At 71.3% G+C, this 91,347-nt stretch carries 81 protein-coding genes (1 of these 81 running past the window's edge); 38 read left to right on the top strand and 43 right to left on the bottom strand.

Features of this window, described 5'->3' with window-relative positions:
• Positions 1-154: 154 nt before the first annotated feature.
• From ABT025_RS06530 to paaA, 6 genes are all read right to left on the bottom strand, one after another.
• Positions 155-1,312, bottom strand: coding sequence for an acyl-CoA dehydrogenase family protein (locus ABT025_RS06530; protein ID WP_350990532.1), 1,158 nt, complete (start codon positions 1,310-1,312; stop codon positions 155-157).
• 115 nt (positions 1,313-1,427) lie between these two features.
• Entirely contained in the window at positions 1,428-2,486 is a 1,059-nt protein-coding gene (locus tag ABT025_RS06525; RefSeq protein ID WP_350990530.1) for a 2Fe-2S iron-sulfur cluster-binding protein, read from the bottom strand.
• The gene (gene paaD / locus ABT025_RS06520; RefSeq protein WP_350990528.1) at positions 2,487-2,993 is read right to left on the bottom strand and encodes a 1,2-phenylacetyl-CoA epoxidase subunit PaaD; all 507 of its coding nucleotides are present in this window, start codon (positions 2,991-2,993) and stop codon (positions 2,487-2,489) included.
• Positions 2,987-3,688, bottom strand: a complete 702-nt coding sequence (gene paaC, locus ABT025_RS06515; RefSeq protein ID WP_350990526.1) for a 1,2-phenylacetyl-CoA epoxidase subunit PaaC — start codon at positions 3,686-3,688, stop codon at positions 2,987-2,989. Before paaC ends, paaD begins: the two co-directional genes overlap by 7 nt.
• Complete coding sequence (gene paaB, locus ABT025_RS06510; protein WP_350990524.1) at positions 3,685-3,975, bottom strand: 1,2-phenylacetyl-CoA epoxidase subunit PaaB; 291 nt, start codon at positions 3,973-3,975, stop codon at positions 3,685-3,687. Before paaB ends, paaC begins: the two co-directional genes overlap by 4 nt.
• Positions 3,972-4,976: a 1,2-phenylacetyl-CoA epoxidase subunit PaaA gene (paaA, locus tag ABT025_RS06505; protein ID WP_350990522.1), complete on the bottom strand. Its 1,005-nt coding sequence runs from the start codon at positions 4,974-4,976 to the stop codon at positions 3,972-3,974. The genes paaB and paaA overlap by 4 nt, the downstream gene beginning before the upstream one ends.
• Positions 4,977-5,090: 114 nt before the next feature.
• On the opposite strand from paaA, the gene ABT025_RS06500 reads away from it, so the two are divergent.
• Genes ABT025_RS06500 through ABT025_RS06490 form a run of 3 tightly spaced genes read left to right on the top strand, consistent with a single transcriptional unit; the run spans position 5,091 to position 7,932 of the window.
• Complete coding sequence (locus ABT025_RS06500) at positions 5,091-5,921, top strand: DUF5819 family protein (RefSeq protein ID WP_350990520.1); 831 nt, start codon at positions 5,091-5,093, stop codon at positions 5,919-5,921.
• Positions 5,918-7,183, top strand: a complete 1,266-nt coding sequence (locus ABT025_RS06495; protein WP_350990518.1) for an HTTM domain-containing protein — start codon at positions 5,918-5,920, stop codon at positions 7,181-7,183. The genes ABT025_RS06500 and ABT025_RS06495 overlap by 4 nt, the downstream gene beginning before the upstream one ends.
• Positions 7,180-7,932, top strand: a complete 753-nt coding sequence (locus ABT025_RS06490) for a TrmH family RNA methyltransferase (RefSeq protein WP_350990516.1) — start codon at positions 7,180-7,182, stop codon at positions 7,930-7,932. The genes ABT025_RS06495 and ABT025_RS06490 overlap by 4 nt, the downstream gene beginning before the upstream one ends.
• 298 nt (positions 7,933-8,230) lie before the next feature.
• Here the strand turns inward: ABT025_RS06490 and paaN are convergent, their stop codons facing one another.
• Positions 8,231-9,931: a phenylacetic acid degradation protein PaaN gene (gene paaN, locus ABT025_RS06485; RefSeq protein ID WP_350990514.1), complete on the bottom strand. Its 1,701-nt coding sequence runs from the start codon at positions 9,929-9,931 to the stop codon at positions 8,231-8,233.
• A 123-nt stretch (positions 9,932-10,054) separates the two neighbouring features.
• On the opposite strand from paaN, the gene ABT025_RS06480 reads away from it, so the two are divergent.
• Positions 10,055-10,648, top strand: a complete 594-nt coding sequence (locus ABT025_RS06480; protein ID WP_350990512.1) for a TetR/AcrR family transcriptional regulator — start codon at positions 10,055-10,057, stop codon at positions 10,646-10,648.
• A 42-nt stretch (positions 10,649-10,690) separates the two neighbouring features.
• On the opposite strand, the gene ABT025_RS06475 is transcribed toward ABT025_RS06480, so the two are convergent.
• Entirely contained in the window at positions 10,691-11,197 is a 507-nt protein-coding gene (locus ABT025_RS06475) for an Lrp/AsnC family transcriptional regulator (RefSeq protein ID WP_502971894.1), read from the bottom strand.
• Positions 11,198-11,458: 261 nt separating this feature from the next.
• Between ABT025_RS06475 and pdhA (ABT025_RS06470) the strand changes: the two genes are divergently transcribed.
• The 7 genes from pdhA (ABT025_RS06470) to ABT025_RS06440 all read left to right on the top strand — a co-directional run bounded on the left by pdhA (ABT025_RS06470) (position 11,459) and on the right by ABT025_RS06440 (position 20,577).
• Positions 11,459-12,631: a pyruvate dehydrogenase (acetyl-transferring) E1 component subunit alpha gene (gene pdhA, locus ABT025_RS06470; RefSeq protein WP_350990508.1), complete on the top strand. Its 1,173-nt coding sequence runs from the start codon at positions 11,459-11,461 to the stop codon at positions 12,629-12,631.
• Positions 12,628-13,659 carry an alpha-ketoacid dehydrogenase subunit beta gene (locus tag ABT025_RS06465; protein WP_326737364.1) on the top strand — a complete coding sequence of 344 codons (1,032 nt, stop codon included), beginning with the start codon at positions 12,628-12,630 and terminating at the stop codon, positions 13,657-13,659. The genes pdhA (ABT025_RS06470) and ABT025_RS06465 overlap by 4 nt, the downstream gene beginning before the upstream one ends.
• The gene (locus tag ABT025_RS06460) at positions 13,659-15,095 is read left to right on the top strand and encodes a dihydrolipoamide acetyltransferase family protein (RefSeq protein WP_350990506.1); all 1,437 of its coding nucleotides are present in this window, start codon (positions 13,659-13,661) and stop codon (positions 15,093-15,095) included. Before ABT025_RS06465 ends, ABT025_RS06460 begins: the two co-directional genes overlap by 1 nt.
• Positions 15,096-15,402: 307 nt before the next feature.
• The gene (locus ABT025_RS06455) at positions 15,403-16,251 is read left to right on the top strand and encodes an NTP transferase domain-containing protein (protein ID WP_350990504.1); all 849 of its coding nucleotides are present in this window, start codon (positions 15,403-15,405) and stop codon (positions 16,249-16,251) included.
• A gap of 59 nt (positions 16,252-16,310) precedes the next feature.
• Positions 16,311-18,281, top strand: coding sequence for a molybdopterin molybdotransferase MoeA (locus tag ABT025_RS06450; RefSeq protein ID WP_502971891.1), 1,971 nt, complete (start codon positions 16,311-16,313; stop codon positions 18,279-18,281).
• 20 nt (positions 18,282-18,301) lie between these two features.
• Positions 18,302-19,375, top strand: a complete 1,074-nt coding sequence (locus tag ABT025_RS06445; protein WP_350990558.1) for a potassium channel family protein — start codon at positions 18,302-18,304, stop codon at positions 19,373-19,375.
• Between the two features lie 212 nt (positions 19,376-19,587).
• The gene (locus ABT025_RS06440) at positions 19,588-20,577 is read left to right on the top strand and encodes an NAD(P)H-quinone oxidoreductase (protein ID WP_350990498.1); all 990 of its coding nucleotides are present in this window, start codon (positions 19,588-19,590) and stop codon (positions 20,575-20,577) included.
• A 271-nt stretch (positions 20,578-20,848) separates the two neighbouring features.
• Here the strand turns inward: ABT025_RS06440 and ABT025_RS06435 are convergent, their stop codons facing one another.
• The 6 genes from ABT025_RS06435 to ABT025_RS06410 all read right to left on the bottom strand — a co-directional run bounded on the left by ABT025_RS06435 (position 20,849) and on the right by ABT025_RS06410 (position 28,840).
• A complete protein-coding gene (locus ABT025_RS06435) occupies positions 20,849-21,397 on the bottom strand; it encodes a bacterial proteasome activator family protein (protein WP_326737359.1) in 549 nt (182 codons plus the stop codon).
• A gap of 131 nt (positions 21,398-21,528) precedes the next feature.
• On the bottom strand, positions 21,529-24,372 hold the full coding sequence (locus tag ABT025_RS06430) for an FtsX-like permease family protein (protein WP_350990496.1): 2,844 nt from the start codon (positions 24,370-24,372) through the stop codon (positions 21,529-21,531).
• A complete protein-coding gene (locus ABT025_RS06425) occupies positions 24,369-25,142 on the bottom strand; it encodes an ABC transporter ATP-binding protein (protein WP_350990494.1) in 774 nt (257 codons plus the stop codon). The genes ABT025_RS06430 and ABT025_RS06425 overlap by 4 nt, the downstream gene beginning before the upstream one ends.
• A 142-nt stretch (positions 25,143-25,284) precedes the next feature.
• Positions 25,285-25,896, bottom strand: a complete 612-nt coding sequence (locus ABT025_RS06420) for a PadR family transcriptional regulator (RefSeq protein WP_350990492.1) — start codon at positions 25,894-25,896, stop codon at positions 25,285-25,287.
• A gap of 96 nt (positions 25,897-25,992) precedes the next feature.
• Positions 25,993-26,244 (bottom strand): hypothetical protein, encoded by a 252-nt coding sequence (locus tag ABT025_RS06415; protein ID WP_350990490.1) that lies wholly within the window; start codon positions 26,242-26,244, stop codon positions 25,993-25,995.
• Positions 26,245-27,184: 940 nt separating this feature from the next.
• On the bottom strand, positions 27,185-28,840 hold the full coding sequence (locus ABT025_RS06410; protein WP_350990488.1) for a protein kinase domain-containing protein: 1,656 nt from the start codon (positions 28,838-28,840) through the stop codon (positions 27,185-27,187).
• Between the two features lie 295 nt (positions 28,841-29,135).
• Here ABT025_RS06410 and ABT025_RS06405 point away from each other — a divergent pair, with 295 nt between their 5' ends.
• Positions 29,136-30,773 (top strand): protein kinase domain-containing protein, encoded by a 1,638-nt coding sequence (locus tag ABT025_RS06405; protein ID WP_350990486.1) that lies wholly within the window; start codon positions 29,136-29,138, stop codon positions 30,771-30,773.
• A gap of 17 nt (positions 30,774-30,790) precedes the next feature.
• Here ABT025_RS06405 and ABT025_RS06400 read toward each other — a convergent pair whose 3' ends face one another.
• From ABT025_RS06400 to ABT025_RS06390, 3 genes are all read right to left on the bottom strand, one after another.
• Positions 30,791-31,780, bottom strand: coding sequence for a phosphotransferase enzyme family protein (locus ABT025_RS06400; protein WP_350990484.1), 990 nt, complete (start codon positions 31,778-31,780; stop codon positions 30,791-30,793).
• 63 nt (positions 31,781-31,843) lie between these two features.
• Positions 31,844-32,272, bottom strand: a complete 429-nt coding sequence (locus ABT025_RS06395) for a pyridoxamine 5'-phosphate oxidase family protein (RefSeq protein ID WP_350990482.1) — start codon at positions 32,270-32,272, stop codon at positions 31,844-31,846.
• Between the two features lie 117 nt (positions 32,273-32,389).
• Positions 32,390-33,049, bottom strand: coding sequence for a response regulator (locus tag ABT025_RS06390; RefSeq protein WP_350990480.1), 660 nt, complete (start codon positions 33,047-33,049; stop codon positions 32,390-32,392).
• Between the two features lie 340 nt (positions 33,050-33,389).
• Here ABT025_RS06390 and pdhA (ABT025_RS06385) point away from each other — a divergent pair, with 340 nt between their 5' ends.
• The 4 genes from pdhA (ABT025_RS06385) to ABT025_RS06365 all read left to right on the top strand — a co-directional run bounded on the left by pdhA (ABT025_RS06385) (position 33,390) and on the right by ABT025_RS06365 (position 38,026).
• Positions 33,390-34,541 carry a pyruvate dehydrogenase (acetyl-transferring) E1 component subunit alpha gene (gene pdhA, locus ABT025_RS06385; protein ID WP_350990478.1) on the top strand — a complete coding sequence of 384 codons (1,152 nt, stop codon included), beginning with the start codon at positions 33,390-33,392 and terminating at the stop codon, positions 34,539-34,541.
• A gap of 2 nt (positions 34,542-34,543) precedes the next feature.
• Positions 34,544-35,524, top strand: a complete 981-nt coding sequence (locus ABT025_RS06380; RefSeq protein ID WP_350990476.1) for an alpha-ketoacid dehydrogenase subunit beta — start codon at positions 34,544-34,546, stop codon at positions 35,522-35,524.
• Between the two features lie 10 nt (positions 35,525-35,534).
• Entirely contained in the window at positions 35,535-36,950 is a 1,416-nt protein-coding gene (locus ABT025_RS06375) for a dihydrolipoamide acetyltransferase family protein (protein ID WP_350990474.1), read from the top strand.
• Between the two features lie 410 nt (positions 36,951-37,360).
• Positions 37,361-38,026 carry a nitroreductase gene (locus tag ABT025_RS06365; protein ID WP_350990554.1) on the top strand — a complete coding sequence of 222 codons (666 nt, stop codon included), beginning with the start codon at positions 37,361-37,363 and terminating at the stop codon, positions 38,024-38,026.
• 213 nt (positions 38,027-38,239) lie between these two features.
• Here ABT025_RS06365 and ABT025_RS06360 read toward each other — a convergent pair whose 3' ends face one another.
• Positions 38,240-38,629, bottom strand: a complete 390-nt coding sequence (locus tag ABT025_RS06360) for an ATP-binding protein (RefSeq protein ID WP_350990472.1) — start codon at positions 38,627-38,629, stop codon at positions 38,240-38,242.
• Between the two features lie 230 nt (positions 38,630-38,859).
• Between ABT025_RS06360 and ABT025_RS06355 the strand changes: the two genes are divergently transcribed.
• Together ABT025_RS06355 and ABT025_RS06350 are read left to right on the top strand one after the other, a co-directional pair.
• Positions 38,860-39,750 carry a helix-turn-helix domain-containing protein gene (locus tag ABT025_RS06355; protein ID WP_350990470.1) on the top strand — a complete coding sequence of 297 codons (891 nt, stop codon included), beginning with the start codon at positions 38,860-38,862 and terminating at the stop codon, positions 39,748-39,750.
• Entirely contained in the window at positions 39,747-39,926 is a 180-nt protein-coding gene (locus ABT025_RS06350; RefSeq protein ID WP_350990468.1) for a DUF397 domain-containing protein, read from the top strand. Before ABT025_RS06355 ends, ABT025_RS06350 begins: the two co-directional genes overlap by 4 nt.
• Before the next feature lie 58 nt (positions 39,927-39,984).
• Here ABT025_RS06350 and ABT025_RS06345 read toward each other — a convergent pair whose 3' ends face one another.
• The gene (locus tag ABT025_RS06345; RefSeq protein WP_350990466.1) at positions 39,985-40,719 is read right to left on the bottom strand and encodes an SMI1/KNR4 family protein; all 735 of its coding nucleotides are present in this window, start codon (positions 40,717-40,719) and stop codon (positions 39,985-39,987) included.
• A 16-nt stretch (positions 40,720-40,735) separates the two neighbouring features.
• Between ABT025_RS06345 and ABT025_RS06340 the strand changes: the two genes are divergently transcribed.
• From ABT025_RS06340 to ABT025_RS06330, 3 genes are all read left to right on the top strand, one after another.
• Positions 40,736-40,957, top strand: coding sequence for a hypothetical protein (locus tag ABT025_RS06340; protein ID WP_350990464.1), 222 nt, complete (start codon positions 40,736-40,738; stop codon positions 40,955-40,957).
• 298 nt (positions 40,958-41,255) lie between these two features.
• Positions 41,256-41,948 carry a DUF4232 domain-containing protein gene (locus ABT025_RS06335; protein WP_350990462.1) on the top strand — a complete coding sequence of 231 codons (693 nt, stop codon included), beginning with the start codon at positions 41,256-41,258 and terminating at the stop codon, positions 41,946-41,948.
• Positions 41,949-42,148: 200 nt separating this feature from the next.
• Complete coding sequence (locus ABT025_RS06330) at positions 42,149-43,297, top strand: serine hydrolase domain-containing protein (protein WP_350990460.1); 1,149 nt, start codon at positions 42,149-42,151, stop codon at positions 43,295-43,297.
• Between the two features lie 25 nt (positions 43,298-43,322).
• On the opposite strand, the gene ABT025_RS06325 is transcribed toward ABT025_RS06330, so the two are convergent.
• On the bottom strand, positions 43,323-44,264 hold the full coding sequence (locus tag ABT025_RS06325) for a DMT family transporter (protein ID WP_350990458.1): 942 nt from the start codon (positions 44,262-44,264) through the stop codon (positions 43,323-43,325).
• On the bottom strand, positions 44,261-45,109 hold the full coding sequence (locus tag ABT025_RS06320) for an SDR family NAD(P)-dependent oxidoreductase (RefSeq protein ID WP_350990456.1): 849 nt from the start codon (positions 45,107-45,109) through the stop codon (positions 44,261-44,263). The genes ABT025_RS06325 and ABT025_RS06320 overlap by 4 nt, the downstream gene beginning before the upstream one ends.
• A gap of 141 nt (positions 45,110-45,250) precedes the next feature.
• Here ABT025_RS06320 and ABT025_RS06315 point away from each other — a divergent pair, with 141 nt between their 5' ends.
• A complete protein-coding gene (locus ABT025_RS06315; protein ID WP_350990454.1) occupies positions 45,251-45,865 on the top strand; it encodes a TetR/AcrR family transcriptional regulator in 615 nt (204 codons plus the stop codon).
• Between the two features lie 97 nt (positions 45,866-45,962).
• Here ABT025_RS06315 and ABT025_RS06310 read toward each other — a convergent pair whose 3' ends face one another.
• Positions 45,963-46,862: a D-alanyl-D-alanine carboxypeptidase family protein gene (locus ABT025_RS06310; RefSeq protein WP_350990452.1), complete on the bottom strand. Its 900-nt coding sequence runs from the start codon at positions 46,860-46,862 to the stop codon at positions 45,963-45,965.
• 275 nt (positions 46,863-47,137) lie between these two features.
• Here ABT025_RS06310 and ABT025_RS06305 point away from each other — a divergent pair, with 275 nt between their 5' ends.
• On the top strand, positions 47,138-47,812 hold the full coding sequence (locus tag ABT025_RS06305) for a GntR family transcriptional regulator (RefSeq protein WP_350990450.1): 675 nt from the start codon (positions 47,138-47,140) through the stop codon (positions 47,810-47,812).
• Positions 47,809-49,119 (top strand): MFS transporter, encoded by a 1,311-nt coding sequence (locus ABT025_RS06300; protein WP_350990448.1) that lies wholly within the window; start codon positions 47,809-47,811, stop codon positions 49,117-49,119. The genes ABT025_RS06305 and ABT025_RS06300 overlap by 4 nt, the downstream gene beginning before the upstream one ends.
• A 58-nt stretch (positions 49,120-49,177) precedes the next feature.
• Here ABT025_RS06300 and ABT025_RS06295 read toward each other — a convergent pair whose 3' ends face one another.
• Positions 49,178-50,002, bottom strand: a complete 825-nt coding sequence (locus ABT025_RS06295; protein ID WP_350990446.1) for a maleylpyruvate isomerase family mycothiol-dependent enzyme — start codon at positions 50,000-50,002, stop codon at positions 49,178-49,180.
• 342 nt (positions 50,003-50,344) lie between these two features.
• Here ABT025_RS06295 and ABT025_RS06290 point away from each other — a divergent pair, with 342 nt between their 5' ends.
• A complete protein-coding gene (locus ABT025_RS06290) occupies positions 50,345-51,145 on the top strand; it encodes a carbon-nitrogen family hydrolase (RefSeq protein WP_350990444.1) in 801 nt (266 codons plus the stop codon).
• Between the two features lie 69 nt (positions 51,146-51,214).
• Here ABT025_RS06290 and ABT025_RS06285 read toward each other — a convergent pair whose 3' ends face one another.
• On the bottom strand, positions 51,215-51,706 hold the full coding sequence (locus ABT025_RS06285; RefSeq protein ID WP_350990442.1) for an LURP-one-related/scramblase family protein: 492 nt from the start codon (positions 51,704-51,706) through the stop codon (positions 51,215-51,217).
• A gap of 64 nt (positions 51,707-51,770) precedes the next feature.
• Here ABT025_RS06285 and ABT025_RS06280 point away from each other — a divergent pair, with 64 nt between their 5' ends.
• Positions 51,771-53,582, top strand: coding sequence for an NHL domain-containing thioredoxin family protein (locus ABT025_RS06280; protein WP_350990438.1), 1,812 nt, complete (start codon positions 51,771-51,773; stop codon positions 53,580-53,582).
• A 48-nt stretch (positions 53,583-53,630) separates the two neighbouring features.
• Here ABT025_RS06280 and ABT025_RS06275 read toward each other — a convergent pair whose 3' ends face one another.
• The 6 genes from ABT025_RS06275 to ABT025_RS06250 form a co-directional block, all read right to left on the bottom strand.
• A complete protein-coding gene (locus ABT025_RS06275) occupies positions 53,631-56,519 on the bottom strand; it encodes an AfsR/SARP family transcriptional regulator (RefSeq protein WP_350990436.1) in 2,889 nt (962 codons plus the stop codon).
• Positions 56,520-56,642: 123 nt separating this feature from the next.
• The gene (locus ABT025_RS06270; protein WP_350990434.1) at positions 56,643-56,861 is read right to left on the bottom strand and encodes a DUF6458 family protein; all 219 of its coding nucleotides are present in this window, start codon (positions 56,859-56,861) and stop codon (positions 56,643-56,645) included.
• 380 nt (positions 56,862-57,241) lie between these two features.
• Positions 57,242-58,540 (bottom strand): M18 family aminopeptidase, encoded by a 1,299-nt coding sequence (locus tag ABT025_RS06265; RefSeq protein ID WP_350990432.1) that lies wholly within the window; start codon positions 58,538-58,540, stop codon positions 57,242-57,244.
• Positions 58,541-58,602: 62 nt separating this feature from the next.
• Positions 58,603-59,268, bottom strand: coding sequence for a hypothetical protein (locus tag ABT025_RS06260; protein WP_350990430.1), 666 nt, complete (start codon positions 59,266-59,268; stop codon positions 58,603-58,605).
• Positions 59,269-59,341: 73 nt separating this feature from the next.
• Positions 59,342-60,040 carry a hypothetical protein gene (locus tag ABT025_RS06255; protein ID WP_350990428.1) on the bottom strand — a complete coding sequence of 233 codons (699 nt, stop codon included), beginning with the start codon at positions 60,038-60,040 and terminating at the stop codon, positions 59,342-59,344.
• Between the two features lie 123 nt (positions 60,041-60,163).
• Positions 60,164-61,990, bottom strand: coding sequence for an acyl-CoA dehydrogenase (locus tag ABT025_RS06250; protein ID WP_350990426.1), 1,827 nt, complete (start codon positions 61,988-61,990; stop codon positions 60,164-60,166).
• Between the two features lie 207 nt (positions 61,991-62,197).
• Between ABT025_RS06250 and ABT025_RS06245 the strand changes: the two genes are divergently transcribed.
• The 3 genes from ABT025_RS06245 (at position 62,198) to ABT025_RS06235 (ending at position 64,920) form a co-directional block, all read left to right on the top strand.
• Complete coding sequence (locus ABT025_RS06245; protein ID WP_136207169.1) at positions 62,198-62,638, top strand: SseB family protein; 441 nt, start codon at positions 62,198-62,200, stop codon at positions 62,636-62,638.
• A 148-nt stretch (positions 62,639-62,786) separates the two neighbouring features.
• Positions 62,787-63,743 carry a pirin family protein gene (locus tag ABT025_RS06240; protein ID WP_350990424.1) on the top strand — a complete coding sequence of 319 codons (957 nt, stop codon included), beginning with the start codon at positions 62,787-62,789 and terminating at the stop codon, positions 63,741-63,743.
• 85 nt (positions 63,744-63,828) lie between these two features.
• A complete protein-coding gene (locus ABT025_RS06235; RefSeq protein ID WP_350990422.1) occupies positions 63,829-64,920 on the top strand; it encodes an AI-2E family transporter in 1,092 nt (363 codons plus the stop codon).
• A gap of 10 nt (positions 64,921-64,930) precedes the next feature.
• On the opposite strand, the gene ABT025_RS06230 is transcribed toward ABT025_RS06235, so the two are convergent.
• Positions 64,931-67,030 (bottom strand): ATP-binding SpoIIE family protein phosphatase, encoded by a 2,100-nt coding sequence (locus ABT025_RS06230; protein WP_350990421.1) that lies wholly within the window; start codon positions 67,028-67,030, stop codon positions 64,931-64,933.
• Between the two features lie 152 nt (positions 67,031-67,182).
• Between ABT025_RS06230 and aspS the strand changes: the two genes are divergently transcribed.
• The 3 genes from aspS (at position 67,183) to ABT025_RS06215 (ending at position 71,196) form a co-directional block, all read left to right on the top strand.
• Positions 67,183-69,000: an aspartate--tRNA ligase gene (gene aspS, locus ABT025_RS06225; protein WP_350990420.1), complete on the top strand. Its 1,818-nt coding sequence runs from the start codon at positions 67,183-67,185 to the stop codon at positions 68,998-69,000.
• Between the two features lie 142 nt (positions 69,001-69,142).
• The gene (locus tag ABT025_RS06220; RefSeq protein WP_350990418.1) at positions 69,143-70,093 is read left to right on the top strand and encodes an intradiol ring-cleavage dioxygenase; all 951 of its coding nucleotides are present in this window, start codon (positions 69,143-69,145) and stop codon (positions 70,091-70,093) included.
• A gap of 299 nt (positions 70,094-70,392) precedes the next feature.
• Entirely contained in the window at positions 70,393-71,196 is an 804-nt protein-coding gene (locus ABT025_RS06215; RefSeq protein WP_350990416.1) for a L,D-transpeptidase family protein, read from the top strand.
• A gap of 120 nt (positions 71,197-71,316) precedes the next feature.
• Here the strand turns inward: ABT025_RS06215 and metG are convergent, their stop codons facing one another.
• Positions 71,317-72,921, bottom strand: coding sequence for a methionine--tRNA ligase (gene metG, locus ABT025_RS06210; RefSeq protein ID WP_350990414.1), 1,605 nt, complete (start codon positions 72,919-72,921; stop codon positions 71,317-71,319).
• A 148-nt stretch (positions 72,922-73,069) separates the two neighbouring features.
• Here metG and ABT025_RS06205 point away from each other — a divergent pair, with 148 nt between their 5' ends.
• Together ABT025_RS06205 and ABT025_RS06200 are read left to right on the top strand one after the other, a co-directional pair.
• Positions 73,070-73,723, top strand: a complete 654-nt coding sequence (locus ABT025_RS06205) for a response regulator transcription factor (RefSeq protein WP_350990552.1) — start codon at positions 73,070-73,072, stop codon at positions 73,721-73,723.
• Complete coding sequence (locus ABT025_RS06200; protein ID WP_350990412.1) at positions 73,720-74,916, top strand: sensor histidine kinase; 1,197 nt, start codon at positions 73,720-73,722, stop codon at positions 74,914-74,916. The genes ABT025_RS06205 and ABT025_RS06200 overlap by 4 nt, the downstream gene beginning before the upstream one ends.
• Here ABT025_RS06200 and ABT025_RS06195 read toward each other — a convergent pair.
• Positions 74,865-76,409: a VWA domain-containing protein gene (locus tag ABT025_RS06195; protein ID WP_350990411.1), complete on the bottom strand. Its 1,545-nt coding sequence runs from the start codon at positions 76,407-76,409 to the stop codon at positions 74,865-74,867. The two genes, ABT025_RS06200 and ABT025_RS06195, sit on opposite strands and share 52 nt — an antisense overlap.
• Positions 76,410-76,723: 314 nt before the next feature.
• On the opposite strand from ABT025_RS06195, the gene ABT025_RS06190 reads away from it, so the two are divergent.
• Positions 76,724-77,131 carry an RNA-binding S4 domain-containing protein gene (locus ABT025_RS06190; RefSeq protein WP_350990409.1) on the top strand — a complete coding sequence of 136 codons (408 nt, stop codon included), beginning with the start codon at positions 76,724-76,726 and terminating at the stop codon, positions 77,129-77,131.
• A 37-nt stretch (positions 77,132-77,168) separates the two neighbouring features.
• Here the strand turns inward: ABT025_RS06190 and ABT025_RS06185 are convergent, their stop codons facing one another.
• From ABT025_RS06185 to ABT025_RS06170, 4 genes are all read right to left on the bottom strand, one after another.
• Complete coding sequence (locus ABT025_RS06185) at positions 77,169-79,085, bottom strand: FUSC family protein (RefSeq protein WP_350990550.1); 1,917 nt, start codon at positions 79,083-79,085, stop codon at positions 77,169-77,171.
• Between the two features lie 486 nt (positions 79,086-79,571).
• Positions 79,572-80,534, bottom strand: coding sequence for an NADP-dependent oxidoreductase (locus ABT025_RS06180; RefSeq protein ID WP_350990407.1), 963 nt, complete (start codon positions 80,532-80,534; stop codon positions 79,572-79,574).
• 91 nt (positions 80,535-80,625) lie between these two features.
• Positions 80,626-81,603, bottom strand: a complete 978-nt coding sequence (locus ABT025_RS06175) for an endonuclease/exonuclease/phosphatase family protein (RefSeq protein WP_350990405.1) — start codon at positions 81,601-81,603, stop codon at positions 80,626-80,628.
• On the bottom strand, positions 81,600-82,493 hold the full coding sequence (locus ABT025_RS06170; protein WP_350990403.1) for a hypothetical protein: 894 nt from the start codon (positions 82,491-82,493) through the stop codon (positions 81,600-81,602). Before ABT025_RS06170 ends, ABT025_RS06175 begins: the two co-directional genes overlap by 4 nt.
• Before the next feature lie 121 nt (positions 82,494-82,614).
• On the opposite strand from ABT025_RS06170, the gene ABT025_RS06165 reads away from it, so the two are divergent.
• Entirely contained in the window at positions 82,615-83,013 is a 399-nt protein-coding gene (locus tag ABT025_RS06165) for a hypothetical protein (RefSeq protein ID WP_350990401.1), read from the top strand.
• Positions 83,014-83,194: 181 nt separating this feature from the next.
• On the opposite strand, the gene ABT025_RS06160 is transcribed toward ABT025_RS06165, so the two are convergent.
• From ABT025_RS06160 to ABT025_RS06145, 4 genes are all read right to left on the bottom strand, one after another.
• Positions 83,195-83,617: a universal stress protein gene (locus ABT025_RS06160; RefSeq protein ID WP_350990399.1), complete on the bottom strand. Its 423-nt coding sequence runs from the start codon at positions 83,615-83,617 to the stop codon at positions 83,195-83,197.
• Positions 83,618-83,754: 137 nt separating this feature from the next.
• On the bottom strand, positions 83,755-84,408 hold the full coding sequence (locus ABT025_RS06155) for an FMN reductase (RefSeq protein ID WP_350990397.1): 654 nt from the start codon (positions 84,406-84,408) through the stop codon (positions 83,755-83,757).
• Positions 84,409-84,412: 4 nt separating this feature from the next.
• Positions 84,413-85,510, bottom strand: a complete 1,098-nt coding sequence (locus ABT025_RS06150) for an LLM class flavin-dependent oxidoreductase (RefSeq protein WP_350990395.1) — start codon at positions 85,508-85,510, stop codon at positions 84,413-84,415.
• A gap of 94 nt (positions 85,511-85,604) precedes the next feature.
• Complete coding sequence (locus ABT025_RS06145) at positions 85,605-87,305, bottom strand: SulP family inorganic anion transporter (RefSeq protein WP_350990393.1); 1,701 nt, start codon at positions 87,303-87,305, stop codon at positions 85,605-85,607.
• Between the two features lie 153 nt (positions 87,306-87,458).
• On the opposite strand from ABT025_RS06145, the gene ABT025_RS06140 reads away from it, so the two are divergent.
• Both ABT025_RS06140 and trpS read left to right on the top strand, forming a co-directional pair.
• Positions 87,459-87,638, top strand: a complete 180-nt coding sequence (locus ABT025_RS06140) for a DUF6126 family protein (protein WP_502971893.1) — start codon at positions 87,459-87,461, stop codon at positions 87,636-87,638.
• A 282-nt stretch (positions 87,639-87,920) separates the two neighbouring features.
• On the top strand, positions 87,921-88,958 hold the full coding sequence (gene trpS, locus ABT025_RS06135) for a tryptophan--tRNA ligase (protein WP_350990391.1): 1,038 nt from the start codon (positions 87,921-87,923) through the stop codon (positions 88,956-88,958).
• Positions 88,959-89,069: 111 nt separating this feature from the next.
• Here trpS and ABT025_RS06130 read toward each other — a convergent pair whose 3' ends face one another.
• Positions 89,070-91,097 (bottom strand): potassium channel family protein, encoded by a 2,028-nt coding sequence (locus ABT025_RS06130; RefSeq protein ID WP_350990390.1) that lies wholly within the window; start codon positions 91,095-91,097, stop codon positions 89,070-89,072.
• A gap of 29 nt (positions 91,098-91,126) precedes the next feature.
• Positions 91,127-91,347, bottom strand: the end of a protein-coding gene (locus ABT025_RS06125; RefSeq protein ID WP_350990388.1) for a DNA repair ATPase. The gene runs 4,771 nt beyond the window's last position; the window shows 221 of its 4,992 coding nt (coding positions 4,772-4,992); the start codon falls outside the window, past its right edge — the gene reads right to left on this strand; the stop codon is at positions 91,127-91,129.

Here is a 91,347-nt window from a genome sequence, read left to right as displayed (position 1 = left end):
ATACATCCAGTATGCGGACGCTCCTCCGCCTTGCGATGCACCGCATCTGACGCCGCGCGCTGATCCACCACGGATTACGGGACAGCCCTTAGGTCGCCGGGCAGGGCCCGTGGACGTTCCGGGCCATGCGCGGTCGTGGGCCGGTCCGGTGGTGTCAGTTGAGGGGATGTGCGGCCAGCAGGTCGCCCAAGGCCTCCTCGTGGGCCGCTGCCGGCCCGAGGGAGAGCTCGATCTGCTTCGCCCAGGCGTGGAAGCGGTGCAAGGGGTAGTCGGTGTCCGCGCCGAAGCCGCCGTGCAGGTGCTGCGCCGTCTGCACGACCCGACGGACCCCGTTGGACGCCCAGATCTTCGCCACCGCGACATCGGCTGCCGGTGGCAGCGCGCCGGTCCCGCCGGCGTCGATCCGCCAGGCCGCCTGCCAGAGGGTCACCTCCATGGCCCTCAGATCGATATAGCGGTCCGCAGCCTGTACGGCGACGGCTTGGAAGGTCGCCACGGGGAAGCCGAACTGCTCGCGCTTGCCCGTGTACTCGCTCGTCATGGCCAGGACGGCCTCGCCGAGGCCCAGCGCGAGTGCGCACGTCCCGGTGGTGAGCAGGGAGCGCAGCCACTCCCAGGCATCGGCCGCGTCGATCAGCTGGCGGGCCTCGATCCGCACAGCCTCCAGCCCCACCTCGCCGAAGAGCTCGCCGTTGGTGGAGACCTGCTCGGCGATGGTGAGGCCTTCGTGGCCGCGGTGGATCAGGGCCAGGACAGCCCGGTTGTCCCCCGTGTGGGCGGGAACCGCGATCCAGTCCGCGGCCTGGGCCCACGGCACCGCCGACTGCACCCCGTCGAGTATCCAGTGCGCCCCGACGCCGGTGCCGCCGTCGGCGGCGTCGAGACGCGCGGTGACGGCGAGTTCGGCCGGGTCGTGGCCGGTGCGGCCGTTGGCGCCGACCGTCAGAACCAGGTCCCCCCGGCCGATGCGCGGCAGCAGCTCAGCCGCCAGTCCCCGGTCGCCGTAACGCTGGAGCGCCATCGCGACCGCGCACGTCTCCAGCAACGGAACCCGGGCGAGTACCTTCGCCGACTCGCGCAGCACCAGGCACAACGCGACCAGATCGAGGCCCGCCCCGCCGTGCTCCGGCTCCAGCGTCAGGCTCAGGAGGTCGCCGGCGGCGAGTCCGGCCCACAGCGGCCGGTCGATGTCCTCGGCCACCGCCCCCGGTACGAGCGCGGGGCTGGGCACCGCATCGACGGCGACGCCCGAGAAAACGGCACGTGCCGCCTCGATGGCTGCCTGCTGTTCCTCGGTGAAGGTGAAGTCCACTGTCCTGGCCTCCCGCGAACCGCTGCGCCCGTACCCGGACCTGACGGATCGTCAAGATAGAACAGGTTCTACAAGAAGGGAACAGTGCGGCCGCCGCGCCGCCGGCCGCCACGGGTCAGCGGTCGAAGTCGAGCTTCACCTCCCCGGTCACCGGACGGGACTGGCAGGCCAGCACATATCCCGCGTCCGTCTCCTCCGGCTCCAGCGCGAAGTTGCGGTCCATCCGAACCTCGCCCGAGACCAGGAAGGCCCGGCAGGTCCCGCACACACCGCCCTTGCAGGCGTACGGCGCGTCGGAACGGCTGCGGAGCACCGTGTCCAGCAGCGACTCACCCTCTTGCACCGGCCACGTGCCCGAGCGGCCGTCCAGGGTTGCCGTGAGCGTGCTGTGGGCGGAGGCCTCGACCCGTGGCCGGGTGGCGGCGTCGGGGCTGTCCTCGACGTGGAAGATCTCCTGGTGGATACGGGTCCGGGCGACGCCCAGACCGTGCAGCGCACCCTCGGCGGCCCTGACCAGGCCGAGCGGACCGCACAGGTACCAGCCCTCGACCTCAGCCACCGGAAGCAGTGCCGGCAGCAGGTCGGTGAGCCTTTCGCGATCCAGCCTGCCGGAAGGGAGGCCCGCCTGCTGTTCCTCCCGGGAGAGCGCGGTGACCAGCTGGAATCGGTCCGGATAGCGGTCTTTGAGGTCGGCGACCTCGTCCAGGAACATCGTCGACGCGGCGGTCCGGTCGCTCCGGATCAGGCAGAACGAGGCATCGGTCTCCCGGGCCAGCAGAGTCGCCGCGATGGACAGCACCGGGGTGATGCCGCTTCCGCCGACGATCGCCGCGAACTGCCCGGCTCGCGGCGCGAGCACGAAACGCCCCATCGGGGGCATCGCCTCGACCTGGTCGCCGACCGCCAGCTCCTTGAGCGCGTACGTGGAGAACGCACCGCCGTCGACGAGCCGGATGCCCACCCGCAGCGCCGGCTCGGCAGGCTGCTCGGTGGCCGGTGCGCAGATCGAGTACGAGCGCCGGATCTCCTCGCCACCGACGGTGTAGCGGACATTGAGATGCTGGCCGGGCTTGTGGCGGAAGGTCTCGCGAAGCTGGGGCGGCACGGCGAAGGTGACGGCCACCGAATCGTCCGTGAGCCGCTCGATCGCGCTGACCCGGAGCGGATGGAACATCTACAACTCCTTGAAGTGGTCGAACGGTTCACGGCACGACACGCAGCGGCGCAGTGCCTTGCAGGCCGTCGACGAGAACCTGCTCAGAAGCTCCGTGTCGGTCGAGCCGCAGTGCGGACAGTGCACCGACAGGGTGAGGGGGACAGGCCCTGCGGAGGGGGACGCGGCGTCGTGCGGCCGCGGGGGCGCGATGCCGAACTCGGCGAGCTTGCGCCGTCCTTCCGCGCTGATGTCGTCCGTGGACCAGGCCGGGGAGAGGACGGTGACCACGGAGACCTCGATCATGCCGTGGTCGTGCAGCACCCGCTCGATGTCCGTGGACATGGCCTCTATCGCGGGGCAGCCGGTGTAGGTCGGAGTGAGCCGTACCGTGACGCGGCCCGGTGCCAGCACCTCCACGCCCCGGAGCACGCCCAGCTCCTCCAGGGTCAGTACGGGCAGCTCCGGATCGGGGACGGCGCCCGCCAGGCTGCGCAGCTCCTCCTCCAGGGCCGTCCAGGTCACCATGACGCCCCCGGATGGCTGCGGTGCAGGTGCTGCATCTCGGCGATCATCCGGCCGAAGGGCTCCGTGTGGATTCCCTGCCGGCCGGCGCCGGCCGTCCAGGCGCCGGACTGGGGCCCGGCCGGCACGGTCAGCGTGGCCCGTTCCAGCACGGCGGTGATGGAGTCCAGCCAGCGGCTGTGCAGCGCCTGCCAGTCCACGTCCACGCCTTCGACGGGCTGGAACAGCTCGCCGGTGTAGCGCCACAGGGCGTCCACCCCGCGCTGCATGCGCTCATGGCTCTCTGCCGTGCCGTCACCGAGGCGCAGGGTCCACTGCTCGGCGTGGTCCCGGTGGTAGGCCACCTCCTTGACGGCCTTGGCCGCCAGCCCGGCGAACTCGCCTTCGCCGGTCGCCAGTTGCTCGTACAGCCCGTGCTGGTGGACGGAGAAGTACAGCTGACGGGCGATGGTGTGGGCGAAGTCGCCGTTCGGCTGCTCGACCAGCTGGACGTTGCGGAAGGCGCGCTCCTCGCGCAGGTACGCCAGCTCGTCCTCGTTGCCTGTCAGGGAGAGCAGGACCCGGGCCTGGCCCAGCAGATCCAGGGCGATGTTGGCGAGGGCGAGCTCCTCCTCCAGCACGGGGGCATGGCCCGCCCACTCCCCCAGCCGGTGCGACAGCACCAGTGCGTCGTCGCCGAGCGCGAGGGCCGCGGTCACAGGTGCTTCACCCCGTCCGGGATCGCGTAGAACGTCGGGTGCCGGTAGGGCTTGTCACCCGACGGTTCGAAGAACGTGTCCTTCTCGTCCGGCGAGGACGCTGTGATCTGGCTGGACGGCACCACCCAGAGGGAGACGCCCTCGGAGCGGCGCGTGTACAGATCGCGTGCGTTGCGCAGGGCCATCTCGGCGTCCGGGGCGTGCAGGCTGCCGGCGTGGGTGTGGGAGAGCCCGCGCCGCGAGCGCACGAACACCTCCCACAGCGGCCAGTCGGTCGAGCTGCTCATGCTGTCGCCTCCCCGTTCGGTACATCCGTGTGCTTCTGTGCGTACGCGGCGGCTGCGTCCCGGACCCAGGCGCCTTCCTCGTGAGCCCGGCGGCGCTGGGTGAGGCGCTGCTCGTTGCACGGCCCGTTGCCCTTCAGGACCTCCTGGAACTCCGTCCAGTCGATCGCCCCGAAATCGTGCTGACCGCGCTCCTCGTTCCACCGGAGGTCCGGGTCGGGGAGGGTGAGGCCCAGGACCTCGGCCTGCGGCACGCAGATGTCCACGAAGCGCTGTCGCAGCTCGTCGTTGGAATGACGCTTGATCTTCCAGGTCATCGACTGCGCCGAATGCGACGAGGCGTCGTCCGGCGGGCCGAACATCATCAGGGACGGCCACCACCACCGGTTCACGGCGTCCTGGGCCATCTCGTGCTGCGCCGGTGTCCCGTGGCCGAGGGCGAGCAGCAGCTCGTAGCCCTGGCGCTGGTGGAAGGACTCCTCCTTGCAGATGCGGACCATGGCCCGGGCGTAGGGGCCGTAGGAGCAGCGGCAGAGAGGGACCTGGTTGGTGATCGCGGCGCCGTCCACGAGCCAGCCGATCGCGCCGACGTCCGCCCAGGTCAGGGTCGGGTAGTTGAAGATCGATGAATACCGCTGGCGCCCCGCGTGCAGCTTGTCGAGCAGCTCCTCGCGGCTCGTGCCGAGGGTCTCCGCCGCGCTGTACAGATACAGCCCGTGTCCCGCCTCGTCCTGCACCTTGGCCATCAGGATGGCCTTGCGGCGCAGCGAGGGGGCGCGGGTGATCCAGTTGGCCTCCGGCTGCATGCCGATGATCTCGGAGTGGGCGTGCTGGGCCATTTGCCTGACCAGTGAGGCGCGGTAGGCGTCGGGCATCCAGTCGCGCGGCTCGATGCGCTCGTCTGCCGCCACCGCGGCGTCGAATGCCGCCTCCAGGGCCCCGTCCGCCCCGTCGGTGCTGCCTGCTGTCGCCTGCGCTGTCTGGCCCGCAGTCACTGCCGCCATCCCGGACTCCCTACCGACCGATCGTTCGGTTCAATGTCTTCAATGGTGAGTCTGCGGCCCGTAGGGTGTCAACCCTGTGGATAACTGACCGGGATCGACGGGGATCGGGGCGGGATGGATTCGTACGACGACAAGGGCGTCGGCGGGGGTGTCGGTGGGAAGGTCGGCGGCGGGGGCGAGGCCGGGGGCGACTCCGATGCGCTGACCGTTCCCGAACCCCGTACCGTTCCCGAGCCCCTTACCGATCCGGGCCTGAGCGCTGATGCGGACCACCACCCCACCGGCGCCGAGCCGCGCGTCGGAATGGCCGGGCTCTCGTTCCCGTACCAGGTCGTCGCCGCTGTCGCGCTGTCGGTGATCGGGCTGATTGCCTGCACACAGCTGGCCATGGTGTTCCTGCACGTCGCGCCGTCGAACACGCTGACCAAGCAGCACGGCAAGGTGATCGATCAATGGATCTACCCCGAGTTCGAGCAGAACTGGAAGCTCTTCGCTCCCAACCCTCTGCAACAGAACATCGCCGTGCACGTGCGCGCCGAGATATCCGGCCCCGACAAAAGACGGACCACCCCCTGGATGAACCTCTCCGGCGAGGACGGCAAGGCGATACGCGGCAATCTGCTGCCCAGCCACGTCCAGCAGAACGAACTCCGCCGGGGCTGGGACTTCTACCTCGGCTCGCACGACAGTCAGAACCGGGCCAACGGCCTGCGCGGCAAACTTTCCGAGCAGTACATCCGGCGCATCGTGATGCTGCGCCTCAGTGAGCACGACTACGGCGGCGACGTTCTGAGGATCCAGGTCCGGTCCGAGTCCCGGTCGGTCGCGGCCCCCGCGTGGAGTGGGGAGAAGATCAGCACCAAACCCTCCTACCGGGTGCTGCCCTGGTGGACCGTCACCGCGGCCGACCTCCCCGAGGCCGACTCCGAGGAGGCGGACCAGTGAGCACACCCGGCTTCGACCGCACGCTCGCCCGCGGTATCCAGCGCATCACCGCCGCATCCCTGGGGCGGCACCAGAGCGCTGTCATCCGGATCGGTTTCTCCGCCACGTACCTCCTGTTCCTGCTGCGCGAAATTCCGCACCGACGCGAGATGTACGGCCCCGACGCCCCGTGGCGCTGGGACATGGGGCAGCAGCTCATCTCCGGCAATCAGGCCTTCACCACGCTGATGTGGTCGGACAGCGCCGTCTGGTTCGAGGTCGTGTACGCGCTGGCACTCGTCGCCTCCGCACTGCTGATGGTGGGCTGGCACACCCGGGCCATGTCCGTGCTGTTCATGGTCGGTGTGCTCTCCCTGCAGAACCGCAGCATCTTCATGGGCGACGGCGGCGACAACGTCATCCACCTCATGGCGATCTATCTGGTGCTGACCCGGTGCGGACAGGTCTGGTCCCTGGACGCCCGCCGTGCACGGCGGGCGTCCAGGGAGGACCCTCGCCCGGCCGGTGGTGTGGCCGGTCCGCTGCTGTGGGTGGCTTTCGGCGCGGTCCTCTGCGGGGCCACGGTGACGGGGAACCTGGGCGGGACCGCCTGGCTGCCGGTCTTCTTCTGGATCCTGTGGATCGGCCACGGCGTCTGGTGGGCCGTGAACCGGTACGCACCGCACAGCGAGCCGCGCACTCTGCTCGACGTCATCGCCAACCTCGCTCACAACGCCACACTCGTCGTGATCATGGCTGAGGTCTGCCTGATCTACGCGACCGCGGGCTGGTACAAGATCCAGGGTTCGCGCTGGCAGGACGGCACCGCGCTGTACTACCCGCTCAATCTTGACTACTTCACGCCCTGGCCCGGCCTCTCGGAGCTTCTCGCGTCGAACGGTTTGATGGTGATGGTGCTGACGTACGCCACGGTCGCCGTGCAGGTCGCCTTCCCCTTCACTCTGTTCAACCGGCGCGTCAAGAACGTGCTGCTCGTGGCGATGATCTGCGAGCACCTCGGTATCGCCCTGCTTCTGGGGCTCCCCTTCTTCTCGATGGCCATGATCGCCGCGGACTCCGTCTTCCTGCCGACCGTCTTCCTGGTGTGGCTCGGAGGGAAGACGGTCCTCGGGCGGGATCTGCTGTTCCGGCGGCGCGGCAAGGTGCCGGGCCCGCGGGACGGTGCGGGTGAGGACGCTGCCGGTGCTGGGGCCGGTGCCGGCGTCGAGGACCGGGAGGCGTGGCAGCACCGCGAAGACGGGGGCCATACGCTCGTCGGGTGAGCAGTGAGACAGGCAGTACAGGCAGCACGAGCAGCACCGGTGGCGCGGGCGGGGCGGCCGATCCGTCCGTGGAGTCGGCGACGGGTGAGCCGGCACAGTACGACGAGGGGTTCGGGACGGAGATCGGCGTCGGGCCGCATCCCCTGCCCTGGCCCGTCGGCGAGCGGTACGACCCCGAGCTGCTCGCCCACGGCGACCGGCGCAACGTGGGCGATGCATACCGCTATTGGACCCGGGAAGCGATCGTCGCCGATCTCGATCTGCGGCGGCACGACTTTCACGTGGCGGTGGAGAACTGGGGCCACGACTTCAACATCGGCTCCGTCGTACGCACCGCGAACGCCTTCCTCGCCAAGGAGGTGCACATCGTGGGGCGGCGGCGCTGGAACCGTCGCGGAGCGATGGTCACCGACCGCTACCAGCACGTCCGCCACCACCCGGACACCGCCGATCTGACCGCGTGGGCGGCGGCCGAAGGACTGCCGATCATCGGCATCGACAATCTGCCGGGCGCGGTGCCGCTGGAGCGGACCGTGCTGCCGCGGCGGTGTGTGCTGCTGTTCGGGCAGGAGGGGCCCGGGCTGACCGAGGAGGCTCGCAAGCACGCCTCGATGGTGTGCTCGATTGCGCAGTTCGGGTCGACGCGGTCGATCAACGCGGGGGCAGCGGCGGCGATCGCGATGCATGCGTGGGTGCAGCGGTATGCGGATATTCCGGGGGCGGATGCGGATGCGGGCGCGGGGGCGTAGGGGACGGGAGGGTGGGGTGCGCCTGCTGCGGGCTCTGTCCCCTGCCCGCCCCTTCCCGTAACCGGGGCTCCGCCCCGGACCCCGCTCCTCAAACGCCGGAGGGGCTGAGGAGGGGGCCGGAAGGGCCGGGAAGGGGCCGGAAGGGCCGGGAAGGGGCTCGGTGGACCGGAAGGGTCCGGCCAAGGGCCGGAAGGGTCCGGCCAGGTCGAGATGGGTCCGGCCAGGGCGGGAAGGGTCCGGCCAGGGGGGTAAGGGCCGGGCCATGGCCCGAAAGCGTTCGGTGGGTTGGGTCGGGGGTTCAGCGTTGGCGGCGGACTTCCAGGGTGCGGAAGCGGTTGGAGACGAAGGCTCCGTCGCACAGCGCCGCGTTTGCCGCGGGGTTTCCTCCCGAACCGTGGAAATCGGAGAACGCCGCCGTCTGGTTGACGTACACCCCGCCGGTCAGATTCAGGGAGAGCTGGGCCGACTCGTCCAGACAGACGTCCTCCACCGCGCGCTCCACCTCCGGTGAGGTGGTGTAGGCGCCGACCGTCATCGCCCCCTTGTCGCGGATGGTGCGGCGCAGCAGTTCGACCGCATCCGCCGTCGAATCGACGGCGACCGCGAACGCGACCGGGCCGAAGCACTCCGACAGGTACGGCGAATCGTCGTCCGGCTTGCTGCCGTCGAGCTTGACGATCAGCGGTGTGCGGACGACTGCTTCGGGGAAGTCCGGGTTGGCGACTTCCCGCGAGGGCAGAGCCACTTCGCCCAGCTGTGCGGCCGCCTCCAGGCGGGCCTTCACCGCCGGGTTGACCAGGGCGCCCAGCAGGCCGTTCGCCCGGGCGTCGTCACCCAGGAGTCCGGTGACGGCCGCGGCGACATCGGTGACCACGTCGTCGTACGACTTGTCGCCGACGTCCGTGGTGATGCCGTCCCGCGGGATCAGGAGGTTCTGCGGTGTGGTGCACATCTGGCCGCTGTAGAGGGAGAGCGAGAACGCAAGGTTGGCCAGCATGCCGCGGTAGTCGTCCGTGGAGTCGAGGACGATCGTGTTGACCCCGGCCTTCTCCGTGTACACCTGCGCCTGGCGGGCGTTGGCCTCCAGCCAGTCACCGAATTCGGTGGAGCCGGTGTAGTCGATGATCCTGATCTCCGGGCGGACTGCCAGGGTCTTGGCGATGCCCTCGCCCGGGTGCTCGGCGGCCAGCGCGACCAGGTTGGGGTCGAAGCCCGCCTCGGTGAGCACCTCGCGTGCCAGCTGGACGGTGAGGGCCAGCGGCAGCACCGCGCGGGGGTGCGGCTTGACCAGGACCGGATTGCCGGTGGCGAGGGAGGCGAAGAGGCCCGGGTAGCCGTTCCACGTGGGGAAGGTGTTGCAGCCGATCAGCAGCGAGATGCCGCGTCCGGCCGCGGTGAACGTCTTGTGCAGCTCGATCGGGTCGCGCTTGCCCTGCGGCTTCGACCAGTCGGCGCTCCGGGGCGCGCGCATCTGTTCCTCGTACGCGTACGCCACCGCCTCCAGACCGCGGTCCTGGGCGTGCGGGCCGCCGGCCTGGAACGCCATCATGAAGGCCTGTCCGCTGGTGTGCATCACCGCGTGGCCGAATTCATGGGTGCGGGCGCTGATCCGCGCCAGGATCTCCAGGCAGACCAGAGCCCTGGTCTCCGGGCCGGCCTCCCGCCAGGCGGGGATACCCGCGCGCATCGCGGGGAGCAGTACGTCGAGGTCGGCGTGCGGATACTCGACGGCCAGCTCCGGACCGTACGGAGAGATCTCGCCGCCCGTCCACCCGTCGGTCCCGGGCTGGCCCAGGTCGAGACGGGTGTGCAGCACCGCGTCGAAGGCGGCCTTGCCCTCGGCGGCGCCCAGGCTGCCGGGCGCGCCGCCCTCGCCGTAGGCCTTCGGGTGCTCGGGATGCGGCGACCAGTAGGCACGCGAGCGGATCGCGTCGAGGGCCTGGTCGAGCGTGGGGCGGTGCTTCTCGGACAGCAGGTGCGGGGAGAGCTCGGCGGCCATGACGGACCAACTCCTCATCGAGCTGGGCAGGGGCGGGCGGACAGAGTTAGAGTAACCGAACGATCGGTCGGGACAAGGGGGCCCACGAAACCTGTGGACAACTCGTAGGGGAGGATCGCGGGCATGACCACGGCCAAGCGGGACACGTACACCCCGGAGACTCTGCTCACCGTCGCCGTCCGTGTCTTCAACGAGCGCGGCTACGACGGCACGTCGATGGAGCACCTGTCGAAGGCGGCGGGTATCTCCAAGTCGTCCATCTACCACCATGTCGCCGGCAAGGAAGAGCTGCTGCGGCGCGCGGTAAGCCGGGCGCTGGAAGGGCTCTTCGGCATCCTCGACGAGTCCGGTGCGACGCGGGGCCGTGCGATCGAGCGCGTCGAGTACGTCACGCGGCGCACCGTCGAGGTGCTGATAGCCGAACTGCCCTACGTCACGCTGCTGCTGCGGGTGCGGGGCAACACGAAGACCGAGCGCTGGGCGCTCGAGCGGCGGCGTGAGTTCGACCAGCGCGTGGCCGATCTGCTCAAGGCGGCGGTCGCGGACGGTGATCTCCGCTCCGACGTGGACATACGGCTGGCGACGCGGCTGCTGTTCGGGATGGTCAACTCGCTGGTGGAGTGGTTCCGGCCGCTGCCGGACGGCGGCGCGGAGGGGGAGCGGCTCGCCGACACCGTCGTGCAGCTGGCTTTCGAAGGCATGAAGTCCAGCCGCTGACCCGTCGCCCCCGGAGAGGGGTGTCCTGGCGGGTGTCCCGACTCAGGTGAGTTCCGTGGGCCGGTCGGAGCCCGGTCCCAGATCCGTCTCCTCGAACACCAGCAGTGTGCGGGTGGAGAGCACCTCCGGAATGGCCTGGATTCTCGTCAGGACCAGCTCGCGCAGCGACCGGTTGTCCGGGGTGTGCACCAGCAGCAGGACGTCGAAGTCGCCGCTGACCAGCGCGATGTGCGTGGCCCCGGGCAGGGCCTGGAGCTGCTCCCGCACGGTGCGCCAGGAATTCTGGACGATCTTGAGCGTGATGTACGCGGAGGCTCCCTGCCCCGCCCGCTCATGGTTCACCCGCGCGCTGAAGCCGCGGATCACACCGTCGTCGATGAGCCGGTTGATCCGGGCGTACGCGTTGGCCCGCGACACATGGACGCGGTCGGCCACCGACCGTATCGAGGCGCGACCGTCCGTCTGGAGCAGTCGGAGGATGGCGTCGTCGACGGCGTCGAGCGGGCGTGCCGGGGGAATCCGGCCGGGCTCCTCGCCCCCGTCGGCCATTTGTTCAGCTGCCATGTTCGCGTGCCTTCCCGTCCTGGACGACCTGTGCCCATCCCAGGCTGTGGAGAACCGTTTGTCCACAGGCTGGCGGTGCCTGTAGCCAAAATGCGCTCGCGACCGAACAATCGGTAGGTGAGGCGCACCACATTCGTGCCTCGCACGGCTTTCGTTATTTCGACATATATCAACACCCCTCGGCACCGGGCACCCCCGGTGCCGCGGATGTCGTTCGATACCCCTCGACGCCAGGAGGTGCTTGTCATGACGGTCCAAGAGCTGCCCGGCGCGGCCGCCTACCGGCCCACGCCGCCCCCGGCCTGGAAGCCGCTCACCGATCCCGCGCCCCTGCTCCCGGACCCCGAGCCGTACCGCGTGCTCGGTACGGACGCCGTGGCCGACGCGGACCCCGAGCTGCTGCTGAGGCTCTACGCGGAGCTCGTGCGCGGCCGGCGGTACAACGCACAGGCGACCGCCCTCACCAAGCAGGGCCGGCTCGCCGTCTACCCGTCGAGCACCGGACAGGAGGCCTGCGAGATCGCGGCCGCCCTGGTGCTGGAGGAGCGGGACTGGCTCTTTCCCAGCTACCGCGACACGCTCGCGGCCGTGGTGCGGGGACTGGACCCGGTCGAGGCCCTGACCCTGCTGCGCGGCGACCGGCACACCGGGTACGACCCGCGCGAGCACCGCATCGCCCCGCTGTGCACCCCGCTCGCCACCCAACTGCCGCATGCCGTGGGTCTGGCCCACGCGGCGCGGCTCAAGGGGGACGACGTGGTGGCGCTCGCCATGGTCGGTGACGGCGGCACCAGCGAGGGCGACTTCCACGAGGCGCTGAACTTCGCGGCCGTCTGGCGGGCCCCGGTCGTCTTCCTCGTGCAGAACAACGGCTTCGCCATCTCCGTACCCCTGGCCAAGCAGACCGCGGCACCGTCCCTGGCCCACAAGGCCGTGGGGTACGGGATGCCCGGCCGGCTGGTCGACGGCAATGACGCGGCCGCCGTGCACCAGGTGCTCGCCGAGGCGGTGGCACGGGCCAGGAGTGGCGGCGGCCCGACGCTCGTGGAGGCTGTCACCTACCGCATGGACGCGCACACGAACGCCGACGACGCGACGCGCTACCGCGGCGACAGCGAGGTCGAGGCCTGGCGGGCACACGATCCGGTCCAGCTCATGGAGCGTGAGCTGACCGGGCGCGGACTGCTCGGCGACGACGGCATCGAGGAGGCGCGCGTGGCCGCGGAACAGATGGCGGCGCAGCTGAGGGAACGGATGAACGCGGACCCGGTGCTCGACCCGATGGACCTCTTCGCCCATGTGTACGCGGAGCAGACCACGCAACTGCGCGAACAGGCGGCCCGCCTGCGGGTCGAGCTGGAAGCGGAGCACGACCAGCACGACGAGCGCAGCACGGACGACAGGGGTGCAGGGCGATGACCACCGCAGCGGCCACGGCCCGGGAGCGGACGGCGAAGGCCAAGCCCGCGACCATGGCGCAGGCACTCGGGCGCGCGCTGCGCGACTCGATGGCCGAGGACCCCTCAGTGCACGTCCTCGGCGAGGATGTCGGGACGCTCGGCGGGGTCTTCCGGATCACCGACGGCCTGGCGAAGGAGTTCGGCGACGAGCGGTGCACCGACACCCCGCTGGCCGAGGCCGGCATCCTCGGGGCGGCCGTCGGCATGGCGATGTACGGGCTCAGGCCCGTCGTGGAGATGCAGTTCGACGCCTTCGCCTATCCGGCGTTCGAGCAGCTCATCAGCCATGTCGCCAAGATGCGGAACCGGACCGGGGGCGCGATGCCGCTGCCCATCACGGTCCGCGTCCCCTACGGCGGCGGAATCGGCGGCGTCGAGCACCACAGCGACTCCTCGGAGGCGTACTACATGGCGACCCCTGGTCTCCACGTCGTCACGCCCGCCACGGTCGAGGACGCGTACGGGCTGCTGAGGGCCTCGATCGCGTCCGACGACCCGGTGGTCTTCCTCGAGCCCAAGCGGCTCTACTGGTCGAAGGCGGACTGGTCGCCGCAGGCGCCCGCCGCGGTCGAGCCCATCGGACGGGCGGTCGTGCGCCGCCCCGGGCGCAGCGCGACGCTGATCACGTACGGGCCTTCGCTACCGGTCTGCATGGAGGCGGCGCAGGCCGCTGTCGAGGAGGGCTGGGACCTCGAAGTCGTGGACCTGCGGTCGCTGGTGCCGTTCGACGACGAGACCGTCGCCGCATCAGTGCGGCGCACCGGGCGCGCGGTCGTCGTCCATGAGTCCACCGGCTTCGGCGGCCCGGGCGGTGAGATCGCCGCCCGGATCACCGAGCGCTGTTTCCACCATCTGGAGGCGCCGGTGCTGCGCGTCGCCGGGTTCGACATCCCGTATCCGCCGCCGATGCAGGAGCGCCACCATCTGCCGGGTGTGGACCGGGTGCTTGATGCCGTCGCACGGCTGCAGTGGGAGGCGGACAACTGATGGCTCAGGTGCTTGAGTTCAAGCTTCCGGATCTCGGTGAGGGGCTGACCGAGGCGGAGATCGTGCGCTGGCTGGTGGAGGTCGGCGACGTCGTCGCCATCGACCAGCCGGTCGTCGAGGTCGAGACGGCCAAGGCGATGGTGGAGGTGCCGTGCCCGTACGGGGGCGTGGTGACCGCGCGCTTCGGCGACGAAGGCACGGAACTGCCCGTCGGTGCACCGCTGCTGACCGTCGCTGTCGGGAGCGTGGAACCGGTGACCGGCGCCGGCTCCGGTGCGGCGGCCGCTGGGGCGGAGCCGTCCGGGTCCGGGAATGTGCTGGTGGGATACGGGACCGGGGCGCCGCCGGTTCGCCGTCGGCGGGTCAGGCCGGAGAGGCTTTCGGGTCCCGCCGCTGTCGCTGTCGCTACTGCCACCTCTGCCTCCGCCGCTCCTGGTGAGGTTGCCGTCTCAGGCCGGGGTACGGAGGGCGTACGGGGGCCGGTCGCGGTCGTCTCCCCGCTGGTGCGCAAGCTTGCGCGGCAGAACGACCTCGATCTGCGGCAGCTCGCGGGATCCGGGCCCGACGGGCTGATTCTGCGCGCCGATGTCGAGTCCGCCATCCGGTCGGCGGCTGCGGCCCCGGCCACCGAATCGGCCGGGACGCCGGCTGGGATGCCGGCCGGGGCGCCTGCGGTACAGACCGCGACGCCTGCGGTCCGGACCGCGGTGGCTGCCGGGCCGTCGGCACGTTCCGTCGGCGAACGGATTCCGTTGCGCGGTGTACGGGGCGCGGTCGCCGACAAGCTGGCGCGCAGCCGGCGCGAGATCCCAGACGCCACGTGCTGGGTGGACGCCGACGCCACCGAGCTGATGGCGGCCCGGGCAGCGATGAACGGCGCCGGCGGTTCCGGCGCGGGTCCGAAGGTGTCGGTGCTCGCGCTCCTCGCCCGTATCTGCACGGCGGCCCTGGCGCGGTATCCCGAGCTCAACTCCACGGTGGACACGGAAGCGCGTGAGATCGTCCGGCTGCCGGAGGTCCACCTCGGGTTCGCGGCCCAGACCGAACGCGGGCTGGTCGTTCCGGTCGTCCGGGATGCGCAGGGCCGCAACACGGAGTCGATCGGGGCGGAGATCGCCCGGCTGACCGAGGCGGCCAGGACGGGGACGCTGAAGCCGGCGGAGCTGACCGGCGGCACGTTCACGCTCAACAACTACGGGGTGTTCGGGGTCGACGGCTCGACGCCGATCATCAACCACCCGGAGGCGGCGATGCTCGGCGTCGGCCGGATCGTCCCCAAGCCGTGGGTGTACGAGGGCGAGCTGGCCGTGCGACGGGTCGTCCAGCTCTCGCTGACCTTCGACCACCGGGTCTGCGACGGCGGTACGGCGGGTGGCTTCCTGCGCTACGTGGCCGACTGCGTGGAGCAGCCGGCGGTCCTGCTGCGGACGCTGTAGGGCGCACGGCCGGGCGCTGTCCAGGCGTTCGTTCAGGCGTCGTTCCGGTGCGGGGCGCGTGGCCGGACGTTGGCCCTGCTGTGCGCGGGGGCTGGGTGTTGGGGGCCGGGGGCCGGGGGCCGGGGGCGGGGGGTCGGTTCGGGGTTCTTCCGGAGTTCCAGGACTTCGGACCTTCGGACCTCCGGACCTCCGGTGATCCGGTGATCCGGCAATTCCCGTCACTCCTCGTTCCGGTCTGTTCTGTGTTGATCCACGGGACCGTGGACGGGGACGACTCACCGGACGGTGTGGCACGCATACTCGGGGCATGACCGCGTATGACGCCATCGTTCTCGCCGGAGGGGCCGCCAAGCGGCTCGGCGGCGCCGACAAGCCCGGGGTCCGGGTCGGCGGCCGCGCGCTGCTCGACCGGGTGCTCAGTGCCTGCGCCGGTGCCGGGACCACCGTGGTGGTGGGGGGAAGGCGGCCCACCGCGCGCGCGGTGACCTGGACGCGCGAAGAGCCTCAGGGCGGTGGTCCGTTGGCCGCGCTCGGCGCGGGGGTGCGGCACACGGCGGCGGAGCGCGTACTCGTGCTCTCCGCCGATCTGCCGTTCCTCGGAGCGGACACGGTCCACTCGTTGCTGGAAGCGGCCGGGCAGGGGGATGCGGAGGGCGCCGTCTGCACCGATCAGGACGGCCGGGACCAGCCGCTGGTCGCTGTCTACCGGGCGGAGCCGTTGCGCCGCGAACTGGCGCTCGTCGCCACCGAGCACGGCAGCCTGGCCGGTCTGCCCCTTCGGCTGCTCACCCACGAACTGAGGCTGTCCAGAGTGGCGGCGGACCCGCTCGCCTCGTTCGACTGCGACACCTGGGAGGACATCGCTTCGGCCCGGGCCCGGATCAGGGAGCATGGGACCGTGCTGGACGAATGGATCACCGCAGTCAAGAACGAACTGGGCATCGAACTCGACGTCGACACCGACGTCCTGCTCGACCTCGCCCGTGACGCCGCCCACGGTGTCGCCCGCCCTGCCGCGCCCCTGACGACCTTCCTGGTCGGTTACGCGGCGGCGAAGGCGAGCGGTGACGGCGGCGGTCCGGAGGCAGTGGCCGAGGCCGCCCGGAAGGCTGCCGCACTCGCCCTCCGGTGGGCGGACGAAACCGAGACGCCATGACGGGCGGCCACAGCGACGGAGACGAACGGCCGTCCGCCACGGACCCGCTCCCTCCGGCCATGGGCAGACTCCCTCCCGCGACGGCCGCGACGACCGCGACGACCGCGACGGGCAGGTCGGGCGCGACGGGCAGGTCGGCCGCGGCGGGCGGAACGGCTGCGAAGGGCACGCCGACCGTGGCGGCCGCGGGTGCCGGGCGGTCGGCTCCGGAGCCCGGCCGGGGCGCCGAACGGAACAGCGTTGCCGAGGCCGAGGCCGAGGCCGACGAAGAGGAGCGGGCCGTGGCGCAGGCCCTCGCCCTGGTCGGCCGACAGGCGCCTCCAGGGCCGGACCCGGGGCAGAACCCGGGGCAGAACCCGAGGCAGAACCTGGGAACGAACCTGGGAACGAACCCAGGAACGAACCCAGGAACGAACCCGAGGGCAGACTGGAGCGCAGTTCCATGGGGAGAGCCCGGGCGCGGCTCCGGGCCCCGGGCCTCGGACCCGTCCCAGGACCGTATCCGGCCCCCGCATCCGGCCCTGACCGATCCGGCCCTGAGCGATCCGGCCCCGACCGACCCGATGCCTACCGATCCAGCCCTGAGCGATCCGGCCGCCTCCCCGCGGAACGTGGGCCCCATCGCCTCTCCCCGCCACGCGAGCTCCACCGCTTCCGCAGATCGCGTCGGCCCGGATTCGGACTCCCCCGACCATGTCGGGCCCTCCCCCGCGCCCGACCGGCCGCATACCCGCGCCACCCCGTGGGGCGAGGCCCGTGCCGTTGCCGCCAGGGCCGGGCGGACGGTTCCTCCGCGTACCGTGCGGCTTCCTCTCGACCAGACGCTCGGGCACGTGCTCGCCGAGCCGCTCGCCGCGCTCACCGACCTGCCGCCCTTCGACACCTCCGCCATGGACGGCTGGGCCGTCGCAGGGCCGGGACCATGGGCCATCCGGGACGACGAGGGGATCCTCGCCGGCCACGCCACTCCCACCCCGATCCCCGACGGCGATGCCATCCGCATCGCCACCGGGGCCCGGATCCCGGCGGATGTCACTGCCGTCATCCGAAGCGAACACGCCTACGCGGACAGGGCCAAGGGGTTGCTGCACCCCCGGCGGCAGGTGAATCCCGGGCAGGACATCAGGCCGCGCGGACAGGAGTGCCGCTCGGGCGAACAGCTCCTCCCTGCCGGAACGCTGGTGACGCCCGCCGTCCTCGGACTGGCAGCAGCCGCCGGCTACGACGAACTGCCGACCCGGCCCCGGCCACGCGTGGACGTCCTCGTCCTGGGCGATGAACTCCTCACCGCAGGGCTGCCGCACGACGGCCTGATCCGGGATGCGCTCGGCCCGATGATCGGCCCCTGGCTGCGTGCGCTGGGTGCCGAAGTCTCCGCGCCGCGCCGTCTCGGCGATGACGCGGAAGCCCTCCAGCAGGCCGTCACCGGCTCCGACGCCGACCTGATCGTCACCACTGGCGGTACCGCCGCCGGACCTGTCGACCATGTGCACCCGGTCCTGGCCCGGATCGGTGCCGAGCTGCTCGTTGACGGGGTGGCCGTGCGCCCGGGCCACCCGATGCTGCTGGCCCGGCTGGCGGGTGGGGGCCCGTATCTGGTCGGGTTGCCCGGCAACCCACTGGCCGCGGTCTCCGGGTTGCTCACCCTGGCCGAGCCGCTGCTCGGCGGGCTGGCAGGCCGGACCCCCGAGGACGCCTACCGGGTGGCCGTACGCGACGACGTGCACGGCCATCCGCACGACACCCGTCTGGTCCCCGTGGTCCATCGCGCAGCCGGCACCCACGGCCCCGCCACCGGCCCCGCTTCCTCCCCCGGTTCGGCAACTCGCCGCGACAGCAAGGGAACCGGAGGCGGCGCAGATCACGTCGTACCCCTGCATTACAACGGTCCTGCCATGCTGCGCGGCGTCGCTGCCGCGGACGGGCTGGCCGTTGTGGAGCCGGGCGGGGTACGGTCCGGCACCGAGGTGGAGATCCTCGATCTACCGTGGGCCCCGGCGACGCCGTGGACTGAAGGGTGTTTCACGTGAAACTTCCCGGCCATGACGCGATGGCCAGGCGCGCCGACGAGCATGTCGTCCCCACCCGGGTGATGCTCCCGCGCAGGGTCGTCGCCGGACCGGCTCGTCAGGTCGCCAAGCGGCTGATGATGGCTCTGATGGTGCTGGCTGTCACGGTGCTGATCGTCTGGCTCGACCGTGGCGGCTACCACGATGCCGCCGACGGCAAGGTCGACCTTCTGGACGCGGTGTACTACGCGACGGTCACCCTCTCCACCACCGGATACGGCGACATCACCCCGTACGGCGACGGCGCCCGGCTCACCAATGTGGTGCTCGTGACACCACTGCGTGTCCTCTTCCTCATCATCCTGGTCGGCACCACCCTTGAGGTCCTTACGGAACGGACCCGCGAGGACTTCCGGCTGAAGCGTTGGAGAACCAACTTGCGTGACCACACCGTCGTCGTCGGCTTCGGTACGAAGGGCCGTTCGGCTATCCAGACCCTCTGCGCCACCGGGCTGCGGAAGGACCAGATCGTCATCGTCGACCCGGCGTCCAAGGTGATAGAGATCGCCAACGCCGAGGGCTTCACCGGCGTGCTCGGGGACGCGACACGCAGCGACGTGCTGCTGCGGGCCGAGCTGCAGAAGGCGCGGCAGATCATCATCGCCACCCAGCGGGACGACACGGCGGTGCTGGTGGCACTGACCGCACGTCAGCTCAACCGCGGCGCGAAGATCGTGGCCGCAGTGCGCGAGGAGGAGAACGCTCCCCTGCTGCGGCAGTCCGGCGCCGATGCCGTCATCACCAGCGCCAGTGCGGCGGGCCGGCTGCTCGGTCTCTCCGTGCTCAGCCCCAGTGCGGGCACGGTGATGGAGGACCTGATCCAGCAGGGCAGCGGACTCGATCTCGTCGAACGGCCGGTCATAAAGGCCGAGGTGGGCAAGAGCGTCCGGGAGACCGACGACCTGGTCGTCAGCGTCCTGCGGGGTCACCGGCTGCTGGGATATGACGATCCGGCGGCCAGTCCGCTGCAGCTGACGGACCGGCTGATCACCATCGTGCGTGCCTCCAACGAACCGCCCCTGAACCACCCGCCGCAGGCGGCCCCGCGCGGCTGAGCGAAGCGGGCCGCTGGTTGCCGGCGCCCGGGTGTGGCACGGATCGCTGGTTGTCGGCGCCCCGGGTGCGGCACGGACCGTCGCTTCCGTCGCCCGGGTGTGGCGCGGGCCGCTGGTTGCCGTCGCTCCGGTGCGGCGTGGTCCGTCGGCTGCCCCGCGCCGCACCACCGCGCATCGTGGTTGGCCACCCGCCACGGAGTAGCCTCGCGGCCATGCATGCGATCACGATCCCCGAACCCGGTGGCCCCGAGGCGCTCGTGTGGGCCGAGGTGCCCGATCCCGTACCCGGCGAGGGCGAGGTCCTCGTCGATGTCGTGTCCAGTGCGGTCAACCGGGCCGATGTGCTCCAGCGGCAGGGCTTCTACAACCCGCCGCCCGGCGCGTCCCCCTACCCGGGTCTGGAGTGCGCGGGCCGCATCTCGGCCCTCGGCCCCGGAGTCGTCGGCTGGTCGGTCGGCGACGAGGTGTGCGCGCTCCTCGCGGGCGGTGGCTATGCGGAGAAGGTCGCCGTCCCCGTCGGGCAGTTGCTCCCCGTACCGAACGGGCTGGATCTCACGCTCGCCGCGGCGCTGCCCGAAGTGACGGCCACCGTCTGGTCCAACGTGTTCATGGTGGCTCATCTGCGCCCTGCTGAGACGCTGCTGGTGCACGGCGGGTCGAGCGGTATCGGCACCATGGCGATCCAGCTCGCCAAGGCCGTCGGCGCCCGGGTGGCCGTGACCGCCGGAGGGCCGGAGAAGCTGGCCCGCTGCGCGGAACTCGGCGCGGACATCCTCATCGACTACCGGGAACAGGACTTCGTCGAGGAGCTCCGCAAGGCGACGGACGGGGCGGGCGCGGACGTCATCCTCGACATCGTCGGTGCGAAGTACCTGGACCGGAACGTGCAGGCACTCGCCGTCAACGGGCGGCTCGCGATCATCGGTCTCCAGGGCGGGGCCAAGGGCGAGCTGAACCTCGGCGCGCTGCTGAGCAAGCGGGCTGCCGTCACGGCGACGTCACTGCGCGGGCGCCCGCTCGCCGAGAAGGCCGCGATCGTGGCCGCCGTACGCGAACACGTCTGGCCGCTGATCGCCGACGGCGTCGTCCGGCCGGTCGTGGACCGCACACTGCCGATGCAGGACGCGGCAGAGGCGCACCGCGTGATGGAGTCCAGCACCCACGTCGGCAAGGTCCTTCTGCAGGCACCCGCAACGGCCTGATCCGCCCCCCCCGGATCCCTCGGATCCCTTGGAGCTTCCACAGCTGCAGAGCCCCGCCGAGCCTCTCAGGCCCCCACCGAGCCCAAGAACGCGCGAAGGGCCCGGCACACGAACTCAAGTTTCGTGCGCCGGGCCCTTCGCGCGGTATCGGTGGATCGGGACCGGCGGACCGGCGGACCGGCGGACCGGCGGACCGGCGGATCGATGGATCGATGGATCGGTGGGTACGGACCGGGCCGGTACTACAGGTACGGGCCCGACCGGGCCGGTACTACAGGTACGGGCCGGAGCGGAGCGCCCCGTGCGGGTCCGCGCCGCCGTCCTCCTCCTCGTGGCCACTGCCGGGAGGCAGCGCGCGGCGCATCTGCTCCAGCTGCGCCCGGGCCGCCATCTGCTGGGCGAACAACGCCGTCTGGATGCCGTGGAAAAGGCCCTCCAGCCAGCCGACCAGCTGGGCCTGCGCGATCCGGAGCTCCGCCTCGGAGGGGACCGACTCCTCGGTGAACGGCAGGGAGAGCCGCTCCAGCTCCTCCACCAGCTCCGGCGCGAGGCCGTCCTCCAGCTCCTTGACCGAGCTGGCGTGGATCTCCTTCAGGCGCACTCGGCTCGCCTCGTCGAGGGGAGCCGCCCTGACCTCCTCCAGGAGTTGCTTGATCATGCTGCCGATGCGCATGACCTTCGCGGGCTGTTCGACCATCTCCGTCACCGGGACCTCACGCGACTCGTCGTCAGTGCCACCGCCGCCGATCGCCATTCCGTCCTGTCCCACTACGAGGACTTGGGGGTGCTCCTGCGACCGTTCATTCCTCGGCATCTCCATGCCGCCCATTGTCTCGCACACGCGCCGTACAACATGGTGGTGCCCCCGGAAACGGATGATCCACCGTTTCCGGGGGCACCGGATGCGCGTCGAAGCAGCCGGTCAGGCAGCCGACGCGGCCTTGTGCCGGTTCACCCGGCGCGCCGGGCCAGCGTCAGCCGGGAGCGGGTGAGTGCCGCTGCCAGCAGCCCGGCCAGCAGCGGGACGACCACGGCCAGCAGCCCGATGGTCGCCCAGGGCAGCACGATCGGCGTGAAGGCGGATTCCATGGGCTCCTCCCGCATCGCGTCCATCGCGTTGCGCAGGTCGACCATGCGCAGTGCCACCGCGGGCACCAGGCCCGCCGCCGTGCCGAGCAGCACCCCGGTGAGTGCCACCACCAGGCACTGGAAGCCCGACAGCGTCCGCCTTACCCGCGGGGGCGCGCCGACCGCGCTCAGCGTGGTGAGGTCGGCCTCGGCGTCGGCCTTGGCGAGGCCGGTGGTGATGGCTGCCGCACCCAGGGTCACCACGCCGGCGAACAGCGTGAGGATCAGCAGAATGACGTTCTCCCGGTCGCCCGGACCGTGTTCGGTCTGGAGCCAGAGCCCGCCGCCGGCCTGGTCGATGGCGGCGGAGACGCGCTGCTCCTCGGCCTCCGTGGGCGGGTGGGGGACGGCGTACACGGATCCGGCCGCCTGGGTGTGCAGGCCGAGCCGCTCGGCGGTCCGCTCGGGAAGGACCATGCGGATGCCGGGGGTGGCGGCGTATTCGGCGTCCGCGACGTACACCTTCAGCCGGTCCGTGGACGTGCGGGCCGGACCCGGGTGCAGCGCGCGGTTCTTCTTGTCCTCGGCGTTGTACGTGTGGACGGCCTTGAGCGTGATCTCGCCGTTCTTCGCGTACGCCCGGTTCAGCAGGACGGGGGTGCCGGCCTTCAGCGCCGCGGCGGCCGCGGGGTCGTCGAGCTTCGCATAGGTGCGGAGCAGGTCAGGGCCGCCCACCACGATGTTGTTCGGGTCCAAGCTGAAACTGCCCGAGGAGATGTACTCGTCCATGCAGGCGGGGGAGCGCATCATCCGCTGGTGCTCCTCCGCGGAGAGCCGCGCGGCGAGGTCCTTGGCGCCCTTCGTGTTGAGGGGGCACGTGTGGCCCTTGCCGGTGGGCTTGACCAGCGTCATGGTGCCGCAGCCGTTCTCCTCCTCGTAATAGATGTTGCAGTCGCTGCCCGCCCAGACCCGGGAGAAGTCGGCGTGACCACCGGTCACCGTCATGTTCTGCTCGACGGACGCCCTGGTCGTCGGGAGGCGCTCGGCCGACTTGGCGTCGGTGGCCGACAGGACCATCGTCCCCGTGGTCAGCATGGGCGTGTAGTCGTGGTCGGACTCGGCCAGGCTGCTGGACATGTACGTCGCGATGGCCACCGAGCCTGCGACGGCCGCCATCACGGCGGCGACCGCGGGAGCGGTGCGGCCGCGGTTGCGGGCGGCATCGCGCAGCGCCATCCGCGGCGAGAGCGGCAGCCTGCGGCCGAGCCGGCCCAGCAGGCCGACGATCACCGGAATGCAGGCGAGCAGGCCGAGCTCGGCGACGACCGAGCCACCGGCGACCAGCGTGGACTCACCGCTGGTGCCGCCGTATACGGCGACGGCGATGCCGAGGGCCAGCACACAGGCGCCCACGGTGGGCAGCACCCGGGAGCTGCGGCGCACACCGCGCCGTCCGGTGAGCGATTCCAGTACTGACTGCCGGGCGGCCACGATCGCCGGGGCGAACGCCGCGAGGAGCCCGGTGACCAGACCGAGCGCGGCGATGACGAGGAGCTCCGTCGGCTTCAGGAGCAGGGAGCCGAAGCGCTGCCCGGCCCAGTCCTCGATCAGCGGCCGGAACACCACCGTGAGCAGCAGCCCGGCCGCGACACCGGTCACCGCCCCGACGGCGCCCAGCACTAGCCCGCCGGAGAGCACCACGGCGCGGACATGGCGCCGGTCGCCGCCGCAGGTGCCGAGGAGCCCGAGCTGACGGCGTGAGCGGCGCGCACCGACGGCGAAGGCCGGTCCGGCGAGCAGGACGATCTCCAGGAGGGCCATGGCGACCACGGTGATGACGGCCGCGCTCTCCTCGCCGGAGTTGTCCGCGTCGTAGTCGCTCACCGACTTGGCCAGCGGGATCTCGGAGTCCGGCGGCGGGTCCAGGAGCACCTGGCGGGACACGACGAGGACACCGGTCGTGTTGGCCGCGAGCACGTCGCCCCAGCCGATACCCGTCGCACCGGAACCCGAGACCAGCCACTCGGTCGAGCCCGTGTTGGGCGGCAGCACGTTCTTGTCGCGGTCGGCCGCGGCCTGCCACGGGGCGATGACGGCGCCCGGATCGGCGTACAGCGTCCTCGACTTGAGATTGTCGGGCTGCTCGACCACACCGGTGATGGTGTAGGTGCGGCCGGCGCTGTTCACCGTGGTGCGGGAGCCGACGTGCAGCCCCGCCGACTCCAGGAACGGCTTGGTCGCCACCATCTCACCGGCGCCGCCCGGGAACTTGCCCTCGATCAGGTCGACCTTGCCGCGGGCCATCGGGTCCGAGGTCCGGAACTCCACGATCTCGGTGTCGGTGAGCCCGTACGCGGTAGTGACGCTCGCGGGCACGGACCGGATGCTGATCGCCCGCGCGCCCTCGGGGAGGGCGGTGCGCATGTCGACCGGCGGGATGTCGCCCTCGGGCGGCTCGTCACCGACGACGTCGTACATGTTCCCGTCGGGCATCTGCTGCAGCGGGCCTATGCCCGGGTCGCTGAACAGTGCGTCTGCCGAGCCCATCCGGGCCGTCAGCTGCTCGGCCTCGGTGGAGGCGACGCTGCGGTACGTGACGTCCGCCGCGGTCACCCCGAGCACCGGCAGCGCGATCATCGCGACCACCAGGGCGCTGCGGCCCTTCGCCCGCATGGCGTCGCGGCGGGCGATCCGGAGGGCGGCGCGCCACCCCGTGAAGAGGCTCACTCGGCACTTCCGGCGGCCAGCAGCGAGTCGGCGCCGACGGTCAGCGTCTGGTCGACGATGGAGCCGTCCCGCAGGAAGACCACCCGGTCCGCCCAGGCCGCGTACCGCGGCTCGTGCGTGACCATCACCCCGGCGGCGCCCTGGTCGCAGCGGTTGCGCAGCAGCGCGAGGACGGCCTCGCCGGTCTCGGAGTCGAGGGCCCCGGTCGGTTCGTCGGCGAGCACCAGGCGCCGGTCCCCCACGAGTGCGCGGGCGATCGCGACGCGCTGCTGCTGGCCGCCGGACATCTCGTCCGGGAAGCGGTCGGCGACGTCCAGGAGGTTCATCTCCTCCAGGGCGGCCAAGGCCTCCTTGCGCCCCTTGCGGACCGAGATCCCGTCGAGCTCGCGCGGCAGGGCGATGTTCTCGGCGGCGGTCAGTGCGGGGATCAGGTTGTAGTCCTGGAAGACGTAGCCGACGCTGCGGCGGCGCAGAGCCGCGATGCCCTTGCGGCCGAGTGCGGAGATGTCCTGGCCCTCGATGACGACCTGGCCGCGCGTCGCGGTGTCGAGACCGCCGGCCAGGGTCAGCAGGGTGGACTTGCCCGAGCCGGAGGGGCCCATCACGGCGACGAGCTCACCGGGGTGCACGGACAGGTTGATCCCGCGCAGGGCGTGCACTTCGGCGATGCCGGTGCCGTGGGTGCGGGTGAGGTCGCGGAGTTCGAGCACCGGTGCGTCCACCGGCAGGGGCGGAGCGGCCGGGGACGGGGACGGGATGTGCGGGGACATGACGGTGGGTTCCCCCCTGGAACGGGTCTGTGGTCGGTCTGTGTGCGTGGCCCGCGTCGTCGCGGCCATGGCTCAGCAGTGCGCGGTCGCGGTCCGAGCGGTCGCCCGGAGGCGCGTACGGCCCGCGACTGCAGTGGTGGGTTCAGCGGCGCGCGCGGGGCCGGGAGGCGGCTCGTGCCCCGCTGCGCGGGGACGTGGGCGCCTCGGGCTCCGTGGCGGCGGCCTCGGCGAGACGGACCAGCCGGGACTCGCAGTGGTCCAGCCAGCGGGCCTCGGCCTCGGCCTGGAAGATCAGCTGCTCCAGTACGAGCAGCCAGGCGACTTCGTCGCGGTTGGCGGGGACGTCGGTGAGGGCCTGCGCCTTGAGGCGGGTGTAGTCCTGCATCGCCTTGACCGTGTGGTGGCGCTGGGACTGGATGATGGCCCGGATGTCGACGCCGGGGGCGCCGACGGCCATGGCGAGCTTGATGGCCAGCTCGTCGCGGGGCGGGCTGCTGCGGTCGACCGGCGTCTCGAACCAGGTGCGCAGCTCGGTCTGTCCGTCGTCGCTGATCGAGTAGAGGGCGTGCCCCTGCTCGTCCTCGCCGTCCTGGACGACCAGGCCGTCGCGCTCCAGTCTGCTCAGCGTCGTGTACACCTGCCCGACGTTGAGAGGCCAGGTGGAGCCGGTGCGCGACTCGAATTCGGTGCGGAGCTGGGAGCCGTACCTGGGCCCTCGCTCCAGTAGGGCCAGAAGCCCATGGCGGATCGACATACTGAGTATGTATACCGAGTATGCCGATGGATGCAAGTCCCGGAGGGCCGCCGAGGGGCCGCCGCCGAGGCGGTCGACCACTCCGTCGTGCGGCGCTCAGCCGGAGCGGCGCATGCGGAAGGCGAAGAAGCCGACGCCCAGGCCGATCAGGGCGATTCCCGCCCCGAGCGACATCTGCTTGACCTGCTGGGCGGCCGGTCCCTCGAGGGCCTGCCGTGACATCCGGCCGGCTCCGGGGCGTGTGCTCGGCTCCGGAGTGAGGGACGGTACGCCGGCGGGCTGCGTCGCCGGTGGTTCCTTCTCGGCCTCGTCGAGGGCGTCGGCCCGGGCGAGCTCCTGGGGTGTCATCGGCCTCCCGGGCCGCTGTCGCCCCTCCCCGGCGGGCAGCCCGGCCAGCGGTGCCCCGAGGTCGTCAGGGCGCGGTGATCCGGCGCCGGGCGAAGCCGGAGCGGAGGCGGCGGACGAGGATGTGGACGCCGCGGGGGATGCGGTGGAGGACGACGGCAGAGGGGCTGGGTGCGCCGGTGCGTTCGACGGGGTGGCGAGGGCCCCGGAGCGCGAGGCGGAAGGGGCTGCCGGCGACGGAATCGACGACGGAACCGATGACGCAACCGATGACGGAACGGGCGAGGGAACCGACGACGGAACCGGCGGCGGTACTGCCGGCACCGCGGACGGCGGAACGGGCGGTGAAGCGGATGGGAGCGCAGCCGGGAGCCCCGGTGCCGCCCCAGGCAGGGGAGGTGAGAGAGGCGAGGGGGGTGAGAGCGGCGAGAACGGCGAGGAATGCAGAAGGGGTGAAAGGGGTGAAAGGGGTGAAGGAGGCGAAGGAGGTGAGAGAGGCTCAAGAGGCGAGCGAGGCGAAGAAGGTGCTCTCGGTGACTCGGACGCGTCGGCCGTCGCCACGCCCCGGACGGAAGCGTGCTGGCCGGCCTGCGCCTCCCCGCCCGTCATGGCCCCCAGCGTCGCGGCTGCCGTCAATGCCAGGCAGGCCACGCACCGCGAGTGCCGCGAGGCGAGGTGTCCTGAAGCCATGAGGCCAGCGTCACATGTGACGGTATGTCCGGCATCTCCGGTGATGCGGACGGATGGCGGCACGAGTCAGGGCAGCACCCCGCAGCAGCAGCAGCAGCAGCAGCAGAAGAAGAAGAAGAAGAAGCAGAAGCAGCAAGAGCAGCAGCGGCCGTACAACCGCCCCCTACACCCGCCCCACGCCCACGCCCTGCACCCGCAGCCCTACGCCCTGAACCCCATGCCCACGCCCACGCCCACGCTCAAGCCCTATGACCTACGCCGGGTCGCCCGTCGCGATGCGCAGCTCGAAGTGGGCGCCCACCTTCGGCACCGCGGTTCCGGACGTGGGGAACTGGTCGATGACCTGGTCCTCCGCGTACGCGTTCCCGGGGACCTTGATCTGCTTGATGGTCCAGCCCGCGGCGTCCGCGCAGGCGCGTGCCGAGAGGATGTCCTTGTAGAGGAAGCTCGGGGCGTCGACCTTGTTCGGGTCGTCGTCGTCCTCGTACGCCTCCGTGCACTTGTCGGTGTCTATCGTCCGGTTCCGCTCCGGATCCTTGTGGTCACCGGAGGGGGACTCGCTCGACGAGGCCTCGGTGCCGCCCTTGCCCGGGTCGTCGTCCTTCAGCGCGAGCGCCGTGATCAGGCCGCCGACCGCGATCAGGGCGACCACGATCGAGCCGACGATCACCGGCATGTTCCGCTTGGAGCCGCCACCCGAGGACGTGGCGTGCGTCTGCGGCGAGACCGAGTACGGCGTCGGGGTCTGCTGCTGCATCGGCGACATCGCCGCCGGTGCCTGGTACGCCGGGGTCGACTGCGGATAGCCGTACGACGCTGCCGGGGCGGGCGCCGGGGTCGGCGCGCCGTAGGGGCCGGGCTGCTGCTGCGACTGGTAGGGGCCCGGCTGGTACGGCGTCTGGACGTTCGGCGGTACGGGGGCGGACTGGTCGACCGGCGGGAAGACGGCCGAGCCGACCCCCGAGCCGCTGTTCGCCGGAGCGCCCGCACCGCTGACGATCACGGGGGCGCCCGTCTGTCCGCTCGCGTTCAGCACACGCGCGATCTCGTCCTGCATCGCGGCGGCGCTGGGGAAGCGCTCGTTGGGGTTCTTCTTCAGGGCGCGGGCGACGAGGGCGTCCATCGCCGGGGTGAGCGACCGGTTGATGGTCGACGGGGCGACCGGCTCCTCCTGCACGTGCGCGTACGCGATGGCGAGCGGGGAGTCCGCGTCGAAGGGGATGCGGCCGGTCAGCAGCTGGAACAGCATGATGCCGACGGAGTAGAGGTCGGAGCGGGCGTCCACGCCACGGCCCAGGGCCTGCTCGGGGGAGAGGTACTGCGGGGTGCCGACGACCATGCCGGTCTGCGTCATCGACGTGACGCCCGACTGCATGGCGCGGGCGATGCCGAAGTCCATGACCTTCACGATGCCGCGCTTGGTCACCATCACGTTGCCGGGCTTGATGTCGCGGTGGACCAGGCCCATCTCGTGGCTGGTGTCCAGGGCGGCCAGCACGTCGGCCGTCACCTTGAGCGCCTTGTCGGCGGGCATCGCGCCGTAGTTGCGGATGTCCGCCTGGAGGACGGAGCCGAGCGGCTGCCCCTCGACGTACTCCATGACGATGTACGGCATCAGCGCGCCGCCGAGTTCGTCCTCGCCGGTGTCGAAGACGGAGACGATGTTGGTGTGCTGAAGCTTTGCGACTGCCTGCGCCTCGCGCCGGAACCGTTCGCGGAAGGACTGCTCGCGGCCGAGCTCCGTGTGGAGGGTCTTGATCGCGACCTGCCGGTCGAGAGCCGAGTCGTAGGCCAGATATACGGATGCCATCCCGCCTTCGCCCAGCAGGTCACGAAGCTGGTAGCGGCCGCCGGCGACCGAACCGCCCGCGTAGCGACCCTGGGCACCGTGTGCGCCGTCCTGGCTCATGACTTGCTTCCCCCTAGGGCCGCGCGAGCGCGCGAAGATCCGTATTACTGGGCAAGTCTGCCCGAGGGGTACGACACGTCAAGCCAGGTGCCCGTTCCGTGACCCTACGCACAAGAAGCGTCTCGGAAGCGTTACAGGAACCGCATGAAATTTGCGCGGTTGGCGCGCCAGCCGGTTGGATGACCCGTCCCTCTCGAAAACGGTGTGTCCGACGGAGGCTGTAGCGTGACGTGGCAATGCAGCTAGGCACCGTGAGAACCCGCGGACGCGCGGACAGAAACGACGGCGAGGACTGATGGCACCCGAACCCGAAGCAAACGGCGGCGGAGTTCCGGATGGCACCGACGCCTGGGGCATCGGCGGTGTCGTCGGCGACGGACGCTACCGGCTGACCGGCCGACTGGGCCGGGGCGGCATGGCCGAGGTCTTCGCAGCCGAGGACGTCCGGCTCGGACGTACCGTCGCGGTGAAACTGCTGCGCTCCGATCTTGCCGAGGACCCGGTCTCCAAGGCCCGGTTCACGCGTGAGGCGCAGTCGGTCGCCGGCCTCAACCACCATGCGGTGGTGGCGGTGTACGACTCCGGCGAGGACACCGTGGCCGGCCAGACGGTTCCGTACATCGTCATGGAGCTCGTCGAGGGCCGCACCATCCGTGACCTGCTGCTCAACGCGGAGGCCCCGCCTCCGGAGCAGGCGTTGATCATCGTCTCCGGAGTGCTGGAGGCGCTGGCCTACTCGCACCAGCACGGGATCGTGCACCGGGACATCAAGCCGGCCAACGTGATCATCACGCACTCCGGTGCGGTCAAGGTGATGGACTTCGGCATCGCCCGTGCGCTGCACGGCGCGCAGTCGACGATGACCCAGACCGGCATGGTCATGGGGACGCCGCAGTACCTCTCCCCCGAGCAGGCGCTGGGCAAGGCCGTCGACCACCGCTCCGACCTGTACGCCACCGGGTGTCTGCTCTACGAACTCCTCGCACTGCGGCCCCCGTTCACGGGTGAAACGCCGCTTTCCGTGGTGTACCAGCATGTTCAGGACATTCCGGTCCCGCCGTCGGAGATCTCGCACGGGGTGCCGCCGGAGCTCGACGGGCTCGTCATGCGCTCGCTCGCGAAGGACCCGGACGACCGGTTCCAGAGCGCCGAGGAGATGCGCGGACTGGTCCAGTACAGCCTGCAGATGCTCCAGGTGCAGGGTGGTCACACCGGTACGTGGAACACCGGCCCGGTCGTGATGAACGACGGCCAGAACACCCCGCCCAGGGGCATGACCGGCTCCACCCGTGCGATGAGCCAGGGCGGATACCACGGGGACACGTCACAGGGCCCGATCCTGCCGCCGATGAACCCGGACGACGGTGGCTACGACGGCGGCAGCAGCCGGCAGGGCGGTGGCGGCCGCGGGAAGCTGTGGCTGTTCGTCGTCCTCGCGCTGATCGCCATCGGGGTGGGTGTCGCCATCGCGGTCAACGCGGCCAAGGGCAGCGGCGAGACGCCCAAGGTGCCGGTCACCTCGACCTCCAGCTCCCCCTCCCCGACGGAGACCTCGGCCTCGCCGACCGACGAGGAGACGACACAGGACACCGAGCAGCCGGGCAACTCCACCGGCGAGCAGCAGCAGCCTTCGTACACCCCGTCGTACACCCCGTCGTTCACCCCGAGCGAGACGACCGAGCCGACGCCCTCGGGCACGCCGACCGAGACGGGCACGGCGGGTACGAGCGGGGGCAGCACGGACGCGGGCACCAGCACGGGCACGGACGCGGGCACGGACGCCGGTGCGGACGCGGGCGCGGACGCGGGCGCCGACGCGGGTACGGACGCGGGTACGGACGCCGGTACGGGTGCGGACGCCGGCGCCGACGCCGGGGTCACCTCCGGGACCAGTGCCGGAGCCGCCGCGGGCGCCGGTGGTGGCACCCCGTAACCCTCACCCCGTAACCCTCACCCCGTGAACGCGTCGCGTACCGCCTCGTACTCACGGGTCCACCAGACCGCCAGGGCCGACACCGCAGGGAACTGCGGGTCGGCCCTGCGGTCGTTCAGGCAGTAGCGCCAGTGCAGTATCCAGAAGTCGTTGAGCCGCTCCCACCACACCCGGTGCACCGCCGCGGCCAGTTCGTCCGCGCCCGCGCCGGCTGCCCGCCGGTAGGCGCGCGCGTAGGCCCGCACCTTCCCCAGCTCCAGCTCTCCGGCCGGCTGCACGAAGAAGATCGCCGCGGCCCGTACCGCCTCTTCCGCGCGGGGCTGCACCCCCAGCCGGTCCCAGTCCAGGATCGCCACCGGTTCGGCGCCCCGGTAGAGGACGTTCAGCGGGTGGAAGTCGCCGTGCACCCACCCGGTCGCCGGGCCGTCCGGGGCGGGCGGCCGGCGGTCCGCGTGCTGTTCCAGCAGGGTGCGCCGCTCCAGCAGCCGGTGTTCGGCCAGTTCGTCGAAGGAGTCCCGGGGCCGGCGGCCGCGCGCTGCGGTCAGCAGCTCGTCGATCAGCGTGAACGTGTCGGAGGCGTCGGGGCTCGCATGGCAGGCCCGCCCCCCGGCCCCCGAGCCCGCGTCCATCACCTGCTCAAGACCTGTGTGTACGGCTCCGAGCAGCGCCCCGAGACGTAACGACTGGGCGACGGTGAGCTGGGCGCCTGCCCGGTGCAGTCCGTCGACCCAGGGGTGCAGGGCGTAGCAGCGGCCGCCGATCTCGGTGACGGTGTCCCCGTCGCTGTCCACGACGGGCGGCGCGACGGGCACTCCGAGTGACTGGAGACGCTGGGTGGCCCGGTGCTGGCGGACGATCGTGGCGCGGTCGCCGGTGGAGTCGTCCAGATGATGCTTGAGGAAGTACGAGCCGCGGGTGGTGGACACCCGGTAACCGTGGTTGAGCAGGCCCTGGGCGAGTGGCTTGCAGGTGAGCGGCTGGCCTGCGTCCGGGTAGCGGCGCAGCACCTCGCCGACCGGGGGAACAGGCGGGAATGTTACAGATGAGCGCGGCACTCGCCAGATGTTAGATCACGCTGCGTTGCGGATCTGCGGAGTTGCGTGGAAGTCCAGAGTGTGCACAGTGACGAAGTGCGGGTCGAGCCGGATGTAGGCCGGTGCGAAGGGCTCCCCGTTGACCTCGATCGGTGCGGGGCCGAAGAGCTCGCGCTGGGCGCAGGTCGGCTCGATGATCTGTGCGGGCCCGGTGAACTGCACGGACCACAGGTCGCGGCTGCCGGCCGAGGTGGCGGCGTTGTAGTTGTCCGCCCCGTACGCCACGACGGCGCCGTCGCAGGCGTCGTGGTAGCCGAGACCGCTGTGCATGCGCAGGACGACGCGGCCGTCGGTGACGATGTGCCGGGCCACCGTCAGGATCGGGAGGGCTCGCATACTCGTCGCCAGGCGGCCGTAGGGGACCCGGCCGAGCAGTTGGATCGCGTGGAGTTCCTCGGAGGACATGCCTTCCACTGTCCGTCACCGCGGGGGCGCACAGAAGAGGCCGCGGCCCCGGGTGGCACGGGACCAAAGTCCCGAAGATCACCGGGGGCCGCGGCCCCTTCCGTACGTCTGTACGGGTCAGCGCTTCTCGGCCTGGAGCCGCGCCACATAGGCGGCGGCCTGCGAGCGCCGCTCCATGCCCAGCTTGGACAGCAGGCTGGAGACATAGTTCTTGATCGTCTTCTCGGCGAGGTGGAGCCGCTCACCGATCACGCGGTTCGTCAGCCCCTCGCCGATCAGATCCAGGATCTTGCGCTCCTGGTCGGTGAGGCCCGCGAGTTTGTCGTCGCCGCGGCCCTTCTTTCCGTCGCGCAGCCGTTCCAGCACCCGCGCGGTGGCCACCGGGTCGAGCAGTGACTTTCCGGCCGCCACGTCCCGTACGGCATTCAGCAGTTCATTGCCGCGGATCGCCTTGAGCACATATCCGGATGCGCCCGCCATGATGGCGTCGAAAAGTGCCTCGTCGTCGGCGTACGAAGTCAGCATCAGGCAGTTGATGGACTCGTCCTGGGAACGGATCTCGCGGCAGACCTCCACTCCGCTGCCGTCCGGCAGCCGTACGTCGAGGACGGCGACGTCGGGCCGGGTCGCGGGGATCCGTACCAACGCGTCCGCGGCCGTACCGGCCTCGCCGACCACCTCGATGTCGTCCTCGACCGAGAGGAGCTCGTGGACTCCGCGGCGGACGACTTCGTGGTCATCCAGCAGAAAAACAGTGATTTTTCCTTCTTTGCGCACAAACGCAGTCTCACACACTCCCCTCTTCCCTGCCGGTGTCGGGCGGGATAACGTGCCGTTGTTCCGGCAGCCTGTAAGGCTGTTACCAGTGCTGTGACCAGCGAGAGTTCCCGAATTCTTCGATTTACTTGGATATCCAAGCAAAATCGCAGGTCAGGAAGGGTTTCGCAGTTGCGCGAAGCACTGGGTAACGTGCCTTTTAACAGGGCGCTCGCCGGGGCACCTGTCACGCCTGTTCCCGGACCGAGCGGCACCCACCCCGTGCACGGGTACGGACACAGGCGAGCCGCACTGGTCTCCCGGCAGACCCCGGGGGCCGGACCGACGGAGGAGCACGCACGTGACCGTGGAGAGCACTGCTGCCGCGCGTAAGCCGCGACGCAGCAGCAAGCGGACCAGCGCCGCGAAGACGCCACAGAGTTCCGGACCCGAACTCGTACAGCTGCTGACGCCCGAGGGCGTTCGCGTCGAGCACCCGGACTACTCGATCGACCTGACCGCGGACGAGCTGCGCGGTCTGTACCGGGACATGGTCCTGACCCGCCGCTTCGACGCCGAGGCCACCGCGCTCCAGCGTCAGGGCGAGCTGGGCCTGTGGGCCTCGCTGCTGGGCCAGGAAGCTGCTCAGATCGGCTCCGGCCGGGCGCTGCACGACGACGACTACGTCTTTCCGACGTACCGCGAGCACGGCGTCGCCTGGTGCCGCGGCGTCGACCCGACCAATCTGCTCGGGATGTTCCGCGGTGTGAACCACGGCGGCTGGGACCCGAACACCAACAACTTCCACCTGTACACGATCGTCATCGGCTCGCAGACCCTGCACGCCACCGGCTACGCCATGGGCGTCGCCAAGGACGGCGCGGACTCGGCCGTGATCGCGTACTTCGGTGACGGCGCCTCCAGCCAGGGCGATGTCGCCGAGGCGTTCACCTTCTCCGCGGTCTACAACGCCCCGGTCGTGTTCTTCTGCCAGAACAACCAGTGGGCGATCTCCGAGCCGACCGAGAAGCAGACCCGGGTGCCGCTCTACCAGCGCGCCCAGGGCTACGGCTTCCCCGGCGTCCGGGTCGACGGCAACGACGTACTCGCCTGCCTGGCCGTCACCAGGTCGGCTCTGGAGCGGGCCCGCCAGGGCGAGGGGCCCACCCTCGTCGAGGCGTTCACCTACCGGATGGGCGCGCACACCACCTCCGACGACCCGACGAAGTACCGGGCCGACGAGGAGCGCGTCGCCTGGGAGGCCAAGGACCCGATCCTGCGCCTGCGCACCTACATGGAGAACGAGGGCGCCGCCGACGAGGCGTTCTTCACCGCTCTCGACGAGGAGAGCGAGACGCTCGGCAAGCGGGTGCGCGAAGCCGTACGGTCCATGCCCCAGCCGGACCGGCTGGCCATCTTCGACCACGCCTACGCCGACGGGAACGCCCTCGTCGACGAGGAGCGCGCCCAGTTCGCCGCCTACCAGGCATCGTTCGCCGAGGAGGGCAAGTAGCCATGGCCATGGAAAAGATGTCCATTGCGAAGGCGCTCAACGAGTCGCTGCGCAAGGCCCTCGACACCGACCCCAAGGTCCTCATCATGGGTGAGGACGTAGGCAAGCTGGGCGGGGTCTTCCGGATCACCGACGGACTCCAGAAGGACTTCGGCGAGGACCGGGTGATCGACACCCCGCTCGCCGAGTCCGGCATCGTCGGCACGGCGATCGGCCTGGCGCTGCGCGGCTACCGGCCGATCGTGGAGATCCAGTTCGACGGCTTCGTCTTCCCCGCGTACGACCAGATCGTCACGCAGCTCGCGAAGATGCACGCCCGGTCGCTCGGCAAGATCAAGCTGCCGGTCGTCGTACGGATTCCCTACGGCGGCGGCATCGGCGCCGTTGAGCACCACAGCGAGTCGCCCGAGGCGCTGTTCGCGCACGTCGCGGGCCTGAAGGTCGTCTCGCCCTCCAACGCGTCGGACGCGTACTGGATGATGCAGCAGGCCGTGCAGAGCGACGACCCGATCATCTTCTTCGAGCCGAAGCGCCGCTACTGGGACAAGGGCGAACTCGACACCGAGTCCATCCCGGGCCGGCTGCACCGGGCCTCCGTCGCCCGTACCGGCACGGACCTCACACTCGTCGCCTACGGCCCGATGGTGAAGGTCTGCCTGGAGGCCGCCGCGGCCGCCCAGGAGGAGGGCAAGTCGATCGAGGTCGTGGACCTGCGGTCGATGTCCCCGATCGACTTCGACGCCATCCAGGCCTCGGTCGAGAAGACCCGCCGGCTGGTCGTGGTCCACGAGGCGCCGGTGTTCTACGGTTCCGGCGCGGAGATCGCCGCTCGCATCACGGAGCGCTGCTTCTACCACCTGGAGGCACCCGTGCTGAGGGTCGGCGGCTACCACGTCCCGTACCCGCCGGCCCGGCTGGAGGACGAGTACCTCCCGGGTCTCGACCGCGTGCTCGACGCCGTCGACCGCTCGCTGGCGTACTGAGGACGGGGACGTGACAACGATGACCGAAACTTCCAACGCTGCTCGCTTCCGTGAGTTCAAGATGCCCGACGTGGGCGAGGGACTGACCGAGGCCGAGATCCTCAAGTGGTTCGTCCAGCCCGGTGACACCGTCACCGACGGCCAGGTCGTCTGCGAGGTCGAGACGGCGAAGGCCGCCGTGGAGCTGCCGATCCCGTTCGACGGGGTGGTGCACGAGCTGCGGTTCCCCGAGGGCACGACCGTCGACGTCGGCCAGGTGATCATCGCGGTGGACGTCGCGCCGGGTTCCGGCGACGACGCCCCGGTGGCGGCCGCGCCGACGCCCGAGCCTGTCGTGGAGCCCTCGGAGCCCGAGGAGCCGAAGGGCCGTACGCCCGTCCTGGTGGGCTACGGCGTGGCCGAGTCCTCCACCAAGCGGCGCGCCCGCAAGGGCACGGAGGCGGCCCCCGCGGCGGCCTCCGCCGCGATCCAGGGCGAGATGAACGGCCACGGCCCCGCCGCGGTCGCCGAGAGCCGTCCGCTGGCCAAGCCGCCGGTGCGCAAGCTCGCCAAGGACCTGGGCATCGACCTGGCGACGGTCACCCCGACCGGCGAGGGCGGCGTCATCACCCGCGAGGACGTGCACGCGGCGGCGACGCCGGCGCCCGCCCCCGCACCGGTGCAGGCCGAGGCGGCGGTCGCGGCTCCGGTGGCGGCCCCGGCGGCGGCTCCCTCCGCCGTGACCGCGCGCGAGACGCGTATCCCCGTCAAGGGCGTACGGAAGGCCATCGCGCAGGCCATGGTCGGCAGCGCGTTCACGGCGCCGCACGTCACCGAGTTCGTGACCGTCGACGTGACGCGCACGATGAAGCTCGTGGCGGAGCTCAAGGAGGACAAGGACATGGCGGGGGTGCGGGTCAACCCGCTCCTGATCATCGCCAAGGCCCTCCTGGTCGCGATCAAGCGGAACCCCGAGGTCAACGCCGCCTGGGACGAGGTGAACCAGGAGATCGTGCAGAAGCACTACGTCAACCTGGGCATCGCCGCCGCCACCCCGCGCGGACTGATCGTCCCGAACATCAAGGACGCGCACGAGCAGACGCTGCCGCAGCTGGCCGCGTCCCTGGGCGAGCTGGTCTCCACGGCCCGCGAGGGCAAGACGTCCCCCGCCGCGATGGCGGGCGGCACGGTGACCATCACCAACGTCGGCGTCTTCGGCGTCGACACGGGCACGCCGATCCTGAACCCGGGCGAGTCCGCGATCCTCGCGGTCGGCGCGATCAAGCTCCAGCCCTGGGTCCACAAGGGCAAGGTGAAGCCCCGTCAGGTCACCACGCTGGCGCTCTCGTTCGACCACCGCCTGGTCGACGGCGAGCTCGGCTCCAAGGTCCTGGCGGACGTCGCCGCGATCCTGGAACAGCCGAAGCGGCTGATCACCTGGGCGTAGTGGCCCCGGCGGTACGTGTGTGAGGTGGGCCCGCGAGCTGTTCGCGCGGGCCCACCGGCATGTCCGTGACCGTGCCCGGAGCCGGGGGCGAGCTCGGCAAGGGGGATCGGGCGGGACCGGTCCTGCCGACGGCGAGCGCACCATCCCCGAACCGAAGAACGCCCGTTCGGATCCGGTACAACACCCCGTGCACGACCCGGCGGTGGTCCCGCCACCTGTCACAGCGCCGATTGCCCACCGGTAGCAGCGGCTCCGGCCGCTCCCATTGAGCATCCGTCGAGTCACCTCTGTCTCCCACGGTCCTGTCAACGACTGGACTGATCGTGGGGCGTCGCCCACCCTCCGGCGATGCCCGGCACCGACGGCTGAATACGGTGGAGGGGCCCGGTTGCATGAGAGGACGCGAAGACGTGGATGTGTACGAGGCCGTGGACAGTCGCCGGGCTGTGCGGGCGTTCAGCGATGAGCCCGTGCCCAAGGAGGTGCTGGAGCGAGTGCTGACCGCGGCGACGCGAGCTCCGTCCAGCGGGAATCTCCAGCCGTGGCATCTGTACGTCGTGACCGGCGAACCCTTGGCAGATCTCAAGCGGACCGCGACGACCAGGGCGCTGGCGGGGGACCCCGGTGACGAGCGCGAGTACCCGATGTACCCGGACCGACTGACCTCGCCGTATCTGGACCGCTTCTCCGCTGCGGCGGCCCAGCGGTACGAAGCGCTGGGGATTGAGCGCGACGACCCCGACCGGCCCAGGAAGATCGCCGTCTTGAACTCGGAGGCGTTCGGGGCGCCGGCCGTCCTGTTCTGCTACCTCGACCGAACGATGGGGCCCGGACAGTGGGCTGACGCGGGGATGTACCTGCAGACGGTCATGCTGCTGCTGAGGGCCGAGGGGCTGCACAGCTGCCCCCAGGTGATGTGGACCATGTACCGCAAGACCGTCAGCCGAACCGTCGGAGCCGATGACGGGCTCGTGCTGTTCTGTGGTATCTCAGTGGGGTTCGAGAAGGCGGGCGTGCCGCAACTGCGCACCGGGCGGGCGGACATGCCGGAGACGGTGAGCTTCATCGGAGTGTGACCGGAAGCCACGGCAGGCGGTCAGGAACGCCTGCGCCGGGTGTGCGTGACGCGTCCGTCAGGCCGCTCGCCCATGCGGCCGGGGCCGCCCCGGCGGTACTCGTCGCACCTACTTCGTGTCCGATTCCCCGGGGACTCCCCCCGGTGTCTCTGCCGGTTTCCGCACGGTGAGTTCGGCGAAGACCGTCTTGCCGACGGTGCGCGGTTCGACACCTCAGCGGTCGGCGAGCCGGGCGACGATGAGCAGCCCGCGCCCATAACAGTCGTCGGCGCCCGCCTCGCGGAGCCCGGGGAGCCGTTCCCCGCGCGGGTCGCTGACCTCGATGCGGAGGGTGGTCGCGGTGAGGCTGAGGTGCACTCGGAAGAGCCGGCCCCGCATGCAGCCGTGCAGTAAGGCGTTGGTCGCCAACTCGCTGACCAGGAGCGCGGCTTCGCCCGCGTGGTGGGGGTGGCCCCACTCGGTGAGCAGTCGCGCGGCGCGTCGGCGGCAGAGGGTGACGCTGCGGGCGGTGGGCGTGTAGTCGAGGCGGTCCTCGTGGAGTGGGGGTTGGGTCTCGGGGTCGGGCTCGGGCTCGGGGGCGTGGGCTGCTTGGGTCGCGGTCATGGTCGCGTGCCTCCGTTGTACGGGTGGTGGCGGTGGCGATGTCGCGCCTGCGTGGGCAGGGCGGTGCACTTCCGCCGGCCTGTGTCGCTGAGTGAGCGGCTGGGCCCCGAAGGTAGCGACATAAAGATCTCACGCTCAAGTGCTTCAGGAATATATTCCTCGAATGAGGTAACCGGGCATGCCCGAGGAGTAGTTGCTGGCAGACTGAGCACGATCAGCGGGAGGGCTACATGCAGACATCCGGAACTGTTACGCGCGCCAAGCAAGCCTCGACCGTGCTTGGTCGTCGCTTGGGTGGAGAGCTGCAACGTCTACGTTTGGCTGTCGGCCTGACGCAGCAGCAGGCAGCTGCGTACCTGAGCGCGACTGCGACCAAAGTCGTCAAGATGGAGAGCGGCTTGGTCCCCGTCCGTGATCCTGACATCCGGGCGCTCTGCCACTTGTACGGAATGACGGACGACAAGGTTCTGTCCGGCTTGCTGGACCTCGCGAAGACGGACCGAGACCGGCGCAAGGTCAAAGGCTGGTGGAATGACACCCCCACCCTGGCCACGCAGGTGGACTACATTGCCATGGAAGACGCTGCGACCAGGATCAGGCAGTGGCAAATGGCTCTTGTCCCGGGGCTGTTTCAGACGGCGGAGTACACCCGCGCATTGGGTGTGGCCAGCATTTCAGGCGAGGATCTCGACTGGATCGAGGACGTGGTTACGGGGCGTGCCAGGCGCCAGCAGCGGCTATATGCCGAGGTGCCGCTGCGAATCCATGCGGTGATCTGGGAAGCGGCACTTCGCCAAATGGTGGGTGGGCCTGCAGTCATGGGGCGCCAGCTGGTCCACCTGTGTCACCTGGCGGAACGGCCCAACGTCCACATCCAGGTCCTTCCCTTCCGGGTGGGAGCAAATGCAGGCATTGGCGGGCCCTTCAACGTTCTTTCGTTCGGGGAGAACGAGGCTGTGGATGTCGTGCACATGGATGCTCCTCGGTCAACGATCTGGGTCGAAAATGCGGAGGAGAGCGCTGAGTTCATCGTGGTGTTCAACCACTTGGTGAAAATGAGCCTGTCGCCACACGACTCGCTTCAGTTCTTGCACGGCATCACGAAGGAATTGACGGAATGATGACGTTCCAGTTCTCCAAGTCCAGCTACAGCACTCCTGAGCGCGAGTGCGTCGAGGTAGCCCGCAACATCCCCGGCACCGTAGCCGTGCGTGACTCCAAGGCCCCCGCCGGCCCCGTACTCCTCCTCGCCCCCACCGCATGGGACGCCTTCCAGTCGGGCCTGCGCCAGGCATAGGCTCCGGCCGGCCGGGCCGCAGCGTGGGGCCGCGTGTCCCGGAATTCCCGCGCGGCCCTCAGTAGTCCGCCGTCTCGGTCCACGGCCCCGGCAACGCCGTCCGGACGCCGTCCAACGCCTCCCGCGTCAGCGCGCGGACGTACAGCCACCCGAACTCCGACTGCTCGTCGGAGCGGTCCTCGTGCACCAGGACGTCGGCGCCCGCGTACCAGCGGTCCGCGTTGTCCCGGCCGCCGCGGGACAGCAGCGGCGGCATGCGCGTGAGCGACTGCTCCAGGCACGCGGCGTCGGGTGCCAGGGCCTCCCGGCGCCAGCCGCCCCAGTCGCCGCACAGCGAGTTCTCCGACATCACCGTCTCCACGCACGCCGCGGAGAAGCGGTCGGCGAACGGTTCCCAGTCGTCGCACGCCTGCGAACTCCCGTCGATCAGCACGGGCGGGTCGGCCTCCGCGATCCGGTCGAGCGGCACGGCCGTCCGGTACAGCCAGAACTTCTCCGCCTGCCAGGTCAGAGCGGCGTCGTCCGCCTCCAACTCCTCGGGGGGCAGGAGCAGTCTCGACCCGTACAGCAGGTCGTGACGGCGTCCGAACCTGACGTACAACTCCCGCATCGCCTGCGGCAGTCGCAGCCCGAGCCGTAGCTCCGCGGCGGCGAGCTCGGCCTCAGGGAATCCGTCATCCGGCCCTACCGGAGCGCCGAGACGTGCGGCGAACCGTTCGATGAAACGCCAGGCCGCTGAGGGACCTGTGAGGGCTGCGGGAAGCTCTACCCGGAGATCGAAAGGCTGAGGCATCCGGACACCCTAGATCGTGACTCCACATGATCTTGAGTGGTGGATCACGGTTGGTTGCCTCCGAAGACGACTGGGTCCTTCGTGGTCCTGGACGGCGCACGAGAAGCGTGCCTTCGACAGCGCGGGCATCCCGCCCCACATCCGTACACCCGTGTTCACCGGGGAGGAGTTCGCAACGGACAGCGACTCGGCCTTCGACGCGGCGGTCGTGGCGCTCCGGGAGCAGAAGCTGTCGTGAGACGCCACGCCCCATCCGGTGTGTTTGGTTACGGGTCTGTCCCAGCGGGCGGCAGCCGCGACGGAGTGCGGAATCGTGGCGGGAAGTGCCCTCCCGGCAGGCCTGGCGGCGTGTTCCGGTGCGGCGCAGCCCGTGCGGAGGGGTGTGGGGGCGGGCTGTACGTGTAACAGGCATGTCTTAGGCGGTGGTTCGGCGGAACGGTGCGGCGGGGCGGCCGCTCTTGTTGATCAGTAACGCTCGCTCGTACCCGACACGTACGGAGCGGCCGGTCCCGTTCACCGATGCTGAGGAAGAAATGATGCGCGCTCACAGGATCACCTTCGCCGCCCTGGTCGTTGCCGCCGGTCTCTCGCTCACCGCCTGCCAGAACGGCGACGACGGTGCGGCGGCGAGTGACCCGTCGTCCGGGTCCTCGGCCTCCGCCGCGTCCTCCTCGGGAGGCGGTTCGGGCTCGGGCGGTTCGGATCAGGACAGCGGGAAGGGCTCCGCCGGGACGGACTCCGGTGGGAACACGGCTGCGCCGGCCGACTCCGACTCCGGCTCGGGATCCGGCTCCGGTGACAAGGGCACGGCGGCCAAGTGCACCACCGACGGGCTGAAGATCACGGCGCAGGACGGCTTCATCGACGGAGACCCCGATGGCAGCGTCGTGGTGGGGCTGACGAACAGCAGCGGTGCGGACTGCGTGGTCTCCGGGTTCGCCGGAGTCGACCTGAAGACCAACGCGGGGACGATCTCCGCCACGCGCAAGGGGGAGCCCGGTGACCCGTACATCCTCAAGAACGGCAAGGAAGTCGACTTCTACGTCAGCTACCCGCTCAACGAATCGGGTGGCTCCGGTGTCCGCATCACCGGGCTGGTGGTGACCCCGCCGAACGAGACGAAGTCGGTCACCCTCGACTGGCCGGGCCAGGGCTCGCTGCCTGTCACGGACGGCTCCGGCTCCCCGGTGCTGGTGGGCCCGATCGGCAGCGCCGGCCAGGGCGGCTGACCCGTACGGTTCGGGCGCGGTAGGGAGTCAGGCCCCAGGCCGCTCCGCTGGGGTAGTCCCCCGGGTCCGCCCTGACGACAGCGCCTCCCCGCGACGGGGGCAGGCCGGATGGGCCGGCCGCCGCTTCGCTGGTGGGATGGGCGCTACCCCCGGATCCGGGCGCTGAAGGCCCCGGACCGAGGGCGGAAATGGGGTCCCTCATGCAGGTGTTACGAAGGCGCCGGCCACGACTGCTCGTCCTGACCGGCCTGGCCGCGCTCCTCCTTGCCACATCGGGCGTCCCGCCGGCCGCCGCGGATCCGCAGTACGCCGATCCGCTCCAGCGGCGGGTGGACGCGATCCATGACACCGGCGTGGTCGGTGTGTCCGCCGAGGTGACGTCACCGGGCACACGGTCCGTCGCGCGGGCCGGGACGGCCGAGACGGGTACCAGGAAGCCGATGCCACGCAACGGCAGGTTCCGGATCGGCAGCGCCACCAAGACGTTCACCGCCACCGTCGTGCTGCAACTCGTCGGCGAGGGACGCGTGTCCCTGGAGGACACCGTCGAGCGGTGGCTGCCGGGAGTGGTCACGGGCGGCGGCCCCGACGGCAGTTCCGTCACCGTGCGGCAGCTGTTGCAGCACACCAGCCGGATCCCCGAAGTCCTGCCGGAGATAGCCGCGTTGGGCAGTGCCGACGGGTATCGCTCCGAGCGGTTCCGTACGTACACCCCGGAGGAGCTGGCGGGGCTGGCGATGGGGCGCTCGGAGGACGTGTCGACCGAAGCCGCGTGGTCGTACTCCAACACCAACTACATCCTCGCCGCGATGATCATCCGTGAGGTGACCGGCCGGAGCTGGGACCGGGAGGTGGCGGACCGGATCATCCGGCCGCTGGGCCTGAGCGGCACCAGTACGCCCGGCACCTCGCCCTTCATTCCCGGCCCCCACGCCCGGGCCTACACCGCGTTCGGCACCGGCACCGGCATCGACGTCACGGCGCTCAACGCGAGCATGGCCGTCGGATCCGGCGCGGTGATCAGCACCACGCACGATCTGAGCCGGTTCTACGCCGCACTGCTCGGCGGGCGGCTGCTGGAACCGGCGGAGCTGGACGAGATGACGGCCACGGTGTCCGCGCCCGGGATGGGGGTCAGGTACGGACTCGGTCTGGGCGAGATCCCGTTGCCCTGCGGCGGCACGTACTTCGGCCACCCGGGCGAACTGCTCGGCTACCGCACCTGGGCGGGCATCACCCGGGACGGGTCCAGGACAGCCGTGGTGTACGCCACGAGTGACGGCGGACCCGACACCCAGGGAGCCATGAGGGCACTCGTGGACCAGGAACTGTGCCGGACCGGCTCCTGAGGGCGGCGCGTGCGTGGACCGTGCGTCAGGCGTTCCGCGGTGTCCGCGCGGACCCGTTGCCGGTCGTCGGCTCACCGAGCGCGTCTCGGGAACGGTGCGGTCCCCGGCTGCCGCGGCCCGGCTGCCGGAGGCCGATGGCGACGCCCGCGGTGACCAGCAGCGCACCGATGACGTCGGCGGGGCCCGCCCCGCCGAGGCCGAGTGCGACGGTGGTGAGCAGGGCGCCCACGGGTACGAGGCCGGCGAAGAGGCCCGCGCGGTCGGCGCCGAGGCGGCGCAGCGCGTCGTACCAGAGGAAGAACGCGGCCGCGGTGACGATCGCGCCGAGGTAGGTGAAGGCGGCGGCCTCGCCGGATGAGGGCAGCCGCAGGGCGCCGGGACCTTCCAGGGCGAGGCTCGCGGTCAGCAGCAGGGGCACGGACAGAGCGGCGGGGTACGCGGCGACCCGCAGGGGGCCGATCCTGGGCAGCAGCGGGACGGCGAGCAGGGAGAAGGCCACCTCGCAGACGAGCGCGCCCAGGGACAGGAGGAGGCCCTGCGGGCTGCCCGAACCGAGTCCGGCGGCGACGGCCGCGCCGAGCGCGACCACGAGCGCGGCGCCGACGGTGTGCGGGGCCGCGCGGCGGCGCTCCATCAGCGGCCCGACGAGGGCGAGAACGAGAGGTACGGCTCCGACCACGGTGCCGATCATGGCCGGTCCGGCATGCCGGGTGGCTGCGACGAGGAAGAGGTTGAAGCCGGCCAGGCCGGTGGCGGACAGTGCGGCCAGGAGCACGAGGTCACGTGCGGTCGGTCGGACGCGGGGGAGCCGCTGGTGGCGTACGACGGCGAGCAGGATCGCGGCGGCGAGCGCGTAGCGCAGGGCCTGTCCCGCCAAGACCGGATAGTCGGCGATGGTGGCGGAGACGGCCGTCGAGGTACCGACGAGCAGCATGGCCGAGGCGGCGCCGGCGGAGGCGGATCTCATGCGGCGTGCTCCCGCCGCGTGGGGGCGTCGGCCGACGGTGTGGCCGACGGGGCGTCGGCCGTCGGGGCGGCAAGGACCTTGCGGGTGACACGTTCGGCGATGGCGGCGACCAGGGTACGGGGGCGACGGGGCGTCAGATGGGCTCCGAGGGCGTTGCCGAGTCCGGGGGCGACATAACCGCGGTCACGGTCCAGCGCGCGCAGGGCGGCGCGTACGACGGGCTCCGGGGTGGTCATGGAGCCCGTGACGGCCGCCTTGCGGGTGCCGATGGTCTCGAAGAACGCGGTCTCGACCGGTCCGGGGCACAAGGTGAGCACGCGGATGCCGCGCCGGCGGTACTCCTGACGCAGGGCGAGGCCGAAGCTGAGGACGAAGGCCTTGGACGCGCCGTAGACGGCGAAGTACGGGGACGGCTGGAAGGCGGCGTTGGACGCGACGTTGAGGACCGCGCCGCTGCCGCGCTCCAGCATGCCGGGCAGCAGCAGGTGGGTGAGGTCGACGAGGGCAACGACATTCACCATGAGCTGGTCGTGGTCGCGGGTCCGGGCGATGTCCTCGAAATGGCCGCAGGTGCCGAAGCCGGCGTTGTTGACCAGCAGATCGACGTGCAGGCCGCGTTCCGTCAGCTCGTCGCCGATGCGGCGGGCCGCGTCCGGCTCTGCGAGGTCCTGGACGAGTACATGGGCGCGGACGCCGTGCTCGGCGACCAGCCGATCGGCGAGCGCGGCGAGCCGGTCGCCGGAACGCGCCACCAGGATCACGTCGCGCCCCTGGGCGGCGAGCTGCTCGGCGAACTCCGCGCCGAGGCCGGACGAAGCTCCGGTGATGAGGGCGGTGCTGTGCATGAGTTCCTCCTGCGATCGGTGGCAACTGGGACGTGACAGTACTAGTAATCCGAGGAACTGCAACAGGGATGATGCAAATATCGTCAGGACTGCATCCTCGTTGTACTGTGTTTCAGGACAAGTGGCCGAGTGGGAGGCGTAATGGGCGAGATGCCGGTACGACCGTTGCGGGCGGACGCGGAGCGCAGTGTGCGGGCGGTCCTGGAGGCGGCGGAGCGGGTGCTCGCCGAAGACCCGGGCGCGTCCATGGAGCAGATCGCCGCGGCCGCGGGAGTGGCCCGGACGACGATCCACCGGCGGTTCGCCAATCGGCAGTCGCTGATCGAGGCGCTGGCGCTGTCCGCGGCCCGCCAGCTCGCCCAGGCGGTGGACGACGGCAGGCCGGACACGGCGCCGCCGCTGGTGGCGATGCACCGGATCACGGCCAATGTGCTTCAGGTCAAGGGGGCTTGGGCGTTCGCCCTGGGGCTGCCGGCGGACCCGGACAGCGAGGCCGCCGTCCTCCAACAGGACATCGACCGGCGCTGCGTCGCCGTGCTGCAGCGGGCCCAGGACGAGAAGGTCATCGACGCGGCGGCCGATCTGGAGTGGGTGCGCCGGGTCTACTACGCGCTCATCGGGGAGTCCCTGCGCGGCGGCGCGGACGGCTCAGGCACGCAGGGGTCGGACCCGGACGGCGCGGACCCGGACGCGCTCGCCGCCCGCATCATCGACACCTTGTTGCGTGGTGCGGGGCCGCGGGCCGGGGGCGGGTGAACGCGAAGGTGCCCGGCGCATGCGGGGCCGCACGTGCCGGGCACCTTCGTACCGCTGCGGCACTTCCGTACCGCAGGGCTGTTTCCGTACGTCTGGGCTACTTCTTGAAGCCGTAGTCCATGAGCTTCTTCGCGTCCGCGGTGCGGGTCGTCTCCGAGGTGGAGGTCAGGACCGTACCGATGACCGTCTTGCCGTTACGGGTGGCGGCGAAGACCAGGCAGTACTTGGCCACGGCGCCCGAGCCGGTCTTGACGCCGATCGCGCCGCTGTAGGTGCCCAGCAGCTTGTTCGTGTTGGTCCACGACATGTAGCGGTAGCCGCCGGTCTTCGTCGTGACCTTCTGCTTCGTCGACTTCGTCTTCACGACCGTGCGGAACGTGGAGTACTTCATCGCGCTGCTTGCGATCTTCGTCAGGTCCTTCGGGGTCGAGTAGTTGGACCCGTTCCCTATGCCGTCGAAGGAGTCGAAGTGCGTGTTCTTCAGGCCGAGGGTCTTGGCCGTGCTGTTCATCTTGCCGATGAACGACTTCACCCGGGCCGCGCGCGTGGTGCCCGAGCCGAACTTGTCGGCCAGGGCGTACGCCGCGTCACAGCCGGACGGCAGCATCAGGCCGTACAGCAGCTGACGGACCGTGACCTTGTCGCCCACGATGAGGCGGGCCGAGGACGCGCCCTTCGAGACGATGTAGTCGCTGTACGCCTTCTGGATCGTGACCTTGGAGTCCAGGTTGAGGCCCTTCGTGGCCAGCACCACCCGGGCGGTCATGATCTTCGTCGTGGAACCGGTGGAGCGACGGGTGTCCGCAGCCTTGCTGAACAGGGACTTCCCCGTGCCGTTGTTCATCACGTAGCCGCCCTTGGCGACGATCGTGGGAGTCGGCGGAGTGGCGGCCTGTGCCGTGGAGGCGAACGCGCCGCCCGCGATGACGGCACCTGCGGTGAGGGCCACCGTCGCGGTAGCGGATACGCGCCTTATGCGCTGAATGCCGAGTTTCAAGTTAAATGCTCCAAATACCCCTGGAATGCGGCCACATAGAGGTGCCGCGCGCTGATGAGACTTATGGGGCCGGTAAATGGTTGTGGCGCAGGAGGGGGCATTTTCCTACGGAATCCGGGGGCCTGGATTCCGGTCCGCAGGTGAGTGCGGGTGTCCGTGCGGGAGTGCGGGTGCCCGTTTCGTGGCACGGGCGTCGGTGCCGGGGGCGGGAGTGCGGGCGTCCGCATCGTGGAACGAGTCCCTCGATGCGTGCATGTTGTATCTATGCTGTGTGCATGCCTGCCCCAGCCCCGTCCCCCGTCCGCCCGCCCGTGAAGCAGCCACCCGCCGCCGAGCGCGTCTACACCCATATCAAGGAAGCGGTCCTGGACCGCCGCTACGAGGGCGGGACGCTGCTCACCGAGGGCGATCTCGCAGAGGCCGTGGGGGTTTCCCGTACGCCCGTGCGCGAGGCGCTGCTGCGGCTGGAGGTCGAGGGGCTCATCAAGCTCTACCCGAAGAAGGGCGCCCTGGTGCTCGCCGTCTCCGCCCAGGAGATCGCCGACGTCGTGGAGACCCGGCTGCTGGTCGAAGAGTTCGCCGTGCGCAGGGCCGTGCCCGCGTCGGCGAAGCTGATCGCCCGCCTGGAGGAGCTCCTGGAGGAGCAGCGGCGGATGTCCGATGCCGGCGATCTGGCCGCCGTCTCCGTGAAGGACCGTTGCTTCCACGCCGAGATCGTCCGCCACGCGGGCAACGAGATCCTGTCCCGCCTCTACGACCAGCTGCGCGACCGTCAGCTGCGGATGGGCGTCGCCGTCATGGAGGCCCACCCGGGCAGGATCGCCGCCAACATCGCCGAGCACGGTGAGCTGCTGGAGGCGATCAGAGCCGGTGACGCGGACGGTGCCGCGCAGGTCGTCCGCCGCCATGTCAGCCGGGTCAAGGTGCTGGTCCGGGGTGAGGACCGGTGAGCTCCGCCGCCGCCCCCACCCTGTCCCTGCCCGGTGACCCGCCCGGCGGCCGGCGTGCCGCCTGGGTCTGGGGCATCGGTGTCGCCGTCTACTTCGTCGCGATCATCTTCCGCACCAGCCTGGGCGTCGCCGGCCTCGACGCCGCCGACCGCTTCGACGTCAACGCCTCGGCGCTCTCCACCTTCTCCATCCTCCAGCTGCTCGTCTACGCGGGCATGCAGATACCCGTCGGCCTGATGGTCGACCGGCTCGGCACCAAGAAGGTCCTCGCCCTCGGGGCGGTCCTGTTCACCCTCGGACAGCTCGGCTTCGCGCTCTCCCCCTCGTACGGCACCGCGCTGGCCTCCCGCGCCCTGCTGGGCTGCGGCGACGCGATGACGTTCATCAGCGTGCTGCGGCTGGGGGCGCGCTGGTTCCCGGCCAGGCGCGGTCCGCTGATCGGGCAGGTCGCCGCCCTCTTCGGCATGGCGGGCAACCTCGTCTCCACACTGGTCATCGCCCGGTCCCTGCACGGTCTGGGCTGGACCACCACGTTCGTCGGCAGCTCGCTGGCCGGGGTCGTGGTGCTGGTGCTGCTCCTGCTCTTCCTCAAGGACCACCCCGAGGGATTCGAGCCGCCGCCCGCGGAGCACGCCGGTGCGACGTACGTGCGCAGGCAGATCGCCGCCGCCTGGCGGGAGCCCGGCACCCGGCTCGGGATGTGGGTGCACTTCACGACGCAGTTCCCGGCCATGGTGTTCCTGCTGCTGTGGGGCATGCCGTTCCTGGTGGAGGACCAGGGGCTGAGCCGGGGGACCGCGGGGGAGCTGCTCACCCTGGTGGTGCTCTCCAACATGGCCGTCGGCCTCGTCTACGGGCAGGTCATCGCCCGCCACCACGCGGCCCGGATTCCGCTCGCGCTGGGGACGGTCGCGATGACGGCCCTGCTGTGGGCGTCGGCCATCCTCCACCCGGGGGACCACGCCCCGATGTGGCTGCTGATCACGCTGTGCGTGGTGCTCGGCGCCTGCGGGCCCGCCTCGATGATCGGCTTCGACTTCGCCCGCCCGGCCAACCCGCCGGAGCGCCAGGGCACCGCGTCGGGCATCGTCAACATGGGCGGCTTCGTCGCCTCCATGACCACGCTGTTCGCCGTCGGTGTGCTGCTCGACGCGACCGGTGACAACTACCGCATCGCGTTCGCCTCGGTCTTCGTCCTGGAGGCGCTCGGTGTCGTACAGATCCTGCGGCTGCGGCTGAAGGCCGCGCACCGGGAGCGGGAGCACCATGTGATCAGCCGTGTGGAGGCCGTGCACGTGCCCGTCTGACTCCGGAAACGGCGGTGCGCCCGTCCCCCCTGCGGGGCGGGCGCACCGATTGCCGTGGCTACGGGGTGACGGCGAAGTTCTGCAGGATGGCGGCGGCCAGATCCTGATCGCCCTCGGCCTTGACGCGGTCCGCCACCGCGTTCGCCCGCACCCGCCCGCAGGCCAGCCGGACGTACGTCTCCCAGTCCATCGCCAGCGTCACCGCGGGGCCCAGCGACGGTGCGCCGTCCACCGAACCGCGGCCCTCCGCGTCGACCCTGACCGTGCGCAGGAACTCCACCGGCCCGTGCACGTCCAGCACGATCGCGGAATTGGGCGGTGCGCCCGCGTCCTTGGCCACGACCTTCGGCAGTGCCAGGAGCAGCGTGTCCCGGACGATCGTGGCGCCGGGGGAATCCAGGTTGCCGGGCTTGCCCAGCGTCGTGCGCAGGTCCTGCTCGTGGACCCAGACGTCGAAGGCGCGCATGCGCAGCGCCAGTTCGAGGGTCTGCTCGGTGCCGAGCGGCGCCCGCGTCATGGTCTCCGGGTCACGCGTCTCGTTGCGCAGCTGACGGGACCGGCGGATGATGGTGTACTCCAGCTCGGAGGTCATCTCCGGTGCGGTGTGGTGGCGCCGCACGTCGACCTGCATCTCCATGTAGCGGGCGAAGTCGCTCTGCACATGGAAGAGATCGCGCGGAAGTGTGTGGATGGGGCGCGGATCGCCGAGCTGCTCGCACTCCATGCCGATGATGTGGGAGACGATGTCGCGCACCGACCAGTTGGGGCATGGCGTACGGCCGTTCCACTCCCCCTCGGTGAGCGGGCTCACCAGCTCGGCTATCGACTCGATGGAGTGGGTCCAGGCGTCGGCGTAGGTCTGGAGGCTGGGATGGACGGTCACGGGACCCCTCGTGCGGTTCTGCGGTGCATGGGCTGGAGAACTGGGCTCGGACGGCGGGCTGCGGGCTGCCGGGCGGTGAGGTTCGGTCGTTCGGACCGAGCGGGTATCGGGGGGCGGCGTCGCGGTGCCGGGTGCGCAGATCTGCGGCGTTGTCGTCAATCACCATGGCTCCGCCATGCCTCGATCCTCCGCCCTGCAGCTGCACGCACCCAGCGCCGCTCCTTCTCCCGCTCCCCGATGCCCGGTCGGTCCAAGCTACGCTGCGAGCAGGCACCCCGGCAGTGCTTTCGTGTGACGATCGTAGGCCCGTGTTGACGGCTCGAATGCCAGGACGGTGGTAGTGTGCGCGCCTCCCTCATCCAGATCGCAGTAGACCCGGACGAATCCGTCAATGCCCGCAGGGAACGCGCGGCTTCACTCGTCGCGGCCCAGCAGGGCGCGGATCTGGTGGTGCTGCCCGAACTCTGGCCGGTCGGGGCCTTCGCCTACACGGCGTTCGAGGCCGAGGCCGAACCGCTGCACGGCCCCACGCACGAGGTGATGGCCAAGGCCGCCGCCGACGCCGGGGTCTGGCTGCACGCGGGCTCCTTCGTCGAACGGGCCGACGACGGCACGCTCTACAACACCACGCTCGTCTTCACGCCCGAGGGCGAGCGGGCTGCCGCCTACCGCAAGGTCCACCGTTTCGGTTTCGACAAGGGCGAGGCGGTCATGATGGGCGCAGGCGACGAGCTGGTGACGCTCGCCCTGCCGCAGACCACGCTCGGCCTCGCCACCTGCTACGACCTGCGCTTCCCGGAGATGTTCCGCGGTCTCGTCGACGGCGGCGCCGAGACCCTCGTCGTCGTGGCCGGCTGGCCCGAGCGCCGGCGCGCCCACTGGTCGCTGCTCACCCGGGCCCGGGCCGTCGAGAACCAGGCCTACGTCCTGGCCGTCGGTTCCGTCGGCACCCACGCCGGGGTCCCGCAGGCCGGGCACAGCATCGTCATCGATCCCTGGGGCGAGGTGCTCGCCGAGGCGGGCGCGGACGAGGAGGTGCTGACCGTGGAGTTCGACCCGGCCAAGGTCGCCACCACCCGGGAGCAGTTCCCCGTGCTCAAGGACCGCCGGCTGGGGCTCGCCCCGCCGACGGGCCCGGTGTAGCCGAGCGTCGCAACGGCCCCTGTTTCACGTGAAACAGGGGCCGATTTCCCGCGGAACAGGGGCCGCCCCTCAGCTCTCGTGCTCCTTCTCCGCGAGCACGATCACGCACACCGCCACCGCGATCAGCAGCCCCGCGTCGGCGTCCTCGCGCACGATGTCGATCCCGTACGTGTCCCGGACGGTGAGCCAGCGGCGCGAGATCTGGGCCAGCAGCTCCCCGTCGTAGTCCACCGCGAACTCGCGGTCCAGGATCTTGCCGCTGACATCGAGCTCGGTCCCGTCCACCAGCGTCACCCGGTAGTGGTTGCGCAGCAGAGACAGCCGCTTCCGCTTGACCTTGGCGAGCTGCTCGCCGTCCCGCTCGATGAGCATCGTGTCGCGCAGGCTGAGCAGCTTCTGCTTGATCTCGACGACGAGCCGGCCCTGCGCGTCCTTCAGCTCGAAGGTGTCGCGCACCCGCATGGCCTTGCCGTCGACGAGGAAGACCTTGCGGCCGTCCGCGTCCTCGATCCAGTAGTCGTCGCCGATGCCGAACAGTCGCTCACGTACGAGAAGTCTCATGGCTCACAGGTTCCCCCCGCCCTCCGTGGAATGCGTGGACGCCACGGTGATGTTGACTGTTCTCATGGCAACACGAGCGCGCGTCAGGGCCCCCGAACTGATCGGCAAGGGCGGCTGGCTCAATACAGGCGACCGGCAGTACACCCTCGCTGACCTGCGAGGACGAATTGTGATCTTGGACTTTTGGACGTTCTGCTGTGTGAACTGTCTGCATGTCCTCGATGAGCTGCGTGAGCTGGAGGAGAAGCACCGGGACACCGTGGTGATCATCGGCGTGCACTCGCCGAAGTTCGTCCACGAGGCGGAGCACCAGGCCGTCGTCGACGCCGTCGAGCGGTACGAGGTCCACCACCCGGTGCTCGACGACCCGGAGCTCGCCACCTGGAAGCAGTACGCCGTGCGCGCCTGGCCGACGCTCGTCGTCGTCGACCCCGAGGGATACATCGTCGCCCAGCACGCGGGCGAGGGGCACGCCCACGCCATCGAGAAGCTTGTCGAGGAGCTGGAGGCCGAGCACGCGGCGAAGGGCACCCTGCGCCGCGGCGACGGGCCCTATGTGGCGCCCGAGCCGGTGGCCACGCATCTGCGGTTCCCCGGCAAGGCCCTGCTGCTCGCCGACGGCGGCTTCCTGGTCTCCGACACCACCCGCCACCGCCTGGTCGAGCTGGACGCGGACGGCGAGAGCGTCCGCCGTCACTTCGGCTCCGGTGAGCGGGGGCTCGTGGACGACGGGCCCGACGACGTCAGGTTCAGCGAGCCGCAGGGGCTGGCGCTGCTGCCCGACGGGCGGATCGCCGTCGCCGACACGGTCAACCACGCGATCCGTGCCCTCGACCTCACGACCGGCCTGACGACCACCCTCGCCGGCACCGGCCGCCAGTGGTGGCAGGGGGCGCCCACCAGCGGCGCGGGCCACGAGGTCGACCTCTCCTCGCCGTGGGACGTCGCCTGGTTCGACGGCCGGCTGTGGATCGCCATGGCGGGCGTGCACCAGCTGTGGACGTACGACCCCGAGGGCGGCACCGTACGGGTCGCGGCAGGCACCACGAACGAAGGCCTCGTCGACGGTCCTGGGGCGGAGGCCTGGTTCGCCCAGCCGTCCGGGCTCGCGGCGACGGAGGACCGGCTGTGGGTCGCCGACTCGGAGACGTCCGCACTGCGCTACGTCGACCGGGAGGGCGCGGTGCACACCGCCGTCGGCACCGGGCTCTTCGACTTCGGCCACCGCGACGGGGCCGCCGCGCAGGCCCTGCTCCAGCACCCGCTGGGCGTCACCGCGCTGCCGGACGGTTCCGTCGCCGTCTGCGACACGTACAACCACGCCCTGCGCCGCTACGACCCGGCGAGCGACGAGGTCACCACGCTGGCCACGGACCTGCGCGAGCCCAGCGATGCCGTGCTCGTCGACGGCGATCTCGTGGTCGTCGAGTCAGCACGGCACCGGCTGACCCGGCTGCGGCTGCCCGAGGAGGCGGTACGCGTCGCGGACCGGGCGCACCGCACCCAGCGCGCGGCGACCGCCATCGCCCCGGGCACCCTCCGGCTCGACGTCGTCTTCCAGGCGCCGGCCGGCCAGAAGCTGGACATCCGCTACGGGCCCTCGACCCGGCTGCTGGTCTCCTCGACCCCGCCGGAACTGCTGGCCGGGGGCGAAGGGGCGGGCACCGACCTCTTCCGCGACCTGGTCCTCGCCGACGGCGTCACCGAGGGCGTCCTGCACGTCTCGGCGATGGCCGCGTCCTGCGACGACGACCCCGCGAACGAGTACCCGGCCTGCCACGTCCACCAGCAGGACTGGGGCGTCCCCGTCAGCGTGACCGCCGACGGGACCTCGCGGCTGCCGCTGGTGCTCGCGGGCATGGACGAGCAGGGCTGAACGCCTGCCGGGACGGGCGGCGGAACTCACCGCCCGTCCCGGCCGCCCTCACCTGTCGTCGGCGAGGCGGCGGACCGCTTCCTCGTGCCGCCGCACGTACTCCGGCGTCGCCGCCACCCGCAGCAGGGCATCGAGGGCCCGCACCGCGCCCTCGTCGTACCCGGCGCGTTCGGCCTCCGCGGCCGCCACGTCCAGCAGCAGGACCCCCTCGTCCTCCGCGCCGAGGGCGAGCTGCGCCTCGCCGCTGACGGTCGTCAGCAGCACCCGGCGGGCCACCTCCTCGTGCTCGGGACCGAGCTCGAAGGCGGCGCGGGCGGAGTCCAGGGCGTCCTGCGGGCGTCCTGCGGTGAGCTGCATGCGTGCGAGGTGCTGGAGGGCGAGCATCTCGGTGTGCGCGTCAGGTTCGTTCCTGGCCAGCTCCAGGGCCCGCCCGCAGCCCTCCAGTGCCACGTCGAGGCCACCCTGTTCGGCCTGGACGATGGCCAGGTTTATCAGGGCCGTCGCTTCGCCGAGCCGGTCACCGGCCTGTCGGGCGAGTCCGGGCGAGGGCTCCAGGAGGGCCACGGCCTCGGCGGTCCTGCCCTCCTCCGACAGCACCCAGCCCAGCAGATTGCGCACCCGCGACTCGGCGTACGGATCCTTGCGCGCGGCAGCCGCGGCCAGGGCCAGTTCCAGCATCGGGGCCCAGCCGTCCCGCGCCCGCCACACCACGTGCGGCCACTGGAGCAGGATGATCCGCCAGGCCCGGTCCTCCAGTCCGGCGGCGCGGGCGGCGGCGGCCGCCAGAGCAAGGTCCTCGCGCTCGGCCGTGAGCCAGTCCATGGCCGCGGCCCGGTCGGTGAAGTCCCGTACGGCAGCCGGCCGGTGGAAGCCGTCCGGCAGCACGAAGCACGGCTCACCGCCGGGTTCGGCCGTGTCCGCGGCGGCGAGCGCGGTGGCGATGTAGTGGTCGAGCACACCGGCCAGTGCGTCGGGCCCGGCCGCGGGGTCGAGCCCGCGGGCGTAGAGCCGCACCAGATCGTGCAGTATCCAGCGCCCGGGTCCGGCCTCGGTGACCAGATGGGCGGCGGCGAGCCGCTCCAGCGCGGCCGCGGCGACGACCGGGTCGCTGCCGGCGAGGGCGGCGGCCGTGTACGGGCCGAAGTGGCTGCCCGGATGGTGACCGAGCCGGGTGAAGTGGTGAACGGCGTCCGGCGGCAGTTGCTGCACGGTCAGCCGCAGCGCCGCGGAGACCCCGGTGTCCTCCACCGCGAGATACGTCAGCCGGCTGCGTTCGTCGGCCAGTTCGTCGGCCATGTCGGCGAGCGTCCACTGCGGGCGGCCCGCCAGCCGGGCTGCCGTGACCCGCAGGGCGAGGGGCAGTCCGCCGCAGAGCTCGGCCAGCCGCTGGGCCGCCACCGGTTCGGCGGCGACCCGCTCCTCGCCCAGCACCCCGGCCAGGAGCGCGGTGCCGTCGGGCGGTTCGAGCACGTCCAGCGGCACGGGGACGGCGGCGTCCGAGGCGATGAGCCCCTCCAGCCGGTGCCTGCTGGTGATCAGCGTGACGCAGTCGGCGCCGCCCGGCAGCAACTGCCTGACCTGGGCGGAGTCGCGGACGTTGTCGAGGACGACGAGCAGGCCGAGCCGGTCCGTCAGCGAGCGGAACAGTGCCGCGGAGCCGGCGACGGACTCCGGGACCCGGCGGGGCGCGACGCCGAGCGCGAGCAGGAACTCGCGCAGGACTTCGAGGGGGGTCGGCTCACCGGTGTCGCTGAACCCGCGCAGGTCGGCGTAGAGCCGTCCGTCCGGGAAGGCCGCGGGGGACCGGCGCGCCCAGTGCAGGGCCAGTGCGGTCTTGCCGACCCCGGCGGGCCCGGTGACCAGACAGACGGGTGCCTCGCCCGCCGCGGCCCGGGAGATCGCGGTGAGTTCGGCTCCGCGCCCGTGGAAACCGCGGGGAGCGCGGGGAAGCAGATCGGTGGGGTGCGGCGGGGTGCCGGGGAGCGCCACCGGGACGCGCGGGGAGCGGGACGGCACGGCGGGGGCGGCCACGTCGGTGAGTGCCTGGGCGGTGCCGGCACCGTCGTGGGTCCCGGGTTCGCGGCGGGCCGCGGGCGCCTGCTTGGAGCCGGGCCGCCGCTCGGCGGCCCGGGACAGCCCACCGTTCCCGGCGGCCGCCGGACCCGGCCCGCCCGGGGACCGGTCGTCCGCCGGGTCCGGATCGCCGCGCAGGATCTGCGCGTACGCGTCGGCAAGCTCGCGCCCCGGGTCGATGCCCAGCTCGTCGGCGAGCAGCCGTCGGGTGCGGTGGAACCCGTCCAGCGCCTCCGACTGACGTCCCGACCGGTACAGCGCCGTCATCAGGGCCGCGGCGAGGGACTCCCGCATCGGATGGGCGACGGCCTCGGCCCGCAGCACCGCCGCCGCCCGGTGGTGCTCCCCCAGCTCGGCGTAGGACCGGGCCAGTTGCTCGACCGTCGCCAGCCTGGACTCCTCCAGCGCGTGCGCGGCGGCCTGGAGCGGCCCGCTCGCGTACGTGCCGGTCAGCGCGGGCCCCTGCCACAGGGACAGGGCCTCCTTCAGCATGAGCACGGTGTCGGCAGGGCTGCGCTGTTCCCGGGCCAGCATCAGCAGTTCCTCGAACCGCTGGGAGTCCAGCAGGGTCTCCGGCGCCCGCAGCACGTACGCGTCCCCGAGCGTGGCCAGTTCGACCCCGTACGCCTCCGCGTCCGCTCCCATCAGCAGGGCGCGCAGCCGGGAGACATGGCCCTGGATGACGGTGCGGGCGTGCATCGGCGGGTCGTCGTCCCACAGGCAGTCCGTCAGCCACGCCATCGACACGGGTGTGTTGGCGCGCAGCAGCAGTGCGGCGAGCAGGCTGCGGCGCTTGGCGGGGCCGAGTGGCAGCGGTCCGGTCAGCGTTTCGACGCAGACCGTGCCGAGCAACCGGAACTCCACGAGCGGCTTCCCCTCCGGGTGTGACGCGCCCGGTTCCGGGTCACGGACAAGCGCCCAGAATATCGGGGATCGTGGGGCTGTGGTTCAGGGGTGCGCCCCGTCGGCGGGGCGGCCCCTGCCAGGTCACAGGCGGCGTTCGTCCTCGGACACGACTGTGGTGGTGGGCGGCACGACCATGCGGCGCCGGCGCATCACGCTCGCGTAGACGAAGACGCCGATGATGCCGACGATCATCATGATCCAGCCGACCATGTCGACGTTGACGGTGTCCAGTTCCCAGTCGGTCGCGAAGGCGAGTATCGCCCCTGCACCGATGAGGATGATGCATCCTCCGAGTCCCATGAGTTCTGCCTCCTCGACGGCCGGAAGCTCCGGGCCGTGTACGCAGCGGGTACCCGGTCCGTCCGCGCCCATGCTCCTGGGATCGGAGGCGCGGGCGCTGCTGTCGTGTGCCGGTGCTCGCCCCACGGCCTTCCGCGACACGTTTCAGGCGAGGGACATCCGCGTCGGGACGACGACGCCGTACGGGCCGGCGATCGTGGCGAGGGCGCCCAAGTGGAGCCGGCCGGAGTCCGGTTCGGCACCGTCGGCACTCTGGTCAGGGCGTTCCGCCGCAGGCTCGACACCACGCCGACCGAGTACCGGCGCCGGTACCGGACCGGCCGGGAATGACAGTGGTTCCCCTGCCGCACGTCGACAGGGGAACCACCGGGGGTGTGTCGTCAGCCGGCCAGGAAGGAGACCAGCGCGTTCGCCAGGTGGTACGGGTCGTCGGCGCCGCACAGTTCACGGGCGCTGTGCATGGACAGGATGGCCACGCCGATGTCGACCGTCTGAATGCCGTGCCGGGCGGCTGTGATCGGGCCGATCGTCGTGCCGCACGGCATCGCGTTGTTGGAGACGAACGTCTGCCACGGCACGCCCGCCTTCTCGCACGCCTCGGCGAACACGGCCCGGCCGCTGCCGTCGGTCGCGTACCGCATGTTCACGTTGACCTTGAGGATCGGTCCGCCGTTGACGACCGGGTGGTGCGTCGGGTCGTGACGCTCCGCGTAGTTGGGGTGGATCGCGTGGCCGGTGTCCGAGGAGAGGCAGACGGTTCCGGCGAAGGCGCGCGCACGGTCCTCGTACGTACCGCCGCGGGCGAACACCGAGCGCTCCAGGACCGTGCCGAGCAGCGGTCCGTCCGCGCCGGTGTCGGACTGCGAACCGTTCTCCTCGTGGTCGAAGGCGGCCAGCACCGGGATGTACGGGATCTCGGAGTCGGGCTGCCCGGCGACGGCCGCGAGCGCAGCGGTCGCCGCGTGCACGGACAGCAGGTTGTCCATGCGCGGACCGGCCACCAGCTCGCGGTCACGGCCCAGGTAGGACGGCGCCTCGACCGGGTGCGGCATCAGGTCCCAGCCGGTGATGTCCTCGGCGTCGACGCCCGCCTCCTCGGCGACGAAGCGGATGAGGTCGCCCTCCTCGACGTCGCCGAGTCCCCAGATGGGCTGCATGTGCTTCTGGCGGTCCAGCTTGAGTCCGTCGGTGTTGGCCGACCGGTCCAGGTGCACGGCCAGCTGCGGTACGCGCAGCAGCGGCCGGTCGATGTCGATCAGCCGGTGCGTGCCGTCGCGCAGTGAGATCCGCCCGGCGAGACCGAGGTCGCGGTCCAGCCAGGTGTTGAGGAGCGTGCCGCCGTAGATCTCCACGGCGATCTGCCGCCAGCCGTACGCGCCGGTGTCGGGCAGCGGCTTCACCCGCAGGTTCGGCGAATCGGTGTGTGCGCCGACGATCCGGAACGGGGTGTGCGCCCCGGCGCCCTCCGGCACGTACCAGGCCACGATCGCGCCGCCGCGCAGGACGTACTTCCCGCCGGTGGTTCCGTCCCAGGCCGCGGTCTCCTCGACCTGTCGGAAACCGGCCTTCTCCAGCCTCGCCGCGGCGCTCGCCACGGCGTGGTACGGGGAGGGGGCGGACATCAGGAAGGCCATCAGATCGTCGGTGTGGCCGCGGTCGAACCGGGGGGAGGAACTCATGTTCTTCACTGTAACCAGACCCGGCCGGGAGGATTCACCGTCGCCCCCTGCTTCCCGCGCAGCTATTGTCCGGGCAGCGCCGAGGACGGCTTTTCGCCGTTCTGTGCCTGCTGGGCCCGCTCGGCGAACATCGCCGCGAAGTCCTTCACCTCCTGGTCGGAGACGGCCTTCTCGCCCTGGGTGCCGGTGCTGATGCCGAGTACGGTCGTGCCGACCCGGACCTGCGCGATGGTGGCCGGCCCGCCCATCGTGCCCATCCCGGCGCGGTTGGCCACGTGCTCCGCGCCCGGATCGCCGATGTCGACCGGCACCGCGCCCACGCCGACCCGGTCCCCGCCGTAGTACTCGGCCAGTGCGTCGTAGGCGGCGTCGGCGGACTTCTCGTCCTTGTAGGCGAGCGTCCAGAAGTTGAGTGAGGTGCCGTCGGGCTTGCGTGCGTAGGCCGAGGCGCCCCAGTAGGTGATGTGGTCGCAGGCCGTCGCGCGCTTCTTCTTGTTCACCGACAGGCAGACCGACGGCGGGAACTCCGGGTTCGGCTCCTGGGCGTCCGGCTTCATCACGCTCCGCCAGCCCGGTACCGCCTTCGCGTCCGGCAGCACCGAGGTGACCTCCGCCTTGCCGAGTGCCTTCGCGCCGCCGCTGCCGCCGTCCCCGCCGCTGCAGCCCGCGAGCAGCAGCGCCGCCGCCACGGCGGCCGCTCCGCGTGTGTGCCAGTGCCGTTTCGTCATCGTCCGCTCCCCGTTCGGTGGTGTCCTGCGCCGCCCGGAGACCCTTCGTGCGGGGCCTGCCGGGGCGGAGTCCCTAGGCCGCGTCGAGTACCGACGAGGGTTCCTCGCCGTTCTGTGCCTGCTGGGCCCGCTCGGCGAACATCGCCGTGACGTCCTTGGCGAAGTCCTTGGCGGCCGGGTCGGCCACGCCCTTCGCGTCGGTCGCGGCGGTGCTGCCGACCCAGAGGATCACCGTGCCGACGCGGATCTGGGCGGTGAACCCCTCCGCGTGCCGGCCCGCGGCGCCGCCGGTGGCGCCGCGTTCCGCGCCCGGCGTGCCGATGTCGACGCTGCGGGTGCCGCCCTTGCTCCAGGTGTCCTTCCACAGACCGTCGTACGCGAGGTCGGCGTCCCGCTCCTCCTGGTAGGTGACCACCCAGAACCGGGCCTCGGCCTTGTCGTCGGCCCGCCGGAAGGTGACGGAGCCGAGGAAACGGGCCCGCTCGCATCCCGTCTTGCTCTTGTTCGGGCAGATGAGGTTCTTCGTCGCCCGGTCCGTCATCGGCGTGGTCGAGACCGGGCCGGTCATCGTCCAGCCGGGCATGGCCGGTGCGTCGGGCAGGACCGTCCGCATGCGGCTCTGGTCGATCCAGGCCGCCTTTGCGTCCTCGCCGGTGTCGGTGCCGGCACCGGTGCCGGTGCCGGAGTCCGCCGCCCCGCAGCCGGCCAGCAACAGCGTCGCCGCTCCGGCAGCCGCTCCCCGTACGTACCACCGCTTGCGCAGACCGCTCATGCGTCCGCCTCCCCTGGGTAACCGGCCCCCGCCGGGCCCGGATCGATCATAGAGAGGGCACCGCACAGCACCGCCACCCGGCAGCAAGTCCGGGTGGCGGTGGGGTGGTTGTGCGGAAAGACCCTAGAACGCGGCCTCGTCCAGTTCCATCAGGGAGTTGTCGACGGCCTCGGCGAGCGCGCGCTCGGCGCCGACGCCCGGCAGGATGTTCGCGGCGAAGAACTTCGCGGCGGCGATCTTGCCCTGGTAGAAGGCGACGTCCTTGGGGGAGGCGGTCGGCAGCTTCTCGGCGGCCACGGCCGCGCTCCTGAGCAGCAGGTAACCGACGACGACATCGCCGGAAGCCAGCAGCAGGCGGGTCGAGTTGAGGCCGACCTTGTAGATGTTCTTGACGTCCTCGCCGGTCGCGGTGAGGTCGGTGATCATCGTGCCGACGATCGCCTCCAGGTCCACGGCCGCCTTCGCGAGGTGGTCCAGCGCGCCGGACAGCTCCTCGTTGCCCTGGGCGCCCGCGAGGAACTTCTTGATCTCCTCGGAGAGCGTGTTGAGCGAGGCGCCCTGGTCGCGGACGATCTTCCGGAAGAAGAAGTCCTGGCCCTGGATGGCCGTCGTGCCCTCGTACAGCGTGTCGATCTTGGCGTCACGGATGTACTGCTCGATCGGGTACTCCTGGAGGTACCCGGAGCCGCCGAACGTCTGGAGGGACTGAGCCAGCTGCTCGTACGACTTCTCGGAGCCGTAGCCCTTCACGATCGGGAGCAGCAGGTCGTTGAGACCGTGCAGCGCCTTCGCGTCCTCGCCCGCGGCTTCCTTCTCCTGGATCGCGTCCTGGACGGAGGCGGTGTACAGGACGAGGGAGCGCATGCCCTCGGCGTACGCCTTCTGCGTCATCAGCGAGCGGCGCACGTCGGGGTGGTGCGTGATGGTGACCTTGGGGGCCGCCTTGTCCATGAACTGCGACAGGTCGGTGCCCTGGACGCGCTCCTTGGCGTACTCCAGCGCGTTGAGGTAGCCCGTGGAGAGCGTGGCGATGGCCTTCGTGCCGACCATCATGCGGGCGAACTCGATGATGCGGAACATCTGGCGGATGCCGTCGTGCTTGTCACCGATCAGCCAGCCCTTGGCGGGGTGCCGGTCGCCGAACGTCATCTCGCAGGTGTTGGACGCCTTGAGGCCCATCTTGTGCTCGACGTTCGTCGCGTACACGCCGTTGCGCTCGGCCAGCTCGCCGGTGGTCCAGTCGAAGTGGAACTTCGGGACCATGAAGAGCGAGAGGCCCTTGGTGCCGGGTCCGGCGCCCTCGGGGCGGGCCAGCACGTAGTGAATGATGTTCTCGGACATGTCGTGCTCGCCCGAGGTGATGAAGCGCTTCACGCCCTCGATGTGCCAGGAGCCGTCCTCCTGCTCGACGGCCTTCGTCCGGCCCGCGCCGACGTCGGAGCCGGCGTCCGGCTCGGTCAGCACCATCGTCGAGCCCCACTGCTTCTCGACGGCGATCTCGGCGATCTTCTTCTGCGCCTCGTTGCCCTCCTCGAAGAGGATGCCGGCGAAGGCCGGGCCGGAGGAGTACATCCACACGGCCGGGTTGGCGCCGAGCAGCAGCTCCGCGTAACCCCAGATCAGGGAGCGCGGCGAGGTGGTGCCGCCGATCTCCTCGGGCAGGCCCAGGCGCCAGTACTCCGAGTCCATGAAGGCCTGGTAGGACTTCTTGAAGGTGTCCGGGACCGGTGCGGTGTTGGTCTCCGGGTCGAAGACCGGGGGGTTGCGGTCGGCGTCGGCGTAGGAGTCGGCGAGCTCGTTCTCCGCGAGGCGGGCGACCTCGTCGAGGATGCTCTTCGCGGTCTCGACGTCCATCTCCGCGAACGGACCGGTGCCGTACAGCTTGTCGCGCCCGAGGACCTCGAAGAGGTTGAACTCGATGTCGCGGAGATTCGACTTGTAGTGCCCCATGGGAAGGCTCCGTAATCAATAGCAGTGGCGCGCAGCGCCCCGTGGAGGGGTGAGGATCGGGCGACGGGCTGGCGGGATACCGGTCTGCCGCACCGCCGGGGGCCTGGCTGGGCCCAGACGTATCAGCTGACCTCTACGATGATGCTACCCGTCAGTAATAAGACGCAACCCCTCAAGGGTGAGATGTGTCCGATTACTCTTTGCTCCATGTACGGCTACGACCAGAACCAGGGCGCACAGCAGCCGATGGGTGGCGGCTACGGCGAGCAGCCGCTGTATCCCGAACCCTCGCCGCCCTCGCTGGGCGACGCGGTACGGGCCTTCACGACCGGCTCGCTGTCCGCCGAGGACTTCCAGCAGATCTTCGCGACGTCGAAGGTGTACTGCCCGCGCGGCGACAATCCGGGCTTTCTCGCGCTGCACAACACCCAGCAGCCCGTGATCCCGATGTTCACCACGCTCAAGGAGCTGAGGCTGTACGCGGGCAAGGAGTCCAAGTACTTCGTGATCACCGGGGCCGAGGTGATCGACCTGCTGCCCACCGGCTACGGCTTCGTCCTGGACATGGAGGGTGAGCACCGCATGGTCTTCGACGCCAAGGCCGTGGAGCAGATGGTCGACTTCGCGATGCGCCGCATGTACGGCTGATCGACGCTTTCGGAGGGAGGGGCCCGTGCCGCCAGGCGGCACGGGCCCCTTTCTGCTGCTCCGGCGGGTGCGGGAATGGATGCCGCCTTGCAGGATGTTCACCATTCAACTAAATTGGTTTCAGAACAGTCCCCCGGAGGTGGCTCCCATGCCCGCAGTGACCGTCGAAAACCCGCTGACCCTGCCCAAGGTCGCCGCCGCCGGCGACGCCGTGGCCCGTCCCGTGCTCGCCGTGACCACGGCGCCGAGCGGGTTCGAGGGCGAGGGCTTCCCGGTCCGCCGCGCCTTCGCGGGGATCAACTACAAGCACCTCGACCCGTTCATCATGATGGACCAGATGGGTGAGGTGGAGTACGCCGCCGGAGAGCCGAAGGGCACCCCGTGGCACCCCCACCGCGGCTTCGAGACCGTGACGTACCTGATCGACGGCACCTTCGTCCACCAGGACTCCAACGGGGGCGGCGGCACCATCCAGAACGGCGACACCCAGTGGATGACAGCGGGATCCGGGCTCCTGCACATCGAGGCGCCGCCGGAGTCCCTCGTCCTGTCGGGCGGCCTCTTCCACGGCCTCCAGCTCTGGGTGAACCTGCCCAAGGCCGACAAGATGATGGCCCCGCGCTACCAGGACATCCGCGGCGGCCAGGTCCAGCTGCTCGCCTCGCCCGACGGCGGTGCGCTGCTCCGGGTGATCGCGGGCGAGCTCGACGGCCATGAGGGTCCGGGCGTCACCCACACCCCCATCTCGATGATCCACGCCACCGTGCGCCCCGGCGCCGAGGTGACGCTGCCGTGGCGCGAGGACTTCAACGGTCTCGCGTACGTGCTGGCCGGCCGCGGCACCGTCGGTGAGGAGCGCCGGCCCGTCCACATGGGCCAGACCGCGGTCTTCGGTGCGGGCTCCTCGCTGACCGTCCGCGCGGACGAGCAGCAGGACGGCCACACCCCGGACCTGGAGGTCGTGCTGCTCGGCGGGCGTCCCATCCGGGAGCCGATGGCTCACTACGGGCCGTTCGTGATGAACAGCCAGGCCGAACTGAAGCAGGCCTTCGAGGACTTCCAGGCCGGCCGCCTCGGCACGGTTCCCGCAGTCCACGGAATGTGAGCCCCGCAGCCGCCGTATGACGGTTCATCACTCGTACGGCGGCACGGACGGGGACACCGCCCGGGCGGCGTGGTCGGGTGGGAGAGTGCAGACTCCAGAGCCTCTCCTGCCCGATGTCGCCCGGCGTACGGCCGCGTGGTGCGGTGTCGTCCTGCTGGTGGCCGGTGTCGCCGCCGTCGCCATCTGGCTGTGCGTCACTCTCAAGACCGCGGTCACCCCGATCCTCCTCGCGCTGCTCGGCACAGCGCTCCTCGGACCGGTCTACCGGCGGCTGACCGCCCACGGGGTGAACCGTTCGGTGGCCGCCGGGTTCACGTGCGCCCTGCTCGTGGCCGTGGTCGGCGGCGCGGGCTACATCGTCGTCACCGCGCTCGTCGACAGCGGCGACCAGATCGTCCAGTCGCTGAAGGACGCCGGTCAGTGGGTCATCGACCACTTCGGCATCGCGGACGGCACGAATGTGGACGACCTCACGGCCAATGCCCGGAACCTCATCGAGAAGTTCGGCGCGAGCGCCGCGGGCGGAGTCCTCAGCGGCATCAGCCTGCTCGGTTCGCTCGCCGCGACCAGCGTCCTCGCCCTGCTGCTCACGTTCTTCTTCCTGCGCGACTCGGACCGGGCCGTGAACCTCGCGCACGCCGTCGCGCCGCGCGGCACCGGCGACCTGGTCGAGGCGATGGGGCGGCGGGCGTTCGAGGCCGTCGAGGGTTTCATGCGCGGGACGACGTTCATCGCTCTGATCGACGCGGTCTGCATCACGGTCGGCCTGCTGATCCTGGGGGTGCCCGGTGCGGTGGGGCTCGGGGCGCTCGTCCTCGTCGGCGCCTACATCCCGTATCTGGGCGCCTTCCTCTCGGGCACCGTGGCGGTCCTGGTGGCGCTGGCGGACCGGGGCCTGGTGATCGCGCTCTGGGCGCTCGGGGTCGTCCTCGCCGTCCAGGTGCTGGAGGGCCACATCCTCCAGCCGATGATCCAGAGCCGTACGGTCCAGATGCACCCCGCCACGATCATGATCGCGCTGACCGCGGGGGCGAGCGTGGCCGGTGTGCTGGGAATGCTGCTCGCGGTTCCGGTGTGCGCCGCGGTCTTCGGCATCATCGGCGAACTGCGCAAGGGCCGCACCGAGCCCCCGGAGGCACCCGCCCCGGACGCCTCCCCGAGCCCGTCCGGCGCCTGAGGCCCCGGCGCTACCGTTCCGGTTCCGCCTCCACCGACTCGTCCAGCTCGAACCAGATCGACTTCCCCGCGCCCTGCGGATCCACCCCCCAGGCATCGGCGAGCATCTCCATCAGCACCAGGCCCCGGCCGCTGGAAGCCATCTCGCCGGGCCGCCGCTTGTGCGGCAGCTCGTCACTGCCGTCGGACACCTCGACCCGCAGCCGCCGCTCCCCGTGCTCCCCGGTCGCCTGCGCGACCATCAGCGCGTCGCCGTCCGTGTGGACCAGCACGTTCGTGGCCATCTCGGACACCATCAGCACGGCCGAGTCGACCTGCTCCGGGTCCGCCCAGTCGTGCAGCATCTCGCGCAGCAGCAGCCGGGCCGCGGCGATCCGCTCCGGTTCGGCCTGGGCGATGGTCAGCGCGGTCCGCCGGGGCGCCGTCGGGTGCGCGGTGGAGGTCTCGCGCCGCAGCAGCAGGACCGCTATGTCGTCCTCGCGCCGGTCGGCGAGCGGCCCCGTCGTGTAGTGCGAGGCCGGCCCGTGCACGGCTTGCACCAGCTCGTCCGCGAGCTTCTCCAGATCGCCGTTGTGCCGCTCCAGGATCGGCCGGAGCCGGACCCAGCCGGTGGCCAGGTCGTGCCCGCCGGTCTCGATCAGCCCGTCCGTGCACAGCATGATCGTTTCTCCGGCTTCCAGCGTGATCCGGGTCGTGGGATAGTCCGCGTCGGCCTCGATGCCGAGCGGCAGCCCGCCCTCGGTCCGGCGGATGACGGCGGTCCCGTCGCCGGTCATGACCACGGGGTCGGGATGGCCGGCCCGCGCGATGTCGAGGGTGCCTGTGTCCGGGTCCGCCTCCGCGTACAGACAGGTCGCGAAGCGGGCCCCCGTCTGCTCGCCGTCCTCGTGGGCGTCGGTGAGCCCGGACAGGAAGCGCGAGGCGCGCGAGAGCACCGCGTCCGGGCGGTGCCCCTCGGAGGCGTACGCGCGCAGGGCGATCCGCAACTGGCCCATCAGCCCCGCGGCGCGCACGTCATGCCCCTGGACGTCGCCGATGACGAGGGCGATGCGGCCGTTGGGGAGCGGGATCATGTCGTACCAGTCGCCGCCGACCTGGAGGCCGCCCCCGGTCGGGACGTAGCGGGCGGCCACCGTCATCCCCGGGATGTCGGGCCCCAGGGACGGCATCATCGAGCGCTGGAGCCCCAGTGACAGCTCCCGCTCCGTCTCGGCGACCCCGGCCCTGGCGAGCGCCTGGGCGAGCATCCGGGCCACGGTCGTCAGCACCGAGCGCTCGTCCGGCGAGAACGACACCGGATGCCGGAACCCGGCCATCCAGGTGCCCATCGTGCGCCCCGCCGCGATCAGCGGCAGGAAGGCCCAGGAGCGGCGTCCGAACCGGCGGGCCAGCGGCCACGTGGCCGGATAGCGGTTGCGGTAGTCGTCGGCCGTCGGCAGATAGACCGCCCGCCCGGTCCGTACGACCTCGGCGGCCGGGTAGTCGGTCTCCAGCGGCATGTCGTTGAACGGGCCCTCGTCGCCCATGTTGTGCCCGTGGTGCCCGACGATCGTCAGCCGTTCGCCCTCGATCCCGAAGACCGCCAGCCCGTCCGGTGAGAAGCCGGGCATGGAGAGCGAGTAGGCCACCCGCAGCACCTCCGCCGTCGACCGGGCCTCGGCCAGCGCCCGTCCCGCGTCGAGCAGGAACGCCTCGCGGGAACGCCGCCAGTCGCCGGTGATCGGGGTGTGCACCCCCGTCGTGCCGGGCTGCGGTTCGGCGACCTCCTGGAGAGTGCCGACCAGCACATAGCGCGTGTCGTCGCCCTGCTCGGGCGGCAGCGGCTTGGAGCGGCTGCGTACGGTGCGCAGCACCCGGCCGCGCTCGTCCACGATCCGCAGCCGGGCCTCGGCGAGCGTGCCCTCGGCGACCGCGAGGTTCACCACCCCGTAGATCTCGTTCCAGTCGACGGGGTGGAAGCGGGAGCGTACTTCCGACTCACGGAAGACACCGGCCTCGGCGGGCAGCTCGAGCATCCGGGCCGCTTCCGCGTCCAGCGTGACCGTCCCGGCTCCGTTGTCCCAGCGCCAAAGTCCGGTCGCGGTCGCGGCCAGGACATCCTCGGTGCGCATTGCCCCACTTTAGACCGGCCTGTGCCTGCGGGGCAGCGCCGCGGGCCCGTCGGCGATCTTGATACGGACAATGACAATGAAACGGTCCGGTCGCGGGCGGTAGCCTGGGGTGGCTGAATCATCCCCCAACCGCGAAGACTGGATGAACGACGATGCATCGGTACAGGTCCCACACCTGCGGCGAGCTCCGCGCCTCTGACGTCGGCACCGACGTCCGGCTGAGCGGCTGGCTGCACAATCGCCGAGACCTGGGTGGCATCCTCTTCATCGATCTGCGCGACCACTACGGTCTGGTGCAGCTCGTCGCCCGCCCCGGCACCCCCGGCAACGACGCCCTGGCGAAGCTGACCAAGGAGACCGTCGTACGGATCGACGGCAAGGTCTCCGCCCGCGGCGCCGACAACGTCAACCCGGAGCTCTCGACCGGCGAGATCGAGATCGAGGTCACGGAGGTCGAGGTGCTGGGCGAGGCCGCCCCGCTGCCCTTCACGATCAACGCCGAGGACGGGGTCAACGAGGAGCGGCGCCTGGAGTACCGCTTCCTCGACCTGCGCCGCGAGCGCATGCACCGCAACATCATGCTGCGCTCGTCCGTCATCGCCTCCATCCGCTCCAAGATGGTGGCCCTCGGCTTCAACGAGATGGCGACCCCGATCCTCGCCGCGACGTCCCCCGAGGGCGCCCGTGACTTCGTGGTCCCGTCCCGCCTGAACCCGGGCAAGTTCTACGCCCTTCCGCAGGCGCCGCAGCAGTTCAAGCAGCTGCTGATGATCTCCGGCTTCGACCGCTACTTCCAGATCGCGCCCTGCTTCCGCGACGAGGACGCCCGCGCCGACCGTTCGCCCGGCGAGTTCTACCAGCTCGACGTCGAGATGTCGTTCGTCGAGCAGGAGGACGTCTTCCAGCCGATCGAGAAGCTCATGACCGAGCTCTTCGAGGAGTACGGCAACGGACGCCACGTCACCTCGCCGTTCCCGCGCATCCCGTTCCGCGAGTCGATGCTGAAGTACGGCAACGACAAGCCGGACCTGCGGGCCAAGCTGGAGCTCGTCGACATCTCCGACATCTTCGCGGACTCGGAGTTCAAGGCCTTCGCCGGCAAGCACGTCCGTGCGCTCCCGGTGCCGGACACCGCGGGCCAGTCCCGGAAGTTCTTCGACGGCCTCGGTGCGTACGCGGTCGAGCACGGCGCCAAGGGCCTGGCCTGGGTCCGCGTCGGCGAGGACGGCACGCTGGCGGGCCCGATCGCCAAGTTCCTCACCGAGACGGACATCAAGACCCTCACCGAGCGTCTGTCCCTCGTCCCCGGCCACGCCGTCTTCTTCGGCGCGGGCGAGTTCGACGAGGTCTCCAAGATCATGTCCGTCGTCCGCGTCGAGGCCGCCAAGCGCGCCGGCCACTTCGAGGAGGGCGTCTTCCGCTTCTGCTGGATCGTCGACTTCCCGATGTACGAGAAGGACGAGGACACCGGCAAGATCGACTTCTCGCACAACCCGTTCTCCATGCCTCAGGGCGGCATGAAGGACCTGGAGGAGAAGGACCCGCTCGACATCCTGGCGTGGCAGTACGACATCGTCTGCAACGGCATCGAGCTGTCCTCCGGCGCCATCCGTAACCACGAGCCCGAGGTCATGCTGAAGGCCTTCGCGATCGCCGGTTACGAGGCGGAGACCGTCGAGAGGGAGTTCGCGGGCATGCTGCGCGCGTTCCGCCTCGGCGCCCCGCCGCACGGTGGCATCGCCCCGGGCGTCGACCGCATCGTGATGCTGCTGGCCGACGAGCCCAACATCCGCGAGACCATCGCCTTCCCGCTCAACGGCAACGCCCAGGACCTGATGATGGGCGCCCCGAGCGAGCTGGACGAGACCCGGCTGCGCGAGCTGAACATCCAGCTCCGCAAGCCGGTCGCGCCGGCCAAGGAGAAGGCGGAGGCCAAGGACTCCGTGGCGAGGGACACCGGCGCGAAGTAGGCGTCAGCGGTTCCGCTTCGGTTCCACGTGAAACAGTCCCCGGCCGCCCGGCCGGGGACTGTTTCCGTATGCACGGTGTACGCACAGGAACGCACAGCCCGCGCTCATGTTCCTGCCAGCTGGGCTGCCTAGCCTCCCCGTCATGACAGAGAATCAGGGACCCGCGCACAAGAAGGACTTGACCCGGCGCCGCATGGTGATCGCCGGCGGCGCGGTCGTCGCCGCAGCCGGGATAGGGGCCGGGGCCGTCGCGAACGCCTCGGCGGGCGAGGGCGGTGGCGGCAGCGGGAAGAAGGCCGCCGGACAGGGCGAGGCGTGTTACCGGCTCACCTCGGAGACCACCGAGGGCCCGTACTACATCGACGCCGACAAGATCCGCAAGGACATCACCGAGGACAAGGAGGGCATTCCGATGACCCTCCGGCTCAAGGTGATCGACACCGACACCTGCGAGCCCGTCAAGCAGGCGGCCGTCGACATCTGGCACTGCGACGCACTGGGTGTCTACTCCGGCTACGAGAGCATGAGCCAGGGCGGCCCCGGCGGCGGTGGCACCCCGCCGAGCGGCGCCCCCACGGACGCCCCGACCGGCACCCCGACGGACGCCCCCACCGGGACGCCCCCGACCGGCACGCCCCCGTCCGGCGGCCCCGGCGGTGGCGGCGGCGGACACAGCGAACCGACCGACGACGAGCGCTACCTGCGTGGCACCCGGCTCACCGACAAGCACGGCTACGTGGAGTTCAAGACGATCTTCCCGGGCTGGTACCAGGGCCGCGCCGTGCACATTCACACCAAGGTGCACGTCGGCGGGAAGACGACCGACGCCGGGTACGAGGGCGGGCACACCTGCCACACCGGCCAGTTCTTCTTCGCGGAGTCCGCGGTCCTCGACTCGGCGGAGGTCGCGCCGTACTCCACGAGCACCACCACCCGTACGACCCTGACCGAGGACACCATCTACGACCAGAGCGGTGTCACGGGCGGGCTGCTGAAGCTCTCGTACCGCAGGAAGCACATCGAGCGCGGCGTCGTCGGCTCGATCACCATGGGCGTGGACCCCGACGAGACGCACGACGGAACGGGGATGTGATCACCCCGCACTGATCCGCACGCAGCGCAGCAGCCTCCTCAGGCCTCCGTTCCCCCGCGGAGACGAAGGGCCCGGCACCGAAGCACCCGGTTCCGGGCCCTTCGTGCTGCCCGGTGACACATGGCTGCGCACATACAAGTGCATGAATCACCCGAACGGTGAGACCCGGATGGCCCCGGTGCCGGATTGACGGGCCCCGGCTGCGGCAAAGACTGCCTGGGCCGACCTCGGCACCGGCCGGTCCCCCGGCCCGTGTCCGCAGAACCCGCACCCGGCCACCCACCGCAGAGGAGCCCCCCGTGCCCGTGCCCCGTTCGCGCGTTCCGCTGCGCCTCCCGTACGTCGTCTGCGCGGCCCTCCTGCTGCTGCTGGCCGGGTGCGGGTCGGTCTCCCTCGCAGGTATGGGCGGGGGCGGTGCCACCACGAAGACCGCGGGTGCCACCGGCGTACCGGGACCGCCCGGGGCCGCCGCCGTACCGCCCGCACCGTCACTGCCGCCGGCCCCGCCACGTGAGATCCCCGGGCTGGGGCCGCGGATGCGGGCACAGATTCCGGCAGGTGCCCGGCAGGCGTTCGTCGTCACCGGCGAGTCACCGGACTCCAATCGCTCCACGGCCGTGCTCTACACCCGGGACGACCCCGCCGCGGGGTGGCGGGCCGCCCTGGCTCCCTGGCCCGCCCACAACGCCCTGAACGGCTGGACGGCCGAGCACTGGGAGGGCGATCTGCGCTCACCGGTCGGCGTCTTCACCCTGACCGCGGCGGGCGGCCGCCTCGAACCCCCGGCGACAGCCTTCCCGTACGACCTGAGCCCGGACTTCAAGGTGGAGGGCGAGGGCTTCCACGGGGAGCCGCTGGAGGGGTCGTTCGACTACGTCATCGCCATCGACTACAACCGCGTCCCCGGCGTCTCGCCCCTCGACCAGGCCCGCCCCCTGGGTGACGAACGCGGCGGCGGCATCTGGATCCACGTCGACCACGGCGGCCCCACCCAGGGCTGCGTCTCTGTCACCGAGGACCGGATGAAGGAGCTCCTGGGGGTGCTCGACCCGGCGCGGGAGCCCGTCATCGTGATGGGGGACGCGGCGTCGCTGAGCAGCTGAGAGCAGGGGCATCCGGGCCGTGGCCCGTAACCCGGAGGCCGCCGACCGGCTCCCGGAGCCGGGACACGAGGGAGGGGCGGGACCGAAGCACGGTCCCGCCCCTCCCTCGTACGTACGCCGTTACGCCGGCTTCTCCTCCAGGCGCGGGAACAGCACCGCGCCCTTCGTCACCGTGGCGCCCGGCTGCAGCAGACCCCATGTGCCCGCGTCCTGCACGCGCTGGTCGGACAGCGCGCCCAGGGACTCCTCGGCGCCCAGCGACTCCCACAGCTTCTGCGAGGTCTCCGGCATGACGGAGTTCAGCAGGACCGCTACGCCGCGCAGCGCGTCGGAGGCCGTGTACAGGATGGTCGCGAGGCGGGCCTTGCCCTCCGGCGACTCGTCCTTGGCGACCTTCCACGGCTCCTGCTCCGTGATGTAGCCGTTGACCTGCTTCACGAAGTCGAAGATCGCCAGGATGCCGCCCTGGAAGTCCAGCTCCTCGCCGATCTTCAGGTCGGCCGTGGCGACGGCCTTGGCCAGGCCCTCCCGGACCGCCTGCTCGGCCTCGCCCGCGGCCGTGGCCCCGGGGAGCGTGCCGCCGTAGTACTTGCCGACCATGGCCGCGAGGCGCGATGCCAGGTTGCCGTAGTCGTTGGCGAGCTCGGAGGTGTAGCGGGCGGTGAAGTCCTCCCAGGAGAACGAGCCGTCACTCCCGAAGGCGATGGCCCGCAGGAAGTACCAGCGGTAGGCGTCCACACCGAAGTGCGAGGTCAGGTCCTGCGGCTTGATGCCCGTCAGGTTCGACTTCGACATCTTCTCGCCGCCGACCATCAGCCAGCCGTTGGCCGCGACCCGGCCCGGCAGCGGCAGGCCTTGCGCCATCAGCATCGCCGGCCAGATCACCGCGTGGAAGCGCAGGATGTCCTTGCCGACCAGATGCACGTTCGCCGGGAAGGTGCCGTCGAACTTCTCCTGGTTGGCGCCGTAGCCGACCGCGGTGGCGTAGTTCAGCAGGGCGTCGACCCACACGTAGATGACGTGCTTGTCGTCCCACGGGACCGGGACGCCCCAGTCGAAGGTCGAGCGCGAGATCGACAGGTCCTGCAGACCCTGCTTGACGAAGTTCACGACCTCGTTGCGTGCGGACTCCGGCTGGATGAAGCCGGGGTTGGCCGCGTAGAACTCCAGCAGCTTCGGGCCGTACTCGCTGAGCTTGAAGAAGTAGTTCTCCTCCTTGAGGATCTCCACCGGCTTCTTGTGGATCGGGCACAGCTTGACGCCGTCCTCGTCCTCGATGAGATCGCCGGGGAGCTTGTACTCCTCGCAGCCCACGCAGTACGGGCCCTCGTACCCGCCCTTGTAGATCTCGTCCTTGTCGTACAGGTCCTGCACGAACTCCTGCACACGGTCGGTGTGCCGCTTCTCCGTCGTACGGATGAAGTCGTCGTTCGCGATGTTCAGGTGCTCCCAGAGGGGCTTCCAGGCCTCCTCGACGAGCTTGTCGCACCACGCCTGGGGCGTGACGTCGTTCGCCTCGGCCGTGCGCATGATCTTCTGACCGTGCTCGTCCGTGCCGGTGAGGTACCACACCTTCTCGCCGCGCTGGCGGTGCCAGCGGGTGAGCACGTCCCCTGCGACGGTCGTGTAGGCGTGGCCCAGGTGAGGAGCGTCGTTGACGTAGTAAATGGGGGTCGAGACGTAGAACGCCGTCGCCGCCTGCTTCTCGGATCCAGTGGCCGCCATGGTCGAAATCCTAACGGTCCGTGGGAGATCCCCTCACACCGATAAACCCGGGCGCGGGTGCGGAGAGCTTTGCGAAACATCCCTTCCGGTAACAAAGACGCATCCTGGGAGGGAGTGGACACGCGTGCACGAGGCAGGGGACATCACGATGCGGGTACTGGTCGCCGAGGACGAGGAGATCCTGGCCGAGCTCGTCGCCACCGGGCTGCGACGGGCGGGGTTCGCCGTCGACACGGTGTACAGCGGTGACGCCGCCCAGGCCTACCTGGGGCTGCACGACTACGACGTCGTCGTCCTGGACCGTGATCTTCCCCGGGTGCACGGCGACGACGTGGCCCGCGGACTGGTGGCCTCCGGCTCCCGGACCAGGATCCTGATGCTGACGGCCGCCGGCTCCATGGAGGACCGCGTCTCCGGGCTGGACCTGGGCGCCGACGACTACCTGGGCAAGCCGTTCGAGTTCCCCGAACTCGTGTCGCGGGTCCGCGCCCTGCGCCGGCGCAGCGCCCGCCCCGTGCCGCCGCAGCTGGTGCGGTACGGCATCCGCCTCGACACCGTGCGCCGCACCGCGACCCGGGACGGCCGCGAGCTGGACCTCTCGCCGAAGGAGTTCACCGTGCTCCAGCTGCTGCTGGAGGCCGACGGCGGGACCGTGAGCGCGGAGGAGCTCCTGGAGCGGGCCTGGGACGCCAACGCCGACCCCTTCACCGGCGCCGTACGTGTCTGCATGAGCAAGCTGCGCGGAAAGCTCGGGGAGCCGGCCCTGATCCGCACCGTGCAGGGCGTGGGATACGCCCTGTGAGCGCCTGGGCACGGGTGCCGCACGCCACGATCAGGACCCGCATCGCCCTCGTGTACGGGGGCGTCTTCCTGGTCCTCGGGACCGCTCTGCTCGCCACGGTCAACCTCGCCTCCCGGGCCGGTACCGACTCGCAGGCCCGCGCCATCGCCCGTACCGCAGCGGTCGTCCAGCCCGGATACGCCGTCAACGGGCCCCTCGTCACCCGGCGCAGCCTCGGGCCGCCGACCGTCTACGACCTCACCGACGATGTCAGCAACGCGGCAGGGGACCAGCTCCTCATCTGGTCCGCGGCCGCCCTGCTCGTGATGACGGCGTGCGCGGTGGGTGTGGGGTGGTGGACGGCCGGGCGGCTCCTGCGGCCCGTCCACGAGATGACCGCGAAGGCGCGTCGGCTCTCCGCGCACACGCTGCACGAGCGGATCGCCTCCAGCGGGCCCGACGACGAGCTGAAGGAGCTGGGCGACACGCTGGACGCGCTGCTGGCCCGGCTGGAGAAGGCCTTCGACAGCCAGCGCCGGTTCATCGCCAACGCCTCGCACGAGCTGCGCACCCCGCTGGCCACCCAGCGGGTGGCGATCCAGGTGGGCCTGGAGGACCCGACTCCGGACGATCTCGTACGCATCCGGCAGACGCTCCTGGACAACAACCGGCGCAGTGAGCGGCTCATCGAGGGCCTGCTGGTGCTGGCGCGCAGCGAGCGCGGCCTGGAGAAGAGCGAGCGGGAAGCCGTGGACCTGGACCGGGTGGTGGCGGAGGAGGCGGGCCGGTACCCGGGGGTGGCGGCCGACGCCGACCCCTGCGTGGTGCGGGGGAACAGGCTGCTGCTGGCCCAGCTGGTGGCCAATCTGGTGGCCAACGCGGTGACGTACAACGTGCCCGGCGGGAGTGTGGAGGTGTCCCTGGTGCCGGCGGGCGCGGGGGTGCTGCTGGAGGTGCGCAACAGCGGTCCGGTGGTGGACGCGGCGGACATCCCCGGTCTGTTCGAGCCGTTCCGGCGCGGTGAGGGAAAGGACCGGATGGGGCGGGGCTCGGGACTCGGGCTTTCGATCGTATGTTCCATCGCGGTGGCGCACGGCGGTACGGTCACGGCGGTGCCGGGCCCGGAGGGCGGGCTCGCCGTGACCGTACGCCTGCCGGTGGATCAGGCGTTGGCGGCGACCCAGGCGGGCAGCGCGGCCAGCGTCTCGCGGTAGAACGCGGCGTCCGCGACCTCGCGCGGGGCGGGGCCCGCGTGGAAGAAGCCGGCGTTCGGGGCGTCGAGCTTCCGCAGGAAGTCGAAGCCCTTCGCGTCCGCGTCGCCGAACGCGACGAACTGGAAGAACAGCGGCAGCCGTGCCGCGTCGTCGATCGCCTGACGGGCGGCCTGCTTGACGTCCGGCGGGCCGTCCGTCTGGAAGACCACCAGTGCCGGACCGGTGGCCCCCGACTTCTCGTAGTGCGCGACGACCTCCTCGACAGCGCGGTGGTAGTTCGTCCGGCCGAGCCGGCCGAGGCCCGCGTTCAGCTCGTCGATCCGGCCCTCGTGACCGTCCAGCTCCACCGTGCCGGTGCCGTCGATGTCGGTCGAGAAGAAGACGACCTGGACGGTGGCGCTCTCGTCGAGGTGCGCGGCGAGAGCGAGCGTGCGGTCTCCCAGGTGCTGGGCGCTGCCGTCCTTGTAGAACGGCCGCATGGAACCGGAGCGGTCGAGCACCAGGTAGACGGTGGCGCGCAGGCCGGTGAGCCCGTGTGCCTTGAGCCCGGCCTGGGCGGCCTTGTACGGCCCCACGAGCTCGGGCGCGCGGGCCTTGACCTTGGCCAGGGTGAGCGCGGGCTTTCCGGCGGGGGCGGCCGGGGCGGCTGCGGCCGCGGGCTCGGGTGCCGGTGCCGGTGCCGGTTCGGGCTCGACCGCGATGGTGATGGTGGACGGCTCCGGTTCGGGCTCGACCACGGTGGCGGCCGGTGCCGGTGCGGGCTCCGGTTCGGGCTCGACCGCGGTGGCGGCCGGTGCCGGTGCGGGCTCCGGTGCGGCCACGGCGGCGATCGGTTCCGGTTCGGGCTCCGGGTCCATGTCGATGGTGAGGAGCTCGGGGGCGGCATCGGCGGCGACCGGCTCGGGCTCGGGCTCGGCCTCCGGTTCCGCGGCGGCGACCGTCTCGGGCTCGGGCTCAGCCTCCGGCTCGGCGGCGGCGACCGGCTCCGCCTCGGCGGCCGGGGCAGGGGCAGGGGTCTCGGCCGGCGCCTCCACGGGCTCCGGAGCCACGACCGTGGCCTCGGCCTCGGCCTCGGCCTTGGCCTCCGCTTCCGCTTCGGCCTTCGCTTCCGCCGCCGTGTCCGACGCGGGCGATGACACGGGCTCGGCGGACTTCGTCCGGGACCCGGAACCCTGTGACGGAACCGTGGGCGTGGTCCTGGGGGCGGGCGTGGCGGCCTTGTCGAAGGCTTCGGCCACGAGGTCCGCCGCCAGCCCGCCGTCGTCCTTCGTCGACCGGGACACGGTGGTCAGGGCCGGCTCCGAGGAGGCCGGGGCCGGTACCGATGCCTTGACGGCCGGGGCGGGTTCGGTCGCCGGCTCGTCCACCGTCACCGACTCCGACGCCGTGGCCCGGGTGCGTTCGCCCTGGGGCGGGACCGTGGCCGTCGTCGGCTCGTCCTGCTCCGTGCGGTCACGGCCGAACACCTTGCGCAGCAAGCTCCGAATGCCCATGGGCGAGGCCTTTCGCGTGAGTTGGGTGCGATGAATGTCCGTACTGCGGGAATTGATCCCTGGCCAGGGCGGATACGTAAGGTTAGCGGCCGGATCCGGCCCTTCGGCGGCGCGGCCCGCCCGTGGGACAACTGAGACCGACCGGAGCCGCAACCGATTCCGGACCGAGTCCCGTTGTCTGTTATCGGCAGATGCGACAAGCGGGCCGCCTCCGGACCGGTGTTGCAGGTGGAAGGGGCACAACTGCCCCGCGGAAGAGGCGGTCGGCCGCTTCCGCCGGTCCCGCGCGCTTCCACCGCACTAGAGTCGGACCCATGGTTTCCGGTGAGGCGCCGCAGGCGGCAGGCAGCGTTCGGGTCGATGTCTGGATCTGGTCGGTCCGGCTCACGAAGACCCGTGCGCAGGCGGCCGCCGCCTGCCGTGCGGGTCATGTGAAGGTCGCGGGCGAGCGCGCCAAGCCCGCCCAGGCGTTGCGCGTCGGCGACGAGGTGCGGCTGCGGCACGAGGGCCGGGACCGGGTCGTCGTCGTGTCGAAGATCGTGAAGAAGCGGGTCGGGGCACCGGTGGCCGTGGAGTGCTTCGTCGACAACAGCCCGCCCCCGCCGCCGCGCGAGACCGCGATCCAGGTTCCGGTAAGGGACCGGGGCGCGGGCCGGCCGACGAAGCGGGACCGGCGGGAGATGGACCGGCTGCGGGGTGCGGGTCCCGAGCCCTCGGAGTGACCGGGCGCGGCGCGCGGGAGCGGGGCCGGGCGCGTTGCTACGGCAGGGGTGAGGCGATGGCCCTGGCCGCCGCCACCTCCTGGCGAAGCGGGGCGAGCACGCCCTCGTCGTCGCCCGGGAGTTCGGCGCGCACCTCCACCAGGACCTCGCTGGCCCGCAGCCCATCCGCCAGTTCGACGAGCTGGCGGCGCACCACGGCGACCTCGGCCGGTTCCGGTTCCGGGGCCCCGTGGTTGACGCGGACCCGGGCCGCCGTCGTGGCGTCCACGATGCGCTCCACGGCCACGACCAGCGGCCACCACGCGGCGGCGCGGGTGCCGGTGGGGGGCGGTTCGGTCAGGGCGCGCTGGAACTCGGAGCGTACGGACGACAGATCCCGGTAGATGCGGCGGCGGACGCGGACCCGTTCGGCCCGGTCGCCGTCGCCGCCCGGCTCGAACGCGTACGCCACATAGTCCGCGATGTCCGTGACCGCGTCGGCCAGACGGTGCCCGATCCGGGTGTGCCAGCTCTCCGGCCACAGCAGATAGCCGGCCACCAGCACGATGGCGCAGCCGATCAGGCTGTCCAGGAAGCGCGGCCAGACCAGGTGTACGCCCTGGTGGTTCAGCAGATCGGACAGCAGCAGGATGACCGGGGTGACGGCCGCGGTCTGGAAGGCGTAGCCCTTCGCCGTGAGTGCCGGGATCAGGGCGGCGAGCAGCACCATGACCGGCACGTCCCACCAGCCGACCGGCACCTCCGCCAGCACCGGGGCCGCGACGACGAGTCCCGCGGCCGTACCCACGGAACGCAGCACGGCGCGGGAGAACACCGATCCGAAGTCGGGCTTGAGGACGAAAGTGACGGTCAGCGCCACCCAGTAGGAGCGCGGTACGTCGACCAGCGAGGTCAGCGACTGGGCCAGTCCGATACAGAGCGCGAGGCGCAGCCCGTACCGCCACGAGGGCCCGGACAGCAGGACGTTGCGGGTGGCGCGCCGGACGCGCACGCCGAGCGCGGCCGGCCTGCCCAGCCGGTCGTCGACGTTGTACGGATCGGGCTCGGCCTTGTGGACGACCGCGAAGGCATGGCGCAGCGCGGCGTCGACCGCCCGGGTGGCGGGCGAGTCCGGGGTGGGCAGGGCGGGTTCGGCGCCGCCGGTTCGGCCCTCCGCCACGTCTGCGGCCAGGTCCCGTACCGCCGCCGGGATCGCGTCGGGCAGCCGGAGCCGCCGTACGTGTACCGCGGGGGCCGCCTCGACCAGAGGGATGACGACGTTCAGCTGGGACAGCAGCCGCACCATCGCGCCGCTGCGGCCGTGGTAGCGGGCGCGGCGGGCGAGGATCAGGTCGTAGGAGGTGTTGAGGGAGTCCGTGACGGCCTGTCGCCTCTCCTCGTACGCGTCGCTGCCCGCGGTGGCGAGCAGGTCGGCGACCGCGAGATAGGTGCCCGTGACCGCGACCCGCTCCGGCAGTTTCCGCCGCAACGGCCAGGCCAGCAGCGTCAGGGCGAGGACGAAGAGCCCGCCCAGCGTCAGCAGCAGCGGCGCCACCCACCACGGATCCGGCATCGGCAGCCCGGCACCCACCACGGAGTTGAGCAGGAGCAGCAGCCCCGAAACGGAGGCGACGGCGCCGATCGTCGACATCATCCCGGAGGCGAGGCCGATGAGGGTCAGCACGGCGACGGCCGACCAGCCGGTCCCGTACACGAGCGTGCCGATCATGATGCCGAGGGCGCCGAACAGTTGCGGCACGGCGATGTTGAGGATGCGCATCCGGTAGGCGTCGGCGGTGTCGCCGATGACGCCGGAGAGCGCGCCCATGGAGGCCAGCGCCCCGTACACCGGACGGTCCGCGGCGAATCCGACGGCGAGCGGTGCGGCGAGCGCCACGGAGGCGCGGGCGACGGCGGCCCACGGGATGGGGGTGGGCTGGGGGCGCAGGCCGTAGCGGAGCCAGACGGGTGGCATGGCCCGCCGCTGGGCCGGGGTGGGCCGGACGGTCGAGCCGGTGGCCGCCACGGCTTCGGTGCCGTCGCCTCCGCCCGCACTGCCGCCCTTCGCGCCCGCGTCGGCTCCGGTGCCTGTCAACGCGCCCCCCTCACCGTTCGGCGGTCAGCTTCGATGTCCCTCGACCTCGTCGGCCGGGCGGACCCGTGTCTGTGAGGGTTCCTCACCGGACTCGCTCAACGCCCGGTGCTCGCCGCATTGCCGCGGCAGGTCCCGGCACTGGTCCTGACCTCCACGGTACGCAGTCGCGCCTTCTCGCCGGCGGCGAGGCCGGGTTCCCGGTCGTCACGGTCGCGCGGGACGCGTTCCACGGCGCAGAGCCCGTCGATGCCGTCGATCGTCGAATGCCGTCGATGATGTCCCGGTCCCGGTCCCGGCGCTTCTGCTCCTGCTCCTGGTCCTGCCCTCGCTCCCGATCCCGCTCCGGTCGTCCGTGGTGGCTTGCTCTCACCGGTGTCCGTGGTCCCGCAGCACGATGACGGTCTTGCCGCGCGCCCCGCCGGTCCGGTTGCGGTCCAGGGCCTGAGGGGCCTTCTCCAGGGGGAGTTCGATGTCGATGGGGACGCGCAGGACGCCTTCCGCGGCGCCCGCGGCCAGTACGTCCAGCAGGACCGGGCTCGGGGCGAGGCGGAAGTCGACGCCCCGCACCCCGTCGGGGAGCGGGGCCTTGGCCGCGACGCCGCGGGTGGAGAGCGCGATGGCGCCCGGCCGGAGCACCGCGGCGTGTGCGGCGAACGCCTCGGGGGTCGCGGAGGCCAGGTCGGCCAGCGCGTCGACGCCGTCCGGGCAGGCGGCCCGTATCGCGGCAGCCGGATCGCTCTGCGTGGTGTCGATCGTGGCGGCGGCGCCCAACGACCCCATCCTGGACCGCTCGTCACCGCGCACCGCCGCGATCACGCGCACGTCCCGGGCCTTGGCCAGCTGGGTCAGGCAGCTGCCGACGCCGCCCGCCGCCCCGATGACCAGCAGGCTCTCGTGGCCGCGCAGCGCCACCGCCTCCAGGATCTGGGCGGCGGCCATCCCTGCGGACGGCAGGGCGGCCGCGATCCGCGGGTCGAGGCCGCGGGGGACGAGGGCGATGGCGGAGTCCTGCGGCACGCAGACGTAGTCGCAGTACGTACCCGCGCCGGCCGCCGGACCGCCGGACCGGCCGAAGACGTGGTCGCCGACCCGGAAGCGGTTGTCGCCGCTGCCGATCATGTCCACCCGGCCCGCGTAGTCCACGCCCACGACCAGGGGATGGACCTGCGGGGCGAGGCCGTCCAGGGTGCTGTCCGTGAGCTGCCAGTCGTGCGGGTTGACCGAGGCGTACTCCACCCTGACCCGGACCTCGCCCGGTCCCGGATCCGGCTTGGGGACCACGACCAGGGTGGGATCGGACCGGAATGTGCTGACGGCGATGGCTCGCATGCGGAAGACCTCCCAGTAGCCCCGGCAGTCACCCCCTCCACTCTTCCCCGGCCCGCCGGGGACCGCACCTCGGCGCGGACGGGCCGGGATCTCAGCCGTCTTCGTGCAGTTCGAGGGCGACGAGCAGCGCTCGGTGATCGGTGGCGGCGAGGCGCAGGAAGCGGGCCGAGCGGACCGAGAACTCCTCGCTGACCAGCACATGGTCGATCTGGGTGCGCAAGGGTGTGGTGCGGTCGGCGGGCCAGGAGTACGCACGGGAGGAGCCGGCGAGGCGGGCGCTGTCGTGGAGGCCGCCCGCGTCCAGGACGGCCCGGAAGGCGGCATGGTCCTGGGAGGCGTTGAAGTCGCCGGCCACGACGGCGGGCTCCGTCCGGACGGCTGCGGCGAGGTCGCGGATCCGGCCGAGTTCGCGGCGCCAGACGTTCACCCCGCCGGGGACCGGCGGCATGGGGTGCGCGAGCTGGAGCCGCACGTCCCGGCCCGCCACGACGGCGACCGAGCCCGGCATCGCCATCGCGCCCTCGATCCGGCCCGCCGGCCGCAGCGGGTACCTGCTGAGGATCGCCGAGCCGAGCGAACCGTCGAGCCGGACGACATCGCGGTACGGGTACGAGGCGGCCGGGACGCGGGCGGCGAGCGCGTCCGCGCACGCGAAGTCGCACTCCTGGACGAAGACGACGTCGGGTTCCTCGCGGCGGACCGTCGCGATCAGCGCGTCCGTCGCGTCACCGAACTCCACGTTCGAGGTGAGGACGTCGAGCCGGGCCACCACCGGACCGTGGGAGCCCGTGGTGCCGGGGCCGTACGGGCGCACGAACCACACGGTCAGCGCGAGAGTCACCGCCGCCCACACCAGGCCGGCGCGCCACCGGGCCAGTGCCGCGAGCCCGAGACCGGCGGCGCCGGGCACCAGGAGCCAGGGCAGGAAGGCCAGGACCTGCGGGACGGGGGTCGGGCCGTCGGCGCCGGCGGCCCGGAAGCCGATCACGAGGCTCACCCCGGCCAGGAGGAGCACGGCCACGCAGAGCAGGGCGTTTCTCGGTGCGGGGCGGCGGAGCGGTTCCGTCATGCCCCGGACGGTACCGGCAGCACCCGCTGGGCCCAGATCCGCGCCGCCACCGCGCACACGGCCACCGCGAGGCCCGTACCGAAGACGATCCACACCGTGGTGCGCAGCGACCCCGTCAGCGCGTCGTACACCGCCGCCGCACCGTCGGTGTCGCTGCCGGGCACCTCGGCCAGCACCCGGTTGCGCGCCAGCGCGAGCGCCCCGCGCAGCACCAGCGCGCCGAGGGCGAAGCCGGCCCCGGCGACGGCGGTGGCGGCGAGCGCGGCCAGGGCCGAGCCCCGGCGGCCGGGTCCGCCGCGCACCCAGGCCAGGACGATGGCGAGGAGCGCGAACACGAGCGTGCCGACGGCCGGCCACACACTGGCGGCCCTCAGCAGGCGGAAGGTCTGGCGCATCTGGTCCGCGCGGTCGGCGGAGATGATCTGGATGTCGGTGTGCTGGACGGGGATCTGGTCGGCGAACGGCACCCCGTTGTCCACCAGGTTCTGCTTCACCTTCTCCGTCACGGGCGCCAGGTCGATTGTGACGCTCTCGCCGCTGTCCCCGTCCAGCGCCGCCGTGACGGCCTCGTGGGCCGTGCGGTTGGCGGCGTTCCACGCGGCCTGGAAGGCGTCGGTGGTGGTGAAGGACTGCACGGCCTGGTGCAGGAAGTCGCGGACGGTGTCCCGGAGCGGGCCGACGTCGATCTGCTTCATCGCCTCGTCGGTGATCAGGTCGGCCACGGTGTTCTGCACATCAGGGTCGGAGGCGAGCGGCGCCACCGCGGCCACGTATCGGTCCGTGTCGTCGATCTCCAGATCGACCCAGGCGGAGAGAGCGCTCAGTGGCACCAGGACGGCGAGCAGCACCAGGAACACCACCGAGAGAGCCGCCGAGAAGTAGGTCCGCACAACCACCAGGGAACCGCGGATGCCGGTGCTGCGCCCCGGGCCGTGGGCCATCCGAGTTGCCGGGCTGCCCGGCCGGGTGTGCTCTGGAGGAAAGCGGGGGCGACGGAAGGAGCTCGCTGCCATGGCCGCACACGCTTCGGTGCAGGCACGCGGAACACGCGCGCGTGTCAAGCGCCCCTCCATGCTCAGCTGGGCCGTGCCCGTCACGCTCGGCGTGATCCTCGGCTGCTACGCGACGTCCATCGCCCGCGACGGCGGTGTGCTCACCGGCACGCGGCTCGCGCTCGGCCTGATCTCCGGCGCCGTTCTCGCGGCGCTCTGCTTCGGTCTGGGCCGGGTGCAGAGGCGCCTGCCGCCCGAACTCGCGGCAGCCTCGTACGGTGCGCTGTTCGGCGGTTCGGTCGGCTTCCTGTACAGCCTGTCCGGCAAGAGCGTGCTGGCCGCGTCGGTGCTCGGCCTGCTGACCGGGGCGGGCATGCTGGTGGCCGCGTTCTACTACTTCTACACACGGGCGGACTGAGCCCCGCCGCTTCTGCACACGGGCGGACCGAGCCGCCGCTTCTGCACACGGGCGGACCGAGCCGCCGCTTCTCACACGGGCGGACCGAGCCCCGCGCAGCTCTCCTCGAGCTCCGCGCAGCTCCCCGCCGGACGGGCCCGCGCCTCGGCTGCGCGGGCCCGTCCGGCGTGCGGAGCCGTTGTCAGTTGCGGACCACGGTCACCGGGCACGGTGCGTGCTGGGCGACGTGCAGGCTGACCGAGCCGAGCAGGGTGGCCTTGAAGCCGCTGTACCCGCGCGCGCCCACGACCAGCAGATTCGCCCCCGCGGCCCGGTCGAGCAGGGCCTGCGCCGGATTGCCGATCACCACGACCTTGCTGACGGCGGCCGCGCCCTCGGCACCCAGGGCCTCCTCCAGCGCCTCGGTGAGCGACACCGTGGCCAGAGCCTGTGGGTCGAAGTCCTCCGGCATGCCCGGCATCATGGACGCCCAGCTGGTCGCGGGGTACTCCCAGCTGTTGACGGCCTCCACCGTGTCACCGGTCAGCTCCGCCTGGCGTACGGCCCAGTGCAGTGCCTTGATCGACGACTCGGAGCCGTCAACGCCCACCACGATCCTGCCCATCTCTGCCTCCAGCTCGGTTCCGCTTGGTTCTGCTCGGTCGTGCTCGGTCGTGCCGGTGCGTCGTGCGGATGGACCGCACGACGCGCCTTCTCGCGCAACTGTAGTCAAACCGGACGAAAGCACAGCGTCCGGGTCGGTCAGTCCAGCCGAAGGTCGGCCAGCTGCCGCTCGAAGGGGACCACCTCGTCGTCCAGTCCGAGGGTCCTGGACGCCCCGGAGACGGCCCGGCCGCCCGTGATCGCCTGCGCGAGCTCGCCGCCCGCACGCCGGATCCGGGCCGGCAGGCCCTCGGTGTACTCGTCGCCCGACGAGCCCCAGTCCTCCGAGGCCGCGTACACCGACGTCGGCAGCGTGACGGCCCGCAGGTAGGCGAAGAGCGGACGCATCGCATGCTCCAGCACCAGCGAGTGCCGGGCGGTGCCGCCGGTCGCCGCGACGACGACGGGCTTGCCGGTCAGCGCGGTGTTCTCGACGAGGTCGAAGAACGACTTGAACAGTCCGCTGTACGAGGCGGTGAAGACCGGGGTGACGGCGATCAGTCCGTCGGCCCCCGTCACCGCGCCGATGGCCTCCTCCAGCTTGGCCGACGGGAATCCGGAGACCAGGTTGCCCGCGATGTCGACGGCCAGGTCGCGCAGTTCGACCACCCGGACCTCGACCGGCCGGTCCTGGTCGGCGTCCAGCCGTTCCCGGGTGGCCGCGGCCAGCCGGTCGGCCAGCAGCCTGGTCGACGAGGGGCTGCTCAGCCCGGCCGAGACGGCGACGATCCTCAGCGGTTCGGTGGCGAACACGGTGTCAGCTCTCCTTCGCGGCAGTGGCGGTGGCGGCCGCGGTGACGGCCGGGTGCAGGGGTGCGGACTCGGGCACCCCGGCGGGGCGCAGGTTGGCGAACTCCTTGCGCAGCACGGGGACGACCTCCTCGCCGAGGATGTCGAGCTGCTCCAGGACCGTCTTCAGCGGCAGCCCCGCGTGGTCCATCAGGAACAGCTGGCGCTGGTAGTCGCCGACGGCGTCCCGGAAGGACAGCGTCCGCTCGATGACCTCCTGCGGGGAGCCCACGGTCAGCGGCGTCTGCTGGGTGAAGTCCTCCATCGACGGCCCGTGCCCGTAGACCGGCGCGTTGTCGAAGTAGGGACGGAACTCCCGCACCGCGTCCTGCGAGTTCTTGCGCATGAACACCTGCCCGCCCAGACCCACGATGGCCTGCTCGGCGGTGCCGTGGCCGTAGTGGGCGTAGCGCTGCCGGTAGAGGTTCACCATCTTCTTCGTGTGCTCGATGGGCCAGAAGATGTTGTTGTGGAAGAAGCCGTCGCCGTAGTACGCGGCCTGCTCGGCGATCTCCGGGGAGCGGATGGATCCGTGCCAGACGAACGGCGGTACGCCGTCCAGCGGGCGCGGGGTCGAGGTGAAGGACTGCAGTGGCGTACGGAACTTCCCCTCCCAGTCCACGACGTCCTCGCGCCACAGCCGGTGCAGCAGGGCGTAGTTCTCCACGGCGAGCGGGATGCCCTGGCGGATGTCCTTGCCGAACCAGGGGTAGACCGGGCCGGTGTTGCCGCGGCCCATCATCAGGTCGACGCGGCCGTCGGCGAGGTGCTGGAGCGTGGCGTAGTCCTCGGCGATCTTCACCGGGTCGTTGGTGGTGATCAGGGTCGTCGAGGTGGACAGGATGATGCGTTCGGTGCGGGCGGCGATGTAGCCGAGGGTGGTCGTCGGCGAGGACGGCACGAACGGAGGGTTGTGGTGCTCGCCGGTCGCGAACACGTCGAGGCCGACCTCCTCGGCCTTCCGCGCGATGGCGACGGTGGCCTTGATCCGCTCGTGCTCGCTCGGCGTCGTGCCGGTCGTCGGGTCGGTGGTGATGTCCCCGACGGTGAAGATCCCGAACTGCATGGCGCCCGCCTCCAGGTGATCGCTTCAGGTGTTCGCTCAGGTGGTTGAACGTTGAACTATGTGAACACACCCTACAACGGAGCACCCCGTCTCCCTATTCCGCGGGTACCGGACCGGTCCCGCGCTGCTCCTCGACCCACCGTCCGGCCCGCTCGACCGCCTCGCGCTGGGCCCCGAAGATCTCCTCGCGGGCGGGCACCACCTGGTCGTCGCCGAGCTCCGTGGTGAGCCCGGTCCGGCGCAGCACCGCGAGCAGCCCCGGCTGGACCCCCGCCAGATAGAGCCGGCCGCCGTGCGCGTCCAGTTCCTCGGCGTACCGGCTGAGCAGCTTCACCACCGCCGAGGACGGGACCTCCGGTGCGGTGCGCAGCGTCAGCACCACGGCCGACCCCCGCGCCTGCGAGACGTCGGGCCACTCGGCGTCGATCCGGGGCACCTCGGCGAACAGGCTGGCCCCGCCGTAGAAGAGGACGGCCACCTCGCCGGGCCCGATCCGCGCGGGAGGATCGGTGAACCGCCAGCTCCCGGGGCCGGAGCCGCGCTCCAGCCCGCGCAGTCCGCTCTGCCGGGCCGCCTGCACGCAGTACAGCAGCAGTGAGAGCAGTGCCCCGATCACGATGGCCTGCTGGAGGGGCAGCTGAGTGGTGGCGATGAAGGTGACGATCATCGCGGCGGCCGGCAAGGGGGACGTGCGCAGCACCAGCAGGATGTCCTTGCGGCGCCCCCGGATCAGCTCGCAGCCGATCACGATGATCAGCCCGCCGATGACCGGCATCGGGATCCGCTCGGCCAGCGAGCCGAGCGTCAGGACCAGCAGCGCCAGCCACAGCCCGGCGAAGACGCCGGTCCAGCGGGTGCGCGCGCCCGCGCCGACGGCGACGCCGGTACGGGACATGGAACCGCCGGCGGGCAGCGCGCCGAACAGCCCGCCGCCGATGTTGCCGATCCCCTGGGCGACGAAGTCGCCGTCGACGGACGACTTGGAGCCGTCGGGGTTGCGGACGGTCGGGCCGATCGACGCCGCCTGGGCCAGCGCGACCAGCGCGACGGCGAAGGCGCCGGGCAGCAGCGAACCGACGACGGACAGGTCCGGGGCGGTGAAGTGCGGCAGTGCCGCCGGGATGTGCGCGATGTCCCCGGCCAGTTCCACGTCGACGGAGAGCAGCCCGACGCCCAGGCTGACGGCGACCAGGGCGATCAGGACGGACACCGGTTCCAGCCGTCCGACCAGCCGGACGAGCGCCCACACGGCGACCGTGGTCAGCGCGGTCAGGGTGGTCGCGAGCTTCCAGTCGCCGGCGTGGATCACCCAGTCGGCCAACTGGGTGAGGCGGTTGTGGCCGTCGGGCTTGTAGCCGGTGGCGTCGTCGAGCGAGCCGGTGATGATCTGGAGGGCGATCCCGGTCGAGAAGCCGGTCATCACGGCGTTGGAGACGAAGCTCATCACCGCACCGAGCTTCAGCAGCCCGAGCACCACCATGATCAGCCCGGCGAGCACGGCGACCGTGGCGATGTTCCCTGCGTCCTTGGGGTTCAGATGCGCCCCCGACAGCACGCTCTGCGAGGTCAGGGCGATGGCGGAGGTGAGGGTCGTGACCATCAGGACGGTACGGGCGAAGAACGATCCCAGGATCGTGGGAACGACACCCGCGTAGATGCCGGTGACCGGGTTGAAGCCGCCGATCGCCGCGTAGGCCATGCCCTCGGGGATCGAGAAGAGCCCGGTGACCAGGCCGGCCGAGACGTCGGAAGGTGTGGGCCGTCCCAGCTTCTTCTTCATGCCCGCCTCGCTCATGACAACTTAGTAGAACCCAATCGGGCTATGCGTGCATTTCATCACTTATGGGCGAATCGCCACCCGGTGTGATGCGGTGCGGTGCGTACGCTGGGCCGGTACGGAGGCCGTCCGAGCCCCGGGCGGACGGAGGCGGTCATGAGCGGAACCGGAGTGCCGGGCGACGGCGGCACCCTCCCCGAGCGCACCGGCGACCGGCAGGGCGGGGGCGGCAGCGAGCGCTGGAAGGAACGCGGCGTCATGCTGCGCGTCTTCGTCTACGTCTTCGCCACACACCTGTTCGCGGGCTTCGTCTGGATCCTCTTCTACGTGGGCGAGCACGCGAAGAAGTAGCGCAGGCGCAGCCGGGGAGCGGGCGCGACCGGGCGCCCGGACCGCGCCCCGGCACGGGCGAATTCCCCGCGATCGGGACCGCGCCTTCGGCTAAGCTCCACCCATGACCTCCGTACCGCGCCGGAACTGGTGGCGCTCCTTCTAGGAGCGGCCACCTCTTCAGCGCGGGACCAGGGCCGTTCGTTACGGACGGCCCTTTTTCTCTGCCCTTTTTCCGGTACGGGTTCCGAGCCCGGCGGGGGCCGTCCTCCACGCACACACCATCGCGAGGAGAGACCAGCCATGACCACGACCCACGCCGACGACACCGCCACGCTCGACGAGCGGATCCACCGGGACCCCGCCGCCTTCCGCGTCCTGACCGGCGACCGGCCCACCGGCGCGCTCCACCTCGGGCACTACTTCGGCACGCTCCACAACCGGGTGAGGCTCCAGGACCTGGGGGTGGAGACGTTCATCGTCATCCCCGACTACCAGGTCCTGACCGACCGGGACGTCGCGGAGCGGCTCGCGGCGACCATGGAGGGGCTGCTGCTGGACTACCTGGCCGTCGGCATCGACCCGGAACGCTCGGTGATCTTCAACCACAGCGCCGTGCCGGCGCTCAACCAGTTGCTGCTGCCGTTCCTGAGCCTGGTCTCCGTCGCCGAACTGGGACGCAACCCCACGGTCAAGGACGAGATCGCGCACTCCCGGCAGGCTTCGGTCAGCGGCCTGATGTTCACCTACCCGGTCCACCAGGCGGCCGACATCCTGTTCTGCAAGGGCAATCTGGTGCCGGCCGGCCAGGACCAGGTGCCCCATCTCGAAGTGGCCCGGACCGTCGCCCGGCGGTTCAACGAGCGGTACGGACCCGTCTTCCCGGAACCCGAGGTGCTGCTCTCCGCCGCGCCCCTGCTGCTCGGCACCGACGGCACCAAGATGAGCAAGAGCCGCGCCAACTCCATTGCGCTGAGCGCCGACGCGGACACGACCGCCCGACTGATCAAGGGTGCGACGACGGACACCGAGCGGCACATCACGTACGACCCCGAGGGGCGGCCCGGGGTCTCCGGGCTGGTGCTGCTCGCCGCGCTCTGCCTCGACCGCGACCCGTACGACGTGGCCGAGGAGATCGGCGGCGGGGGTGCGGCGGCCCTCAAACGGACCGTGACCGACGCGGTCAACACCCGGATGGCGCCGATGCGGGCCCGGCGGGCCGAGTACGCCGCGGAGTTGGGCTACGTGCGGTCCGTGCTGCGGGCCGGCAACGCACGCGCCAACGCCATCGCCGACGCGACACTGACCCAGGTGCGGCAGGCGATGGGAGGGCTGGTCTAGGGCCTTTTCGTCTGGATCAGGCCGGATCAGGCCGGGCCAGGGAGCGGGGGCCGGTGCGTGCAGCCGCGGTCCGCGTCCCGGCCTGATCCGACGAGAGGCCCGAGTCCGTGGTCAGTGCCGGGCCATCGAACCGCGCCGCCGCAGGAGTTCCGCCAGCCCGCGGCGGGTCGCGGCGATCACGACGCGGTCGGTGGGCCGGAGCACGTAGCCGGGGTGCAGGTTCCAGACGAGGCCGCCCTGCGGGGCGCCGGGCGGGGTGGTTCCGGGGGCGTACGGCGGCGGGGCGGGCGCGGCCAGGTCCGGCCGGCGGTCGGCGGGCGGGGCCGTGTCCAGGGCGAGGACCCGCCAGGCCCCGGCCCGGAACGCCTGTTCCACCGTCCGGCCCTCCAACTGCGGGTGTCCGGCCACCTCGACCGCGGCGAACAGCATCACCTTCCGCTCGACCGGCACCGCCCCGAGGATCTGCCGGCCCATCATGGCGACGGCGAACGACGGCGCCGCCAGGTGGGAGACCGACCGGGAGCGGGTCAGCGCGTGCGGGTGGGCGGTGCGCAGCGTGCGGTAGACGGCGGTGGCGAACTCGTCGTCGAACAACCGCAGCGTCACCCGGAGGTCCGGCTTGACCGAGCGCGCGTACAGCGCGGCCTCCAGATTCGTGGTGTCGATGCTGGTCAGGGCGAGAAGTGCGCGGGAGCGCCGGATCTTCGCGGCTTCCAGGACGCCCTCCTGCGTGACGTCCCCGAGGACCACCGGCACGTGCAGCCGCCGCGCGACGGGGATGCCGCGGGCGTCCGGGTCGTCCTCCACGCAGACCACGGGGATGCCGAGTTCGCGTAGCTGGACGAGGACGCGCGTGCCGATCTTGCCGAGCCCGAGCAGCACCACGTGCCCGGACAGACCGCGCGGCGGGCGCCGCAGGGACGAGGCCGTACGGAGCGAGCCGAAGGCCTCCAGCACTCCGGCCACCAGGAGCGGCAGCAGCATCAACCCGGCGACACCCGAGAGGAGTTGGATGATCTGGCGCGCGGTCGGGTCGCCGATCGCCGGGTCGCCCATCGCGAACAGGTCGAGCAGGGTCAGGTAGGCGGCGTGCAGCGGGTCGTCCCCGGTGGTGAAGGAGGACGCCACCGCCAGGCCCAGGACGGCCAGGCCGACTCCCAGCGCGGACCAGCGCAGCCGGCGCGAGAAGACCTGGCTCAGCGGTGCGCCCCGGCCGCCCATGCGGCGTTCCCCGCCGGTGGGGCCCGCTTGGCTGACGGCCTCCAGGACGATGGTTCCGCGTCCGGTCGCGGCTGCCACCTGCGCCTGGTCGGGCAGGAGCCGGGGGCCTTCCTCGCCGCTGCTGTCCGAGCCCTCGGTGCCTGCCGGGTCGTGGGTGGTGGAGGAGAGCAGCGCCAGTGTGCACAGCCCCGGGTCGGCGGCCTGGCCCGCAGGGGGCGGGGTGCGTTCGGCCGCGCGCAGGAGCAGGCCCTCCGCCTGGATCACCTTGCTGGACCCGGCGAGGGCGGTCGCCGCGAGGGCGGGGGCCGCGGTGTCGGCGTCGGAGAGCACGGTGGTGGAGGCGTCCAGCGCGGCCGGGTCCAGCCCCGGTGAGGCGACGGCGGCCGCCTGGTCGAGCAGGGCTTCGAGGTGCTGGCCGAGCTTGCGGTTGTAGAGCCGGATCACCAGCCGGACGCGGGGGTTGAGCCTGCGGGCGGTCAGCGCGGCGCGGATGTTGCGCTCGTCGTCGTCGTAGACCAGGGCCAGTGCGGCGGCCGTGTCGACGCCGGCCTCCTCGAAGGCCTCGTCGGAGGGCTCCGCCGCCTGGAGGATGCGGACCGCCTCCACTCCGGCGTTGGTGTCGCCGTCCCCGCCTCCGGTCCCGCCGTTGCCGTTGCCGAGTCCGGGCGCGCCGTTGCGGTTCATCGCCGACGACATCCGGCCGAAGAGGGCGGCGGCCCGGCCGCGCCCGGTCAGCGGCAGCTCCGGTCTGGCCGTACCGGGCTCCGGCGGCAGGACGAGGGTGACCCGCTCCCCGTAGACATAACGCAGCTCCACGGCGAGCCGCTGGGCGAGCGCGTCGTCACCGCAGACGACCATGTGTCCGGAGAACGGAGAGCGTTGGGGCTGCTGGGGAAGAGGAGGCACATGTCCCAGCATGCCCTGCTCCCTTCTCGTGATCGATACGGTCAGTGGTCCTCGTGTGTCCCGGGAGGCGTTCCGGCGTGTGTCCCTTCGTGTCTCCCGTCGTATGTCCCGTCGTACGTCCCGGACGGTGGCCGGGCGAGCAGGTGGCGCGGGTCCGCGGCACGGCTGATCGCCGATTCGACGGCAGCGATCCGGTCCGCGAGCAGCCCGAGCGCGGCCACCGCACGGGTCAGTGGATCGCCGTCGGGGCCGCCCAGCGCCT

The organism is Streptomyces sp. NPDC002809 (assembly GCF_040295435.1).
In the GTDB taxonomy this organism is placed as follows: Bacteria; Actinomycetota; Actinomycetes; order Streptomycetales; family Streptomycetaceae; genus Streptomyces.
The sequence above is the reverse complement of the archived record's forward strand: the minus strand, read 5'-3'. Positions and strand labels throughout refer to the sequence as shown.

Coding starts and splice junctions, on each gene's coding strand:
- ABT025_RS06525 (WP_350990530.1), bottom strand. CDS start 2,486: ATGTTCCATCCGCTCCGGGTCAGCGCGATCGAGCGGCTCACGGACGAT.
- paaD (WP_350990528.1), bottom strand. CDS start 2,993: ATGGTGACCTGGACGGCCCTGGAGGAGGAGCTGCGCAGCCTGGCGGGC.
- paaB (WP_350990524.1), bottom strand. CDS start 3,975: ATGAGCAGCTCGACCGACTGGCCGCTGTGGGAGGTGTTCGTGCGCTCG.
- paaA (WP_350990522.1), bottom strand. CDS start 4,976: ATGGCGGCAGTGACTGCGGGCCAGACAGCGCAGGCGACAGCAGGCAGC.
- ABT025_RS06500 (WP_350990520.1), top strand. CDS start 5,091: ATGGATTCGTACGACGACAAGGGCGTCGGCGGGGGTGTCGGTGGGAAG.
- paaN (WP_350990514.1), bottom strand. CDS start 9,931: ATGGCCGCCGAGCTCTCCCCGCACCTGCTGTCCGAGAAGCACCGCCCC.
- ABT025_RS06480 (WP_350990512.1), top strand. CDS start 10,055: ATGACCACGGCCAAGCGGGACACGTACACCCCGGAGACTCTGCTCACC.
- ABT025_RS06475 (WP_502971894.1), bottom strand. CDS start 11,197: ATGGCCGACGGGGGCGAGGAGCCCGGCCGGATTCCCCCGGCACGCCCG.
- pdhA (WP_350990508.1), top strand. CDS start 11,459: ATGACGGTCCAAGAGCTGCCCGGCGCGGCCGCCTACCGGCCCACGCCG.
- ABT025_RS06465 (WP_326737364.1), top strand. CDS start 12,628: ATGACCACCGCAGCGGCCACGGCCCGGGAGCGGACGGCGAAGGCCAAG.
- ABT025_RS06460 (WP_350990506.1), top strand. CDS start 13,659: ATGGCTCAGGTGCTTGAGTTCAAGCTTCCGGATCTCGGTGAGGGGCTG.
- ABT025_RS06455 (WP_350990504.1), top strand. CDS start 15,403: ATGACCGCGTATGACGCCATCGTTCTCGCCGGAGGGGCCGCCAAGCGG.
- ABT025_RS06450 (WP_502971891.1), top strand. CDS start 16,311: ATGGGCAGACTCCCTCCCGCGACGGCCGCGACGACCGCGACGACCGCG.
- ABT025_RS06445 (WP_350990558.1), top strand. CDS start 18,302: ATGGCCAGGCGCGCCGACGAGCATGTCGTCCCCACCCGGGTGATGCTC.
- ABT025_RS06440 (WP_350990498.1), top strand. CDS start 19,588: ATGCATGCGATCACGATCCCCGAACCCGGTGGCCCCGAGGCGCTCGTG.
- ABT025_RS06435 (WP_326737359.1), bottom strand. CDS start 21,397: ATGGAGATGCCGAGGAATGAACGGTCGCAGGAGCACCCCCAAGTCCTC.
- ABT025_RS06425 (WP_350990494.1), bottom strand. CDS start 25,142: ATGTCCCCGCACATCCCGTCCCCGTCCCCGGCCGCTCCGCCCCTGCCG.
- ABT025_RS06420 (WP_350990492.1), bottom strand. CDS start 25,896: ATGTCGATCCGCCATGGGCTTCTGGCCCTACTGGAGCGAGGGCCCAGG.
- ABT025_RS06415 (WP_350990490.1), bottom strand. CDS start 26,244: ATGACACCCCAGGAGCTCGCCCGGGCCGACGCCCTCGACGAGGCCGAG.
- ABT025_RS06410 (WP_350990488.1), bottom strand. CDS start 28,840: ATGAGCCAGGACGGCGCACACGGTGCCCAGGGTCGCTACGCGGGCGGT.
- ABT025_RS06405 (WP_350990486.1), top strand. CDS start 29,136: ATGGCACCCGAACCCGAAGCAAACGGCGGCGGAGTTCCGGATGGCACC.
- ABT025_RS06395 (WP_350990482.1), bottom strand. CDS start 32,272: ATGTCCTCCGAGGAACTCCACGCGATCCAACTGCTCGGCCGGGTCCCC.
- ABT025_RS06380 (WP_350990476.1), top strand. CDS start 34,544: ATGGCCATGGAAAAGATGTCCATTGCGAAGGCGCTCAACGAGTCGCTG.
- ABT025_RS06360 (WP_350990472.1), bottom strand. CDS start 38,629: ATGACCGCGACCCAAGCAGCCCACGCCCCCGAGCCCGAGCCCGACCCC.
- ABT025_RS06355 (WP_350990470.1), top strand. CDS start 38,860: ATGCAGACATCCGGAACTGTTACGCGCGCCAAGCAAGCCTCGACCGTG.
- ABT025_RS06350 (WP_350990468.1), top strand. CDS start 39,747: ATGATGACGTTCCAGTTCTCCAAGTCCAGCTACAGCACTCCTGAGCGC.
- ABT025_RS06345 (WP_350990466.1), bottom strand. CDS start 40,719: ATGCCTCAGCCTTTCGATCTCCGGGTAGAGCTTCCCGCAGCCCTCACA.
- ABT025_RS06335 (WP_350990462.1), top strand. CDS start 41,256: ATGCGCGCTCACAGGATCACCTTCGCCGCCCTGGTCGTTGCCGCCGGT.
- ABT025_RS06330 (WP_350990460.1), top strand. CDS start 42,149: ATGCAGGTGTTACGAAGGCGCCGGCCACGACTGCTCGTCCTGACCGGC.
- ABT025_RS06325 (WP_350990458.1), bottom strand. CDS start 44,264: ATGAGATCCGCCTCCGCCGGCGCCGCCTCGGCCATGCTGCTCGTCGGT.
- ABT025_RS06320 (WP_350990456.1), bottom strand. CDS start 45,109: ATGCACAGCACCGCCCTCATCACCGGAGCTTCGTCCGGCCTCGGCGCG.
- ABT025_RS06315 (WP_350990454.1), top strand. CDS start 45,251: ATGGGCGAGATGCCGGTACGACCGTTGCGGGCGGACGCGGAGCGCAGT.
- ABT025_RS06305 (WP_350990450.1), top strand. CDS start 47,138: ATGCCTGCCCCAGCCCCGTCCCCCGTCCGCCCGCCCGTGAAGCAGCCA.
- ABT025_RS06285 (WP_350990442.1), bottom strand. CDS start 51,706: ATGAGACTTCTCGTACGTGAGCGACTGTTCGGCATCGGCGACGACTAC.
- ABT025_RS06280 (WP_350990438.1), top strand. CDS start 51,771: ATGGCAACACGAGCGCGCGTCAGGGCCCCCGAACTGATCGGCAAGGGC.
- ABT025_RS06270 (WP_350990434.1), bottom strand. CDS start 56,861: ATGGGACTCGGAGGATGCATCATCCTCATCGGTGCAGGGGCGATACTC.
- ABT025_RS06265 (WP_350990432.1), bottom strand. CDS start 58,540: ATGAGTTCCTCCCCCCGGTTCGACCGCGGCCACACCGACGATCTGATG.
- ABT025_RS06260 (WP_350990430.1), bottom strand. CDS start 59,268: ATGACGAAACGGCACTGGCACACACGCGGAGCGGCCGCCGTGGCGGCG.
- ABT025_RS06255 (WP_350990428.1), bottom strand. CDS start 60,040: ATGAGCGGTCTGCGCAAGCGGTGGTACGTACGGGGAGCGGCTGCCGGA.
- ABT025_RS06250 (WP_350990426.1), bottom strand. CDS start 61,990: ATGGGGCACTACAAGTCGAATCTCCGCGACATCGAGTTCAACCTCTTC.
- ABT025_RS06245 (WP_136207169.1), top strand. CDS start 62,198: ATGTACGGCTACGACCAGAACCAGGGCGCACAGCAGCCGATGGGTGGC.
- ABT025_RS06240 (WP_350990424.1), top strand. CDS start 62,787: ATGCCCGCAGTGACCGTCGAAAACCCGCTGACCCTGCCCAAGGTCGCC.
- ABT025_RS06230 (WP_350990421.1), bottom strand. CDS start 67,030: ATGCGCACCGAGGATGTCCTGGCCGCGACCGCGACCGGACTTTGGCGC.
- aspS (WP_350990420.1), top strand. CDS start 67,183: ATGCATCGGTACAGGTCCCACACCTGCGGCGAGCTCCGCGCCTCTGAC.
- ABT025_RS06220 (WP_350990418.1), top strand. CDS start 69,143: ATGACAGAGAATCAGGGACCCGCGCACAAGAAGGACTTGACCCGGCGC.
- metG (WP_350990414.1), bottom strand. CDS start 72,921: ATGGCGGCCACTGGATCCGAGAAGCAGGCGGCGACGGCGTTCTACGTC.
- ABT025_RS06205 (WP_350990552.1), top strand. CDS start 73,070: ATGCGGGTACTGGTCGCCGAGGACGAGGAGATCCTGGCCGAGCTCGTC.
- ABT025_RS06195 (WP_350990411.1), bottom strand. CDS start 76,409: ATGGGCATTCGGAGCTTGCTGCGCAAGGTGTTCGGCCGTGACCGCACG.
- ABT025_RS06190 (WP_350990409.1), top strand. CDS start 76,724: ATGGTTTCCGGTGAGGCGCCGCAGGCGGCAGGCAGCGTTCGGGTCGAT.
- ABT025_RS06185 (WP_350990550.1), bottom strand. CDS start 79,085: ATGCCACCCGTCTGGCTCCGCTACGGCCTGCGCCCCCAGCCCACCCCC.
- ABT025_RS06180 (WP_350990407.1), bottom strand. CDS start 80,534: ATGCGAGCCATCGCCGTCAGCACATTCCGGTCCGATCCCACCCTGGTC.
- ABT025_RS06175 (WP_350990405.1), bottom strand. CDS start 81,603: ATGACGGAACCGCTCCGCCGCCCCGCACCGAGAAACGCCCTGCTCTGC.
- ABT025_RS06165 (WP_350990401.1), top strand. CDS start 82,615: ATGGCCGCACACGCTTCGGTGCAGGCACGCGGAACACGCGCGCGTGTC.
- ABT025_RS06160 (WP_350990399.1), bottom strand. CDS start 83,617: ATGGGCAGGATCGTGGTGGGCGTTGACGGCTCCGAGTCGTCGATCAAG.
- ABT025_RS06150 (WP_350990395.1), bottom strand. CDS start 85,510: ATGCAGTTCGGGATCTTCACCGTCGGGGACATCACCACCGACCCGACG.
- ABT025_RS06145 (WP_350990393.1), bottom strand. CDS start 87,305: ATGAGCGAGGCGGGCATGAAGAAGAAGCTGGGACGGCCCACACCTTCC.
- trpS (WP_350990391.1), top strand. CDS start 87,921: ATGACCACGACCCACGCCGACGACACCGCCACGCTCGACGAGCGGATC.
- ABT025_RS06130 (WP_350990390.1), bottom strand. CDS start 91,097: ATGCTGGGACATGTGCCTCCTCTTCCCCAGCAGCCCCAACGCTCTCCG.